Here is a 112047-nt window from a genome sequence, read left to right on the forward strand (position 1 = left end):
GGGCACGCGGAAGGTGATGCCCAGTTTGGTTGCCACCGCTTCCGCCTCGCGCATCATCTCCGCCGCCAGCTCGCGTGTGAGCGGGTACTGGCAGATGTCGACCAGGGTCGAATGCGCCAGCGCGCTGATCGGGTTGAAGCAGACGTTGCCCCATAGCTTGAGCCAGATCTCGGCGCGGATATTGTCGAGCACCGGCGACTTGAAGCCGGCGTTCTGGAAGCAGGCCGAGACTTCATTGACCCGCTCGCTCGCCGTGCCGTCCAGTTCTCCCAGCGGGAAAGCGCGCGCCTTCGATGTGCCGGATGACGCCGGCGCCACCAGTTCGGCGGCCGGATAAACCACGCAGCCGAGCACCCGCTCGGGTGAATCCGGCGCGCCAGTTCGCCGCCGGCATCGACGCTGCGCACGGTGCGCCCGTCGAACTCGCCGCCATGGCGGTGGAAATACCAGAACGGTATGCCGTTCTGCATCGTCACCACCACGGTGCGCGGCCCGAACAGCTTGCCGATCTGGGCCGACACCCATCGACCTGGTGCGCCTTGAGGGCCAGGATCACCAGGTCCTGCTCGCCGGCCGCGTCATAGTCGTCCGTCGCGCGCACTTGCGAGGCAATCTTCTCCTCCCCGTCCATCTCGATGAGCTTGATGCCGTTCGCGCGGATCGCCGCCAGATTGGCGCCCCGCACGATGAACGTCACCTCCTCGCCGCCAGCGCCAGCCTGGCGCCGACCAGGCCGCCGATTGCTCCCGCTCCGATAACTGCGATCTTCATGACCCACCCTTGTCGTTTACTCGAACCGATTGATGGCTTTCCGATGCCGTCGATCTCTACCTCGATCGTGCTGCCGGCCGCATCGAGCCGACGCCGACCGACGTCCCGCACAGCAGGAGGTCGCCCGGCTCCAATGTCATGTCCTGGGAATCCGGCTGACCAGCTCGGCACCGGAACACCATGTCGTTGATCGGGTAATCCTGGCGCACCTCGCCGTTCAGGGTGGTGCGCACGACCAGCATTGCCGGGTTGAGCCCGGTGGCGATCACCGGGCCGAACGGGCAGAAGGTGTCGAAGCCCTTGGCGCGCACCCACTGGGGAAGGTCGGGTCGCGCCCGATGATCTCGCCCACGGTGACGTCGTTGGCGCAGGTATAGCCGAACACGTAGTCGGGCGCTTCCTCGACCGGGACGGCGCTGCAGCGGCGGCCGATCACGATCGCCAGCTCGCCCTCGAACGCCACCTTGCCTCGCACAGCGGCTTGCGGATCGTGCCGCCTGGCGCCAGGTAGGAGGTCGATGGCTTCATCAGGTAAGCGGCTCGCCCGGGGGCGCCAGGCCCAGCTTCTGGCCAAGCGCGTGGAATTGTTCCACATCGCCAGCACCTTGCCGGCACGCACGGCGTGAGCACCTCGACCTCGTCCAGGTTCACCGCCAGGTCGGTGCGGCGCGGGCTGTCGAACATATCGCCCTTGAAGATCCGGATCTTGTCGCCCTCGATCGTGCCGAAACGTACGGTGTCGAGGTGTTGGAAGCGTATCCAGTGTCGGATCATATGATGTCTCTCGTACGTCGGGTCGGTGGATGGGCTGATTGTGGAAGAACGATTTCCGTATATCCTTGACCACGGTTAAGATTCGAAAATCTCTGCCCAGCCGTTGGTGTCTACACGCCGATCTGCCGCTGCTGGAGCGCGGACCAGTCGATGAAGGCGCCCGGATTGCAACCAGCGGCGCTCAGCTGCGCGTGGCAGCGTTCCTTGGCGGCCAGGATCGCCTCGACCAGGAAGTCGGCGTCGTGCGCGCTCAACAGGTGGGATTGATGCCGCGCCAGGTAGTTGCGCAGGCCGGTGCGGTCATCGGCGCCGGCGACCGCGCTCGCATACAGTCCGATGTCCCAGACCCAGCTCAGTCCCAGTTCATGAAAGGCCGCGTTATAGGCGTTGCACTCGGCGTCGGCATTGCAGATCGTCGTCATGGCACTCTCCAGGTGGTGGTGGTTGCGGTCGAGCTGTCTGAACATCATCGTAGTCCAACAAAATGATGAGCAATAGTGAAAGTTTTTAGGGATAATCATTAACGACTGCTTATACATGGACGGAAGCGCCGATGAAGAACGCGACACTGCGTCAACTGAAGGTCTTCGAGACGGTCGCGCGCCGGCTCAGTTTTTCACGCGCCGCCGAGGAGCTGCACCTCACCCAGCCGCCGTGTCGACCCAGGTCCGCACGCTCGAGGGCCACGTCGGCATGCCCTTGTTCGAACAGCTGGGAAAGAAGATCTACCTGACCCAGGCGGGCGAGGAGCTGCTGCACTTTTGCCGCGCCATCATCCAGCAGTTCGATGAGGCAGAAGATGCGATGGCGCAACTCAAGGGAATCGCCGGCGGCAAGCTGAACGTGGCGGTGATCAGTGCCGGCGACTATTTCTTTCCGCAGCTGATGGTCGCCTTCGCGCGCCAGCATCCTGGCGTGCAGCTGAACCTGACGGTGCACAATCGCGAGGAGTTGCTGGACAAGCTGGCGGCCAATCGCACCGACCTGGCCGTGATGGTGCGGCCACCCGCCGAACTCGACACGCAGAACGATGCGTTCGCCCCCCATCCCTATGTGATCGTGGCGGCGCCCGACCATCCGCTGGCCGCGGCCAGGCATGGGCGCATCCCGATGAGCGACCTGATCCGCCACCCGTTCGTGATCCGCGAACCGGGCTCCGACACCTGGTTCTCGATGCAGGACGCCTTCGGCCCGCACCTGGCCGAGCTGAGCGTCGCCATGGAGATCAAGAGCACCGAGACGATCAAGCAGGCGGTGATCGCCGGCATCGGACTGGGCTTCCTGTCGTTTCACACGATCGGCCGCGAACTCGCCGCGCGCAGCCTGGTGGTGCTGGAGGTCGAGGGGTTTCCACTGATGCTCAACTGGTATGTCGTCCACCGTCGCGAGAAGCGCCTGCCGCCGGTGGCGCGGGCGTTTCGCCAGTTCCTGCTGGACGAAGGAGAGGCACGCATCGATGCGCTGATCCCCTCATCCTGACCGGCAGCCTGTGGCGACGCAGCCACATCCGACGACCACGCGGGCCGCGGTAGAGATCACGCATAAATGCCGGTTTTTATAGAGCAACATTCACGAGCAGCATAACTGGTATCAGCACTCGAAATTGGAAGCGCGCGTAAGTAGTCCCTATATTTACTGCATTGCACAAACCAACTTTCAGGAGCCAGTCATGATCAACGCACCAGCCGAAACCACTTTCGCAGCCCCGTCGCACTCGCTGCTGTCGCTCATCGTCGCTTTCCTCACGCTCAACCTGCGCGAAAAGCTCGAGCCAGGCTACACCGGCCAGGATTCGGACCCGGCCTACTACGGTTGCGGCCTGTAATTTTCCGGGGCCAGCCCCGCGCAACACCCTTCAGCGCTGCAGCAGCGCACGCACGTGCGCCGCGCTGCCGCCCTGCAGCCCCTCGACGCTGTAGCCTCCTTCCAGGATCGACACGATCCGGCCCTCGCACACCTCTGCTGCGATCGCCATCACTTCACGCGTAATCCACGCAAAATCCTCGTCTTCCAGGGCCATACTGGCCAGGGGATCGCTACGGTGCGCGTCGAACCCGGCCGACATCACGATCAATTGTGGCGCGAAGCGCCGCAAGGCGGGCAGCAGCCCGCTCGCCACCGTGGACCGGAACAGCGCCGAGCCGCAGCCCGGCGGCAGCGGCAGGTTGACGATATTGCCGCTGGTGCCCGTCTCGCCTGCCGCGCCGGTCCCCGGATACAGCGGCGACTGGTGGCTCGAGCCGAAGAACAGTTGCGGCCGGTGGAAGAATGCCGCTTGCGTACCGTTGCCGTGGTGGACGTCGAAATCGACCACGGCGACGCGCTGCAGGCCATGCGTCTCGAGCGCGTGGACGGCGGCGATGGCGGCCTGGTTGAAGATGCAGAAGCCCATCGCCCGCTCCGGCTCGGCGTGATGGCCGCACGGCCGGGTCGCGCAAAAGACGTTGGCGGCCTCGCCCGCCACCACCGCATCGACCCCGGCGCAGGCGGCGCCGACGCAGCGCATCACCGCCTCCCAGGTGCCGGGCGACATCAATGTGTCGCCGCCGTCCAGCGCCACCAGGCCGCTGCCCGGCGCCGCGGCGGCGATCGCGTCCACATACGCTTCGCCGTGCACCAGCAAGACCTGGTCGCGGGTGCCGAGCGGCGCCTCGCGCCAGGCCAGTTGCGAGAATTCCGGCTGGCGCAGCGCCTTCATGACCGCATGCAGGCGCTGCGGCGCTTCAGGATGGCCCGGCCCGGGTTCGTGCGCCAGGCAGGCCGGATGGTGAAACACCCAGGTATCCATATGCTGTCTCCGATGGCGCCACGCCGCTGCCTCAGGCCGCGGCGATGGCGTGGTTCGACATCCGCTCGATCGCCTGGCACAGTGCCGAATGATCGAGCTGGGCCATGCCGTGGGCGGCGCAGGAATTCATCAGCTCCTGGGCGCTGGCGGTATTCGGCAGCGCGAGGCCGAGACTCTTGGCCCCCTGCAGCGCCAGGTTGAGGTCCTTCTGGTGCAGCTCGATGCGAAAACCCGGCGCGAAGGTGCGCTTGACCATGCGCTCGCCGTGCACTTCCAGGATGCGCGAGGCGGCGAAGCCGCCCATCAGCGCCTGCCTCACCCGGGCCGGGTCGGCGCCCGCCTTCGAGGCGAACAGCAGCGCCTCCGCCACCGCCTGGATGTTCAGCGCGACGATGATCTGGTTCGCCACCTTGGTGGTCTGGCCGTCGCCGTTGCCGCCCACCAGCGTGATGTTCTTGCCCATCAGCTCGAACAGCGGCCGGGCGCGGTCGAACGCCTCTTGCGCGCCGCCCACCATGATGGTGAGCGTCGCGGCGCGCGCCCCCACCTCGCCGCCCGACACCGGCGCGTCGAGGTAGTCGCACTGGCGCTTGTTGATCTTCTTGGCGAACTCCTTGGTGGCCATCGGCGAGATCGAACTCATGTCGATCACGATCTTGCCCGGCGTGAGGCCCGCGGCCACGCCGTCGGCGCCGAACAGCACTTCTTCGACGTGCGGGGTGTCGGGCACCATCACGATGATGATGTCGGCGCGCTTGGCCACCTCGGTGGCGTTGGTGCAGACGGTGGCGCCGCCCTCGATCAGGGCCAGCGGCGGATTTTTCAGGTCGTGCAGGTACAGCTTGCAGCCGCCCTCCTGCAGCTTGGCGGCCATGGGGCCGCCCATGATGCCCAGGCCGATGAATCCTACTTTCGTCATGATGGTCTCCAGTGTGATGGTGTGCGATACCCTATGCCTGCAGGCCGTGCTCGCCGATCCAGTGCAGGCCCTGCGCGGTGCCGGCCCGGGGCTTGTACTCGCAGCCGACCCAGCCGTCATAGCCGATCTCGTCGAGCATGCCGAGCAGGTAGCGGTAATTGATCTCGCCCGTGCCCGGCTCGAAGCGGCCCGGATTGTCGGCCAGCTGGATGTGGCGGATCAGGCCGAGGTTGGCCTTGATCGTCGCCGCCAGCTCGCCCTCCATGCGCTGCATGTGATAGATGTCGTACTGCAGGAACAGATTGTCGGAGCCGGTCGCGCCGATGAGCTCAAGCGCCTGGCGCGTGCCGTGCAGGAAGAATCCCGGGATGTCGAAGGTGTTGATCGGTTCGACCAGCAGGCGGATCCCCTCGCGTTTCAGCTGGCCGGCGGCGAATTCGAGGTTCGACACCAGCGTGAGATAGGCTTCTTCGAGCGCGACGCCGGGCGGCACGATGCCCGCCAGGCAGTTGAGCTGCCTGACGCCCAGCGCCTTGGCATAGTCGATCGCTGCGCCCACGCCGTCCTGGAATTCCGTCACGCGTCCCGGATGGCAGGCGATGCCGCGCTCGCCCGCGGCCCAGTCCCCGGCCGGCAGGTTGTGCAGCACCAGTTCGAGGCGGTGTGCGTCGAGCCGGGCGGCGATGTCTTCGACCCGGTAGGCGTACGGGAACAGGAATTCGACGCCGCGAAAGCCCGCCCTGGCGGCGTGCTCGAAGCGGTCGAGGAAGTCGACTTCGTTGAACAGCATGGTCAGGTTGGCGGCAAGTCTGGTCATTGCGGTCTCCTCATCTCGGTCTCCCGTGCTGGCTTATTTGACGTCCAGGACTTCATTGAACTCGTTGAGCGCATCGATCTCGGTGCCCATCGCGATATTGGTGACGCGCTCGAGGATGATCTCGACCACCACCGGCACACTGTACTGCTGCATCAGCGCGCGCGCACGTTCGAAGGCGGGGATGATGTCGTCCGGCCGGAACACCCTGAGCGCCTTGCAGCCCAGGCCCTCGACCACGGCGACGTGATCGACGCCATACCCTTCCAGTTCGGGCGCGTTGACGTTCTCGAACGCCAGCTGGACGCAGTAATCCATCTCGAAGCCGCGCTGGGCCTGGCGGATCAGGCCGAGGTAGGCGTTGTTCACCAGTACGTGGATGTAGGGCAGCTTGAACTGTGCGGCCACCGCCAGTTCCTCGATCAGGAACTGGAAATCGTAGTCGCCCGAGATGGCGACGATGTCGGCGTCGGGGTCGGCCACGCGCACGCCGAGCGCCGCCGGGATGGTCCAGCCCAGCGGGCCGGCCTGGCCGCAGTTGATCCAGTGGCGCGGGTGGTGCACGTGCAGGAACTGGGCGGCGGCGATCTGCGACAGGCCGATGCTGGCCACGTAGCGCACCTCGCGTCCGAAGTAGGCGTTCATCTCGTGGTAGACGCGCAAGGGGTTGACCGGCACGGTGTCGAAGTCGCTCTTGCGCAGCATGGTGCGCTTGCGCTCCTGGCATTCCTCGAGCCATGCGCTGCGGTCTTGCAGGCGGCCGCTCGCGCGCCACTCGCGCGCCACCTCCACCAGCAGTTCGAGCGCGGCCCTGGCGTCGGACACGATGCCGAGATCCGGCCCGAACACGCGCCCGATCTGGGTCGGTTCGATATCGATGTGCACGAACGTGCGGTCCTTGGTGAACACCTCGATGCCGCCGGTATGGCGGTTGGCCCAGCGGTTGCCGATGCCCATCACGAAGTCGGAGGCCAGCAAGGTCGCATTGCCGTAGCGGTGGCTGGTCTGCAGGCCGGCCATGCCCGCCATCTGCGGATGGTCGTCGGGAATCGCGCCCCATCCCATCAGGGTCGGGATGACCGGCACGCCGGTGATCTCCGCGAACTCCACCAGCAGCGCCGACGCGTCGGCATTGATGATGCCGCCGCCGGCGGTGATCAGGGGGCGGCGCGCCGCGTTCAGCATGTCGAGCGCCTTCTCGACCTGGGCGCGGGTGGCCTGCGGCTTGTGCAGCGCCAGCGGCGCATAGGTGTCGCCGTCGAACTCGATCTGCGCCATCTGCACGTCGATCGGCAGGTCGATCAGCACCGGGCCGGGCCGGCCCGAGCGCATCAGGTGGAAGGCTTGCTGGAAGACGCGCGGCACCAGCGCCGGCTCGCGCACCGTGACCGCCCACTTGGTCACCGGCCTGGCGATCGACTCGATGTCGACCGCCTGGAAGTCTTCCTTGTACAGGCGGGCGCGCGGCGCCTGGCCGGTAATGCAAAGAATAGGTATCGAATCGGCTTGCGCCGAATACAGGCCCGTGATCATGTCGGTGCCGGCCGGCCCGGAGGTGCCGATGCACACGCCCAGGTTGCCGGCCTTCGCCCGGGTATAGCCCTCGGCCATGTGCGAGGCGCCTTCGACGTGGCGCGCCAGGTAGTGGCGGATGCTGTCGCGCTTGCGCAGCGCGGCGTAGAAGGGATTGATCGCGGCGCCGGGCACGCCGAAGGCGACCTCGATGCCTTCTTTTTCCATCACCAGGACCGCTGCCTCCGCGGCTGTCATCTTTGCCATTGCGCTCTCCAGGTTCATCACCGCACGATTGCGATGAGCGTATGCTAGAGCGTCGCGGCGCTGCTGATAAGAACACAAAAAGTAGGTGTATTCGATCCCTGGAGTATGGAATACTGCAGGCATGGACAAGGTCAAACAGATGTGGGCCTTCGTCGACGCGGTCGACAAGGGCAGCCTGGCGCGCGCCGCGCTGGGGCAGAACATCACGCCGGTCATGCTGGGGCGGCGCATCGACGCGCTCGAACGCCGCCTGGGCGTCAAGCTGCTGCACCGCACCACCCGCCACCTGACGCTGACCGAATCGGGGTCGGTGTTCCTCGAGCATTGCCGCAGGCTGCTGGCGGACATCGACCTGGCCGAGACCATCGTGTCCGAAGGCCGCGACCAGGCCAGCGGGCACCTGATCGTCTCGGCGCCGGCGGCGTTCGGGCGGCTGCACGTGGCCCCGCACGCCCCGGCCTACCTGGCCGCCAATCCGAACGTGCAGATCTCGTTCAACCTCACCGACCACGTGGTCGACCTGGTGCGCGAAGGCTATGAGCTGGGGATCAGGATCGGCGGCGTGCTCGATCCGAGTTTCGTCGCGGTGCGGCTGGCAACCAACCGGCGCGTGGTGTGCGGCACCCCGGACTATTTCGCGCGCTGCGGCGTCCCGCGCACGCTGGAGGAGCTGGCGCAGCACAACTGCCTGGCCTTCAACCTGCAGGGCGGGCAGCAGCGCGGCTGGTACTTCCAGAAGGAGGGCAAGCCGGTGACCATCAAGGTCAACGGCAACCTCGATTGCAACGACGGCGAATTGCTGCACCGCTGGGCCAGCGAAGGACTGGGGCTGGCCTGGCGTTCGACCTGGGAAATCCAGGCGCAGCTGGCGGCCGGCGAACTGGTCACGGTGCTCGACGAGTTCGCCCTGCCCGACTACGACATCATGGCGGTCTACATGCAGCAGCGCCACCTGCCGGCGCGGGTGCGGTCATTCATCGACACCCTCAAGGCGGTCTACGCCCAGCCCGGGTACTGGACACGGCCAGCAGGGGTACGTCCGGTAGCGGCGCCTCCGGTAACGACGCGGCCCTAGATCACCCGCTCTTCGCGCAGCATCGCGATCTGCTCGGGAGAGTAGCCGAGCTCGGACAGCAATTCGTCGGTATGCTCACCCAGCAGCGGCGAGCGGCGCACCTCGGTCGGGCTGTCGGACAGCTTGATCGGGTTGCCCACCGTGAGATAGGAACCACGCTCGGGATGATCGACCTCGACGATCGTGCCGGTGGCGCGCAGTGACGGATCTTCGGCGATTTCCTTCATCGAGAGGATCGGCCCGCATGGGATATCGTATTTGTTGAGGATATCCATCGCTTCGAACTTGGTCAGCGTGGTGCTCCACTCTTCGACGGCGGCGAAGATCGCCATCAGGCGCGGCAGGCGCGCCTTCGGCGTCGCGTAATCGGGATCAAGGATCCACTCCTCGCGCCCGATCAGCTTGCAGACCGAAGGCCAGACCTGGGCCTGCGCAATGAAGTAGATGTACGCGTTCGGATCGCTCTCCCAGCCCTTGCACTTGAGGATCCAGCCGGGTTGGCCGCCGCCCGAGGCATTGCCCGCGCGTGGGACGGACTCGCCGAAGCGGCCCTCCGCGAACTGCGGATACTCTTCCATGACGCCGTTGCGCTCGAGACGCTGCTGGTCGCGCAACTTGACCCGGCACAGGTTCAGCACGGCGTCCTGCATCGCGGTGAGCACCCGTTGGCCGCGTCCCGTGGTGTTGCGCTGGTAGAGCGCGGTCACGATGCCCAGCGCCAGGTGCAGGCCGCTGCCGCTGTCGCCGATCTGGGCGCCGCTGACCATCGGCGGGCCATCGTCGAAACCGGTGGTGGCCGCGGCGCCGCCGGTGCACTGGGCGACGTTTTCGTAGACCTTGCAGTGCTCGTAGGGGCCGGGGCCGAAACCCTTGACCGAGGCCACGATCATGCGCGGATTGAGTTCCTGGATACGTTCCCAGCTGAAGCCCATCCGATCCAGCGCGCCCGGCGCGAAGTTTTCGACCAGCACGTCGCATTGCCTGATCAGCGTTTCGAGCACCTTCTTGCCGTCGGGCCGCTTGGTATCCAGCGTCATGGAGCGCTTGTTATGGTTGAGCATGGTGAAGTACAGGCTGTCCACGCCCGCGATGTCGCGCAACTGGCCGCGGGTCGCATCGCCCTCGCCGGCGCGCTCGACCTTGATGACGTCGGCCCCGAACCAGGCCAGCAGCTGGGTGCAGGTCGGTCCGGACTGGACATGGGTGAAATCGAGGATGCGAACGCCTTCCAATGCCTTGCCCATACCAGTTTCCTCCGAAGATTTAACTCAGCCATTGCATTCTGCTCCCGCCAACGCCTTAATGCACGCTGCGGTGCACACTTCGCCGCTTGCCTCAGCGCGTGAGAGCAAAACGCCAACCGATGGTAGCGAAACGCACCGGCCGAGCTCAATGACCGCCGTCAAGATTCATGAAATAGCGATTTGACATTGAAATACCGTTTCATCGGCAAGAAAAAGGGCTTCCGAAGAAGCCCCTTTCCCTGTCACGCTACGCTTGCGGCAAGGCCATCATGCAGGCAAAGGCCCTTTCCCGACCGCGTTCTCCTCGGCATAGCGACTCCTGGAGTAGCTGACGTGGTTGCGCAGCACCGGTCGCAGCACCGTGATCGCCAGCAGCGCCGCGGTCAAGTCCATGATGGCGACCGTGTACAGGACGGTCGACCAGGTGCCGGTCGCCTCCATCATCAGGTTGCCGACCGGGACGAACAGCGCGCCGATGCCCTTCGCGGTATACAGCACCCCGTAGATCTTGCCGATGTGCTTGGTGCCGAAGGCATCGCCGGCCAGGGCCGAGAACAGCGAGTACACTTCGCCCCAGGCCAGGAACACGACGCCGGACAGGATCAGGAAAGCGTACGGGTTGCTGCCGAAGTAGCCGAGCGCGATGATGCCGCAGCCTTCGAGCGTGAACGCGATGACCATGGTCTTCTCGCGGCCGATGTGGTCCGAGATCCAGCCGAACAGCGGCCGCGAGATGCCGTTCATGATCCGGTCGAGCATCAGCGCCAGCGGCAAGGCGGCCATCACGAAGAAGTGCAGGTCGACCTGGAATTCCTTCACGCCCAGGTCTTGCGCGATCACGCCCAGCTGCGCCACCGCCATCATGCCGCCGGTGACCACCAGCACGAACATCACCAGCATCAGCCAGAACAACTTGGTGTTCAGCGCTTCCTTGAGCGTGTAGTCGTGCGTCGATTGCACCAGCTTGCCCGACTTCCTGACCTCGGTCGCTTTTGGCGAGCGCAGGAACCAGGCGGCGACGAAGGCCAGCGTGCCTTGCAGGATCCCGAAGAACAGGAAGGTCTGCTGGAAGCCCGACGACTCGATCATGGCCGCGATCGGCAGGATCGTGGCGGCCGAACCGGCGCCGTAGCCACCCGCCGTGAGGCCGACGGCCAGGCCGCGGCGATCCGGGAACCACTTGATCGCGTTATTGATGCAGGTGGCATAGATCGAGCCCACGCCGATGCCGCCGACGGCCGCGCCAGCGTAGAAGCCGGCCAGGCTGGTGGCTTGCGAGTTGATGATCCAGGCCAGGCCGATGAAGATGGCCCCGAAGGCGACCATCATGCGCGGACCGAATTTATCGATGAAGTAGCCTTCGAGCGGCGCGAGCCAGGTCTGGACGATGACGAACAGCGTGAAGGCGACCTGGATGCTGGCCCGCGACCAGCCGAACTCACCCTGGATCTCGGGAACGAACAGGGTCCATGCATACTGGATGTTCGCGGTGGCGATCATGCAGACGACGCCGACGGCGAGCTGGAACCAGCGCGTATTGCCGGAGGCCGGTTGCTGTGGCTGAAGCGCGGCTGCCGATGAATTATGCATTTGGCGCTCCTCGATCGGTGTGGTGTTGTTCTTCCCAACGTGCAGACGGATATGCGGGCGCCCGGGGCGCCTGCCTGGTTATGGTTTCCAGCATTTTCATGTCTCCATTTTTATGGTGTGATGTGCATGCTCCACGTCGAGTCATGGACTCGCGCGCCAACCCCTACGCCTTTTCTAGTTAAAATTGTTAAAGCACCCTGCCAGCAAAAAGGACGTCGGCATGCTCCTGGCGGCCAACCTGCCCACCAGGCGAGACAGCCGCTTGCTACAGTGCTCTCCAGATTTGATGTGCGCTATTGCCGCTCTCCTCATCTAGCAAGATTGCTACCCTGGACGACCGCAAAGGTATTGCGTTCCCCTGCTTTCACCATCGGCGCCCGAAACGGACGGCGCCGCATCGTGATCTGGAAAACGGTGAAAGTGAGATGATGTTGCTGGAGCCGATTTTGAGAATCATTGACCGCGGTTATGTTTTGAGTTTTTAGCGGGCCGCCGCCAGGCGGGCTTGATTTGGCGGTCGCGTGGCGGCCTGGCCTCATCGAAGGTGCGACTGCGTCATGCTCATCAATACACTGTAGTCGCTCAATGCCTTCAACGCGAGCCTGTCGTGTGAAAATCATCGTGGCGCACTGCCCGCCGTCCTGTTTTGTGGGGGGGGGCGGACGTTGGTCTAGTCGGCGGGCGGCTTTTCGACAACGAGCGCGAAGGATGACCCGCCGCCCTTGAACATCCCCATCTCCTGGCCCTTGCGCACCCGCGCGCCGCGCCGCATGCCCGGATCGAACGCGATGCTGGCGACTTCGCTCATGCCCAGCGCGATGCAGCACACGTGACCATGGTCCTCGGTTCTGATCACGATCACCCCGCGCGCGCGGTCCTGGCCGATGAAGCAGCCGGGAATGGTGAACGGATCGAACAGCACTTCGCCATCGGCCGGCGCCCACCAGCGGTGGAAGTCATATGGACCCAGGTCGGTCTGGAAGACCTGGCCACCTTCGAACAGGTCCAGCAGCCGGTAATCGTCGATCAGCGCCTGCTGCCGCGGCACGCTGGATGCGAGGAGATCGGCCGGCGAGCGATGCCTGTCCCCGGACCGGCGTGCGTCCCCGCGCGCCGGCCCGGGATGCTCGAAGGTGCGGGCCAGGAATGCATTCCAGCTTTTCCAGTAAGGCGGCTTGCCGGCATCCTTTTTCCATAGGGCGAACCGGTAGCGCTCCTTCACGTCTGGCGCCAGCCACTGTTCGCCTTCGACGCGAAAACCCGCATTCGAGGCCGGGCTGTCGAGGAAGGCATGCCAGTCGGTCAGGATGTTCGACATCAGGAGGCTGACGGTGGGCTGCCTGAACAAGGCGGCGCCGCGCGCGGTGCTGCCGAACTCCGCCAGGAAGGCGGAAAACGGCAGGCCGATCAACTCACCGTCGACGAAGCCCGGCGCATGGGTGAGGACCGTGTTCAGGCCGTGCAGCAAGGCGCCCACGTCCCCAATGCGCGCGCCCGCCACGCTCCTGGCCTGCGGCGCATGCCGGTCGATGGTGGCCAGGTTGGCGGCGCAGGCAGCGTCGGCCAGGCGCCGCACGGCTTCGGTGCGCTCGATATAGGTGGCCAGCGCCTGGACCGACGGCGCCAGCGCCGTTCTTTCGGCGCCCAGCACGCGCCCGACATAGGTCCGCATGGGGGCGCTGCCGTATCGGGGCAGCCAGCCGCCGTGCGGATCGACGGCGCCGGGATGGATGTCGAATTGCGCGTCATGCAGGGCGGTCGTCACGGCGTATCCTTTGGCATGGTGATCAACATGGAACGATCACCTTTTTAACTGCCGTCCGATCACGCCTGTTTGATATAGATCAGTCCGCTCTCCTGCCATCCCGGAGGCATCTCGACAAGGTGCAAGCCCGCCCAATTGTCGTCAAACTGTAATGAACTGTCTTCTATTTCTGGAGGATGTGTTAATTCGACACTTGGTCTTATACAATGGCAGACCAAGGAGAAAATGTATGTACCGAGTGATGTTGGTGGAAGACGATGCGCGCCTGGCCGAGCTCGTCACCGAATACCTGTCCGGCTATGAATTCGCGGTCGAACTGGTCACGCGCGGCGATGCGGCGCTCGGCCGCTTCAAGGAACTGGCGCCCGACGTCGTGATCCTCGACCTGATGCTGCCGGGCCTGGACGGCATGGTCGTCTGCCGCCAGATTCGCGACCAGTCCGACGTGCCCATCCTCATCCTCACCGCGCGCGAGGACTCCTATGACGAAGTCTCCGGCCTCGAGCAAGGCGCCGACGACTTCGTCAACAAGCCGGTCCAGCCGCGCGTCTTGCTGGCGCGCCTGCGCGCGCTGATGCGCCGCACCCAGGCCAAGTCGGGCGTCGATGCGCGCGTGCTGCAGTTCGGCGCCCTGCGCATCGCCACCTCCGACCGCAGCGTGGTCTGGCGCGGCCAGCCCTGCGTGCTGTCGAATACCGAATACAAGCTGCTGCTGGTGCTGGCCGAGGCGGCCGGACGCGTGCTGTCGCGCGACGCCCTGCTCAAGAAGATGCGCGGCATCGAGTTCGACGGCCTCGATCGCAGCATCGACAACTGCATCTCGAAGCTGCGCCGCAAGTTCGACGATGCCGAATCGGAAAAGATCAAGACGGTATGGGGCGAAGGTTACCTGTTCTCGCCGTCGGCCTGGAATTGACGACCTGCCCATGAAACCTGCGCCGTGCAGGTTTTTTTTCGTCGCGCGCCTGTTACTCGAACAGCGGCACGATCGCCAGCGGAGCGTTGTAAGTGACGACCTGGCCCGCAGGCTGCGCGCCGAAACGGTAGGTGACGACCGGGAAGTCGGCATCAAGGTCGCCCGCGAAGGCGGCCCCGCGCGCCGCCGGCAACGCCTGTTCGGCGCCGCCCGTACGCACCCGCACGCCCGCCGCCGCGCCCTCTTTCGGGAACACCAGGCGCACGCCGACGCATTGGCGGCCGCGCGCCGAGTTGTCGGCATAGCGAGCGAAGCCGAGCGCCTGCTCGCAGGCCGCGCGCAGGTCGGCCACGTCGTACGAACCGTCGGCGCGCAGCGCCAGCGAGACCCGCGGCTTCACCGTGAAGCCGCCCAGCGGCCGGTTTGGCGTCAACACCGCGTTTTCGTCATAGGCCGCCTTGAGCAGCGGCAGCACGGCGCGGCCGAGCGGATCCAGCGCCAGGCTGGTCTGGACGGTCTTGCCCTGCATGAGCAGTTGCGCGCCCGGCCCCAGCACGCCCTTGTCGCGCGGCAACACTTGCAAGTGATTGTTCAGCAGATTCTTGGGGCCACCATATTTGTCAAACAGCACCATCGCGCGGTAGGCGTCGCGATAGTTCACCCATTCCCCGGCGCGCGATTGCGCCACGGCCGTTCCGGCCGTCAGCAGCAAGGTCACGCAGGCGGTGAGGTGTGCGCGTCGCATCATCAAAACCGGTAGGCGAAGGCGGCCGAAACCGTCACGTTGGTGGGCCGCTCGACGAGCGGGCTATTGCGGACGCTGCCGACCAGGCGCGCGGCCTGGACATTGGTGACCAGCATCCAGGACGGGCTCAACGCCCAGTTCCAGCGCACGCCGGCGCGGACATCCTTGAGGCCGCCGCCCGGGCGATACGGAGGATTGCCGCTTTGCCAGGACTCCTGGCCAGTGACGCCGAAATAGGCGCGGCTGTAGTCGGCATTCACGATGGTGGCGCCGGCGTTGAACGACAGCGTATGCCGCGGCGCGACCTGCACCGCCAGGCGCTGGATGCCCAGCTCCATGCGCGCGCCGTCGCGGTCATTGCCCGCGCCGAGCAGCACGCTGCTGGTCAGCCGCCATTCCGGCGCCAGGTAGTAGTTGAAGAAGAACCCGCCTTCGAGGCGGGTGCTGACGTCCTTCATGCCGTCCAGGCGGTTGCCGGTGCGTGCGAACTGCATGGGCGAGCTGGTCACGCCGACGCCGTCGACGACATGCCCCGTGCCGGACTCGTCACGGTTGGGGTGGACCGACAGCAGCGGACCGTATTCGACCGTCGGGCGGTTGGACAGATGCATCCCTGCGCTCATGCCGGAAATAAAAAGGCCGTTGCTCCATTGAACCTGGAGCACCGGCAAGGCTGAAACCTTCTGGCTGTCCGCCCCTTCGTAACGCGGCCGCGAGACGGCGCCCAGCCCTGCGTACATGTCGCGGCTGCCGTCGGGCATCGGGTTGGTGGCCGGCGTCTGCGCACTCGCTGCGGTGCTCGCAGCCGCCAGGGCCAGGGCGAAAAATGGTTTCATCGTGAAAATACTCGGAGAGTTCGTTGGTCGATATTTTACGTCGAGCAAGCTTCGCTCTCCCATCCCATTATGACAAGCGTCGCATTCCCGTTCGGGCTGCGTTCGCGGTCAGCGCATGGAATCGCGCTATGCGCCGCGCTGGCGCTTCGGAACCGACCGGCGCGGCGCCGGGGTCGAGGATGTTGTTCGCGCGCACCATACTCATAAGCGCTTCCTTATGGTCGAGGCGCGGCCCGTGCGGGTCGCTTCCTTTGAATAAAAAAACCCACCGATACTTTCGCATCAGGTGGGCAAACGGAAAACCTGATGATGGGAAAGATGGTAATCGCTCGGCCTCCTGTCATGCACCCTCCAGATGTCGGCCAATTGTCATCAATTTGTAAGCCGCGCTGCCTCCCGCTCTCATGGCTCACCGAAGTAATCGTTGCGCCTGTACAATTCGTGCCCGAGGAGACACCATGCAGCCGGCACCACCGCCAGACCGACAGTTACCCAGGACGCGCCCGTGAACCGGATCTTCTTCCGCTTCTTCGTGCTCGTCATGCTGTCGATCACGGCTGCCACCTTCGTCATCTATTTCGCCTTCGCGCGCCTGTTCGGCGACCCTCTGGACGACATCGCGCGGCGCCAGGCCGCGGCCCAGATCTTCCTGCTCGAACAATACGTCGACCAGGCGCCCGGCGACGAATGGCTGACCCGCCTGAACAATGTGCGCGAAGTATCCGAGGTGCGCTACGACCTGATGCCCCTGGCCCAGGCGCTGGATGCCCTCGGCGCCGGCCAGCGCGCCGAGCTCGAGCGAGGAAACATCGTGATCGACGTGGCCGGCAAATCCTTCTACCGGCGGGTCGACCTGGACGGCGAACGCTATATCGGCAGCCAGGACGAAGTCTTGCACGCCCGGAACTTGCCGATCGATACAGGACAGGCGCTCAAGATGGAGCTGCTGCGCTACGTGATCGTCGCCATCGCCCTGCTGGCGCCGATCGCGCTGTGGTCGCGCTCGCACTGGCAGGGCCTGCAGTCGCTGTCGCGCATGGCGGATGAGTTCGGCGCCGGCAAGCTGTCGGTGCGCGCGCAGTTGAAACCGTCGGACGCCGTCTATCCGCTGGCGGAACGGATCAACCACATGGCCGGCCGCATCGAAGACCTGATGGAAGCGCAGCGCAGCCTGCTGCACTCGGTATCGCACGAACTACGCACGCCGATCGCGCGCCTGGAATTCGCGCTCGAGCTGCTCGACGCCAAGGCCAGGGATCCCGAGCTGAGCCGCCGCATCGCCGCCATGGAGGGCGACCTGTCCGAGCTGAACAACCTGGTCAAGGAATTGCTCGATATGAGTAAGCTCGACAGTACGCGCACGCTGCAGGGCGCGCCGGTCGAGCTGGAAGCGCTGCTGCGCGATTGCTGCGCCACCCTGCCGCCTTCGCCGCAACAGGTGGCCTGCGAACTGGCGTCCGGGCTCGGCACGGTCGAGGCTGACGCGCGCCTGCTGGCGCGCGCGGTCGGCAATCTGCTGCGCAATGCCCAGAAGTATGCGCAGGAGCGCATCGTGCTGTCGGCGCGGCGCACGCCGGATGGCGTCGAGATCGCCGTCGACGACGACGGCCCCGGCATCCCCCTTGACGAGCGCGACCGGATCTTCGACCCGTTCTACCGCCTCGACCGCAGCCGCGACCGCGCCACCGGCGGCTTCGGACTCGGCCTGTCGATCGCGCACAAGGCGGTGGCCCTGCATGGCGGGACGCTGCGCGTGGAAAGCTCACCGTTGGGCGGCGCCCGCTTCGTGCTCAGGCTGCCGGCATGAACGAGCGCCTGCTGATCGCCACACTGTGCGGGCTGGGACTGCTGTCCACCGTCGGCGCCTCCCTCCCCTATCCGATGCTGGCGCCGCTGTTCGCGGACGGCGGGGTCAACGGCCTGAACAGTTTTCTCGGCCTGCCGCCCAAGCTGCTGCTGGGGATCGCGCTGATGATCAATCCGGTCGGCCTGCTGATCGGCAGCGCGGTCCTGGGGCCGCTGTCGGACGGCTTCGGCCGGCGCCGCGCGCTGCTCCTGACCACCGTCGGGGCGGCAGTCGGCCACCTGCTCACGGCCGTGGCGATGGTGATGGAATCGTATCTGCTGTTCCTGGCCGCGCGTTTCTTCACCGGTCTGCTGGAGGGCAATGGCGCGGTGATGCGGGCACTGGTCATCGAGCGCATCAAGGGGCCGCTGCGCAACCACGCGCTGTCGTGGCTCAACGGTTCGTTCAACCTGGGCTGGCTGGTCGGCCCGCTGCTGGCCGGCTTCACCATGGCGTTCGGCCCGGAGCTGCCGTTCTACATCGCCGCCGGCGCCCTGCTGCTGGGGACGCTGGGCGTGCTGGTGTCGATCCCGTCCACACCGGCGCCGCCGCATGCGCATCGCTGGTGGGCGGTGGCGCGCGACCGCCATGCGCTTACCCTGCTGCGCCATGCGCCGCTGCGCACCCTGTTCACGGTGCACCTGGCGTATTGCTGCGGCGTCGCCGCGCTGTATGAATTCTTTCCGCTGTGGCTGGTGGACGTGGGCGGCTACGATGCGCGCCAGATCGCCGTCGTCAACATGGGCATGTGCGCGCTGATGACCACGGCCGCGCTGTTCGCCGGCCATGCCAGCCGGATCGAAGGCCGCCTGCGCGCCGGCTGGTATGCCGCCATGGCCGCCGCCGCGGTGCTGTGCGTGGGCTTCGGCAACCTGTGGGTCGGCATCGCCGGCATCGTGCTGTTCGGCGCGCCGCACGCCTTCTACAACACCGCCCTGCAGACGTGGTCGGCCGACGAGTTCGCGCTGCACGGCCAGGGGTCGGTGATGGCTCTGCTGTCCACGATCTTTTGCCTGGCGAATATCCTGATGGCGCTGATCGGCGCCGTGCTCACGCTGATCGATACCCGGCTGGTGCTGATCGTTGGCGGCCTGTTGACTGCCTGGGCCTCGGTGGCCCTGCGGCGCTGGAGCGCCCGCAGTCCCCGTCCGCACCTGGAAAGCACCTGACGCGCATCCAGACAGAAACACGGCGTCCGCAGGGGACGCCGTGTTGTCTTACCGTCTAGTATTACTTCCTGGTATCGATGCGGCCATCGTGATCGGGATGGGAACGCACATGGGTCACGCCGTACCAGAGATGCTCCCACCAGTGATCGCGCGAACGCACGGTCAGCAGGCACTTCTGGTCGAACCCCTCCTTGAACACTTGATCGGGACAGAGATTCGACGCCATCGCATGGCGCTGGTTTTCGGCATGGACGAGCGCGATGCCGAACCAGACGGTGGTCAGGACGAAGATCAGCGCAAGCGTCCACGCGACGTGATTCACGTTACTGGTCTCGAACAAGTTTTCCTCTTTGGGCCGGGACCCTTCGTAAATCTTGAGGATCTCGCCTTCGACTTTATCGGTCATTTTTCCTTGGCTGCCTTCGCCACCAGTGCGTCGAGGACCTGGCCGGTCGCCGTCATCAGCTGGCCCATGTCCTGGATCTTGTTGGACTGCGCCACCGTTGCCGGCGACACGACGTATTTGCCGTCGATGACGACGGTCGGGGTGCTGCTGGCCTTGTACGCTTCGGCGATCTGCGGCAGGCGCTTGAGCTTGGTCTGCACGCCGAACGAGTTCCACGCTTCCATGAATTTCGCCTTGTCCAGGCCGTTCGCGGTGGCCCAGGCGATGATGTCGTCGTCCTTCATCAGGCGCTTGCGCTCGACGTGCACGGCGCGGAACACGCGGTGATGGTATTGCTCCAGCTTGCCCATGGCGTCGAGCGTCAGGAACAGGCGGGCTTCCGGATCGCTGGCGCCCTGGAACGGCAGCGGGATGCGGCGCATCACGATGTTGTCACCCTGCTTCTTGACCCAGTTCACCAGGGTCGGCTCGAACGCATTGCAGGCGCCGCAGTGGTAGGCGAAGAACTCGACCACTTCGACCTTCTTGCCCACGGTCTGGGTCGGCTGCGGGGTCGCGAGCACGGTGTATTCGGCGCCGACGCGCGGATCGGTTGGCGAAGCATTGGCGAAACCGGCGACCAGGGCAGCGGCAACGAGGGCGAAACGCAGGGTGCGCATAAAATCCTTCCAAAAGAATGAACGAACGACCGCGAGATTACCACTTTTTGTCTGTCCCCTGTCCCGGGAGCGCAATTTTTTGCATTTGCTTACGGCTGAAACAGGGGCGTGGTGACTTTCAATCTACGCCGGCAACGCGAATAGTCAAGTCGTCAAGGCCGGCGCCCGCGCGCGTCCTCGAGCAGCGCGCAGATGCGGGCGGCGCCGTCGGCCGTGCGCGGCCCCGCCCGGCTGGTCAGGTCGCCATCGATCTCGAACAGGTTGCCGCGTCTTACCGCCGTCATGCCCTTGTACGGTTGCCAGATCTTCCAGCCGGGGTCCTTGGGATCATCGCGCTTGCCGACCAGGATCACTTCGGGATCGGCTTCGATCACCGCCTCGATGCCGACCTCGGGCGCGATCGTCTTCAGGGCCCCGAACAGGTTGCGGCCGCCGCACAGGCGCAGGATGTCGCTGGCGACATGGTCGTCGTTGAGGGTGTACAGCGGGCGGTCCCAGACCTGGTAGAACACGCCGACCTGCGGCCGCCCGGCGTAGCGCGTCCTGAGCGCTGCGATGCGCGCGCTGTAGTCGTGCGCCGCCCGCCGGGCCACGGGCTCGGTGCCGAGCAGCCGGCCCAGGCGCAGCAGGCTGTCGCCGACCTGCTCCAGCCGGCTCGGCTCGCTGTAATAGACGGGGATGCCCAGCCGCGCCAGCTGCTCGACCTGGCGCGTCGGGTTGCCGCTCTGCCAGACCACCAGCAGGTCGGGCTTCAGCGCCAGCACGCGCTCGACATCGATCTTGTTGAAGCTGCCGACCTGGGGCAGCTTTTTCGCCGCCTCGGGATAGTCGCTGTAGTCCACTGCGCCGACCATGCGCGCCCCGCCGCCGGCCGCGAACAGCAGCTCGGTGACGTGCGGCGCCATCGAGATCACCCGCTGCGCCGGCCGCGCCAGCGTGACCGTGCGCCCGGCGTCGTCGACGACGGCGATCGCCGCGAACGCATTGACCGAGGTTGCGGCCAGCACGGCCGCCAGCGCGGACTTCATGGCCTCAGAAGTCGAAGCGCAGCGACAACTTGAGCTGGCGACCGTCGCTTGGATAGATGCCGGCGCGGCAGTTGTAGGCCTGGCTGTAGTACTGGCGGTCGGCCAGGTTCAGGCCCGACAGCGCCACTTCCCACGGGCCGAAACGGCGCGCATAGCGGGCGTCGATCGTGGTGAACGACGGCATGCGGGTGCTGCAGCTGTTGGTGAAGTCGTCGCCATAGCGCTGGCTGTCGACCCACTGGGCGCCGATGTCGGCGGTCTGACCAATGCCCGGCGTCCACGCCAGGCGCGCGGTGACCACGTGTTTCGGCACCAGCACCATCTCGCGGCCGGCGTTCGGGCCGTCGCGGAACTCGGCCTGCACGTACTGCCAGGAGCCAAGCAGGCGCCAGGCGTCGGCGAAGATGGCTTGCCCTTCCAGCTCCACGCCCTGGCGGCGGGTCGGATCGAGGTTGGTGTTGGCGCCATAGCCGATGGTCGGGTCGTAGAAGATCTCGTTCGTCAGGCGGTGGCGGAACACGCGCGCGGTCACCTTGCGCGCATCGAGGCCGGCGCTGACGCCCAGTTCCAGGTCGCGCGAGGTTTGCGGCTCCAGCACGTCCAGGGTCGAACGGTAGCTGTTTTCATCGATATTGGCGATGCGGTAGCTGCGGCCGGCCTTGGCGAACACGGTCACGAGCGGCATCACGTCGATGCTGCCTTCCACGGTCCAGGCGTTGAGCGACTGCTTGCGGTGCTCGTTCACGACCGGCGGGAAGGCCAGCGGGTCGCTGTAGTCCTTCTCGAAGCGCTCGTGGCGGCCACCCACCGCCAGGCGGGCGTTGTGCGGGGCGTTCCAACGCAGTTCGTCGCGCAGGTAGAAGGCTTTCGAGTCCTGGCGCGCGTCGCCGGCCGAGAAATTGGAGGTAACCTCGCGCTCCCAGCGGATCAGGTCGATGCCGGTGACGAATTCGTTGCGCTTGTCGCCGAGGTCAAGGGTGTGACGCAGGCGCGGCGAGAACTGGGTCTGTTCGGCCTCGTAGACCGATGTCGACGGCGCGCCGAAGTCGTAGGTGGACGAGACCTCGCGCTCGCGGTGCGACAGATCGGCCGCCAGCTCGAAGGCGCCGACACGGTGCTCGACGAAGGCGGTCACGCGGTCGGTGTCGAGCGAGCCATAGTCCTTCGGCGTGTTGCTCTGGGTTGGAATGGTCAGGAACTGCTCTTCCGTCAGCGAACCCGGCAGGCGCGAATCGGAACGCGAACTCTCGAAGCGCAGGCCGGCGCGGCCGTTCGGCGCGTAGGCATACCCCACGCCGCCACTGAAGCTGGTCTGCTCGTAGTTGTTGTTGTCGCGGTAGTTATCCGTGCTGCGGTCGCTTACTGCGGCGTCGAACGACCATGGGCCGGCGCCGTGCGTGACCGAGGCGCGCAGGTCGCGGTGGTCGAAGCGGCCGGCTTCGGCGAACAGGGAACCATGCGTTCCCGCGCCCGCGCCGCGGCGGGTAACGATATTGATCACGCCGCCGGTGGCGCCGTCGCCATACAGCACGCTGCTGCCGCCGCGCGTGATCTCGATGCGCTCGACCGTGTCCACGGGAATGGTCGACAGCACCGTGTGCGCCAGCTCGTTCTCGTTCAGGCGCACGCCGTCGACCAGCACCACCGTGTTCTGGGCGCTGTTGGTGCCGAAGCCGCGCAGGTCGAGGCCGAAGTCGGGCGAGCCGTCCAGGCTCTGGCGGCCGAACACGCCGCCGATCTTCCGGATCGCCTGGTTGACGTCGGTGGCGCCGGCGCTGCGGATCTGCTCCGCGGTGATGACGGTGGCGCCGATCGGCGTGGCCTGGGCCGGGAAGCGCGGGCCGGTGATGAGGACTGAAGGGACGGCGTCCTGGGCCGCGGCATAAGGGCCGAACATGGCGAAGGCGCAAGCCAGCGCGAGTGGCGCGCGGCGCGGTGCAACTGCAAAAATCATGATGAATGTGTTCTCGATAAAAGGCACCGGCCTGCTTCCCCGCAGGCCGGAGTCAAAGGAAACGCCTGGCGCTTCCACCTGCTTTGGCCGGTATCCGGGCTGGCAAGCATGACGGCCTCACCTTCCTGCGCAGAACAGACCGTACAGCGGCGCAGTGGTTGTCGAGACCGTCCGCCACGCTGCAGATGCAGACGCGGCGCTTGTTGACCGTTGCGGGGGCAGCACACTTCCATGGCGGCGCGTGGCGCGGCCATGTCGTGTTTCCCGTTTAACTTCGCGCACCTGGACGTGCGCGAGAGCACCAAAACGGGGCGATTATACCTTGACGAGGTGCGACCTGCCCGGCCGCCGGCAAGCTCTCGCCGCTTGGGCTAACATGACCGTTTCAATGCACGACAGGAGCGGTCATGGCGCGCTTACCCACCTTGCCCACCTATTTCGTCTCGCACGGCGGCGGCCCCTGGCCGTGGATGCGCGAGCAATACGGGTCGGCCTACAACCAGCTTGCCGACTCGCTGGCCGCGCTGCGGGCCGAAGCTGGCGAGACGGTGCGCGCGGTGCTGGTCGTGACCGCCCACTGGGAAACGCCGCAGTTCATGGTGTCGTCCGGCACGGCGCCGGGCATGATCTATGACTACGGCGGCTTCCCGCCGCACACCTACCAGGTCAAGTACCCGGCCCCGGGCGAGCCGGCGCTGGCGCGGCGCGTGGCCGACCTGCTCGCCGCCGCGGGCCACCCGGCCGCGCTGGACGCCGAACGCGGCTTCGACCATGGCACGTTCTCGATGCTGTACCCGGTCTATCCGGAAGCGCGCATGCCGGTGGTGCAGCTGTCGATCCGGCGCGACCTGGATCCGGCCACCCACCTGGCGGCGGGCCGTGCGCTGGCGCCGCTGCGCGACGAGGGCATCCTGATCATCGGCAGCGGGCTGTCGTACCACAACCTGCGCCAGTTCGGGCCGAACGGGCGGGAGGCGTCACGCGCTTTCGACGGCTGGCTGCAGCACGCGCTGCTCGAACTCGATCCGGCGCAGCGCGAACAGGCCTTGCTGCGCTGGGATGCGGCGCCGATGGCGCGGGCGGCGCATCCGCGCGAGGAGCACCTGATTCCACTGATGGTGGCATTGGGGGCGGCCGAACAGGAGGCGGCCGCCTGCGTCTATCATGAAGACGCGTTCATGGGGAATTTGACGGTGTCGAGTTTCAGGTTCGGGGCACCGCCAGCGGCGTGATTACGTCCCGCGCTTGCCGCGCGCCGCTTCCTCGGCTTTCGCGGCGGCCTTCTCGGCCGCGATACGTGCTTTTTCGGCCATCTCGGCCTCGTGCTGGGCCAGGCTGGCCGCGCGCGATTCCGGCGTCTCGAGGCTGATGCGGCCGAGCGCGCCCTGGCGGTAATCCTGCAGCAGCGTGTGCGCCGCCTTTTCGTAGTCGAAATCGCCGCCGCGCACGCGAAAACCCCGGCGCTGGGCCACGCCCTCGATCACGGCAACGCCGTCCATCCCTTCGGTCTTGAAACCGTAGCGCGCGCTCAAGAGCTGCGGATAGCGCTGCAGCAGCAGCTCGCCCAGGTATTCGGCCACTTCTTCCTCGACCAGCGCATTGGTGCCGATCGCATGGCTGGCGGCCAGCATCAGGCCGTCGCTGGCCATGGCGATCTTCGGCCACAGCATGCCTGGGGTGTCGACCAGCACCACGTTCTTGTTCAGGTACAGGCGCTGCTGGGTCTTGGTCACGGCCGGCTCGTCGCCCACCTTGGCCACGCGCTTTTTCAATAGGGCGTTCATCAGCGTCGATTTTCCGACGTTCGGAATGCCCATGATCATGATGCGCAGCGGCTTGGTCGGCACGCCGCGGTGCGGGGCCAGCGACAGGGCCAGGTCCGGGATGCGGGCCACGTCGGCCGGCTTCTTGGTCGTCATCGGATAGGCGGTCACGCCTTCCTGGGCATCGTAATAGGCTTTCCAGGCGGCGGTCGCGTTCGGGTCGGCCAGGTCGATCTTGTTCAAGACCTTCAGGCAAGGGCGCTGGCGGAACTTGCGCAGCTCTTCCACCAGCGGGTTGCAGCTCGCCTCGGGCAGGCGCGCATCGAGGACCTCGATCACCAGATCGATGTTTTCCATCTGCTCGGCCGCTTCCCGCTTGGCCGCGTTCATGTGGCCAGGGAACCATTGAATCGACATACTATTGCTCTCTTAATCTTTCGTCCAAGGCGCTATTTTACGCTGAGCGTCGACACAAACGTAGCGGCGCAGCCACAAGGCCTCTTTCCATCGCGCGCTCCGTTGAGCTATTGCAACACTGATGACATATTCCGCGCGCACACTGCTCTCTTGCCTGCACAAGATGGAGATGGGAATGCGCGTACGGGAAAAACTGAAACGGTCGCTGGCGCGCTGGTATGGCGTGCTGATGCTGTGCTGCGCCATCGTGGTGTCGGCGATGGTCGAGCAATTGCCCCTGCTGCCCTACTGAACCACCCTGTCCATCCGGCAGTCGGCTGGCGGCAGCGGCGCCTGCGGATCGAAATGCGCCAGCCGCGTACGGGCCGCGGCGCGGTCTTTCGCGTACTCGGCCAGGTAGCGGCTGCGTTCCTCGCTCTGCCACTCGGCATCCGGCACGCCGGCCAGCGAACGGGTGCGGCTGGCAAACACCTTGCCCTCCAGGCGCGGCAACAGCAGGCGGTCGGGATCGACATTTTCGCGCAGCAGATAGCCCTCGACGTCGCGCAGCAGCAGCGGCAGGCGCGGCGCGCCATCGTGCAGCAGCTTGCCGTACACCCTGAGCCGCACCTGCTGCGCGCCCTGCCCCAGCACCTCGTTGAAGGTGGCCAGCGCGAACGGCCGGCCGTCCGCATCGTCGACGCGGCCCGTGACCACGTAGCGCCCTGGCAGGCGCACCTCCAGCGGCAGCGCGAACTGCAGCGCGCCACCGTCGACCGCCTCGCGCGGCGCCCCGCTCCAGGTGGCCGGCGACTGCGGCGAATACATGACGTCGAACAGCACGAAGCCTGCGCGGCCGCCGGCCTGGTAGCGCACCTCGAGCCGGATGGTGCCGTGAAAACCCGCCAGCGCCGTTTGCGCCGGCGCGAGTGTCCCCTGCCAGGCGCCGCCTTGTTCAGCGAACGGCACGGCGACCTGCGGCGCCGGGCGGCTCGGCCCATAGGTCATGCCCTGGGCCAGTGCGCGCGTGACGACCAGCGGCAGCGGCTGGCCGCCCCCATCCACCGCGCGCAGCGAGAAGCGGGCCTCTTCGCCGGCCGCCAGGTAGACCCGCGACTGCGCGGTCTGCAGCTGGACCTCGGGGTGGCTGTCGCCGCCCTCCGCCCGCATCGGATTGGTCTCGAGCAGCGGCTGGTTCGGGTACAGCTGGTCGGAATGGTGGCCGGCCGGCCGCGAATCGTGCGGATAGCGCGAATGCGCCAGGTAGCTGCAATAGGTGTGATCGGTCAGGCGCACCTGTTCGACCAGCTGGCGCCGGCGCACGGCGCGGTCTTCAAGCCGGGGCGCGACGGGCCGCGCCTCGGCAATGGGAGGCGCGGACTGCGGCGCCTGCGCCGCGTCGGGCACCGCCTCGCCCTTGTCCGCCAGGACGATCAGCCCCAGGCCGATGCAGGCCCCCACGCCCGCCGCGGCCGGCCAGCGCCAACGCCGACGCCAAGCCATCCTGTGCCCCTAGTTGGCGGTATCGACCATCGCCTGGCGCACGACCCCGATGATGCCCTCCCAGTTGCCGTCGGCGTAGTGATCGAAGTCTTCGCCGTCGTCGCGGAAGGCGACCGAGTGCCAGCTCCACTTGACGCTGCCGCCCTGGTTCGGTTCGGTGCCATAGCGCAGGTCGTCGCAGAACCAGTCGCCCGGATTGCACAGCGAACGGCCGGCGTTGCCGGCCGCGCCGCCGCTGCTGTGATAGGCCACCACCTCGTCGTCCTGGCCCGGCAGCAGGAAAGAGTACAAGGTGCCGCGCGCGCCGGCGTAGCGGTAGAACCAGATATTGCGGGTGTCGTTGTGGTTGTACATGGCGCGCGCGGTGCCGGTGCGCAGGTCTTGCACCAGCGGCTCGGAGGTGGTCCAGGCGCCGGCATTGGCCAGTTCGGAGCCGCCCGCCGCGCCCGAGGCCGTCCTGACCCACTTGATGTTCCAGCCGCCCTGCACGCCGCCCGCGTCGCCGCAAACGCCGGCCGCATTGGCCGTGGCGTTCTTGACCGCGCGCGTGGTGCCGCCGAAGTTGGCCAGCGTGTACCCCAACAGCAGCTCGCCCGCGCTATAGGCCGCGATATAGCACCAGTTCTGGCCGGTGCAGAAGCAGTCGAGCGCGTCGCGCACGCGCACGCTCTGCGACGAGATGCTGCTGTAGCCGTCCCAGTTGACGGCCTTCTTGTTGACCCCGGCGGGCGTGGTATCCGGCCCCCAGTAGCGGAAATCGGCGTAGTTGCCGGGACTGCCGCCGCTGTTGCGACCGTTGATCCAGAGCGTGTAGTTGGCGGCCTCTGCGATGCCGGCGGCTGATAGCAAGCAGAGCGCACACAGGGTGTGTTTCTTTTTCATCTTCGTCTCCTCTACGCGGGCTGGCCTTACGGCCGGGTTATGCGTTAGTGCGCGCGAGAGTGCCTTGGGTTCCCGCCAAGGCGCCCGGCGAGGGCGGGAACGACGGGTCGAAGATGTGCGTATCTACTCGAGGTCGGCCATCACCTTCAGGTGCGCCACCACGCTGCGGCCCAGCGCCGACAGGTCGTAGCCGCCCTCCAGGCAGCTCACCACGCGCCCGCCGGCATGTTCCTTCGCCACCGCCATGATCTGGCGCGTGATCCAGGCATAGTCGGCTTCCACCAGGCCCATGCCGCCCATGTCGTCGTCGCGGTGGCCGTCGAAGCCGGCCGAGATGAAGATCATCTGCGGCTTGAAGGCGTGCAGGGCCGGCAGCCAGTGTTCGCGCACCAGGGCGCGCACCGCCTCGCCGTCGCTGCGCTCGGGCACCGGCAGGTTGACGCGGTTGGCCGTGACCGGCTCGACCTCGCTGTAGGGATAGAACGGATGCTGGAAGAAGCTGGCCATCAGCACGCGCGGATCGTCGCGGAAGGCGTCGGCGGTGCCGTTGCCGTGGTGTACGTCGAAATCGACGATGGCGACCCGCTCCAGGCCGTGGGCCTCGAGCGCATGGCGCGCCGCGATCGCGACGTTGTTGAAGAAGCAGAACCCCATCGGTTCGGTCGGCGTGGCATGGTGGCCGGGCGGGCGCACCGAGCAGAAGGCGTTGGAGACGCTGCCCTTGATGACGTCGTCGGTGGCGGCCACCGCGGCGCCGGCCGCGCGCAGCGCCGCCTGGTAGCTGTAATGACAGAGCGAGGTGTCGCCGTCGAGCGGGTAATAGTCGCCGGGCGTGGCCGGCACGTGGTCGCGCACCAGCGCCAGCGCCCCTTGCGTATGGTTGCGCAAGACCTGCTCGACCTCGGCCAGCGGCGCGCTGCGCTGCTCGATCAGCCCGTCCAGCCGGGCCAGGATCAGCTGGTCGTCGATCGCCTGCAGGCGGGCCGGGGATTCGGGGTGCCAGCTGCCCATTTCGTGCCGCAGGCAGTCCGGGTGGCTGTAAATCGCTGTGCTCATGGTGCTCTCGTCTCCGACTATGCTCATCCATTCACACCCTGCGCCGCCGTTCTCGCATAGAATCTTCTGGAACGGCTGGCAGTGGCCAGGGCATGAAGCTTGCCAATGGCGCTAATCTACCACGGCAGGCCGCGGCCCCGCTCGTCCGCTGCCATGGCAAGCGCACGCCGAACGACGCATCGATCAATTCACGGAAAATCCATGTTCAACAAATTGCACGCCGTCGCACGCCAGGTCAACGAAGTCGTGGTCGGCAAGGACCAGCAGGTGCGCCTGGCCCTGACCTGCCTGCTGGCCGGCGGCCACCTGCTGCTGGACGACCTGCCGGGCGTGGGCAAGACCACGCTGGCGCATGCGCTGGCGATCTCGCTCGGCCTGCGCTTCAACCGGGTCCAGTTCACCAGCGACCTGCTGCCGGCGGACGTGGCCGGCATCTCGGTCTACGAGCGCGACAAGAACGAGTTCGTGTTCCATCCCGGACCCATCTTCACCCAGGTGCTGCTGGCCGACGAGATCAATCGCGCCACGCCCAAGACCCAGTCGGGCCTGCTCGAGGCGATGGAAGAACGCCAGGTGTCGGCCGACGGCGTCACGCGGCCGCTGCCCGAGCCGTTCTTCGTGATCGCGACCCAGAACCCGGCCAACCAGGTCGGCGTGTTCCCGCTGCCCGAATCGCAGCTCGACCGCTTCCTGATGTGCCTGAGCCTGGGTTATCCGGACGCCGCCGCCGAGCGCGCGCTCCTGATGGGCGAAGACCGGCGCAGCATGCTCAAGACCCTCCAGCCGGCCATGCTGCCCGAGGAACTGGCCCAGGCCCAGCGCCAGCTGCGCGAGATCCACGCGTCAGGCAACCTGGTCACCTATGTGCAGGCGCTGGCCCAGGCGTCGCGCCAGAACGGCCTGTTCGCCGAAGGCCTATCGCCGCGCGCCGCGATCGCCCTGCTGCAGGCCGGCCGCGCCTGGGCCGCGCTGGAAGGGCGCGACCACGTGATCCCGGAAGACATCCAGGCCGTGCTGGTGCCGGTCTGCGCGCACCGCCTGCGGCCCCTGCGCGCCGCCCACGGCACCGCGCTGGCCAGCCGCGACCTGGTGCTGCAGCTGCAGAAGGCGGTCCCGGTCTGATGGGGCAGACGGCGCAGAAGGTCTGGGGGCTGCGCGGGCGGCTGCGCCGCGCGACCGGCGCCTGGCTGCCGCGCGCCGGCACGCTCGACGCCGGAGAGGTGGTGCTCAGGCAGCGCCGCGTGTTCATCCTGCCGAGCCGGGCCGGCCTGGGCTTTGCCCTGCTGCTGGCGGTGCTGTTGATCGGCTCGGTCAATTATGCGCTCGGCCTGGGCTTCGGCCTGACCTTTCTTGCGCTGTCATGCGCGCTGGTCGACATGGTCGCCACCTACCGCAACCTGGCGCACCTGGCCCTGCAGCAGGGCCGGGTCGCGCCCGTGTTCGCCGGCCAGGAAGTCCAGTTCGAACTGCAGGTGTTCAACCGCACGCGGCTGGCGCGCTACGCCATCCGGGCCGATTTCGCCGACGTCGCCAATGTCGACGATATGCGCCACGTGGCCGACATCGCGCCCGGCAACCACGCGATCCTGACCTTGTCGGCGCCGACCCTGCAGCGCGGCTGGCTGGCGCCGGCCCGGGTCAAGCTGTCGACGCGCTTTCCGCTCGGCCTGTTCACCGCCTGGAGCTACTGGCGCCCGGCCGCGCGCGCCCTGGTCTATCCGCGCCCCGAGGAAGGCGCGCCGAGCCTGCCGCTGGGCGGGGGCAGCGGGGCCAGCCTGCGCGCCGCCGGCCACGAGGACTTCGCCGGCGTGCGCAACTACCAGGCCGGCGATTCGCCGCGCCAGCTGGCCTGGCGCCAGATCGCCCGGCTCGACCCCAGCATCGGCGGCGCCCTGGTGTCGAAGCATTTCGAGGGCGGCGGAGGCGACCAGCTGGTGCTCGACTTCGATGCCCTGCCCGCCACGCTCGACCTCGAGCTGCGCCTGTCGCGCCTGACGCGCTGGGTGCTGGAGGCGGAAAGCCGCGCCCTGCCCTATGCCTTCCGCCTCGGCGCGCTGCGCTTGCCCGCCGCCCTGGGCGCGGCCCACCAGGCGGCCTGCCTGCGCGCGCTGGCGCTGCATGGGCTGGAGAACGACATGGGGGAAGCGGCATGAAACTCCTGGCGACGCCGCTCACCCGCGACAAGGCCGACACCCTGCTGCTGCTGGGCAGCGCGGTGCTGGTGCTGGCGCCGCATACCCTGCACCTGCCGCTGTGGGTCTCGCTGCTGTGCGGCGCCACCCTGGCCTGGCGCGCCGCGATCACCCTGCGCGGCAAGCGCATGCCGCCGGCCCTGGTGCTGCTGCCGGTGGCGGTGGCCGCGATGGCCGGCGTGCAGTTCAGCTACGAGACCCTGCTCGGCAAGGATGCCGGGGTGGCGATGCTGGTGCTGCTGGTCGCCTTCAAGATGCTCGAGATGCATGCGCGGCGCGACCTGTTCGTCGTGATCTTCCTGTGCTTCTTCCTGGTGCTGACCAACTTCTTCTATTCCCAGGGGATCGGCACCGCCCTGTTGACGATCGCCTCGGTGCTGCTACTGCTCGCGACTCAACTTTCGTTCCAGTTCGCAGGCAGGGTGCCGCCGCTGCGCACCCGCCTGGCGATGGCCGGGCGCATGCTGGCCTTCGCCCTGCCGATCGCGATCGTGCTGTTCGTGGTCTTCCCGCGCATCCACGGCCCGCTATGGACCATGCCGGGCGATTCAGGCGGCGGTTCGCGCTCGGGCCTTTCCGACACGATGGCGCCGGGCCAGATGTCGAACCTGGCCTTGTCCGAGGAGCCGGCCTTCCGCGTGCGCTTCCTGACGCCGCCCCCGGTGCAGACCCAGCTCTACTGGCGCGGCCCGGTGCTCGACTTCTTCGACGGCCTGACCTGGTCGCGCGGCGCCAGCCAGGCCTCCGGCCGCGACCTGCACCTGGCGGTGCATGGCGATCCGGTCGACTACGAGGTCACGCTGGAACCCTCGCAGTCGCGCTGGGTGTTTACGCTGGAGATGCCGGGCGAGCTGCCGCAGGTGGCGGGCCACGAACTGCGCCTCTCGCCGCAGTTCGAGCTGACCGCGAACGAGGCGCTCTCCAGCCGGGTGCGCTATCGCGCCAGCTCGCACCTGCAGTTCGCCTTCCAGGGCGGGCCGGCCCTGGACGACGCGCGCCGCTGGCTGCTGCTGCCGTATGGCTTCAACCCGCGCGCGCTGGCCGCCGGGCGCGCGCTGCGCCGGCTGCCCGATCCGGCGCAGCGGGTCGAGGCCGTGCTGGCGCAGTTCCGCGAGCAGCCCTTCGAATACACGCTGGCGCCGCCGCTGCTGGGCCGGCACACGGTCGACGAATTCCTGTACGGCACCCGCTCGGGCTTTTGCGAACACTATTCCGGCGCCTTCGTGTTCCTGCTGCGCGCGGCCGGCGTGCCGGCACGCGTGGTCACCGGCTACCAGGGCGGCGAGATCAATCCGCTCGACGGCTTCATGACCGTGCGCCAGTCCGATGCCCACGCCTGGGCCGAAGTCTGGATCGCGGGCAGCGGCTGGCAGCGGGTCGACCCGACCGCGGCGGTGGCGCCCGAGCGCGTGCGACGCGGCCTGGACGCCTCGGTGCCGCGCCCGGCGCCGTTCGGCATCGAGGCGCTGCGCGGCATGAATCCGTTCCAGGGCGGCGCCAACGCCTGGCTGGCCCAGCTGCGCAATGCCGTCGGCGCCGTCAACAACGGCTGGAACCAGTGGGTGCTCAACTATACGCCGGAGCGCCAGCGCGACGTCGTGCGCGACTTGCAGCGCACACTGTCCGGCTGGCCTTTTATCGCTCTGTTAACGTCTGTTGCCCTGGGCCTCGCCCTGCTGGTCTTTTTGCGCCGCCGCCGGGAAATCCACCCGGTCGATGCTCTATACTCGACCCTGTGCAAGCGTCTCGGCCAACTGGGCCTGGCGCGCGCGCAGGACGAAGGACCGAGCGCCTACGCGGCGCGGGTCGCCGGCGCCAGCGAGCTGGCGCCTCAAACGCGCGCGGCGGCGCAGGAATTCCTGCGTCGTTACAGCGCCTGGCGCTACGCGCCCCCGACAACCGATCCCCGGCTTACCGCCACCTTGAAAAGCTTATTGTCGCAAGTCAGATGAAATCGATCGCAATCCTGTTTTCCGCGCTCGCGCTTGCCGCCGGCGCGCATGGCGATGCCCTCGCCGCTCCCCAGACCACCTCGACCCAAGCCGCGATGACGCTGGCGGCCGACCAGGACCCGGAACACGTGAACTTCGTCGAATGGCTGCCGGTGCGCGAGTTCATCGAAGAGATGGTCACGCAGCACGGCTTCGAGCGCGAGGCGCTGCATACCCTGTTCGGCCAGGTCCGTTTCATCGACCGCGCCGTGCAGCTGGTCAAGCCGGCGCCGCCGGGCAAGCCGAAGAACTGGCAAGCCTATAGCGCGCGCTTCATCGAACCGATCCGCATCCGCGCCGGCGTGCGCTTCTGGAACGAGAACGCGGACGCGCTGGCGCGCGCCGAGGCGGCCTATGGCGTGCCGGCCGAGATCATCGTCGGCATCATCGGCATCGAGACCATCTATGGCCGCGATACCGGCAAATTCCGCGTGCTGGACAGCCTGACCACGCTCGCCTTCGCCTATCCGGAAGCGCCGAACCAGGCCGCGCGCAAGGCCTTCTTCCGCGAGGAGCTGGCCAATACCCTGGTGCTGGCGCGCGAGCGCGGCTACGATCCGTTCTCGCTGCTGGGCTCGTTCGCTGGCGCGGTCGGGATGCCGCAGTTCATGCCGAGCAATATTCTCAAGTACGGCGTCGACTTCGACAGCGACGGCCGGGTCGACCTGCGCGGTTCGGCCACCGATGCGATCGGCAGCGTGGCCAATTTCCTAGTCCAGCATGGCTGGAATGCCGAGCACCGCGGCCCGACCGTGTTCGCGGCCGACGTCTCGCCGGCACGCGCCTGGGAAGGCTTGCTCGGGCGCGGCCTGGAAGCCACCCTGCGCCCGGAAGAGCTGCGCGAAGCGGGCGTGAGCACGGGGACGGCGCTGCCGGGCGACCGCCTGTACGGCCTGATCGACCTGCAAAACGGCGCCGAGGCAACGGAATACTGGGTGGCGAACGATAACTTCTATGCCATCACCAAATACAATCGCAGTTACTTCTATGCCATGTCGGTCGTCGACCTGGGGCGTGCCGTGCGGGCGGCACGGCCTGGCTGAGTCTTTCCAGGCGGGAAATTTTGTAATCCTTTGTAACAGGTTTCCCGCTTTCCTCTTCCGTTGTTCGTAGGCATTCTCCTACATACCCCCCAGGGGTATCCGCCGACAACATTGTTGTGTCCGTGACAAAAATAGCACTGATGGCAACATACCCCCCTGTTTCTTTCCATTTCGTCAGCAAATATCGTACCGTGCGGCATCAAATGCTGGATGCCCGTACACTGGTCATTAAATAAAAAACAATATATTTCTCCAGTGACTTTGTGAGAGAATTGCATTGCGGCTATTGTTGCAATGAGACAACAAAATCCGAGGTGAGAAAAATGATTCCGACTTGCTCATGAGTATCGGAATAAAAATAGTTGTACAATTGAATAGAAAATTACGAAATTAAACTTCCGGAATCGAACGCCGCCAGCGACTCCGTTTCAACCCCAGATAGGAATTTGAATCATGACTAACCAAGTCGGCATTGATATGAACAGCGATTCGGAAGGCGATGAACTGCTTCAGTACAACCCGAACCGCCTGCTCGACACCCTGATCGAGAACCTGCGCCTGAAAAACGACGCAGCCCTGTCGCGCGCCCTCGAAGTGGCGCCGCCGGTGATCTCGAAGATCCGCCACCACCGCCTGCCGGTCGGCGCTTCGCTGCTGATCCGCATGCACGAAGTCAGCGACCTGTCGATCCGCGACCTGCGCTACCTGATGGGCGATCGCCGTGCGAAGTTCCGCATCAGCGACAAGCAGTTCAAGCCGAAGGAAGGCGCGGTCCCGGCAGCCAAGGACTGAGTCGTCGCGGGCGCGGCAGTTGGCGCCCGGGCTTCTCTCCTGACGGGATGGGCGGCGCCTTGCGCGCCGCCGGATGAGTAGTGCGTACGCCCGCGCGGGCGTACGAGCCGCCGCATTGGCGGACGACCGGATATCGTCGGCGACATGCCAACTGAACGGTCTATGCAGTCCCAGCGACTGATACAACAAGGCCGCCTGTCACCCAGGCGGCCTTTTTCATTGCGCGGCGCCGTTCAGGCCGGGAAGACGCCGGTCGACAGATAGCGGTCGCCGCGGTCGCAGACCACGAACACGATGGTCGCGTTTTCCACGGTCTGGGCGATGCGCAGCGCGACTTCGCAGGCGCCGGCGGCGGAGATGCCGCAGAAGATGCCCTCTTCGGCGGCCAAGCGGCGCGCCATCTGTTCGGCGGACGCCTGGCTCACGCTCTCGACCTGGTCGACGCGCGCCGCCTCGTAGATCTTCGGCAGGTAGGCTTCGGGCCATTTGCGGATGCCCGGGATCGACGAGCCTTCCTCGGGCTGGGCGCCGATGATGCGGATGGCCTCGTTCTGTTCCTTCAGGTAGCGCGACACGCCCATGATGGTGCCGGTGGTGCCCATGGCGCTGACGAAGTGCGTGATGCGGCCTTCGGTGTCGCGCCAGATTTCGGGACCGGTGCTCTCGTAGTGCGCGCGTGGATTGTCGAAGTTGGCGAACTGGTCGAGGATGATGCCCTGGCCATCCTTTTGCATCTGCTCGGCCATGTCGCGCGCGTATTCCATGCCGCCCGACTTCGGCGTCAGGATGATTTGCGCGCCATACGCGGCCATGCTCTGGCGGCGCTCGACCGACAGGTTGTCGGGCATCAGGAGGATCATCTTGTAGCCGAGGATCGCGGCCGCCATCGCCAGCGCGATGCCGGTATTGCCGCTGGTCGCTTCGATCAGCGTGTCGCCCGGCTTGATCTGGCCGCGCAGCTCGGCGCCGCGCAGCATCGACATGGCGGCGCGGTCCTTCACCGAGCCGGCCGGGTTATTGCCTTCCAGCTTGCCCAGGATGATGTTGTTGCGGGCCGCGATGTCGGCGCCGGGCAGGCGCTGCAGCTGCACGAGCGGCGTGTTGCCGATCGTGGCTTCGATGGTCTTGTAAGCCATTGCTTTCTCTATTCCTTGCGATACCAAAGCGCCATTTTAATCCGAGAAGCAATACGGCGTTTGCGCATGGTTCCAACATACCCTGCCGGACATCTTCCGACAGGGCGAGGAAGCGTGGCGTACGCCGGTTCAGCGCAGCGGCAGCGGGTAGGTCGCCGGGCTGACGTTGCCGTCCTTGTCGACCGCCTGCACGCCAAAGAACACATTGTCCTTCGACAGGTCCACGGTTGCTTCCGTGACGTTGCCGACCCACTTCGAGCCTTCCCAGTTGGCGCTGGTCGTGTCGCGCCACACGAGGCGGTAGCCGGCCAGGTCAGGCTCAAGATTGGCCTTCCACACCAGGGTCGAATCGTTGGTGAGCCCGGCGGTGCGCAGTTTGACTTCCTGCGGCGCGGATGGCGCCAGCGCCAGCGACGCCATGGCGGCGCCATTCACCCTGGTCACGTTGGCCACATAGCGGAAGTCGACGTGGTCGAGCGTGTCGCCATACACCTTGCCGTTCTCGGTGCGCAGGTCCTGGTGCTGGTGGTCGAAGTTCTCGGCCGGCTCGGTGAAGCGCAGCGCGGCATAGCCCTGCTCCAGGAACGGCATGTGGTCGCCACCGCGCAGGTAGCGGTCGTGGCGCTGGATGACGGACACCTTGAAGCCCTTCACGTAGCGCTCGCCCTGCTCCTTGGTGTGGCGCGCGAGCTGGCGCGAGATCGAATCGTTCTCGCCGCCGGTCGCCACCAGCTGGCGCACGGCCTCGCTCATTTCCTTGGTCGCCGGGATGCTCTGGGCAAACAGGCGCACCGATTTGTCGTCGACCTTGCCGTCGTCGCCGCGCGAACTGCCGATGATGTCGTTGGTGAACATGCCGGCCACGTTCCAGCCCTTCTCGCGCGCCTGGGTCGCCCAGTGGCGCGCGCCGATCAGGCCCTGTTCCTCGGCCGCGACGGCCATGAACACGAGCGTGGCGTCGAACTTGTACTTGGCCATCACGCACGCCAGTTCCATGATGGCGGCGGTGCCCGAGGCGTCGTCGTTGGCGCCCGGCGCATCCGAGGTGAAGTCCATCACGTCCGAGGCGCGCGAGTCGTAGTGGCCGCTCACGACGTACATGCGGTCCTTCGAGGCGGCCTGCGTGCCCGGCAGGGTCGCGACCACGTTGACGATCTCGGTCGGCTTCGAGATGCGCGCCGAGACCGGCGCCACATGGCTGTCGAACGCAACCTGCAACGGGGTGCCGGCGCCGCAACGCTCCAGCTCGGCCTTGATCCAGCGGCGCGCGGCGCCGATGCCGCGCGTATTCGATTCGGTTTCCGACATCGTGTGGCGGGTGCCGAAGCTGACCAGCTTGCGGATATGGCTTTCGATACGCTGCTGCGAAATTTCGCCCAGGATCTTATTGATTTGGGCTTGCTGGGCGGTGATGTTCGGCTGGGCCGGGGTGGCGGCAGAAGCCGTCGCGGACGCGGCCAGCAGGGCCGCCAGCAAGGCGGTGGAAACACGGGCGTGAGGCATGATGACCTTTCTGGTATTGATGTGCAAGCTGTAACAGATGAGCTTGCACATCTTGCCACGCAGCCGCGGGAATGTCAGTCAATACATGTCATCTGGCGATCACAGGGCTGCCTTGGCGTCGGCCGTCTGGCTTGGCTTGGCGTCCTTCGCGACCGGCTTGGCCGCGGCGCCTTCCTTGCCCTTGCCGTTGACCACCAGGCCGGCCTCGGACAGCTTGGCCGCCTTCTTGTCACCCAGGCCCTTGACCCGTCCCTGCAGGTCGGCCCAGTCCTTGAACTCGCCCTTGGCGCGCTCGTCCAGGATGGCCTTGGACATGCTCGGCCCCACGCCCTTCACGCCATCGAGCGCCGCGGCATCGGCCTTGTTGACGTCGACCTGGGCGAAAGCAAACCCAGCCGAGGCGACCAGCGCGGCGACCGCCAGCATCAGATTCTTGATCATTGCATGTTCTCCGTAAGTGAATGCTCCCGACGGCGGGGCGCCGCCGGTGTTCACTTAGACGGATGACCCCGGCTATTGTTGGGGCCCGGGGACTGAGCGCGATCAAGCGTCAGGCGGGAAACAACTCCTCGCGCGTCACGGTAGCGGTGCCCAGCTTGCCCACCACGATGCCGCCGGCGCGGTTGGCGGTGACCAGGGCCTCGGCCAGCGGCGCGCCGGTGCCGAGCATGGTGGCAAGCGTGGCGATCACGGTGTCGCCGGCGCCCGAGACGTCGAACACTTCGCGCGCATCGGCATGCACGTGCAGCACCTCGTCCCTGGTGAACAGGCTCATGCCTTCTTCGGAGCGGGTCAGCAGCAGTGCGTCCAGGCTCAGTTCCTCGCGCAGCTTCTGCGCCTTCTCGAGCAATTGCTCTTCGGTCTTCCAGCCCCCCACCACGCGCTGCAGCTCGGAGCGGTTCGGGGTCAGGATGCTCGCCCCCCGGTACGGCGTGAAGTCGTCTCCCTTCGGGTCGACCAGCACGATCTTGCCGGCGGCGCGCGCCAGCGCGATCATCTCGGCCACGTTGACCAGGGCGCCCTTGTTGTAGTCGGACAGGACGATCACGTCGTAGTCCGGCAGCAGCGCCTTGAATTGGGTGAGCTTGTCGCGCAGGACGTTCTCGGTCGGCGCATCCTCGAAGTCGATGCGCACCATCTGCTGCTGGCGGCCGATCACGCGCAGCTTGATGATGGTCGAGATCGCCTCGTCGCGCTTCAGGTAGCTGTGGATGCCGCCATCATGCAGCAATTGTTCCATCTGGTCGCCCGCCTCGTCGGCGCCGGCCACGCCCAGCAGGCCCGTGTGGGCGCCGAGCGCGGCGGCATTGCGCGCCACGTTGGCGGCGCCGCCCAGGCGTTCTTCGCGCTTCTCGATGCGCACCACCGGCACCGGGGCCTCGGGCGAGATGCGCGAGACGTCGCCGAACCAGTAGCGGTCGAGCATGACGTCGCCCACCACCAGCAGGCGCACGGAAGACAGTTGCGGGGCCGCCTGCTGGCGGAAGTCGTCGGCCGCCAGCAGGCGGCTCGGGGTCGGGTTGTTCATGGTGCTCAGTTCATGACGTTCAGTTCTTCGGTGCGGCGCGGCGGGTAGGAATCCCAGCGGTTGCACCCCGGGCAATGCCAGTAGAACTGGCGCGCCTTGAAGCCGCAGTGGCTGCACTGGTAGCGCGCCAGCTTCTGCGTATAGCGCTGCACCAGGTTCTTGACCATCGACAGCTCTTCCCAGATATTCGCCGGCGCATCCATCAGGCGCGCTTCCAGCAGTTTATCCAGGCCCAGCAGGGTTGGATTGCGGCGCAGCTCTTCGACCACCAGTTCCTTGGCCGCCTGCACGCCATCGAGCTCGATGACGGCCTTGAACACGACTTCGATCAGGTCGATCGACGAGGCCTCGGCCAAATACGATTTGAGCAGGTTGACGCCTTCCTGCGGGCGGCCCACCTTGCGGTAGCCATCCATCAGGCGGGCAGCCACCAGCGCCACGTGCGGCACGCTCTGCTGCTCGACGCGGCGCCAGGTCTTGAGCGCCTCTTCGACGTCGCCCTGGGCCAGCAGCGCGTCGCCGCGCAGGATGGTGGCGCGCACGCTGTGGCGGTCGGCTTCCAGCGCCTTGTCGAGCAATTGCATGGCGTCGCTCGGCGCCGTGTGCACCAGCGCGTCCTGGGCCAGTTCGCAATAGAACTGGGCGATTTCCTTCTGGCGCGATCCGGCGCCCGAATCCTGCAGGCCTTCGGCGGCGGCGATGGCGCGCTTCCATTCCTTCTCGCGCTGGTAGATCTCGAGCAGCGAGCGGCGCGCCTTGACCGCATACGAGGTGTCGACCAGCTGGTTGAAGGTTTCCTCGGCGCGGTCCAGCAGGCCGGCCTTCAGGTAATCGATGCCGAGTTCGTACTGTGCGTGCGCCTTGTCCTCCGCCGGCAGGTCGGGCCGCGCCAGCAGGTTCTGGTGCACCCGGATCGCGCGCTCGGTTTCGCCACGGCGGCGGAACAGGTTGCCGAGGGCAAAGTGCATGTCGGCCGATTCGGGGTCGAGCTTGACGATCTCGATGAAGGAATCGATGGCTTTGTCGGGCTGGTCGTTCAGCAGGTGGTTGAGGCCCTTGAAGTAACCGCGCGGCAAGGTACGCGATTCGGAGACGAGTTCGTTGATGTCGACCCGGGCGGCAAGCCAGCCCAGGCCAAAAAAGAATGGGATGCCAAGCAGCATCCAGAGTTCAAATTCCATGGATTCTAGTTTTCTTATTGTTCAGGGCCGCGGTGCGGGCGGCGGGGTCACGCTGTCCGGCGTCGGCGCTGCGTTGCCGGTGCCGGCGGCGCTTTGCAGGGACTGGATGGTGATCTTGTTCAGCCATTTCTCGCGGCGCTGGCGGAACACGGTCGGAGCCAGCGCCAGGATGCCGAAGGCGGCGCCGGCCACGAAGAAGGCCAGCAGCATCAGCACCAGCGGGCCGCGCAATTCATATTGCAGGAAGAAATGCAGGTCGACTTCCTGAGTGTTCTTCAGGGCGAAGCCGAAGAAGAGGATGAACAGGACGATTCCGACGATGGTCGAGACGAATTTCATCAGCAGGTTCCGCTGGAGAATGGTGTGAGGGCGAAGTGTCGCATATTCGCCATGATATTTCAAAATGACACCGGGCGTGGGCTGGAAGCCAATCGCAGACCGGCGAAAAAAAACGGCATCCTCGCGGATGCCGTTTTTCGGGACTGCAGGGCGACTCAATCGTTGATGATCGGTTGCCCGACCATCGCATCCACCCGCTCGCGCAACTGCTTGCCCGGCTTGAAGTGCGGCACCCGTTTTTCGGGCACCATCACCTTGTCGCCGGACTTCGGATTGCGTCCGATGCGCGGGGGACGGCTGTTCAGCGAAAAGCTGCCGAAACCACGGATCTCGATGCGCTGCCCGGTCGCCAGGGCGTTGGTCATCGCATCGAGGATGGTCTTGACAGCGAATTCCGCATCCTTCGCCACCAGCTGGGAATAACGCTCAGCCAGACGGTTGATCAGCTCGGATTTGGTCATCGCAGCTCCTCAGGAAATTCCTGATTAGTTCTTGTTGTCGAACTTGGCCTTCAGCAGTGCGCCCAGGCTGGTGGTGCCCGAAGCTGCGCTGTTGTCGTTCGCCAGTTTGCTCATCGCTTCCTGGGTGTCGGCGCTGTCTTTCGCCTTGATCGACAGCTGGATGCTGCGAGCCTTGCGATCGATGTTGATGACCAGGGCTTCGACCTTGTCGCCCACTTTCAGGTGGGTGCCGGCGTCTTCCACGCGGTCACGCGAGATTTCCGAAGCGCGCAGGTAGCCTTCGACTTCATCGCTCAGCGAGATCACGGCGCCTTTTGGCTCAACCGATTTCACGGTGCCGGTGACCAGCGAACCCTTGTCGTTCAGCGACGAGTAGGTGTTGAACGGGTCGCCTTCCAGCTGCTTCACGCCCAGCGAAACACGCTCGCGCTCGACGTCGATTGCCAGGACGACGGCTTCCAGCTCATCACCCTTCTTGAAGCGACGCACGGCTTCTTCGCCGGCTTCGGTCCACGACAGGTCCGACAGGTGGACCAGGCCATCGATGTTGCCTGGCAGGCCGATGAAGACGCCGAAGTCGGTGATCGACTTGATCGAACCCTTGACCTTGTCGCCCTTCTTGTGGGTCATGCCGAAGTCGTCCCATGGGTTCGCCTTGCACTGCTTCATGCCCAGCGAGATACGGCGACGCTCTTCGTCGATTTCCAGGACCATGACTTCCACTTCGTCGCCCAGCTGGACAACCTTGTTTGGAGCCACGTTCTTGTTGGTCCAGTCCATTTCCGACACGTGGACCAGGCCTTCGATGCCTTGTTCCACTTCGACGAACGCGCCGTAGTCGGTCAGGTTGGTGACTTTACCGAACAGGCGGGTGCCTTGTGGGTAACGACGCGACAGACCGGTCCATGGATCGTCGCCCAGTTGCTTGACGCCCAGCGAAACGCGGTTCTTCTCTTGATCGTACTTGAGGACCTTAGCGGTGATCTCTTGGCCAACCGACAGAACTTCCGACGGGTGACGCACGCGACGCCATGCCAGGTCGGTGATGTGCAGCAGGCCGTCGATGCCGCCCAGGTCGACGAACGCACCGTAGTCGGTGATGTTCTTGACGACGCCGGTAACCACGGTGCCTTCTTTCAGGGTTTCCATCAGCTTCGCGCGCTCTTCGCCCATCGATGCTTCGATGACGGCGCGACGCGACAGCACGACGTTGTTACGCTTGCGGTCCAGCTTGATGACCTTGAATTCGAGGGTCTTGCCTTCGAATGGGGTGGTGTCCTTGACTGGACGGGTGTCAACCAGCGAACCCGGCAGGAAGGCGCGGATGCCGTTGGTCAGGACGGTCAGGCCGCCTTTGACTTTACCGTTGACGGTACCGGTGACGATTTCGCCCGATTCCATCGCTTTTTCCAGTGCCAGCCACGATGCCAGGCGCTTGGCCTTGTCGCGCGACAGGATGGTGTCGCCGAAGCCGTTTTCCAGCGACTCGATAGCCACGGAAACGAAATCGCCGATCTGAACTTCCAGTTCGCCCTGGTCGTTCTTGAATTCTTCAACTGGGATGAACGCTTCCGACTTCAGGCCGGCGTTGACGATCACGAAGTTGTGATCCAGGCGCACGACTTCAGCCGAAATGACTTCGCCCGAACGCATGTCTTGACGCGACAGCGATTCCTCGAAGAGGGCTGCGAAGCTTTCCATACCGGTATCTTGGGTTGCAGTAGACATAAAAGGAGTGTTATTTCATGTTAGCCAGCAGGCCGGCAATATGCGGACTGAACTGGGTTAGGGTTAAAACACGCCTGCAACGGTAAAAAATCTGTTGCAAGCACCAAAGGACGGCGGCCGTGAAGCCGTCGTCCCCGCGCAGGCGAGGACCCAAGTTTGCTTGCCTACCACGGCGATGACTCGAGCCAACGGTATGCATCGAACTTGGATTCCCGCCTGCGCGGGAATGACGTTCAGGTGCTGACGACTACCGGCCGCTATTGCAGCCGATCGTCGAAAACACCATCAACGCCATTCAAAGTCTTTAAAAAACTCTTCTTGATTACTTTTGCGCGTACCAGGCCAACACCTGGTCCACTGCCTGATCAACGCCCATTTCGGACGTGTCCAGCAGATGCGCATCGCTTGCCGGGGCCAGGGGAGCGACCGCGCGATTGGTGTCGCGCTCGTCTCTTGCCTGCAAATCTGCCAGGAGGTCGTTCATATTAGCAGAAAACCCTTTGTCAATCAATTGCTTATACCGGCGTTGCGCACGGGCCTCAACACTTGCGGTCAAGAACACCTTCAGCTTGGCGGTCGGGAAGATCACGGTCCCCATATCGCGCCCGTCGGCCACCAGGCCCGGCGTCTGGCGAAAGCCCAGTTGCAGCCCGAACAGCGCCTGGCGCACGGTCGGCAGCGCCGCGATCTTCGACGCCATATTGCCCACCTCTTCGGCCCGGATCGCGTGCGTCACTTCTTCTTGCGCCAGGTAGATATGCTCTCCCTGGAAGCGCGCCGGCAGGTGCTCGGCCAGCTTGGCGATCGCGTGCTCGTCGCGCAGCTCGACCTCGCGCCGCAGCGCCTGCAGCGCCGTCAGGCGGTACAGGGCGCCCGAATCGAGCAAATGAAAACTGAGGCGCTCGGCGACCCGGCTGGCGACCGTCCCCTTGCCGGATGCGGTGGGGCCGTCGATGGTGATGACTGGAACGTTCGAATTCGGCATGCGGATCCTGGCAATCAATGAAGGTAATACATTAAAACAACTCGTCACGGACGATGCCCGCGAACGCCTCGAAATAATCGGGGAAGGTCTTGGCGACGCACTTCGGATCGTTGATGCGCATCGCGTTGCCGCGGCGCGCCTTGCCATCCAGCGAAGCGAGCGAGAAGCACATCGCCATGCGGTGGTCGTCGTAGGTGTCGATTGTGGCCGGCTTCAGCTCTTCCGGCGGGGTGATGCGGATGTAGTCCGGCCCCTCCTCCACCTCGGCGCCGACCTTGCGCAGCTCGGTGGCCATGGCGGCCAGGCGGTCGGTTTCCTTCACGCGCCAGCTGGCGATATTGCGCAGGGTGCTCGGGCCGTCGGCATACAGCGCCGCCACCGCGATCGTCATCGCCGCGTCCGGAATGTGATTGAAGTCGGCGTCGATGGCTTTCAGCACGCCGTTCGAGCGCGCTTCGATCCAGTTGTCGCCACGGGTGACGATGGCGCCCATTCTCTCGAGCGCGTCGGCGAAGCGCACATCGCCCTGGATGCTCTGTTCGCCCACACCCTCCACCCGCACCGGGCCGCCGGCGATCGCGCCGGCCGCCAGGAAATAGGATGCCGACGACGCGTCGCCCTCGACGTGGATCGTGCCGGGACTCTGGTAGCGCTGGCCGGGATGCACGGTGAACGAGGCCCAGCCGTTCTGCTCGACCTCGACGCCGAAGCGGCGCATCAGGTTCAGGGTGATCTCGATATACGGCTTCGAGATCAGCTCACCGACGACGTCGATCGCCACCGGATGGGTCTTGGCCATCAGTGGCGCCGCCATCAGGAGCGCGGTCAGGAACTGGCTCGACACATTGCCGCGCACGGCGATGCGCTGCGGGTTGACGCGGCCGCGGCGGATGCGCAGCGGCGGAAAGCCCTGCTCTCCCGTGTACTCGATCTGGGCGCCGACTTCGTTCAGCGCGTCGACCAGGTCGCCGATCGGACGCTCGTGCATGCGCGACACGCCATGCAAGGTATAGTCGCCGCCGATCACGGCCAGCGCCGCCGTCAGCGGACGGATCGCGGTGCCGGCATTGCCCATGAACAGGTCGGCTTCATGGTTCGGCAGCTCGCCGCCATTGCCGTGCACGACCACGGTGCGCTCGTCGACTTCATCCCACTGGATGCCGAGCGAGCGCAGCGCGCCCAGCATCACCATGGTGTCGTCCGAGGCCAGCAGGTCGTGGATCGTGGTCGTGCCCTCGGACAGCGCCGCCAGCAGCAGCGTGCGGTTCGAGATGGACTTGGAACCCGGCAGCCGCACCGTTCCCTGCGCATGAAGTACGGGCTCGAGGTCGATATGCTGCGGGTAGTGTTTTTGCTGCGTCATGTGTTTTCCTGATTGGGCGAACGCCGCTCCAGCGCGCCGGCTTCGATGGCCTCTTGCCATTCGCGGCGGGCGCGCTGGGCGGTCGCGTAGATTCCTTGCAAGCCGACGCCATCCGCGGCCGCGAGCATGGCCCGCATCGACGTCAATTGTGCCAGATATGCATCCAGCTCGGTAAGCAGCGCGGCGCGGTTGGCCAGGCTGATGTCGCGCCACATCTCGGGCGACGAACCGGCGATGCGCGTGAAGTCGCGGAAACCGCTGGCGGCGTACTGGAACAGCAGGTCCGCATGCGGCTTGGCGGCGATGTCGTCCACCAGCGCATAGGCCAGCAGGTGCGGCAGATGGCTGACGGCGGCGAACACGCGGTCATGGTCTTCCGGGCTGAGCGTATGGATCACGGCGCCGCAGGCGCGCCAGGCGCCAGCGACTTTTTCGACGTCTTGCTCAGCGTTCTCCGGCAGCGGCGTCAGCACGCATTTCTTGCCTTGATAGAGTGCGGCGAGCGCGGCGTCAGGACCGTTCGATTCGCTGCCCGCGATCGGGTGACCCGGCACGAACTGGCGCACGCGATCCTGCAACACCGCGCGCGCGGCCGCGACCACGTCGCACTTCGTGCTGCCGGCGTCGGTCACGACCGTCTGCGGTTCGAGGTGCGGCAACAGCGCTTCGAGAATCGGGCCGGTCTGGGCCACTGGCGCCGCCAGCAGGACCAGGTCGGCGCCGCGCAGCGCATCGGCATGGTCGTCGCATACGCGGTCGACGATGCCCAGTTCCAGCGCACGCGCCAGCGCTTCCGAGTGACGGCCGATGCCGACCACCTCGCCCACCTGTCCGGCGCGCTTGAGCGCCAGCGCGAACGAGCCGCCGATCAGGCCGACGCCGACGATAACGACTTTGGCGAGCATTCAGCTGAGGGATTTCTTGAGGGCTTCGATGAAGGCGGCATTCTCTTCCGGCAGGCCGATCGAGATGCGCAGCCACTGCGGCAGGCCGTAGGCGCCGACCGGACGCACGATCACGCCCTGCTTCAGGAGCGCCAGGTTCACGCGCGCGCCGGCGCCTTCGTCGTCGCCAACCTTCACCAGCACGAAGTTGCCGAACGACGGCACATATTCGAGCTTCAGCTCTTCGAAGGCGGCGACCATCTGCCGGTAGCCTTCGGCGTTGTTCTTCGCACCCTTTTCCAGGAATGGCTTGTCGTTCAGCGCGGCGATCGCGGCGGCCTGCGCCAGCGAGTTGACGTTGAACGGCTGGCGGATGCGGTTCATCAGGTCCGTCACTTCCGGCTGGGCGATGGCGAAGCCCACGCGCAGGCCGGCCAGGCCGTAGGCCTTGGAGAAGGTGCGCGAGACGATCAGGTTCGGGTACTTGCGCACCCAGGCGCTCGACTCGAACTGGTGTTCCGGCGCCAGGTATTCGTTATACGCTTCGTCCAGCACCACGATCACGTTGGCCGGGACCTTCTGCAGGAAGGCTTCGACCTGTTCGGCCGGGATGAAGGTGCCGGTCGGGTTGTTCGGGTTGGCGACGTAGACCAGGCGCGTGTCCGCATCGATGGCCGCGGCCATCGCATCCAGGTCGTGGCCGTAGTTCACGCTCGGAACCACGATGGCGCGTCCGCCCACGCCCTGCGTGGCCAGCGCGTACACGGCGAATGAGTACTGGGAATACACGACCGCTTCACCCTTCTGCACGAAGGCATGGGCGGCGATCTCCAGGATGTCGTTGCTGCCGTTGCCGAGGGTGATCCACTCGAGCGGCACGTCGTAGCGCTGCGACAGCGCGGTCTTGAGTTCGAAGCCGTTGGCGTCCGGGTAGCGGCCCAGGTCGGCGGCGGCTTCGAGCATCGCGGCGCGGCTCGATTCCGGCAGGCCGAAGGGGTTCTCGTTGGAAGCCAGCTTGACGATGGTCGCTTCGTCGAGGCCGAACTCGCGGGCGACTTCGGCGATGGGTTTGCCGGCCTGGTAAGGGGCGATGGCACGGACATAATCGGGACCGAACTGCGCTGAACCGAATTTCGACATGATGTTTCTCTCTATTGTTAAAGGCTTTGCGGGTACGAGCCCAGCACCTTGAAGAAGGCGGCGTTGTCCTTGAGTTCCTCGAGCGCGCGCGCGACCGCGGCGTCGTGCACATGGCCCTCGATGTCGACGTAGAAGTAATACTCCCAGGTGCCGATGCGCGCCGGGCGCGATTCGAAACGGGTCATCGACACGCCATGCTTTTCGAGCGGCGCCAGCAGGTTGTAGACGGCGCCGGCCTTGTTCGGCACGGCCAGCACGATGCCGGTGCGGTCCTTGCCCGACGGCCCGGTCTGCAGCTGGCCGATCACCACGAAGCGGGTGCGGTTGTGCGGGTCGTCCTGGATGTGGGCCTGCACGACGCCCAGCTGGTACTGCTCGCCCGCCATCTCGCTGGCGATCGCGGCCACCGTCGGATCCTGGCTCGCCAGCACCGCCGCCTCGGCGTTCGAGGCTACGGCGCGGCGCTCGATGTGCGGATGGTGCAGGTTGAGCCAGACCTGGCACTGGGCCAGCGCCTGCGAATGCGCGCAGACGACCTTGACACCGTCCATCGAACCGGTCTTCGTCATCAGGCTGTGGTGCACGGCGATCGACACCTCGCCGCTGATGATGGTGGTGGTCCCCAGGAGCAGGTCGAGCGAACGGTTGATCGCGCCTTCGGACGAATTCTCGACCGGGACCACGCCGAAATCGGCGGTGCCGGCCTCGGTGGCGCGGAACACCTCGTCGATCGACACGCACGGCAGCGTCTCGATGGCGGTGCCGAACTGCTGGAACACGGCCTGCTCGCTGAAGGTGCCGCTCGGGCCGAGGTAGGCGACCGTCACGCGCTTCTCGAGCGCGCGGCAGGACGACATGATCTCGCGGAAGATGGTCTGCACGTCCTTGTCCTTGAGCGGACCCGGGTTGCGGTCGGCGACGCCGCGCAACACCTGCGCTTCGCGCTCGGGACGGAACACCGGGGCGTTGGTTTCGGCCTTGACGTGGCCGACCTCTTGCGCGACCTTGCCGCGCTCGCTGAGCAGCGAGAGGATTTGCGCGTCGATCGCATCGATGCGTTCGCGCAGGGGTTTGAGTTTGTCTGTCATCGTTATGCTGTATGGTCGATTGGTTCGCCTGACCGGTGCTGCACGCCTGAAAGCCCCGGCATGCCGGGGCGGGTCTCAACGACCGGCGAACTCGTTCAAGTAATCGACGAGGGCCTGTACGCCCTCGATCGGCATCGCGTTGTAGATCGATGCCCGCATGCCGCCGACGGACTTGTGGCCCTTCAGTTGCAGCAGGCCGCGCGCTTGTGCGCCGGCCAGGAATGATTGATTCAGCGCTTCGTCGCGCAGGTAGAACGGCACGTTCATGCGCGAACGGAATTCCGGCGCCACGCGATTGGCGTAGAAATCGTCGCGGTCGAGCGCCTCGTACAACAGGCGCGCCTTCTCGATATTGCGCGCCTCCATCGCCGCCACGCCGCCATTGGCCTTGAGCCAGGCGAACACCAGCCCCGCGATATAGATCGAGTAGGTCGGCGGCGTGTTGTACAGCGAATCGTGTTCGGCGCAGGTCTTCCAGTTGAAGGCCGACGGACACTGCGGCGACGCATAGTCGAGCAGGTCGTCGCGCACGATCACCAGGGTCAGGCCGGCCGGCCCGATGTTCTTCTGAGCGCCGGCGAAGATCACGCCATACTTGGAGATATCGACCTTGCGCGACAGGATGTGCGACGACATGTCGGCCACGATCGGCACATCGCGACCGATCTCGGGCGCATCGGGGTATTCGACGCCGTCGATGGTCTCGTTGGTGCAGATGTGCAGGTAGGCGGCATCCGGCGACAGTTTCCAGGAATCGCGCGCCGGCACGCGAGCGAAAGCATCAAGCTCGCTGGACGCCGCGACGTTCACGCGCGCATAGCGCGCCGCTTCCTTGATCGACTTGCCCGACCACGAACCGGTGTGGACGAAGTCGATCACCGGGTCCTGGCGGCGGCCGGCCAGGTTGAGGGGAACGATGGCGTTCTGCCCCAGTCCCCCGCCCTGCTGGAACAGGATTGTATAGTTGGCCGGCACGTCCAGCAGCTCGCGCAGGTCATCGAGCGCCTGGCGGTGGATGCTGGAAAATTCTGGACCGCGATGGCTCATCTCCATCACCGACATGCCGCTGCCATGCCAGTCGAGCATCTCGCTCGCTGCCTGCTGCAGCACTTCTTTCGGAAGGACGGCGGGGCCGGCCGAGAAATTGAAGACGTGGGTCATGCGGTCCTTTCTACGATTTATTTGGCCTGGGCGTTCTGCATCACTTCCAGCATCAGGCCGTTCAGGCGCGGCGCGACGATCTTCTGGCCGATCGCCATGCTCTCGGCGGCCAGGCGCGGCGACAGGGCCAGCATCTTCTGGCCCAGCGGGGTGCGATAGAAGGCGCTCAGCTGTTTCAGCTCGGCCACCGAGTAGTGGCGGGCGTACAGCGGCCCGATCTCGGCCATCATCTCGTCGATCAGCGCCGGATCGCGGAACATGCGGTTGACCGCATCGGCGGCGCCCGGCAAGACCTGTTCGACCTTCTCCAGCGCGGCCTTCTTCTTCTCGTCGCTGGCGCTTGGATCGGCATTGATCACCGCCGTGACCTGGGCGCGCATCATCTGCGGCAGCGCCTTTTCCATCTCGGTGAACGAGGCGGTCATCATCTTGCGCACGTCCATCGCGTCCATCAATTCCTTGACGGCGGCGCGCTCCTGCTCGCTCGGGGCAGCGCCTTGCGCAAAGGCGAACGAAGGAGCGCCGGCAAAGGCGGCGGCGCAGGTCACGGCGAGAAGGATTTTTTTCATTGGCTTTCCAGGCGGGCGCGGGCGCCCATTGCATTGAACGAAGGGGGCAAGCGCACGCATACCGATGCGCAACGCTTGCCCCGGGACGCCATTACTCCGGCGCCGGTTCGAGCTCGACTTCTTCGAGGTCGGTCTCGACGATGCGCTGCAGGCCGGACAGCTTGGTGCCATCCTCGACCGCGATCAGGGTCACGCCCTGGGTCGCGCGGCCCATCTCGCGGATCTCGGACACGCGAGTGCGGATCAGCACCCCGCCGGTCGTGATCAGCATGATCTCGTCGCTTGGCTCGACCAGGGTCGCGGCCACCACTTTGCCGTTACGTTCGCTGGTCTGGATCGCGATCATGCCCTTGGTGCCGCGGCCGTGGCGGGTGTACTCCGTGATCGGGGTACGCTTGCCGAAGCCGTTCTCGGTGGCGGTGAGGACGGTCTGCTCTTCGCTCTCGGCCACCAGCAGCGCGATGACCTGCTGACCTTCCTCGAGGTTCATGCCGCGCACGCCGCGCGCGGTGCGGCCCATCGGACGCACATCGTTCTCGTCGAAGCGCACGGCCTTGCCGCCGTCGGAGAACAGCATCACGTCGTGCTTGCCGTCGGTGAGCGCGGCGCCGACCAGCACGTCGCCTTCATCGAGGTCGACCGCGATGATGCCGGCCTTGCGTGGATTGCTGAAGTCGCGCAGCGGCGTCTTCTTGACGGTGCCCAGCGAGGTCGACATGAAGACGTAGTGATCCTCCGGGAAGGTGCGGTTCTCGCCCTGCAGCGGCAGCACGACGGTGATCTTTTCGTTGTCCTGCAGCGGGAACATATTGACGATCGGCTTGCCGCGCGAATTGCGCGAGCCTTGCGGCACTTCCCACACCTTGAGCCAGTACATGCGGCCACGGTTGCTGAAGCACAGCATGTAGTCGTGGGTATTGGCGATGAACAGCTGGTCGATCCAGTCTTCGTCCTTGGTCGCCGTCGCCTGCTTGCCACGGCCGCCGCGCTTCTGGGCGCGGTATTCGGAGATCGGCTGCGCCTTCATGTAGCCGGCGTGCGACAGGGTCACCACCATGTCCTGCGGGGTGATCAGGTCTTCGGTCTCGAGGTCGCTGGCGTTGTGCTCGATGGTCGAACGGCGGGTGTCCTTGCCATTGTCGGCGTACTCGGCCTTGATGGCGGTCATCTCGTCGACGATGATCGTGGTGACGCGCTCCGGCTTGGCCAGGATGTCGAGCAGGTCGGCGATGTGGGCCATCACTTCCTTGTACTCGTTGACGATCTTGTCCTGCTCCAGGCCGGTCAGGCGCTGGAGGCGCATCTGCAGGATCTCTTGCGCCTGCTCGTCCGACAGCTTGTACAGGCCGTTCTGCTGCATGCCGTAGTGCTTCGGCAGGTGCTCGGGACGGAAGGCCGCGATGCCGCCCGACTCGCCCAGTTCGGTACGATTGAGCATCTCGCGCACCAGGGACGAATCCCAGGCGCGGTCCATCAGTTCGACCTTGGCGACCGGCGGGGTCGGCGCGGCCTTGATGATGGCGATGAAGTCGTCGATGTTCGCCAGCGCGACGGCCAGGCCTTCGAGCATGTGGCCGCGGTCGCGCGCCTTGCGCAGCTCGAACACGGTGCGGCGGGTGACCACTTCGCGGCGGTGCGACAGGAAGCACTCGAGCATCTGCTTGAGGTTCAGCAGCTTCGGCTGGCCATTGACCAGCGCCACCATATTCATGCCGAAGGTGTCTTGCAGCTGGGTCTGCTTGTACAGATTGTTCAGCACGACTTCAGGCACTTCACCGCGCTTGAGTTCGATCACCACGCGCATGCCCGATTTGTCGGACTCGTCGCGGATGTCGGAAATGCCTTCGAGCTTCTTGTCGCGCACGTTCTCGGCGATGCGCTCGAGCAGCGATTTTTTATTTACCTGATACGGCAGCTCGTCGATGATGATCGCGGTGCGGCTGCCGTCGCGGCCCACTTCCTCGAAGTGGGTCTTGGCGCGCATCACCACGCGGCCACGGCCGGTGCGATAACCGTCGCGCACGCCCGAGACGCCGTAGATGATGCCGGCGGTCGGGAAGTCCGGCGCCGGGATCAGCTCGATCAGCTCGTCGATGGTGCAGTCCGGATTGCGCAGCACATGCATCGCGCCGTTGATGACTTCGGACAGATTGTGCGGCGGAATATTGGTCGCCATGCCGACCGCGATGCCGGACGAACCGTTGATCAGCAGGTTCGGAATGCGGGTCGGCAAGACCGTCGGTTCCTTTTCCTTGCCGTCGTAGTTCGGCTGGAAGTCGACGGTGTCCTTGTCGATGTCGGCCAGGATCTCGCCCGAGATGCGGTCGAGGCGGCATTCGGTGTAACGCATCGCCGCGGCGCTGTCGCCGTCGATCGAGCCGAAGTTGCCCTGGCCGTCGACCAGGGTGTAGCGCAGCGAGAAGTCCTGGGCCATGCGGACCAGGGTGTCGTAGATCGACGAGTCGCCGTGCGGGTGGAATTTACCCATCGTGTCGCCGACGACGCGCGCGCACTTGAGGTAGGGACGGTTCCACACGTTGTTCATCTCGTGCATCGCGTAGAGCACACGGCGGTGCACCGGCTTCAGGCCGTCGCGTACGTCCGGCAGCGCACGGCCCACGATCACGCTCATGGCGTAATCGAGGTAGCTCTTGCGCATCTCTTCTTCGAGGGAAATCGGGACTGTTTCTTTTGCGAATTGATCCATTGGGCGGGTCGACTGCTTTCAGGCGATGGTTATAAGTTGCAACGGACGATTCTACCATGCGACAGATAGCAGTTGCTCAATTCCGACCGGCCCACTATGGATGCCGGAAATGAAGGATCGACCGATGGAATGACCACGAAATTTCCAGCATTGTCGTCCCCGGCCGGGTACGCTTGTGGAAATGTTGCGGCAAAACAACGTCAAGCAATTAATGCTTGATGTTTGATTTGGGTGCAGTCGTGCGATTTTGGTGCATGTGGCAAAATGGACAGGAAGTCAATTGCTTGTTTCATAATACGAAACAGACGGAGCGGCCGCCGTGTTAATCTTATGACCACATGGAGCCTGTCTGAATCGCTACGGAATTAACCGAAAGGAAAAGAATATGAAGAAACTGATCACTGTTCTGCTCGCAGCGTCGGCCGCGATTGCGGGCGTCGCCTCCGCCCAAAGCGCCCCACCCTACGCACCGCTGACCACCGACATCCAGGCTCGCACCCCATACAGCGCCTATGTGCAGGACTCCCGCGGCGTGATCGCGCGCAATCCTTTCGGCCTGTGCTGGCGCACCGGCTACTGGACCCCGGCCGACGCGGTCCCGGGCTGCGATGCGCCACTGTGCGTCGAGCCAGAGAAACTCGAAAACGGCAAGTGCGTCGCTCCGCCGCCACCGGCAGCGCCGGCACCGGCTCCAGCGCCTGCGCCAGTCGTGGCCGCGCCAGTGCCGACCTCGGAAAAAGTCAGCTACTCGGCCGACGCCTTCTTCGACTTCGACAAGGCGATCCTGAAGCCGGCCGGCAAGGCCTCGCTGGATGAGCTGAGCGCCAAGCTGGGCGACATGAACCTGGAAGTCATCATCGCCGTCGGCCACACCGACTCGATCGGCACCGATGCCTACAACCAGAAGCTGTCGATCCGCCGCGCCGAAGCCGTCAAGGCCTACCTGAAAGGCAAAGGCATCGAAGAAACCCGCATCTACACCGAAGGCAAGGGCGAAAGCCAGCCGAAAGCGGACAACAAGACCGCCGAAGGCCGCGCCCAGAACCGTCGCGTGGAAATCGAAGTCGTCGGTACCCGTACCGTCAACAAGTAATCCAGGCCGAGCGCCATCGAAACCCCGCTGCGGCGGGGTTTTTTCATTGGTAAGCCGTTCCCCCGCATCAAATCCGCTATTATTCGAGCCATGACGACGACAAACGCAGACCCATTAGAAATCCAGAAGTTCAGCGAACTGGCCCACCGCTGGTGGGACCCGACCTCGGAATTCCGACCGCTGCACGAAATCAACCCCTTGCGCCTCGAGTGGATCAATGCACGCGCGCCACTTAGCGGCAAGAACGTGATCGACATCGGTTGCGGCGGCGGCGTGCTGTCCGAATCGATGGCGCGCAAGGGCGCGAAGGTGACGGGCATCGACCTGTCCAAGAAGGCGCTCAAGGTGGCCGACCTGCACAGCCTGGAATCGGGCGTCGAGGTGCGCTACAAGCACATCGCGGCCGAAGAGATGGCCGAGCAGGAAGCCGGCCAGTTCGACGTCGTCACCTGCATGGAAATGCTGGAGCACGTGCCTGACCCGGCCTCGATCGTGCGCGCCGCCGCCAAGCTGGTGAGACCGGGCGGCCACGTGTTCTTCTCGACCCTGAACCGCAACCCCAAGTCTTACCTGTTCGCCGTGATCGGCGCCGAGTACGTGCTGCGCATGCTGCCGCGCGGCACCCACGACTACGGCAAGTTCATCACGCCGGCCGAGCTGGCGCAGTTCGTACGCCAGGCCGGCCTGCAGGTCGACGGCCTGAAGGGCCTGACCTACAACCCGCTGACCAAGATCTACTCGCTGAACAACGACACCGATGTGAACTACATGGTGGCGTGCAGCAAACCGCTCTGAACGACATGACCTTTCCCACCGTGATGCCGGCACCGCGTGCCATCCTGTTCGACCTCGACGGCACGCTGGCCGACACGGCGCCCGACCTCGCCGCGGCCGTCAACTGGCTGCGCACCGAACGTGGCCTGGACCCGACCCCATACGAGGTGCTGCGTCCGACCGCCTCGGCCGGCGCGCGCGGCATGATCGGCGCCGCCTTCGGCCTGGCGCCGAGCGACGACGGCTACGAGGAATTGCGCCTGGCCTGGTTCGAGCGCTACCAGTCGGCGATGTCGCTGCACACGACGCTGTTCGACGGCATTCCCGAGCTGCTGGACGGTATTTCGGACGCCGGCATGGCCTGGGGCATCGTTACCAACAAACCGTCGCGCTTTACCGATCCGCTGGTGCCGCAGATCGCACTGGCGCACGCCGGCTGCATCGTCTCGGGCGACACCACGGGCTTCGCCAAACCCCACCCCGCCCCGCTGCTGGAAGGCGCGCGCCGCCTCGGCCTTGCACCAGAACAGTGCTGGTACGTGGGCGACGACCTGCGCGACATCGAGGCCGGACGCGCGGCCGGCATGGTCACCGTCGCCTGCGCCTGGGGCTATTGCGGCGCGATCGAACCATCGACCTGGGGCGCGGACTACCTGCTCGACACGCCGGCCGAGCTGCTGGCGCTGCTGGGGCAAGTCTCCGAAGCGGCGCGACAGGCCGAGCACGCGGCCTGATCTCTGACATTCGTCCGTTACGGCGCCCTTCGCGGCGCCGTTTTTCATTTCTGCCCTGCGCTTACATCTATTTACGATTGATACAGGGGCATGTCTATCTCTCGGTCCGGCTCGCCAGTAATCTACGTCCATACGAACACGCCATACCTTATGGAGCAGATCATGGAAAATACGACCACCAACCGCATTCACCCACTGATGGCCGCTGCCGCCGCGTCGGTCATCATCGTGAGCCTGACCGGCGCCGCCGCGATCACCGGTCTGCTGCCTACCTCGAACAGCGCGCCCGAGCCAAGCCTGCCGCTGGCAGCCGCCTCGCCGTACGCCATGCCGCAAGCGGGCATGCAGGCGCTGGTGAACGGCTATGCCGCCCAGCCTGGCCAGATGGCGCCGGTGGCGGCGGCCGGCCAGCAGATGGTCCCGGCAATGGTGCCCGCGATGGTCCCGGCCCAGCAGGTGGCGTATGCCCAGCCGGCAGTCCAACCGCAACCGCAGCCGACCGTGATCGTCAAGGAAAAGCCGGTGGTGAAAGTGGTCGAGAAGACCCGGGTGGTGCACGCCGCGCCGCAGCCGGCGCGCTATGAAGAACCGCGCTACTCGCAGCCGGCCCCGGCTCCGGCCCAGCAGCCGAACTATGTCGGCATCGGCACCGGCGCCGTGATCGGTGGCCTGATCGGCAACCAGATCGGCGGCGGCAACGGCAAGAAGCTGGCGACTGTCGCCGGCGTGATCGGCGGCGGCATCATCGGCAACGAAATCGCCAACCGCAACGGCCGCTAAGCAAGCGCTAACTTACTCTCTCTCTCCCTTGGCCGCGAACCTTCAGTCTGCGGCCTTTTTTTTGAACACGCCGACGATGATGTCGCTCGGGAACATGCGCAAGACGGGAATCGCGCACATGATCGCGACGTATTGCAGGTAGAGCGATACGGTCGGCACATTGCCGGCGCAACGCAGGCGCTCCAATAAGCCCTTGGCGCGCAGCGCCGGCAGCTCGGCCGCCTCGGCCAGTTCGAAGCCCTGCCCCGCGACCAGTTGCTGCAGGTTGCGCGGATTGAAGTAGTGAACGTGCGGCGACGGCAGGTCTTTCTGCCACAGGCGCTCAAACGGCCCGCGCCAGCCCAGGCGCGCGATCAGCTTCGACAGCCGGTAGAAGAAGCCGCGGCTATTGGGCAGGTTGAGAATCAGGATGCCGCCGTCGTGCAGGCGCGCGTGGCAGGCGGCCAGCGCGCTGCGGATGTCGGGAATGTGTTCGATCACGTCGTTGAAGACGATGACGTCGAAGCGTTCGCCGTCCTTGAGCACATCCGGAAAGTAGCCGGAGCGTACCGGCAAGCCGCGCGCGGCGGCGCGGGCGCCGACCACCGCATCCGGCTCCACGCCCAGCACGTCGAACTGTTCGCGCGCCGTCTCGAGAAACCAACCGTGGGCGCTGCCGACGTCGAGCAGGCGGGGCCGGCTGACGCTCACGTGCTGCCGGGCCCAGGCGACGATGGTGCGGAAGTTCTCGAGGCGCAGCGCCTTGAGGCCAGCCTCACGCTCGACTTCGTCAACGGCGGGACCGGTATGCGCATTGATGACGACGCTCAGGGCGGCGCTTTCATAGTTGCAAGCCGGGCAGGTCGCATGCCATCCGGCCAGGCCAGCCACCTTGGTGTTGCCACAAACGATACACGTCATGTCGAACCTCGTCAGCATCTCGAATCCCTTTAGCATATTGCAATCAAGCTATGCATTGTAGGTTTTTTATGGTGACAGACTTTAAGCAGGCGCTAAGGAACGGCGCTGTACATCCTCGGCGCTTGGAGTACAATAGAGGTTCTTGACGTTGGGGGCGACCTGGTTTCGACGTGGGTTGCAAAGCAGCGCAGGGCATACCGAGGACTGGTTACCTCGTAAATACATCCAGAAATCAATAACTGCAAACGATAACTCGTACGCACAAGCAGCTTAATTGCTGCTAGCTCTACAACACCTCGCCTCTGGGGTGAGTCGCAAGACTGGTAGAGTCATTTACAGAGGCTAGGAATCAACCGGGTTACTTGGTTGCTTCCGAAATTTAAGGTAACTCGCTTGTACAAAGGGTGCACATCCCCGTTGTGCAGGTCAAATCAAATGATAGTGCTAAGTATGTAGAACTGTCTGTAGAGTGCTTGCGGACGCGGGTTCGATTCCCGCCGCCTCCACCAACCTCTTTCCAAAAGCCGCTGATTCGTCAGCGGCTTTTCCTTTTCTGGCGACAGTTTCGGTCGCGGGTTCGAGCCGAATATCACATCACTCTTCGTCAACTTTCATACTATAGTCGCTGCGGAATATTGTACCTTTTGAAATTCTGATCGAACGTGCCCGCGCCGTCGTTTTCGTTAAGCCACAGTGAACTGCTCAGTTCACAGAGCAGAAATAATACTACCGACGCAATTTAGTTGATCGCACGCCTATCGGGCGAACACGCCTAATGAATGGTTGAAACGGTTAAATTGCGATGCCACAAAAATAAAATCTACCCAGTACCCAACCCGAGTAGACGGCCAAGAAAAATAGTGCTGGACCAGCCAGCGCACCAAATGGAAGCTCTTTTTTCATTTGCCTCTCCATCTAACGTTAATTCCCGTGTCCTTGTGGCCCACGTGGCGCGCCACCCACATCGGCTGCTCGCCGGACGACATGAAGTACGTCAAATCGCAGAAGATCAGTCTTGCCACGTTCCACCGCATCAGGTCTTATCACCGACGCAGATGCTCCCAAGAATTGAAGACAGATCGTCCCTGTAGAGCTAGCTAGTATCTTAGAAAATTCCCTAAGATACTTTGCGCTAGGGATACAGGACGGGCGTTGACGATGGACAAAGCTAAAGCCCGCTTGCCACTGCCATTCGTCAGCGGCTTTTTCATTTCGAGCGCCGTCACTGGCGGGTCAGTCCGCACCAGGAATGTCGCGCCTGCGCGCCCTTCCTTCCCACGCAGTTACACGCGACGCAGGGGACTTCACGCGCCGTTTCGCCGACGGATCCGGCGCCGCAAACATCCTCACCCTGCAAACGATCCGTTCGTCGCAACTCAAGGTCGCGTCATGCAGCACGACGCCGTCGGCCGTATCGTCCAGCGTCACTTCCGCCACCAGCAACTCGCCGACGCAGGCGGGCGCCAGGAACTGGGCGCTGCAGCGTTCCGGCGGGCGCGGCTGCGATGCACCATCGTGCTCCGTGCGCGACAACAGCGCGAGCAGGTAGGCCGACTGCTGCGCGAACTCGATCAGCACGGACTCGCGCAAGGACTGCGCACCGCCCGGCACATGCGCGGCCACGAAAGCGTCGCCGGCTTCGATCCGGCGGCAGGTGCGGATATAGTCGGGCGGCCGGCATTCGACGACCCGCTCGACCAGGATCCATTCCGGCGCGATCGGCAACAGACGCTCGATCTCGGCCCGCCTCAATGGGGGAAGCGACGGCGCGTCGATGTCTCGCACGATAGGTTCCTTTCAGCCAGTTCATACTGACTGGAAGACCGGCAAAATACGGACGAGTTCAACATCAACGCGGTCCGTCTGACATGAATTAAGCCGGGCATCACGGCGCCCCAGGCCAGTGCGTTTCTTGTCTTCAAGCCATTCTTGCGTTACCATGCCCCCGCCCTTGGGGAGTAGCCTACTTCCGCAACGGAAGTTCCCGTATCAACATACTTGACGTCTCAACGTCATGGTGCGGAAGCCTTCTGGTTGGCAAGACCATTGGCATGTTCGCACGACGATCGGGCCGTGCGACATGCCTTGTGTCGTGCCCGATCGGAAAGCTGTCATGACTCTCGCTGCAATCATCATCCTCGCCCTCGCCATGTCCACCGACGCCTTCGCCGTCGCGATCGCCATGGGTTCCCGACGCGCCCACGTCCTGTTCAAGGATGCGCTCAAGGTCGGCCTGCTGTTCGGAATCATCGAGGGTGTGACGCCGCTGGTCGGCTGGGCCATGGGCAGCATTGCCGCGTCCTACGTCGAAAGCTGGGACCACTGGATCGCCTTCGTCCTGCTCGGCGGCCTGGGTATTCGCATGATCGTCGAAGGCTGCGGCGAACCTGACACGGAAGCGGACGATCCCGCCCGCCCCTTCTGGCTGCTGGCCCTGACCGGCTTCGCCACCAGCATCGATGCGATGGTGGTCGGCGTCAGCCTGGCCTTCGCCGACACCGGCATCCTGTGGCCGGCGCTGGCGATCGGCCTGGCGACCCTGACGATGGTGACGCTGGGATTGTTGATCGGCCGCCGTATCGGGGCCGTGGTGGGCAAGCGCGCCGAGATCTTCGGCGGCCTGGTATTGATCGCGGTGGGCAGCGTCACGCTGTACGAACACCTGCAGTGACGCCGCCGCGGCAGGATCAGGACGTCGGCCCCGGGTCGCTGCCCGCCTGCTGCAGCACCATCAGCTGCTTCTGGATCGCTGCGTTGAAGGCCGGGATGTCGTCCGGCTTGCGGCTGGTGATCAGCTTGCCGTCGACGACGACTTCTTCATCAGTCCATTCGGCGCCGGCGTTGCGCAGGTCGTGCTGCAGGGTCGGCCAGCTGGTCAGGTGCTTCGACTCGGCCACGCCGGCGTCGATCAGCGGCCACGGGCCGTGGCAGATCGCGGCGATCGGCTTGTCCTCGTCGCCGAAGGCCTTGATGAAGGCGATCGACTCAGCGCTCAGGCGCAGGTTGTCCGGGTTGGCGACGCCGCCCGGCAACAGCAGCAGGTCGTAGTCGCCCGGCCTGGCGTCCTGTACGCTCAGTTCGACCTTGAATTTCTGGTCCGGCGTCAGGTGGTTGAAACCCTGGATCTCCTCGCCGGCCTTCTTCGGCGAGACCAGGATCACCTTCACGCCCTGCTCCTCGAGGAAGCGGCGCGGCTCCGTGTATTCGACCTGCTCGACGCCATCGGTCATCAGCACCGCGACGCTCCTGCCCTGCAGGGATTGGGTGGCGGCCGGCTCGACGTGATCCGCCGGCTGCATGTTTTCTGCTTGTTGCATATGGCCTCCTTGTTCAATGCGGTTCATTCGCATCGATTGTAGGTCTACCATCGCGCCCGCGGCGCGCGCATGCCTGCCGGCATTCAATTGCTCAGTCGGCCGGGTTCGTCAGCCCGATTCAATCAAGCAGATAACACACGTCGTCGCGGTCGCGCCGCCCGGTCCGGGTACACAGGAAGCCGTCCAGCCCCAGGCGCACCGAGCCATCCAGGCAGGCGCCGTCGACGTCCTCGCGCCGCAGCACCACCTGCAGCTCGCGGAACGGCACCTCGATCGCGAAGCGGTCCAGCAAGGCGGCCAGCGCCCGCGCGCCTTCGGCGCCGGGCAGGAAGCGCTCGAAGGCGTGCGCATCCAGCGGCCCAAGGCGGATGCGGATGCCCAGCTCGGGCCGCAACAGGCGCGCCCCCGCGGTGGCGCCCTCCCCCAGCACGCAGTTGCCGCATGCGAGCCGCGTGCGCTGCGCCGGCTCGAGCACGTCCCAGCGCCCGGTGAATTGCTCGACCCGCACCGGCACGCGGAAATAGGCGCGCAATACGCCCGCGATCGACTCCGCGCTGACCACCCGGCTGCGCAGCGGCGCCGCGAACCAGGCCAGGCTGGCCGCTTCCACGCCGGACATGCCGCCCCCGCGCGCCGGCACGCCGGCCAGCGCCAGCAGCAGCGGCAGGAAGCGGTCGACCTCGGGCTCCGTCGGATGGCGCACCCGGTACTTGCACCAGGCGCGGTAGAACAGCGCCACCTGGCGGCTCGACAGCAAGTCGAGGAAAGCGCGCGGCCCCTCGTCGCGCACTGCGAGCTCCCAGGCGGCGAAGCGTTCGGTGTAATGCAGCGGCAAAGTCCCCATCACGCCCAGCAACCCCATCAGCGTGGGCGTGACGCTCACCGCCGGCACGCCCTCGGTGGTCGGCACGATGGTCTCGATCTCGCTGGCCGGGAAGGCCAGTCCCAGGCTGTTGCGAAAGCGGATCAGGCCGCCGAGCGCATGCTCGGGCGCGATGCCCTGGTGCGCCAGCCAGCACACCAGCAGCCGCACCGCCTGGAAGAATTCGTAGCGTTGCGGCTGGCGCAGCAGGTCGACGATGGCGCTCGTCCGCCTGACAGCGTTCACACCAGCGCCAGGCTGCCGTTGCGGGGCTCGCATCGCAGCAACTCCTTGTCGCTCTGCCCCGACACCAGCACCAGCCGGGTAAAGCTGTTCAGGTGCACATACAGGCCCAGGAAGCGGCTCACGACCTGCGCGAACACGAACAGGCTGCTGCCGGCGAAGGCGTCCTCGTCCACCGTCATGCGCACCTCGATGCCGTGCACCAGGCTCGCGCCGTAGCGGTTGCGCAGCCAGGCGGTGGCCGGGGTCGACGCCATCGCGCTGACGCCGGCGATCTGGCGCTGCGAGGCGCCAGAGCGCGGCAGGTCGTACAAGGCCAGCGTCTCGCGGAAGGCGTCCAGGTCGGCCAGCGAGCGGTGGTTCAGCGCCAGCTGGGTCACCAGGCGCCAGTGGGTGCCATCGCGGTTGCCGAAGCGCAGCGGCGCGGAGGGCTTGCGCAGCAGGCGGATCGGCAGGCCGCTCGTCGCGGTCTCGCTGGCCAGGTCGCCGCCCGGCGCGCCAACCCCGACGCCGCAGGCCGCCGCGCCGTTGCTGCAGGTCAGGTCGATCGAGGCCACGCTGGCGTCCTCGCCCAGCAGCGAAAAGTCGTCGTCGGTGAAGGCGATCTTCATGCGGTGGCGGCTGTCGCCGCGATCGTCGCGGCGCGCGAACCAATAGCGCTGGCCATGCTCGTCCCCTTCGCCATGGCGCAAGCCGTAATAGGGACGGTACGCGACGCTGGCGGTCTTGCCGTCCTCGGTCCTGAGCACGTGCACCGCGTCGATGCTGTAGACCTCGACGCCCTCCTCGTGCCGGCTCGGCGCCACGTCGTACATCGCCGAACGGTGCGTGATGCGCACCGGCGCCGCCGCCTGGCGGAACAGGTTCACCACCGGCACGCAGCCGGTGAGCAGGTTGGCGGCCGACAGCGCGCGCAGGATGCGCGCCGGGCTGGATTCGGCGTGCATGCCGGAGAGCAGGAAATGCAGGGTGAAGCGGCGCGCGCCGGCCGGCAGCAGCGGCGCCAGCCGGGCCAGGTCGACGTCCAGGAAGTGAAATTTGTCGGGGAAGGCGAAGTATTCGGTCAGCAACCGGTAGGCGGGATGGGCATGGTCCTGTTGCGGCACCAGCGCCTCCTCTAGCTCCAGGCCGCCCAGGTGCAGCGCCGCGCCGTCGAGGCGGCGCCAGCCTTCCACGCCTTCGGCCTCGACCCAGGTCTCGACCACGTTCATGCCCAGGGCGTCGATCAGCGCCGCCGACAGCAGGCCGTCGCCGTCGACGTACAGGCGCACATGCGGCAGGCCGCGGCCATGCAGCATGCGCGCCGGCAGCGCGCTGTCGAAGGCGATGCCGATGCGCGCGCCCGCGCGCGGCGGCAGCCGGATGCGCGGCGGGACGTGGGCCACCGGCTCGAACCAGGCGCGCGCCACCTTCACCGGCGCCAGCGCCAGCTCGGCCGTGGTACGAAACACGCAGGGCGCGCCGCGCGCCCTCAGCGAACTCATCTCGGTGCCGCGCGGCACCGCCTGCACGTGCTCGATCTTGCCGGCCCGGGCCTGCGGATCGCCACCGTCCACGTGCGCGATCGAACAGCTCGGTAAGCCATGCAGGAAGTGCGGATACAGGCTTCCCAGCAGGGCTTCGGTCAGTTCCGGATAGTCGTCGTCGAGCTTTTTCGCGGTGCGCGCATTAAGCAGCGCGCAGGCCTGGATCAGGCGCCGGATATGCGGGTCTTCGCTGCCCTCCGGCCCCAGTCCCAGCTCGGCCGCCAGCCGCGGATACTGGTGGGCGAGCTCGCGCCCGACGGTGTTCAGGTAGACCAGTTCGCGCTCGAAATACGGCAACAGTTCTTCCATGAAGACCTCCTGGGGCTGTCGCTCTACGGTGGTGCAGATCGCGGCAAGTTGTCTTGCGACGGCGCAACATTAACGCCGGGATAAAACTCGTTGCGATAAGCGGATCGCGGCTGGCAATACCGGCCTTGACAATAAGTCAGTAAAATCACGGGTCCATCGACCTATCACCGCATCATGACCGCCACCACCGCCGCCACCGAAACGCCCGTCCGCACCGAGATCGCCACCCTGTGGCGCCTGTCGTGGCCGGTGCTGGTCGGCCAGCTGGCGACGGTCGGCATGGGTGTGGTCGACGTCGCCCTCACCGGCCACGTCAGCGCCGACGAGCTGGCGGCGGTGTCGCTGGGCACGGCGGTGTGGTCGATCGTGCTGGTAACCGTCATGGGCACCATGATGGCGATCAATACCGTGGTCGCGCACGAGATCGGCGCCGCGCGCCACGACCGGGTGCCGCATTCGGTGCGCCAGGCCATGTGGAAGGGCTTGCTGGTCGGCCTGGTCGGCTGCCTGTTCGCCAACCTGTGCACGCTGCTGTTCGACCACATCGGCATGGACGCCCACGTGGCCGACCGCGCCTCGCTGTTCCTGCACGTGATCAGCGTCGGCATGCCGGCCTTCGGCGTGTATCGCGCGCTGTACGGCTATACCACCAGCATCAACCAGACCAAGCCGATCATGTGGATCGCCATCCTCGGTCTCGTCTTCAACACCATCGTCGCCTGGGTGCTGGTATATGGCAAGTTCGGCTTCCCGCAACTGGGCGCGATCGGCTGCGCAATCTCCACCGCCAGCGCGCTGTGGCTGATGCTGGGCGCCATGCTGTGGTGGATCACGCGCGCGCCGGCCTACCGCCTGACCTACCCCTTCGACCGCTACGAAGGGCCGGATACCCGCGAGATCGGCGCCCAGTTGCGCCTCGGCCTGCCGATCGGCATCACCTATTTTGCCGAAGTCAGCGCCTTCGGCCTGATCAGCCTGCTGGTTGCGCGCTATGGCGTGGTGCAGGTGTCCTCGCACCAGATCGCGCTCAATTTCGCTTCGCTGGTGTTCATGGTGCCGCTCAGCTTCGCGATCGGCATGCTCACCCGCGTCGGCCAGGCGATGGGCGAAGGCGACCCGGTGCGCGCGCGCTTCGTCGGCTGGGTCGGCGTCGGCGTCTCGGTCAGCTTCGGCGTGGTGGCGGCGCTCGGCATCGCCCTGTTCCGCTGGGAGATCGCGGCCATGTATACCTCCGATCCGGCGGTGCAGCAGGTGACCGCCAACCTGCTGCTGTTCGCGGCCCTGTTCCAGCTGTCGGACTCGACCCAGGTCGCCACCGCCTCGGCCATCCGCGGCTACCAGGTGACGCGCCCGCCGATGGTGATCCAGCTGCTGTCGTTCTGGGGCCTGTCGCTGCCGCTCGGCTGCATCCTGGGCCTGGCGCCGGCCTGGTTCCCATGGTCGCCGGATGCGCCGATGGAAGCCACCGGCTTCTGGATCGGGCTGGTGGTGGCGCTGACGGTGGCGGCGGTATTGCTGACCTGGCAGTTCGAAAAGCTGGCGCGCCAGCGCATCCGCGAGGGTGGGCATCGCGCCACAGCGCATTAATCAGAGGACAAGTAATTACAGCGCCGCCCCGCCGACTCTGGTATCGTCTCGCGATTGCTGTAAATTAATATTCTTCAAGAGACATCATGCGCCCTCTCCTCCTTCTCCTGGCCGCCCTCGCGGCCACGCCCGCCATGGCCGAAAAACTGACGCTGGACCGCATCTACGGTGAATCCTCGCTGGCCGGCGCCAGCGTGCGCAACCTGCGCGTGTCGCCCGACGGCGAACGCGTGACCTTCCTGCGCCCGCGCGCCGATGACCAGTACCGTCTCGACCTGTGGGAATACAACACCAGGAGCAAGGCCACGCAGCGCCTGGTCGACTCCAAGCAACTGGTGCCGAACGAGGAATTGTCGCTCGAAGAAAAAGCGCGCCGCGAACGCGCGCGTACCGCCGGCCTGTCGGGCATCCTCAACTATTACTGGTCGCCCGACGGCAAGCGGCTGCTGGTGCCGATCGGCGGCGACCTGTATCTCGTCGATGCCGCCAAACCGGAAGCCGCGCGCAAGGTCGCCTCGGGCAACGTCATCGATCCGAAGATCTCGCCGCGCGGCCGCTACGTGTCCTTCGTGCGCGACCAGAACCTGGTGGTGATCGATCTGGCCACCGGCGCCGAGCGTCAGCTGACCACCGATGGCAAGGGCACCGTGCACAATGGCGAAGCGGAATTCATCGCCCAGGAAGAGATGGACCAGCACACCGGCTACTACTGGGCGCCGGACGATTCGCACATCGCCTACCGTCGCTACGACGAGGCGCCGGTGCCGGTGGTGCGCCGCTTCGAGATCTTCGCCGACCGCACCGAGGTGATCGACCAGCACTACCCGGCCGCGGGCGATCCGAACGTGGCGATCGAGCTGATGGTCGTCAATCCGGCCACGGGTGAACAGCGCAAGATCGACCTCGGCCAGGACAAGGACATCTACCTGGTGCGCGCCGACTTCAGCGCCGACGCCAAGACCCTGGTCTACCAGCGCCAGACGCGCGACCAGAAACGCCTCGACCTGGTGGCGGTCGACGTCGCCACCCTGGCCCAGCGTCCGCTGTTCTCGGAAACCTCCCCTACCTGGGTCGAAGTCCATAACGACCTGCGCTTCCTCAAGAACCGCCAGGCCTTCGTCTGGGCGTCCGAGCGCAGCGGCCGCAAGCATCTGTATTTGTACGACCTGAACGGCAAGCTGCTGCACCCGATCTCGCGCGGCGACTGGGGCGTGGACAATATCCTGGCCGTCGATGAAGGCGCCGGCAAGATCTATGTCTCGTCGAACCGCGACGCCGTGATCGACAAGCAGACCTATGCGCTGTCGCTGGATGGCCGCGGCGCCGACAAGCCGACCCGCATCACCCAGGGCGACGGCTGGCACGAGGCTTCGTTCGCCGGCAACGGCAAGCTGTTCGTCGATACCTATTCGAACCCGAACACCCCGCCGCAGGTGTCGATCCGTCGCGCCGACGGCAGCATGGTCGAGTGGATCGAGAAGAACGAACTCAACGCCAACCATCCGTACACGCGCCACCTCGATGCGCACCTGCCGACCGAATACGGCACCCTGAAGGCGGCCGATGGCCAGACCCTGCACTACTCGATCATCAAGCCGGCCGGTTTCGATGCCAATAAGCGCTATCCGGTGTTCCTGTTCACCTATGGCGGCCCGCACTCGCAACGCGTGACCCGTGCCTGGGGCAATTATTTTGACCAGTACATGGCGCAGCAGGGCTTCGTGGTCTTCCGCCTCGACAACCGCGGCTCGGGCCGCCGCGAGCGCCAGTTCACCGACGTGCTGCACAACAACCTGGGCAAGCACGAAGTCGAAGACCAGGTGGCCGGCATCGACTGGCTGGCCAAGCAGAGCTTCGTCGATCCGAAACGGGTGGGCGTGTTCGGCTGGAGCTACGGCGGCTTCATGACCCTGCGCCTGCTGTCCGCAGCGTCGGACAAGATCGCGATGGGCGTGTCGGTGGCGCCGGTGACCGACTGGGCGCTGTACGACACCCACTATACCGAGCGCTACGTCGGCGGCACGCCGAAGGGCGACCCGGAGGCGTACAAGCGCAGCGGCGTGTTCGCCCACCTGGACGGCATGAAGTCGCACCTGCTGCTGATCCACGGCATGGCCGACGACAATGTGCTGTTCTCGAACACCACCCTGCTGATCGACGAACTCGTGAAGCGCAATGTGCAGTTCGACCTGATGACCTATCCGGGCGCCAAGCACGGCATGTCGGGCCGCACCAACCAGCGCCACGTGTATGGGCTGATCGAGTCCTACTTCAAGAAGCAGCTGGGCGGCACGCAGCCGAACTGAGTTCGACTTCTTGGAACAAAAACGGCCGCGTCGATCGACGCGGCCGTTTTTCATTGCGCCTTTACAGCGCGGTGTGGATTATGGACGTGGCGCTGGGCGGTTCGTCTGGTCCACGGCATCCTTCACGACTTCTTTCGCGTCGCCGTAGGCTTCCTGGGTCTTGCCCTCGGCCTGGTTCGCCAGGCCCTTGGCCTGCTGTTCGGTGCTGCCCACCACTTTGCCGGCGCCTTCCTGAATCTTGCCGCCGATGTCTTTCAGTTTGCCTTCGACTTGGTCTTTGTTCATGGTGTTCTCCTTGAGTAGTGCATGCCTGAATGGCCATGCGATGGATACAGAATAGTCCTTTCGCGCCTGCTCATCTGTTAGCGCACGCACACAGTCAATCAACCCCAGCCGCGCGACATTTTTATAGCTTAAATGCTAATCTTTTCTTGCAACGCGGCGCGCCGCTCAAGAAGAGAATCCTCCATGAATAACAACAATACCGAAGCCGTCCCCGCCACCCAGGAAGCCCCACAGGCCCAACGCCGCCTGGCGCGCCGCGTGACCCTCGTCAATGGCATCGCCGTGCTGTTCATCCTCGGCCTGGCCGCCGTCGTGCTGGCGGCCGATGCGCTGTTGCTGGTGTTCGCCTGCATCCTGTTCGCCATCCTGCTCTACAAATTGAGCGAGATCATGCATCGGCGCTTCCACATGCGGCGCAAGCTCGCGCTCGGCGTGGTGGTGCTGCTGCTCAGCGCCATCATCGGCCTGGGCGGCTGGGCCATGGCGCCGCAGATTTCCGAACAGTCGACCCAGCTGGCGAAGGAAATCCCGGCCGCGATCGAGCGCCTGCAGGGCGAAGTCGAGCAGCATCCGCTGATCAAGCGCGTCGTCGACGAACTGCCGCCGCCGGAAGACATCGTCAAGCAGATGAGTTCGATGGTGCCGAATGCCGGCCTGTTCTTCACAGGCATCCTGGGCGCCCTCGGCAATGTCGTCATCATCATTTTCGTCGGCATCTATTTTGCCGCCACACCGGGCGTGTATACGGGCGGCTTCATCCGCCTGATCCCGCAACACAAGCGCGGCCGCGCACGCGAAGTCATCGACGAGATGGGCGATTCGCTGGCCAGCTGGCTGGTCGGCAAGGCGGTCTCGATGCTGATCGTCGGCACCACGACCGCGATCGGCCTCTCCCTGCTGGGCGTGCCGCTGGCACTGATCCTGGGCGTCATCGCCGGCCTGCTCGACTTCATTCCCTACCTCGGCCCGATCATGGCCGGCGTCCCGGCGGTGCTGCTGGCGCTGTCGATCAGTCCGGAAATGGCCATGTATGCGCTGCTGTTGTTCGCGGCGATCAATATGCTCGAGGGTTATGTGCTGCAGCCGATGATCGAAGCCAAGGCGATCGAACTGCCGCCCGCGCTGGTGATCGTGATGCAACTGATCTTCGGCACCCTGTTCGGCTTTGCCGGCGTGGCGCTGGCGACGCCGCTGGCCGCCGTGCTGTCGGTGCTGGTCAAGATGCTCTATATAGAAGACGTGCTGGGGGACAGACCGGCGAAGGGGGTTGGGTCGAGTTGACTTGCCTCGTTTCTGGAGTGCCGTGCCGCGGCATTTCAGAGATTGTCGGCGCAAAAATAAAGCCGCGCGATTGCGCGGCTTCGTCATGGGGCGGAAGGCAGATCAGCGGTTGCCTTTGGCGATTTCCTTCATGTCGCCAACTTTCTTCTGGACCTTGCCCTCGGCCTGATTCGACAGGCCTTCGCTCTGCTGCTGGCGGCTGCCGACGGCTTCGCCGACTTTCTGCTGCACCTTTCCGCCAACTTCCTTCGCCTTGCCTTTGACTTGATCCTTGTTCATTGCAATCTCCTTGCCTGTTACGTGGATGAGCCTTGATGGTAAGGATAACTGCCAAGCGGTTCTGTTCGACGCTTAACAAACAGGCTTACGCCACACACTGGCCAACCAGGGCTGCTGCTCGCGCGGCAAGCCGGGCGGACGGTAGTAATGGTGCAGGGCCGTGAAACCGGCCGCGCGCAGGTAGCGTTCCCAGGTGGCGTAGTCGTAATAACTGCCGTAGCGCGGGCCGTTCCAGCCTTCCTGGTTGTCGCCGCGCGGATTCGAACTGAACAGCACGCCGCCCGGCTTGAGCGCGGCGTGCAGATGCGCGAGCACCTGGGGCAAGGCAGCGCTGGGCACATGGAACAGCACGGCGTTGGCGAAAATGCCATCAAAGGTCGCTTGAGGCAAATCAAGGTGTAGGAAGTCTTGATGCCAGACCTCGCAGCCGCTGTAGTCGCGCGCCATGGCGACGAAACGCTCACTGCCGTCGACGCCGATGGCGCGGTGGCCGAGCGTGCTGAAGGCTTTCAAGTCACGCCCCGGGCCGCAGCCCAGGTCGAGGATGGTGTACGGGCTCGGCGACTCGATCGCTTCCAGCAGGGCGGCGATGTTCTGGCTGACGTCGTGGTCGATCGTGCCGGCGAAGAAGGCATCGGCATTGCGCTCGTAATGCGCCAGCGTGCGGCGGGCGATGTCGTCGTGATTGTTATCGTGATCCATGACGACAGTATGCCAGCCGGCGGCGAACGGCTTCGCCGGACATGCTCGCCACGTCAGAAAAAAAATTCAAAAAAATTTCGAAGTCACCCTAAAGTTCCCACAATCCCTGCCGTAATAGAGTCAGACAACCGGCAATCCGGCCGGAGTTTCATTGTTTTGGTGGCAACATGAACGCAAACGAAGTCCTCGCGGTGTACGAAAACCTGGCTGGCCTGACCCGTCAGATGTCGGAAGCCGCCAAGGCCGGCGACTGGAACGAGTTTGCCAACCTGAACGTGGAAGCCAAGGTCGAAGCGCGCAGCGCCGCCGCCGGCATGCCGGCCCTGGAAGGCGCCCAGCGCCTGCGCAAGATCGACCTGCTCAAGCAGCTGATGGCCAACGACCGCGCGATTCGCGACGTGACCGAGCCATTCGATGGCCAGCTGGACCGCGCGCTGCAAGCGCACTGATTCCTGGCGAATCCTGAACCAAGGCACCTGCGGGTGCCTTTTTTGTTGCCGGAACAAGGCGGGGAAAGGTTGAAGCACAAATGACAAGGCGCCCATCGGGCGCCTTGGCTGCCGCCGAGCCAGTGGCTCGGCAGCGAATCGGGTGGAGGGCGATCCCCAGCTATCTGCTGGCGTCGCCTCTTGCCGGTTGCTCCCGGCGTCCACCGCCGCTGCAGGCAAGTGGACTGCTTCCGGTCACAGGCGTTTCATCAACGGTCGTCTGTTGTCGCGCCACGCTATCGGTGGTGGCTGCGCAGACCCTGTGCCGTCTGTGACCTCGTCGATCACAAGTCCAGTATAACGCAAAATCAAAGTTGTGTAGACATTTCCTGTTCAGTCTCGTCCAGCTTCGGCTCGACCGGCTCCTGGCCCGCTTTCTTGCGCGCGAAGCGCTGGCGCAGACGGGTCATCAAGGGCACGCTGGGCATGGGCTGGATCTGCCCTGCCCGCTTGCGACGGCGCACTATCAGGATCGCCGCCCCGGCCAGCGCCAGCACGGCGCCAACGCCGCCGGCGATCCAGCCCCAGGGCGTCGACGCCTCCGGTTCGGGCGCCGGGCGCCGCCGCGCCGGATGCGGCTTGTTCGGATCAAGCGGCCGCGCCCTGCTGACGTCCGCCGGACTGGCGCCAAGCGCCACCTGCAATACCCTCACCTTGTCTTCCAGCTGGCCGATCTGTTCGCGCAATTGCGCATTCTTGTAGTCCAGCGCGGCGCACACGGTCGAGCGGTCGACGTCGGGCGCGGGCGCACAGGCGGCCGGCGTCGCCGGGGCAGCCAGTGGCAGGGGCAGCGCCTGGGGAGCCGGCTTCGGCTCCGCTGCCGGCACTGGCCGGGCTTCCTGTTTCGGTTCCGGTTTGGGCGCGGGCTCGGGCTTCTGCTTCGGCGCCGCCTCGATTTTCGCGACGACCGGCTTGGGCGTTGGCGCCGGGCGCGGCCGTGGCGGCGGCCTGGCCACGACTGGGGCGGCCGGCGCTGGCGTATCGGCCACGACCGGCGCCGGCATCCTGACCGGCGCCGGCGGCGGTGGATTCGGATTCGCCGCCATCGACAAGGTAACCAGGCGCACGTCGCGCTGAACGCCATCGGCCAATTCCAGGTACAGATGCAGGCGGTTTGACTCAACCGGGGCCAGCGACGTCACGTGCAGGAACTGGCGGCCATCGCGCTGCGTCACAGTCATGTTGAGTGTCGACAGCACGTGCGGCATGCCGATATTGGCGCCGCGGTAGACGTTCGGATGGGCCAGGCGCACCTGCACCGGCGTCGCCGGGGCGTTGAGCATGGTCAGTTCGATGTCGGCCACGAGCTGCTGGCCGATATACGACGCGACCCGCGCTTCGCCCGGTTCGGCTGCGCCGGCAGCGCCAGAGAGTAGCGCGCAAGTGATGATCAAGGGGAGGCGGCTAGCCATAAGGAATACCGAGAGTGAAGCCCAAGCGTAATTAACGGACATTGCGATAAACTCTTTAATCCCAGCCCCCTCGTACAACAGGAATGTCTATGGAAAACAGGATTGAGAAGGACAGCTTTGGCCCGATCGACGTGCCCGCCGATCGTCTTTGGGGTGCGCAGACCCAGCGCTCGCTCCACCATTTCCACATCTCCACCGAGCGCATGGCGCCCGAGCTGGTCGCGGCGCTGGCCCAGGTCAAGCGCGCGGCGGCGGCGGTCAACCGCTCGCTCGGCAAGCTTTCCAGCGACAAGGCCGACGCCATCATCCGGGCTGCCGACGAAGTGCTCGAGGGCCGCCATCCGGCCGAATTCCCGCTCGCCGTGTGGCAGACGGGCTCGGGCACGCAGAGCAATATGAACATGAACGAAGTGCTGGCCAACCGCGGCTCCGAGCTGCTGGGCGGCGCGCGCGGCGAAGGCCGCCTGCTGCACCCGAACGACCACGTCAACATGGGCCAATCGTCGAACGACATCTTCCCGACCGCCATGCACGTGGCCGCCGCCTGGGCCCTGGCCAAGGAGGTATTGCCCGCGCTGGCCCAGCTGCGCGGCACCCTGCTGCGCAAGTCGCGCGACTTCGAGCCGATCGTCAAGATCGGCCGCACCCACCTGCAGGATGCGACGCCGCTGACCCTGGGCCAGGAATTCTCCGGCTACGTGGCCCAGCTCGACTATGCCGAGCAGCAGCTCAAGTCCGCCCTGCCCGGCCTGCTGCTGCTGGCCGCCGGCGGAACCGCCGTGGGCACCGGCCTGAATGCCCACCCCGAGTTCGCCCCGCGCATCGCAGCCGAGCTCGGCTCGCGCACCGGCCTGTCGTTCAAGACCGCGCCGAACAAGTTCATGGCCCTGGCCGCCCACGACGCCATGGTCGCCGCCCACGGCGCCTTCAAGACCCTGGCCACCGCCCTCATGAAGATCGCCAACGACGTGCGCTGGATGGCGTCCGGCCCCCGCTCGGGCCTGGGCGAGATCACCATCCCCGAGAACGAGCCGGGCAGCTCGATCATGCCGGGCAAGGTCAATCCGACCCAATGCGAGGCGCTCACCATGCTGTGCTGCCAGGTGTTCGGCAACGACGTCGCCATCACGGTCGGCGGCTCCCAGGGCAATTTCGAGCTCAATGTGTTCAAGCCCATGATCGTCCACAACTTCCTGCAAAGCGCGCGCCTGCTGGCCGACGGCATGCGCTCCTTCGACACGCATTGCGCCCAGGGCATCGAGCCGAACCGCGCCCGCATCGGCGAGCTGATGGAAAAATCGCTGATGCTGGTGACTGCGCTGGCGCCGCACATCGGGTATGATCGCGCCGCGCAGATCGCCAAGAAGGCATCGACGGACGGCCTGACCTTGCGCCAGGCCGCCCTGCAGAGCGGCTTCGTCGACGAACAGCAGTTCGACCAGTGGATCGTGCCGATCGACATGACGCATCCGGATCCGGTGTAAGCCGGACGGCGAGACGGCGTGTACCGGGTGCCGGCACGGCGCCACCGGACGCTGCTACATGCGCTTCAAATAGGCGGCCTCATCAATCGTACGCCGCCTTCACCAACCCGAGGATAGAATGCAAAAAATAGTTTTCGATTTGACATCAGAATTCGTCGAGGTCAATCAGCTGCTGAAGCTGGTCGGCCTGGTCGACAGCGGCGGCGCCGGCAAGAACATGGTCGCCAGCGGCGTGGTGTCGGTCGATGGACGACAGGAACTCCGCAAAACGGCGAAAATCCGCAGTGGCCAGACCGTCTCGGTCGGCGACCTGCGCATCACCGTGCAGTAAGCTGTTGGCGCCCGCGAGCCGGGCTGATAGTGCAAGAAATGGGGCGCCGGAACGGCGGCCTTATGTTTGCGCACTAACAAACAGAGCGGGGCTTCCTTGTTTATATTTTAAGACGTCACTCATACGGCTTAGAGGTGAAGGCGATGGAAACCCCGGAACACAGCGCACAAACGCAGGAGCAATTGATTGGCGACCTGCGCCTCGTGATCGAAAACGCGGAAGAACTGCTCAAGAATACCGATCACTATTCCAGCGCCCTGTACCAGAACGCGCGCGCCAAGCTGTCGCTCGCCCTGGAAGCGGCCAATGAAGAACTGTCCCGTTTCGAGGATGCGCAGCTGGAGCGCATGATGGCCGCCACCCGCGCCGCCAATGACCGTTACAACGACAGGTCGGGCGAAGAACGCATCCTGCGCGCCTTCCACTGATCGACGACAGCAAAAACCCGGCATCGAGGCCGGGTTTCAAAAGGCAAGACACAATCCCATGTGATCTTCGACCCGGCTTTCGCGCTCGAGTTCGCGCCGGATGCAGCGACGATCCCGGGTCGTTCAAGCCCGGGTTCAAGCTTTCGTATTGATCGTATTGCCCAGGTGGGGCGGCAGGTTTTGCGGCTGTGGCAGCGCGTCGAGCAACTGGGCGGCCGACGCCGCCTGGATGTCTATGGATTTCTTGAGCATGGACACGCCCACTTCCTGACGGATACCGGTTTCGGCCATGCTGGTTGCAAGCTTGGCAATGTTCGTGACGTCCATACACTTCTCCAGAAAAAGACTTGTCAGTCTTTAACGGCCTCATCGACCAGAACTTGAGGCTGCATCTTTAACCATCCGCAAACCCAGTCCACCACCCGCCCCAGGTCGTTCAAGTCGAGCCAGGCGAGTCCGGCGCGCGCGTCCGCCGGCCGCGCCGCGTCCGAGAGCACGGCCAGGATCGTGACATCGTCCTGGAACAGCGGCGGCTTGCCCAGGCTCGGGCGATGTACCTCGAGCTTGGGCAACGATTCCCATTTATACCCTTCGACCAGGGTCAGGTCGGCCGGCGACAGCCGCGCCAGCAACGCTTCCAGTCCCGGCTCTGGCTCCGCGCGCAGCTCGCGCATGATGGCAATGCGGTAAGGCGAGGCGATCATCACCTCGGCCGCCCCGGCCAGGCGCAGGCGCGCGCTGTCCTTGCGCGGCGGCTCGAGTTCGATGTCATGGTGGCTGTGCTTGACGATATTGACCCGCAAGCCATCCTGCGCCAGGCGCGCGACCAGCCCTTCCAGCAAGGTGGTCTTGCCGCTGCCCGACCAGCCCACCACGCCCAGGACCGGACCCGGCCCCTGCGCCGACCGCGGCGCTTCAGTACGCGACACGGTAGCGGGTTCCCCGGTAGTTCATCACGGCCGCCTTCGGCATCAGGCGCTCGAGCACCAGGCCGGGCGCCACTTCCTCGCCTTCGCGGCGCAGCGTCTTATCGACCAGCAGCAAGCTCTCGCCCGGCGTCGGCGAATAGATATAGCCGCCGAAGCTCACTTGCGGGATCTCGCGCCTGACCGACTCGGGCAATTGCTGCAGGGTGCGCAGGTTTTCCTCGCCGGCCGGCTGGGCCGCCGCCACGGGCGCCGGCGCCAAAGCGGCCGGCGTTTCGGAAAGCGGCGCCTCGGCCACCCGCACCGGCGGCGGCGGCTCGGCTGCCCTGGCCTGCGCCGGCTTCGCGGCCACCGGCGCGGCTTCGCGCGGCGCCGGCGCCGGCGCCGGCGCGGCAGGCGGCGCGGCAGCCGCCGCGGGCGCGGGAGCAGGCGCAGGTGCGGGGGCCGGCGCAGACACCGGCGCCGCCGCCAGCCGCACCGGCTGTTCGCCCGTGTGACGCACCCACAGCAAGGCGGCCGCCGCCACCAGCACGCCCAGGCCGAGGCCGACGATGAGATGGCGCCGGCTCCCGTCCCGGGCGCGATCCGGGGCCGCGTACATCGGCGGCGGCGCATGGATGGTCGGGGCGTTGCCCAGCTGGCGTTCGGCCTGGGCCTTCTTGAGTGCTTCGAGGATGTACGACATATCAGTTTCCCGTCACCGGACCGGCCATCAGGCGCGGCTCGGCCACGCCGGACAGCTGGTTGAGGCGCATATAGGTGCGCGGCCCGGCCACGCCGTCCGCCTTCAGGTCCTGGGCCGCCTGGAAGGCGCGCAGCCATTCCTGGGTACGCGCCGCCAGAGGCTGGTCGAGCGCCGGCGCGGTCGTCTTGTTCAGGCCGGCCAGGCGCTGGGCGATCCAGTCGACGTCGGGACCACGGTCGCCCTGCCCCACGACGTCGCGAAACGCGCCCGGCATGCGCCAGAAGGTCGTGAACTCGCCGCCGAAGCGCGCGACGAAGGCGGGAATGGTAACCCGCTGGCGGCGTCCGCCCACCGCGAGCAGCACGCTGTCCTGGTCCATCCCGACCAGCACCGCATACCCGGTGCGCGGGCCGTCGTGCAGGGTGACCACGGCCGGACGGTCCAGCAGGCGCAGTTCGTACAGGCCGCCACGGCCCTGGTGGCAGCGCAGGTTGGCGCGCTGGGCCGCCTCGCAGGTTGCCTTCGGGCTGGATCCGGCAATGCCGGCGAACGACGGCCCCCACAGGGCCGCCAGCGCGCGCAGCGCATCGTTCTCGCTCTTGCCGGCCGCAAAATCGGCGCCCGCCACCGGCGCGGCCTGGATCGACGCCGGCGACGGCCTGGCCGCCACCTGTGTCACGACGGCCGGCGCCGCCTGTGCGCTGGCCGGCTGCGCCTGCTGCTGATGCGGCAGCATCTGCCAGGCCGCGGCGCTGATCGCCACCCCAGCCAGCGCCCCGCCCGCCAGCAGCGGCCAGCGCCGCGGCTTGCGTGACGCCGGCTCACCGGCAAACACTTCCTCGGCCGACTTGAGCAAAATGGCGCGCGTGACGTGCGGGCTGTTCTCGACATAGGCGCCCAGCAGCGCGCGGTCGCACAGCAGGTTGATCCGGCGCGGCACGCCATGCGTCAGGCGGTGCACCACAGGCGTCAGCCCTGGTGGGAACGGCATCCCGGCCGCCCCGGACACCGCCAGCCGGTGCGCGATATAGGCCCCGGTTTCCTGCTCGGACAGCGGCCCCAGGTGGTAGCGCGCGATCACGCGCTGCGCCAGCTGCTCCAGCTCCGGGCGCGCCAGCATGGTGCGCAGCTCGGGCTGGCCGATCAGGATGATCTGCAGCAGCTTGCGCTCGCTGGTCTCGAGATTGGTCAACAGGCGCAACTGCTCGAGCACCTCGCTCGACAGGTTCTGGGCCTCGTCGATCACGAGCACATTGTTCAAGCCCTGGGCATGCGATTCGAGCAAATAGCGGTTGATCGCATCGACATAGGATTTGACGCCGCTCACCCCGGACGGCAGCGCGATGTGCAGCTCGTCGCAAATCGTCTGCAACAGCTCTTCGGCGTTCAGGCGCGGATTGAAGATATAGGCCAGGCGGCAGTTATCGGGAACCTGCTCGATGAAGCAGCGGCACACGGTGGTCTTGCCGGCGCCGATCTCGCCGGTCAGCAGGACGAAGCCGCCGCCGCTGCCGATGCCGTACAGCAGGTGGGCCAGCGCCTCGCGGTGCCGCTCGCTCATGAACAGGTAGCGCGGGTCGGGCGCGATCGAGAACGGGGCGTGCTTCAGCTGGAAATAATGGTTGTACATGCGTTGGACCGTACGATATTGCGTGCGTGGCTAGCGACCCGGAGGCTGCGGCTTGAACTTCGCGCAGTATATTTTGCTTTTGTCCCTGGCGTAGGCGATCGTGCTGCCCGGGTTGGACTTGCGCAAAGGGTAGCGCGAGGCGTCCACCGGCTTGAAGGCGACGCCGGCGCCGGCGCGCACCGACTTCTCGAATTCCTCGGGCGTGCTGTCGACGACGGCGGCCACGAACACCAGGTTGCTGGTATCGTCGCTGACCATCACCTCGCTCACCTGGGCGCCCCACAGCGAAGCCTCGGTCTTGAACCAGTACGCCCCGCCCTCGCGCTTGTAGGCCGGGCCGAAGGCCTGGGTCAGGTAGGCGTGGAAGTAGGCATTGTCGAGCTGGCTGCGGCACAGCAACGCGCTGCCGATCACCGGACCGAAGGTCGACGGCGCCGCCATGGCGCCGCAGCAAGCGAGCCCTGCCAGCAGCGGCAAGGCGCGCAGCATGGAGCGAGTCTTGCCCTGCAGCCCTGGGTGGCGAATCATGGACATCCTTTTTTCGACGATCTCGACATTATGACATTGCACGCCGTGGCGGGTGCCGCGGATTGTCGCAAACGGCGCACGGTTCGTCGCCTGCAGGCGCAGCCGAGCCCCCGAATCCACCGTTCCGTCGGTTTCCTCATGCCCCGCGCGCGCCGCCGGCGTATCGTTCAGGCTCCCATCGACTCCTGGCCAGGAACAATATGCACATCGTACAGAAGACCACCCTGCTGGCCGCCGCCCTCGGCGCCGCCTTCCTATCGATCGACAACAGCCAGGCCGATACACCAGCCAGCGCGGTCTCCGAACAGCGCAGCGTCGCCACCTTCAGCGCCATCGAGCTGAGCGGCCCGTACGAGGTCGCCATCGACACCACGGGCCTGGCCGGCCTGAGCCTGCGCGGCGAACGCCGGCAGCTGGACGAGGTCGAGACCTTCGTGCGCGGCGACACCCTGGTGGTGCGCCCCAAGGAGGGCAAGCTGTTCAGCTTCGGCTTCGGCCAGCGGCGCGAGACCGTCGTCATCCACATCGGCGCGCCGGCGCTGAAAAGCCTGTCCATGTCGGGCAGCGGCGACACCACGCTGAGCCAGGTGAGCGGCGAGCGTTTCGCGCTCGACGTCAATGGCCCGGGCGACCTGGAAGTGTCCGGCGCGGTGCGCGACCTGGCGCTCACCGTGAACGGCAGCGGCGACGCCCAGCTGCAGCGGCTGCGGGCCAGCAATGTGGCGCTGACGATGTCCGGTCCCGGCGACGTGCGGCTGGCCAATATCGACGGCTCCCTGCAGGCCAACATCAGCGGCTCGGGCGACCTCGAGGCGGACGGCCTGCGCCTGGCGCGCCTGGAAGCGCGCCTGTCCGGTCCCGGCGACATGGTGCTGCGCGGCGCCAGCGGCGAGGTGCGCGCCGAAGTGACCGGCTCGGGCTCGTTCGACGCCTGCGACCTGGCCGCCGGCCGCGCCAGCACATCGCAGAGCGGTCCCGGCGACGTCTGCCTGGGCGGCGCCATCGCCCAGCTCGACGCCGAGATCGGCGGCTCGGGCAACCTGACCGCGCTCGGCCTGCGGGCGCAGGCGGCCACCCTGCGCCTGCACGGTCCGGGCGACGCGCGGCTGGCCGGCACGGTGGGCGAGTTCAAGGCGCAGCTGTCGGGCTCGGGCAATATCGACGCCGGCGGCCTCGCGGTCGGGAAAGCCACGCTCAAGGCGCGCGGCCCGGGCGGCATCGAACTGGCCCGGGTCTCGGACACGCTGGAGGCCGAACTGCGCGGCTCGGGCGGCCTGACGTCGGAGATCCAGGGCAAGCGCCTGCTCCTGACCTCGGGCGGTCCGGGCGACGCCCGCATCAGCGGCCAGGTCGAGATGGTCCATGCGCGCCTGAGCGGCTCCGGCGGCCTGGACGGAAACCGCCTCAGGGCCGGCCGCGCCGACATCGCGGTCAGCGGCCCCGGCACGGCGCGGGTGCAGGTGGCCGAACGCGCGGGCGGCGCGTCGGCGGGCGCCAGCGGCCAGCTGCTGGTCGTCGACCGGCGCGGCAGCAGCCACGCGCCAAACTAGACCGTCAACAACGGCGCCCCCCCGAGGCGCGCCGTCCTGACCTGGCGCCGGGGCCTGCGATACGGTCCCGGCGCTACTTTCTTCCGCCGTCCCTTCCACTTCCGCGACCGCGCCCGCTGCTGCGGTTCCGCCGTCCACGCCGCCTCAGATAATACCAATAACGATACCAATCTCGCCTACCATCGCCAAAGCGTTCGACAGCATGAGGGCAGGCCATACTTGGCTTTTGGCTTGCATCAGCGCATACCAGTTAAATACCTGTTGACATCCAGATAGGGCCTGCCTATAGTGCCCTGACCCTATTTCTCCCACCTACCACATGATCGACTATCTCATCGGCGTCGACGGCGGCGGCACCAATACCCGCGTGCGCCTGGCGGGGCGCGACGGCGCCGAACTGGCCACCGGCCGCAGCGGCGCTTCCGGTCTTGTCCACGGCATCGACAATGCCTGGCGCGCGGTCGACGATGCCGCCGCCAGGGCCTTTGCCGCGATCGGCATCGACGCGATTCCGCGCCAGTCGTGCGCCATCGGCCTGGGCCTGGCGGGCGTGCACAACAAGGAATGGGCGGCCGCTTTTCGCGCCGCCAATCCGGGCTACGCCGCGCTGACGCTCGACACCGACGCTTTCTCGACCCTGATGGGCGCCCATGGCGGCCGCCCCGGCGCCATCGTCGCGATCGGCACCGGCAGCGTGGGCGAAGCGCTGCGGGCGGACGGCGCGCGGGTCGAGGTCGGCGGCTGGGGCTTTCCTTCCGGCGACGAAGCCGGCGGCGCCTGGATGGGCTTGCGCGCGATCGCCCATGTCCAGCAGGTGCTCGACGGCCGCGCCGAGGGCGGCGCGCTGGCGCGCGACGTCATCGAAGCCTGCGGCGGCCGGCGCGACGCGATCCAGGTCTGGCTCGGCAAGGCCACCCAGACCGATTACGCGAGCCTGGCGCGCTTCGTGGTGACCCATGGCGCGCTCGACCCGGTCGCCGGCGCCATCCTGGAGCAGGCGGGCCGCGAAGTGGCCAGGATGGCGCATGCGCTCGATCCTTCGGGCGACCTGCCGCTGTCGCTGTGCGGCGGCCTGGGCGACACCCTGCGCCTGTACCTGCCGGCCGAGATGCTGGCGCGCTGCAGTCCGCCCCATGGCGATTCGGCCCTGGGCGCGCTGCGCATGATCGAACTGCACCTGAAGGACTCCCAGGCATGAGCGCTACCATCAAAGGCAATATCCTCACTCCAGACGGCTGGATCCACGGCACCCTGCGCTACGGCGCGCACGTCGACGCCATCGACGGCAGCCCGGCCGATCCGGGCGCCAACGGCGACGACTACATCCTGCCGGGCTTCATCGACGTGCACGTGCACGGCGGCGCCGGACGCGACATGATGGAAGGCGGCGACGCCCCGCACGTGATCGCGGCGCTGCACGCGAAGCACGGCACCACCAGCCTGCTGGCCACCACCATGACCGCGCCGATCGAGGACATCGACCGCGCCCTTTCCGCCATCGGCCGCGCCTGCGCCGCGCGCGGCAAGGGAGAAGCGCGCATCCTGGGCGTGCACCTGGAAGGCCCGTACATCAATTCGGGCAAGCTGGGCGCCCAGCCGCCGTTCGCGCGCGAAGCCAGCCTCGATGAAGTGAAGCGCTTCGACGCCCAGGCGCCGATGAAGCTGATCACGGTGGCGCCCGAGATCGACGGCCACATGGACCTCGTCCGGCAACTGGCCGACGCCGGCATCCGGGTCCAGGTCGGCCACACCAACGGCGACTACGATGTGGGCGTGGCCGCCCTCGCACACGGCGCGGCGGGCTTCACCCACCTGTTCAACGCCATGCCCGGCCTGCACCACCGCGATCCCGGCATGGTCGGCGCGGCGCTGGCGCATGCCGAGTATGCCGAGATCATCCCCGACCTGCTGCACGTGCATCCGGGCGCGATCAGGACCGCGCTGCGCTGCATCCCCAAGCTGTTCTGCGTGACCGATTCGACCGCCGCCGCCGGCATGCCCGACGGCGAATACATGCTGGGCCGCCAGGTGGTCCATAAATGCATGGGCGGCGTGCGCCTGGCCGACGGCACCCTGGCCGGCAGCACGCTCACCATGGACCAGGCGCTGCGCAACCTGGTCAAGATCGGGCTGTCGATCGAAGACGCCAGCCGCCGCGTCTCCCTCAACGCCGCCGACTACCTCGGCGAAACCCTGCGCGGCCGCCTGGCGCCGGGCTGCCATGCCGACTTCGTGGTCCTCGACCGCGACCTGAACATCAAAGCCGTCCATATCGAAGGAGAAGTCCTGTGACCACCGCCGCCGCTTCCGCAGTCGCCCAACCCCCGTCGCTCATGCTACAGGAGGCCTTGTCGGCCGCCGACTGCATCGCCCACCAGCTGACCCAGGACGTGGAGCGCTACGCGGAGCTGGGGGCGAAGCTGCGCGCCACGCAGCTGCACAGCGCGGTGACGGTGGCGCGCGGCAGTTCGGACCACGCGTCCAGCTACCTGGCCTACCTGATCATGGCGCGCATGGGCCGCCTGGTGACCTCGCTGCCGATGTCGCTCATCACCCTGTACAAATCGCCGATCGTCGCGCGCGACACGCTGGCGGTGGCGATCTCGCAATCGGGCCAGAGCCCGGACGTGGTCGAGCCGATCCGCTACTTCCGCGACGGCGGCGCCACCACCGTGGCCCTGGTCAACGACCCCGCGTCGCCGCTCGCCGACGCCGCCGAATGGACCATGCCGCTGCATGCCGGCCCGGAAAAGAGCGTGGCCGCGACCAAGAGCTTCATCGCCAGCCTGGTGGCCGGCGCGCGCCTGGTCGCCGACTGGCAGGACAGCAAGGAGCTCAAGGACGGCATCGACGCCCTGCCGGACGCGCTGCGCGCCGCCACCGAAGTGGACTGGTCGGCCGCGATCGAGGTGCTGGCGCCGGCCCGCAACATCATGGTGGTGGGCCGCGGCATCAGCTTCCCGCTGGCGCTCGAATCCTCGCTCAAGTTCAAGGAAACCTCGGCGCTGCAGGCCGAGGCGTTCTCGGGCGCCGAGATCAAGCACGGCCCGATGGCGCTGATCGAGGAAGGCTACCCGCTGCTGGTCTACGCCACCCGCGGCCCGACCCAGGCCGGCCTGGTGGCCCTGGCCGACGAGATGCGCGGGCGCGGCGCGCGCGTGCTGCTGGCCGCGCCCGCCGACGTCGCCAGCCGCGACCTGACCTTGCCCACCGCCGCCATCCCCGACCTCGACCCGATCGCGGCCGTGCAGGCCTTTTATACGATGGCGGCGAAGCTGGCCGCCGCGCGCGGCATGAATCCGGACCAGCCGCGCCACCTGAGCAAGGTCACCAAGACCAACTGACGCCCTTCCCTATGACCGATTATCTCGACCTCGCCGGCCAATTGATGATGGTGCGCCTGTTCGGCACCGAGCTCGATGCCGACACCGACGCCTTCCTGCGCAGCCACAAGATCGGCGGCGTGTGCCTGTTCCGCCAGAACATGGTGGACGCCGTTCAACTGACCCGCTTCACCGGCGCCCTGGTCGACGCCATGGGTGCGCGCGCCCTGGTCGCCCTCGACCAGGAAGGCGGCGCCGTGGTGCGCTCGACCTGGGTGCCGGCGCCGCCGAGCGCGATGGCGCTGGGCGCCGCCAACGATCCGCAGCTGGCGCGCGAGGTCGGCGCGGCGGTGGCGCGCGCGGTGCGCGCGCTCGGCTTCAACTGGAACTTCGCGCCGGTACTGGACCTGAACAACAACCCGCACAACCCCGTCATCGCCGAGCGCTCGTTCGGCGCCGATCCAGAGCAGGCCACGCGCATCGCCCTGGCCTGGATGGAAGGCAGCGAGAGCGAAGGCGTGGCCTGCTGCGTCAAGCACTTCCCCGGCCACGGCGACACCCACGTCGATTCGCACCGCGACCTGCCGCGCGTGGACAAACCGCGCGCGGAACTGGAACGCTTCGAGTTCGCGCCGTTTCGCCTGGCCGCTCCACATGCTCCCGCCATGATGACGGCCCACATCGTCTACCCCGCCCTGGACCCGGTCAATCCGGCCACGATGTCGCGCGCCATCCTCACCGGCGTGCTGCGCGAGGAATTCGGCTACGGCGGCGTGATCATCACCGACGGCATGGACATGCATGCGATCGCCCACCGCTACGGCGCCGGCGAGGCTGCCGTCAACGCGCTGGTGGCGGGCGCCGACATGGTGATGGCGATCGGCGCGCGCGAGACGCAGGTGGAGACCGTACATGCGATCGCCCAGGCGATCCGCGACGGCCTGCTGCCGCTGCCTGAGGTCGAGGCGAAACTGGCGCGCCTGGCGAAGCTGGCGGCCACGCACCCGGCTGGCCCGGCAAGTTACGCCCGCGAGCAGGACGACCGCGCGCTGATGGCGCGCGCCTGGCGCGCCGGCCTGACCGCACTCGGCCACCCGCAACGTCCCGCGCGCGGCAGCCGCGTGCGCCTGGTCGCGCGCGCCGACGTGGTCAGCGACGGCATCTCGGAAGCCGGCGTGCCGGCGGCCCGCATCGCCGAGGCGCTGGGGACCCTGTACGACGTCGAACTCGTCACCTTCGCCGACAGCGAAAGCTTCGACTGGTCGCGTCTCCCCCAGGACGGGCGCTTCACGATCCTGGCCTCGACCTCGCGCCGCCGCTATGGCCCGGCCGCGCGCGCCGGCTGGCGCCCCGACCTGCACCTGGCCCTGTGGAACCCCTACCAGGCGCTGGACTTTCCATCTCCTGCCCTGATGAGCTATGGCTTCGCCCCGCCCGCCCTTGACGCGGCCGTGGCCTGGCTGGCCGGCGAGATCGATGCGCGGGGCGTCTGCCCGGTGCCGGGCTTCGAGCGCGGCTGAGATCCGGAAGGTACCGACGAGGTAACGCGATGTAACGACGCTGTGCGCGTGCGCCAGCTCTGCGGCACAATTGCCCGGCCAGAAAATGGCTGATTTATGGGACAATGCACGTTTTGTCCGAGATTGGCATTTTTGCTATAGTTGTAAAAATGCGTGCAGAAAACGCGTAGCGAAAGCGCGTTTCGTCGAATTTTTGTCTAGATAGAAGGATACACAATGTCCCAACTCCGTCTTGCCCGCCTCTGCCTGATGCTGGCCGCCGTCGGCCTCTCCGCTCCGGCCCTGACCACCGCCGTCCACGCGCAAGAGAAGCCGGCCGCCGCCGCGCCGGCGGACACCGTCCGCCCAGAGCTGTTCAAGCTGCTCGACCCGGCCGCGATCAAGCCGCTGATGGATGCAAAGAATTACGCCGAAGTGCAGAACCGCGTGCAGCAGGCCGAAGCCTTCCCGAACCGCACCCCGTACGAAGACTACGTCGTCAACCGCATGAAGCTGTCGCTGGGCTCGGCGACCAACAACAACGCGATCGCCATGCCGGCGCTCGAAGCCGTGATCAATTCCGGCCGCCTGCAAGGCCAGGAACAGGCCGACTTCATCCTGGCCCTGGGCAATATGCACTACAACGCCAAGGACTACACGAAGGCGATCGAGTGGTTCAAGCGCTACCAGAAAGAAAGCGCGACCCCTGAAAAAGTCACGCCTTCCCTGATCCGCGCCCATTACCTGGGCGGCGACTTCGCCAGCGCCAAGGCAGCCCTGCTGCCGGCGATCGAAGCGACCGAGAAAGCCGGCCAGAAGCCGAGCGAGGAAGACCTGCGCCTGCTGGCCTCGTCGGCCAACAAGGTCAAGGACGACGCGGGCTACCTGACGGCGCTGGAAAAACTGGTCGCCCACTACCCGAACGACGACTTCTGGACCGACGTCCTGAACCGCGGCGTGGCGCGCAAGTCCGGCTTCGATGCGCAGACCAATATGATCAACGTGTACCGCCTGGAAGCGGCCACCGTCAAGAAGATGGCGCCGGAAGAATACGTCGACCTGGCCGAACTGGCGCTGCGCGACGGCTTCCCGAGCGAAGCCAAGAAAGCCATGGACGCCGGCTACGCCGCCGGCGTGCTGGGCCAGGGCTCGAACGCCAAGGCCCACGCGGCCCTGCGCGACAAGGCGACCAAGGGCGCGGCCGACGACGCCAAGAGCATCGCCGCCGGCGAAGCCTCGGCCGCCAAGGCCAAGACCGGCGCCGGCCTGGTCAACCTGGGCTGGGCTTACGCCACCATGGACCAGGGCGACAAGGGTGTCGGCTTCATCCAGCAAGGCATCGCCAAGGGCGGCCTGAAGAACCCTGAAGAAGCCAAGCTGCGCCTGGGCATGGCGCAGGCGCTGGCAGGCAAGAAAGCCGAAGCCATCCAGACCTTCCAGACCGTCAAGGGCGGCGGCGGCGCGGGCGACCTGGCCAAATACTGGATCGTTCACCTGAACCAGAAATAATCCTTCGTCCCACGACGGACCCGCGAAAGCGGGCCGGGCTCGCTGCCCGGCCCGCTTTTTTCGTATGCGCGGGTCATCCTGACCCGCTGCCGGCTGGCGGTTTTACCGGCCCAAGGTGCGCGCCCGTACATTAAGGCCGCCCGAGCCCGTCCGATAATTGCCTTATTTGCATCGGAGGCAGCATGACGACGACGGTACGCAAGGGCCAGGCGCCCGCCAAGCTGGGACGCGACGAATTCCACCTGCGCTTTCGCAAGGCGTTCCAGGACCCCGGCTACGAAGCGCTCGACCGCGAACTGGCGGCGATCGAGGACGTGGCCTGGGATGCGTACCAGGAAGGCCGCAAGGCCCCGCACACGGTCAAGGCCGGCCCCGGCTTCCATGATCCCGGCTACGACCTGTCGGTCGAGTGGAAAGAGGCGCGCGACCGCCTGCTCGGCGCCGAGCGGCACCAGAAGAATCCCGACTCGCGCAACCGCGTCCTGCTCATCAACGCCTCGGCCCGCAACGACGGCACCTGTCCCGGCGAAATCTCGAAGAGCTGGCGCATGACGCAGATGGCCAAGGACGTGTTGATGGAACAGGGCTTCGAGGCCGACGTGCTCGACCTCTCCCTGCTCAATTCCGACTACGACCGCCACATCCACCCGTGCAAGGGCTGCGTGTCGACCGCGATGCCGCTGTGCCACTGGCCGTGCAGCTGCTACCCGAACCACGCCGAGCGCCAGGTAAACGACTGGATGAACGAGATCTACGAGCGCTGGGTGCTGGCCCATGGCGTCATCATCATCACCCCGGTCTACTGGTACCAGACTCCGGCGGTGCTGAAACTGATGATCGACCGCCTGGTGTGCGCCGACGGCGGCAATCCCGACCCGTCGTCCACCCACGGCAAGAAGGCCGAGGAAGCCAAGCAGATCGAGCGCGACGGCTGGGATTATCCGAAACACCTGGCCGGCCGCGCCTTCGGCCTGGTGGTGCACGGCGACGTGGCCGGCATCGAGGGCACGCGGCGTTCGCTGTCGGACTGGCTCGAGTGGATGGGCCTGATCAACTCGGGCAGCTTCGGCCAGCTCGACCGCTACATCGGCTATTACGAATCGTATGCCGACAGCCACGAGACTTTCGACAAGGACACCGCGGTGCAGGAAGAGACGCGCAACGTGGCGCGCGCGGTAGCCACCGCCGTGCGCGAAGTGCGGGCGGGCCGGGTCGCCGTGGTCAGCCAGCCATTGAAGGATCCGCGCCCGAAATGATGGCGCAGGGCCGGGCGCCCCGGCCGTGGCCGTGACTATTGGCGAGTTTTACACAGTTGATTCTCAGTAGAATTATGGAAACACACTACTGGGGATCATCAGATGGAAGCAGTTGGCGGACTCATCATCGCAGCGATCATCGGCGTACTGATCGGCAAGGATGCAAAGGCGCGCGGCATGAGCGGTATCGGCTGGGGCCTGTTTTCCTTCCTGATCTGCATCGTCGCGGTGCCGATCTACCTCATCGTCCGCAAGCCGCGTATCGCATGATCGGGACGGTCAGCGGGCGCCTGGGCCTGCTGCTGGCGAGCGCCGCCCTGGTCTGGCTGCCGGCCAATCCGCTGGTGCGCGCCGAAGCACTGCTCGGCCTGTCGCCCGGCCCCCTCGAACGCCATCTCGGCATCAAGAATGCATTCAGCGGCATGACCGAGGGAATGCACCAGCTCGTGCATGGCGAACTGGGCAAGGCGCTCGACGCCAATTTCCTGACGCCGCTGGTCGCCTGCGCCCTGATTGCCTGGGCCGTGACCGGGGTGCGCCTGGCAACGCGGCGCCACGAAATCCTTGCCGCGGCCTGGTTCGTCGGGCTGTCCATCCTGGTGAACATCGTGCACCCCTTGCCTTGATCGCCGGGCGGCCTGCGGTATGATGGGCGGTCCCATCTCCATGCCCGCCGAATGAATCCCCTCGTCCAACTGATGCACGACGCCGCCAAGGCCAGCCTCGCCGCCGGCGCCGGCAAGCTGCCGCTCTACCAGCAACTGCAGCGCGCGCTGCGCCAGGCGATCGACAACGGCGTGTATGGACCTTCGAGCGCCCTGCCCGCCGAGCGCCAGCTGGCGCTGGAGCTGGGGATCTCGCGCATCACGGTGCGCAAGGCGATCGACAGCCTGGTCGACGACGGCTTGCTGGTGCGGCGCGCCGGCTCCGGCAATTTTCTCAACATGCGCATCGAAAAGAATTTTGCCAAGCTGAGTTCGTTCTCGGAAGACATGCGGGCGCGCGGACGGGTGCCGCGGAGCAGCTGGCTCAAGCGTTCGGAAGGCCTGGTCACGCCCGAGGAAGCGCTGCGCCTGCGGCTCTCGCCGGGCACGCCGGTGTACCGCTTCAACCGCCTGCGTTATGCCGACGATGCGCCGATGTGCCTGGAATACGCGACCATCGCCGCCTTCGCCCTGCCCTCGCTCGACGCGGTGGGCGACTCGATGTACGAAGCGCTCGAGGCCACCGGCAACCGCCCGGTGCGCGCGCTGCAGCGCCTGTCCGCCCTGCTGCTGGGGGTTGAACAGGCGCGCCTGCTCGATGCGCGCGAGGGCGACGCCGGCCTGTGCGTGGAGCGCCTGGGGTTCCTGCGCGACGGGCGCGCGGTGGAGTTCTGCCGCTCGTATTTTCGCGGAGATACGTATGACTTTGTTGCCGAGCTGACCGCAGCCTAATGAACTAGTGGTAATCTGGTCGTTTTCACCACGCGAGGACGATCATGTTCAAGAGAATGGCGGCGGAAGCACTGGGGCTGAGCGATATCGGTGTCATCGTGGGACCAGAAGACTACAGCAAGGTCGACGCCGACGACTACCTGTTCACCGAGGACGGTGAGCAGATCTTCTTCCTTATCAAGAGCAAGAAGGACGAGTATTGCTTCACGAACCTGGCGCTGATCCATGTCGACGGCGACTCGGCCGTGTCGTCGAAGCGCGCGATCAAGCGCTACGAGTATGCGTCGAACCTCATCACCGACGTCAGCATCGAAACCGCCGGCACGCTGGACATGGACATCGAGCTCAAGTTCAACCTGGACACCACGAAGTTTTCGATCGACGTCAAGAAGACATATATCGAACAGCTGAAGGACATCTATAAAGCCTTGATCACCATCGGCAAGCAGCAACGGCGCGACGCCGTGTGCCGCGACAATGCGCTGCGCACGCTGGACGCCACGGCTTCGGTGCACAAGCTGAACATCGCGCCGGGTGCCGGCGGCCTGGTCAGCCAGTATGGCGAGTTGCTGGAGGCGCTGAACACGGCCATGCTCGAGACGCACACCAAGCGCGACTTCAGCGACGTGTTCGCCAAATACATCCACAACTGAGCGCCGCCCAATGAAAAACCGCCATGCCGACGGTGGTCGGCATGGCGGTTCCGGCCGGCGGCGTTCGGTATCAGGCCTTGTTGCGCGCGCGGCGACGCACGGCGCCCATCAGGCTCAGGCCGGCAAGAATCGTCGCCAGGCTGGCCGGCTCCGGGACTTCGGCAAACGGCGTATAGTCATAGGTGACCTGTACAGCGCCGGATGCGAAGGTGTCGAAGCCGGTGGTCACGTTGCCGGGACCTTTCGCAAACGAGGTTCCCAGCGCGCTCAGGCCGAGTTCGATGAAACCTTTCCCCGAGAACAGGGCGAGATCGCTGGCGCTGCTACTCAGGAACGATTCGGCGCTGCTTGCCTCGACCGTACCAGTGTGGACGCCGGAGGTGCCAGCGAAATCGAGGAGCCGGTCATAGCGGCCGAGGCTGTAGAGCTGGTCGAACACGGGATTGGCCACGACCAGCGTGCTGCCGTCCGGGCGGGTCAGCTCGATGGTCGAGCCCAGTGTCAGGGTGACTTTCGCCGCGCTGCTGCCCCGGTTCTCGGCGAAACCGGCGCCGCTGACCAGGCCGCTCAGGTCGAACTTGATCGAATTGAGCGTGCCGAGCTGCGTGTTGAACTTGCTGAAACGCAGTGACTCGGACCAATCGGTTTCGGTGATCCCGATACTGTTGTTGAAGCTGATCACGGCGGCTTGGGCGCCTGCGACGGGAAGCAGGACGGCGGCAAGTGCCAGTGCGGCGAAGGTCTTTTTCAAATTAGTCTCACTAGTTGGGTGGGCACTGCGTACATACAGCATCGACCATCTATTAAGCATAATTCGTGCCTTGATGAAATCCTTGATTTCAATCAATGACTTACCGTTTTTAACCGATCTAAACAAACCGCCTGTGTAAAATTTCCCGACATCATCATGTGGCCTGCGCCCGTGCGTCGGCTCAGACCGCGGTGAATCCGCCATCGACGACCATCTCATGTCCGTTGACATACGACGCCATGTCCGAGCACAGCCACAGGGCGGCCTGCGCCACCTCGCCCGCCTCGGCGAAACGCCCCATCGGATGCGCCGCCTTGAGCTTCTTCTCGATCGCCGGATCGCGCTCGAAGGCGCGCGCCAGCATCGGCGTCTTGACCGCGGCCGGGCACAGCACATTGACGCGGATACCCTCGCGCGCATATTCGGCGGCGGCGCTCCTGGTCAGGCCGACCACCGCGTGCTTGCTGGCGCCATAGATCGCATGGTTCGGGCTGCCGACCAGGCCGGCGATGCCGGCCATGTTGACGATCGCGCCGTGTCCCTGCTTGAGCATCTGGCGCAACTGGTATTTCATGCACAGCCAGACGCCCTTGACGTTGACGTTCATGATGCGGTCGAACTGCTCGTCGTCGGCCTCGGCCAGCGGCTGGCGCTCTTCCTCGACCGCGGCATTGTTGATCGCAAAGTCGAGACGGCCGTAGTAATTGATGGTCTTGTCGACCAGGGCTTCGACGTCGCCGGCGCGGGTGACGTTGCTTTGCACGAACAGCGCCTTGCCGCCGTTTTCGACGATCATCGCCGCGGTGGCGTGTCCACCGTCGATCGAAACGTCGGCCACCACGACACAGGCGCCGGCGCGGCCGAACGCCAGGGCGATGGCGCGACCGATGCCACTGGCGGCCCCGGTGACCAAAACGACCTTGCCCGTGAACGAGAAACCGCTCGCCGGCTGCTGCTTGCTGATGGCCTTCATGATGCTCCCTGGATGAAACTTTTGCTTCTGAAAAGAAACATTTTAACGCATGGCTTCGTGCATTGTCACAATCCAGAGAGTTTTTGTCAGGAAACTGTTGTAGTTACGGCATAGTAACTGACGGTGTCGCCACGCCGCCCGCCTTGGCCTGGTCGCCCGCCATGAATACCGATAGCTTACCCGGATCAATCGCCTTGCGGAATGCCGCATTCAGCTGAGGCAAAGTCACCGCCTGCATCTTGCGTTCGAGCTCGGCCGATGCCTCGAAGGTCTTGCCGCGATACAGGAACGAGGTCCAGCCGGATGCCAGCGCCCCATCGTTCGAGCGCGATTGCAGGCGCTGCTGCATCAGGCCCGACTTGGCCCCTAGCAGCTCCTCGGCAGTGAAGCCATCCTTGAGCGCGCGCGCCAGTTCCGCGCGCACGGCGGCGTCGAGCCTGGCCAGGTTCTGCGGCGCCGCGATCGCGTTGATCGTGAAGCTGCCGGCGCGGTCCAGGGTGCCCGGCGACACGTCCGAGCCGCCGCCATACGACAGGCCATCGCGCTGGCGGATGCGGTCCATCAGGCGCGACTTGAGGCCGCCGTCGCCGAAGATGTAGTTGGCCAAGGTCAAGGCCGGATAGTCCGCATCGTCGATGTTCAGGTCCAGGTTCAGGCGTGCGATATAAAAGCCGTTTTCCTTGTCCGGGGTGTTCAGGGTGCGCGCCACCGGGGCCACCTCGGCATGCGCGACCAGCACCGGCGCGTGCGGTTGCGGTGCGCGCCAGGCGCCGAACAGGGTATTGACCAGCGGCGTGATCTCCTTCGGATCGAAGTCGCCCACGATGGCCATCTCGGCCGGATTGGCGCCATAGAACTGCGCGTGGAAGGCCTTGACGTCCTCGAGTCGCGCCGCCCTGGCGTCGTCGAGCTGTTCTTCCAGGCTCGGCGAGTAACGGATGTCGCCGCGCGGATAGCGGTTGAAATGCTGGCTGAGCGCGCGCACGGCGGCGCTTTGGGGCTCGTTGCGGCCCGCTTCGATGCCGACCACGAGTTGCTGGCGCAATTGCTCGAATTCGGATTCAGGGAAAGCCGGCTCCTTGAGCACGTGGGCCATGAGCTTGAGCGCTTCAGGCAGGTGTTCGCGTGTGGTCTGGAAATGGGTTGGACCGCCGGCGATCTTGAGCTTGTCGAAGGCGTCGGCCAGTTCGGCGCGCGTGTAGCGGGTGGTGCCGCGCGTCAGCATCAGGTTCGTCAGGGCCTGGGTCGTGCCCTTGCCGAACAGGCTTTTCTCGTCGCCGAAGTGCTGGCGCAGGTCGACCGTCACGGTCTCGCCGCGGTTCTTTTTCGGCAGCAGGGCCAGCTTGACGCCGCCGGCGGTCGTCAAGGTGGTGCGCTTCATGATGTTTTGCTGGCTCGGATCGAAATTCTCCGCCACCAGGGTCGAGACGGCCGGCTTGAAGTCCTTCATGGCATCAAGCACCGTGGGCGCCGGCGGCAGTTCGGCGCGCTTCGACGCTTCTTCGGGGATGAAGGTGCCGACCGTGCGGTTGCTGCGCAGGTAATAGCGCCCGGCGCTGGCGGCGACCTGTTCGGCCGTCATCTTCTGCACGCGCTCGCGGCCCACGAAATACATGCGCCAGTCGCCCAGGGCGATCGGTTCGGACAGGGCCACGCCCACCGCCTGTGGATTGTTCAGGCTGCGTTCGATCGTGTTCAGCCAGGAGCGGCGCACCCGTTCCAGCTCCTCGGCGGTGGGCGGCTTGCTGGCGAGTTCCTCGACCGCCTGGACCAGCGCCTCGCGCACCGGTTGGATCGGCTCGCCCAGCTTGACCACGGCGCCGAAGAATTGCAGGCCCGGCGCGTAGCCGGTCTGGCCGAAGCTGAACACCTGGCTGGCCTTGCCGGTCTCGACCAGCAGCTTGTGCAGGCGCCCGTTCGGCGCGTCGCCCATTATCTCGGAGGCGAAGCCGAGCGCCTCGGCTTCGGGATGCAGGTCGGACGGAATCTTGTAGCCGACGGCCACGAACTGCATATCGCCCTGGCGCCGCACGGCGAAGCTGCGCTCGCCGTCCTGGGTCGGCTCGACCGTCCAGAAGGCCGGCAGGCTGCGCTTCGGTTTCGGGATCGCGCCGAACAGGCGGTTGATCTTCGCTAAAGTTGCGCGCTGGTCGAACTGGCCGGCCACCAGCAGCACCGCATTGTCGGGCTGGTAATAGGTGCGATAGAAATTCTGCAGGTTCTCGATGCGCACGTTCTCGATATCGCTGCGGTTGCCGATGGTCGAGCGGCCATAGCTGTGCCAGTCATAGGCGACGCTCTGCATGCGCTTGAACAGCACGTTGCCGGGCTCGTTCTCGCCGGCTTCGTACTCGTTGCGCACCACGGTCATCTCGGACGCGAGATCCTTGCTTGAAACGAAGGAATTGACCATGCGGTCGGCCTCCATCTGCAAGGCCCAGTCCAGGTTTTCCTGGGAGGCCTGGAACACCTCGTAGTAATTGGTGCGGTCGAGCGAGGTGGTGCCGTTGAACTGCATGCCGCGCTCGGAGAATTGTTTGGTGATGTCGCGGTTGTTCTTCGCGCCCTTGAACAGCAGGTGCTCGAGCAGGTGGGCCATGCCGGTCTCGCCATAGTTCTCGTGGCGCGAACCGACCAGGTAAGTGACGTTCACGGTCACGGTGGGGCGCGAGGCGTCCGGGAACAACAGCACTTTCAAGCCGTTCGCCAGGCGGTATTCGGTGATGCCTTCGACCGAGGGGCCGAGGGTCACGCCCTTGGGGAGCGCTGCGCCGGCGGCGGACTTGCCGGCGGCCGGGGTTGCAGGGGCGGCGGCGCTTGCCGGCGCGATCATGACCAGGGCCAGGCAGCCCGCTGCTACATGCGCGGCCATCCCGCGCAACTGAAATCTCGAATCCATGGTGTCCCGTTGACTCGGCGGGACGCCAGCCGTCCCGCCTGCCGCACGATGGTAGCAGACGGGCGTGTTTCCTGTGGCCTATACAGCCACCCAGTTGACAAGACTTGCCGATAGGCAGCTATTGACGCACGCGGCGCTCGTGCGATTGCTGCCACGAGCCGATGCGCGACAGCTCGCTCATTTCTTCGGCCAGGAATTCGAGCAGGTCGTCGGCGCTGACGATGCCGCTCAGGTTGCCCTGGGCGTCCACCACGGGCACCCGGCGGATGCCGCGCAGGCGCATGTGCTCGATGGTTTCGTAGACGTCGTCGGACTCGTCGGCGGTGAGCAGGTCGTCGCTCATGATGTCGCCGGCCAGCAGGCTGGCCGGATCGAGGCCGGGGGCGATCACGGCCAGCACGATGTCGCGGTCGGTCAGGATGCCGAGCGGGACGTTGCCGCCGCCGTCGGTATCGGTCACGACCAGGTCGCCGACGTGGTGGCGCCGCATCAGCATGGCGGCGCCCTGCACGGTCTCGTCGCGCGTGCAGCAAATGGTGTCAGTGGTACAGATTTCGCCGATGCGCATGGTGCTCTCCCCCGTTTTCGCTTGAGGCTAGGCCGAAACAAAACTGGCGCTTTGATTTCGATCAAAGCGCCAGTGGTGGCAGGCTTGCAGCGACGGTCAGGCGCCTGGTTTCTTTTCGCCCGGCAAGGGCACGAAACAGGCATCGACGACCTGCATATCGTTGTCTTTGGCGAAATTGACCACGAAGTGGTAGGCCATCGGTTCGATCTTTTGCAGGGTGCGGTTGACCACGACGGCCTTGGTGCCGTTGACCACGGTCGGGTAAACGTAGGGGGAAAACTTCAGGTGGGCATTGGGGCCGCCGGCGCCGGGGCAATAGCAGGACATGACGCCGCACAGGCGCTCGGCCCAGTCGCTCGGGCGGAACGTCTTGCCTTTGTTCGTGATGCCCAGGATGAAAAACTCGCCAGACAGTTCATCATCCTTGGGGGGCGCTTGGTCGGTCATAGTCCTACGGGCTCAGACAGAAAATACTGCATGGATGAGAGCAAATTCGGCTCGGTGCAATACGGCTTTGCTCGGCTCAGGCAGTATTATATCTTATAGAAGACTTGAGGACGAGGCCCGGCGCGCCACACTCAGCGCAGCCAGGCCACGCTCGACGTCAGCAGCAGCAGGATCATCCACAAGATCAGGGCGCGCCACACCAGTCCAACCGTGCTCTGCAGCGCGCGCACGTTCGGCTCCTCGCCCGGCAGCACGTCGACGTCGCTTTCACTCAAGTCCACCGTGGCGGCGTCCGCTGGCAGCAATTGTGGCGCATTTTCGTTCGGCGTGCCGAGGCGCACACCCATCGCGCCGCCGCCGGCCGACAGGATGATGCCGCGCGCCTCGTCGGCCCAGCGGTTGGCGAAATTGCGCCAGGCATAGACGGCATCCTCGAAATTACCGACCACGGCAAAGGCCACCGCCGTCAGGCGCACCGGCGCCCAGTCGATCCAGTAGAAGGCCTTGGCGGCGAACTGGCCGAAGGCTTCGTTGCGCATGTGGTCGGGCTCGTTCCAGGCGCGCGACAGGTATTCGGACACGCGGTACATCACGGCGCCCGCCGGCCCCAGCGGCATCAGGAACCAGAAGAACACCCCGAACACGTTGCGATGGGTCGTGATCAAGGCCTTTTCGACCGCGATACGGGTGATCTCGGTGCTGTCCATCCCGACGGTGTCCAGCCGCGTCCATTCGGCCAGCAGGGCGCGCGCCCGCGGCTCATCGCCTGAGTTAAGCGCGAACTGGATCGACGTGAAGTAATGGCTGTAGTGACGGAAGCCGAGGGTCAGGTAGACGATCAGGACATTCCAGGCAAAGGCCAGGAATACCAGGTTGTAGTGCATGAAGAACCAGTAGACGAGCCAGGTCGGCAGCATCAGCGCGGTCATCATCAGGATCCAGCCCATGCGCCCATTCTTTTGCTCGCCGGCATTGAACCAGGTCTCGATGCGCACGGCGAGCGACTTGACGCCGCCATACACCTGGTTATCGGCGCGCAGCGGTTTCAATTGCTCGATGAGCAGTGCGCACAGGATGGAAAAGAATGTCATTCAGGAACCCTTTTTTGTTATGGCAATACGACTGCCCCGTTACGATAGCGGAGAAGCCTGCCGGAATCAAATCGAGACCTGTAAGAAAAATTAAGTAGGAGACTTGGCGCGCAGGAAATGGAACAGGTTGCGCAGCATGGCGGCGGTCGCGCCCCAGATGAAATATTGCTCGTACGGCATCGTATAAAAGGCGCGCCGGCCGGCTCCCTGCGGCAATTCGATGACGCGGCGCTGGTGATTCAGGCCATCCATCAGGAAGGCGAGCGGCACCTCGAAGGCTTCGGCCACTTCGCCCGGATCGGGTTGCAAGTCGAACGGCGGCTGGACCAGGGCCACGATCGGCGTCACGCGGTAGGCGCTCACCGTGGCGTAGTCCGGCAACACGCCGATGATCTCGATATGGCGGCGCTGGAGGCCGATTTCTTCCTCGGTCTCGCGCAACGCGGTCTCGATCGGCGAGGAATCGCCTTCTTCGGCGCGACCGCCGGGAAAGCTGATCTGGCCGGCATGGCTGGACAGGTGGTCGGTGCGGCGCGTGAGCAGCACCGTCACGCCCCCGGGCCGCTCGACCAGCGGCACCAGCACGGCGGCGCGGCGCAGTTTTTCGGCCAGCAAGCCCCTGCCCTCGTCCGACGCCTCCGGATCCCAGGCCAGCGTCTGCGCAAAGCGTGCGCGCAAGCCGCCTGGGGTCAGGCGCGCCGGCGGAACAGGCGCTTCGCCGGCCAGGCTGGTGACCGGAAGCTGGGTGGGATCGAAGACGAATTTTGCCACAATGGAATCCTTGGACATCAGAAAAGAAAAAGGCATCCTTGCGGATGCCTTTTTCAGGAAACAGTCGCTATTACTCAGCAGCGGCTGGGGTTGCTGCAACTTTACGCTGCGGCAGTTTTTCCTTGATACGAGCCGATTTGCCCGAACGCTCACGCAGGTAGTACAGCTTGGCGCGACGGACGTCACCACGACGCTTCACTTCGATCGAAGCGATCAGCGGCGAGTACAGCTGGAAGGTACGCTCGACGCCTTCGCCCGACGAGATCTTGCGAACGATGAAGTTCGAGTTCAGGCCGCGGTTACGACGCGAGATGACCACGCCTTCGTATGCCTGGGCGCGCTTGCGGTTGCCTTCGACGACGTTGACGCTGACGACGACGGTGTCGCCTGGTGCGAAATCAGGGATCTTGCGGCCGAGGCGCGCAATTTCTTCTTGCTCGAGTTGTTGGATCAGATCCATTTTTATTACTCCAAAAACCATCTTGCTGGCACGCACTTCGCCCAGTAGAGGATGGGGTTGAACCACGGGCAACATGCCCGTGATTGCATGCGCCGTACTGCTGCGCATATTCTTTAGCCGGCAGGTTTATTCAAATCTGCCAGAAACCGTTCGTCTTGCTTCGTCAGCTGGCCGGCGGCGCGCGCCTTGTCCAGCAGATCGGGGCGCTTCGTCGCGGTCGCTTCCAGCATGCGCTGGCGGCGCCACTTGACGATCTCGGCATGGTTGCCGCCCATCAGGACCGGCGGCACCGGCACCTCTTCGTACACTTCAGGCCGCGTGTAATGCGGCGAGTCGAGCAGGCCGTTGACGAAGCTGTCTTCGACCGCCGAGGCATCGTCGCCGAGCACGCCGGGAATCAGGCGCACCACCGCGTCCATCAAGGCCATGGCCGGCAATTCTCCGCCCGACAGCACGAAGTCGCCGAGAGAAATTTCCTCATCCACACAGCGGTCCAGCAAGCGCTGGTCCACCGCCTCGTAGCGGCCGCACAGGATCACCAGGCCCGGCTCGTCCTTCAGTGCCATCGCGCGTTCATGGGTCAATGGCTTGCCTTGCGGCGACATGAACACCACGCGCGGACTCGGCAGGCCGAGCTCGGTTTGTCTTTGCTTTGCTGCATTGATGGTCGCTTCGAGCGGCTTGGCCATCATCACCATGCCGGGGCCGCCGCCGTAAGGGCGATCGTCCACGGTGCGGTGGCGGTCCTGCGTGAAATCGCGCGGATTCCAGAGGGTCAGGCCCCAGCGTTGCTGCTCGAAGGCGCGCCGGGTCACCCCCGACTGCGTCAATGCGGCGAACATTTCGGGGAACAAGCTGACGACGTCAAACTGCATCGCGCTGTGCTCCTCTATTGGATGGGCTCAAAAATCGAGGCCCCAATCCAGGGTAATCAGTTTTTGCTCGAGACTGACGGTCTTGACGAACTGGTCCACGAACGGCACGAGGCGCTCTTGCGCCTTGCCTTCGGCAGCTGGATCAGCGACCGGAGTGATGCGCAAGATCGATTGCGCGCCGTTGTGCATCATGTCGGTCACCTTGCCCAGGGCTTCGCCCTGCAGGTTGACCACATCCAGCCCGATCAGGTCGGACCAGTAATACTCGTCTTCCTCGAGCGCTGGGAACTCGCTGCGCGCGACTTGAACCGACGCACCTTTCAGTGCCTCGGCCTCATTGCGGTCGCGCATGCCGACCAGGGCCGCGACGACGTCGCCACCATGCAGCTTTGCACTCCGTACGGTGACGGCATGCAGGGTCGGCTTGTCGAGCCACCAGGTCTTCACGTTCAGCAGCGCATCGGCGTCTTGCGAATACGGGGTGACACGGATGCCGCCCACGATGCCATACGCCCCGGAGATGTGCCCGACCTGGGTCAGGTCATCGGGGACGGCCACCGGGCTTGCTGCTGAATCGCTCACTACGTGTTGCTTGATAAATTAAGCAGCTGGCTTGTTCTGGGCGACCAGACGAGCGACGGTCGGCGACAGTTGTGCGCCAACGCCTTGCCAGTGAGCCAGACGGTCAGCAGCGATACGCAGGCCAACTTCGGCGCCCGAAGCCATCGGGTTGTAGAAGCCGATGCGCTCGATGAAACGGCCATCGCGACGGTTACGCGAATCGGTTGCAACGATGTTGAAGAACGGACGCTTTTTAGCGCCACCACGAGCCAAACGAATAACGACCATAATATTTCCGAAAAAGTTGTTCTGGACGGAGAAAGTCGACGATTATAGCGCGCGACACCGAACAGCAGCAAGCGTTAATGACAACAGGGCGCGCAGTCCCAGCAGAATCAACCATTATCGCTGATTTTTCACCACACCGCCACCGGCCATCCCGCCATTTCGCCAGCCTGTCGCCTGAAACGTGCCATTCCTGCAAATATGGACGATACTCTTGCTGTCCTGAATCCTGAACAACACGACATGGCTGCTACTCACAAGAACAAGACCGTCGCCACCCTGCTCGCCCTGCTGCTGGGCGGGTTCGGCGCGCATCGCTTTTACCTGAAGGGCGGCGCCGACCGGCTCGGGCTGCTACACCTGTGCGCGCTGCCCATCACCGGCATCCTGTACGGCGCGGTCAAGCCGCATCCCTTCTATGTGATCCTGCCACTGCTGGTGTCGTTCATCGCCGGCTTCATCGAGGCGCTGGCGATCGGCCTCACGCCCGACGAGAAATGGGATGCCAAACACAATGCCGGCAGCGGCCGCCAGTCGCGGTCGAACTGGACCTTGCCGCTGTTGCTGGTGATCACGATGCTGACCGGCGCCATCGTCCTGATCGGGACGATGGCGCGGCTGTTCGACCTGTTGTTTACCGGCGGCGCCTACGGTTAGAACTGCTCGACGTCGAGCGCCAGCACGCCGGCGGCGCCTTCCATGATCGCGTGACGCAGGCTGTGCGCCTGCGACAGGATGTGGTCGGCAAAGAAGCGCGCCGTGGCGATCTTGGCGCGGTAGAAGGCGGCGTCGCCCTCGCCCGCATCCAGCTTGCGCTGCGCCACCAGCGCCGCGCGCGCCATCTGCCAGCCGCCCAGCACGATGCCGGCCAGTTTCAGGTACGTCACGCTGCCGGCGTACACCCCGCGCGGATCGCTCTTTGCGTTTTCCACCACGAAGTCGACCACGGACTCGAACGCGCTGGCGCCATCGCGCAACTGGCGGGCGATCGCGGTGAGGTCGATGCTCTGCGTTTCTGCCAGCTGCTGGACGACCTCGTCCATCTGCGCCCGCAGCGACCTGGCCACCGCCCCGCCATCGCGCACCGTCTTGCGGCCGACCAGGTCGTTGGCCTGGATCGCCGTCGTGCCTTCGTAGATGGTGAGGATCTTGGCGTCGCGGTAATGCTGGGCCGCGCCGGTTTCTTCGATGAACCCCATGCCGCCGTGCACCTGCACGCCGTCGCGCGCGACGTTCTCGCTCATCTCGGTCGACCAGCCCTTGATGACCGGGACCAGGTATTCATACACGGCCAGGTTCGCCTGGCGCGTCGCCTCATCGGGATGGTGATGCGCCAGGTCCGAGATGCCGGCGCCGACGTAGGCCAGCGCGCGCGCCGCCTCGGTCTGGGCGCGCATCGACATCAGCATGCGGCGCACGTCAGGATGGTGGATGATCGCCACCGGGCCGCTCGAGCCGGCCACGTCGCGCGACTGGATGCGGTCCTTCGCGAACGCCACCGCCTGCTGGTAGGCGTGTTCGGCCAGGCCGACGCCCTGCATGCCGACGCCGAAGCGGGCCGCGTTCATCATGATGAACATGTATTCGAGGCCGCGGTTTTCTTCGCCCACCAGGGTGCCGATCGCGCCGCCACTGTCGCCGAACTGCAGCACGGCGGTCGGGCTGGCCTTGATGCCCAGCTTGTGCTCGATCGAGACGCAATGCACGTCGTTGCGCGCGCCCAGCGAACCATCGTCGTTGATCAGGAATTTCGGCACGATGAACAGCGAGATGCCTTTCACGCCCGGCGGCGCATCGGGCGTGCGCGCCAGCACCAGGTGGACGATGTTCTCGGCCATGTCGTGATCGCCATAGGTGATGAAGATCTTGGTGCCGAAAATTTTGTAGGTGCCGTCGCCCTGCGGCTCGGCGCGGGTGCGCACGGCGGCCAGGTCGGAGCCGGCCTGCGGCTCGGTCAGGTTCATGGTGCCGGTCCACTGGCCCGAGACCAGCGGCTCGAGGAAGCGCGCTTTCTGCGCATCGGAGCCGGCGGTGAGCAGCGCCTCGATCGCGCCGTCCGAGAGCAGCGCGACCAGCGCGAACGCCAGGTTGGCACCATGCAGCATCTCCATGCACGGCGTGGCCACCAGCTTGGGCAAGCCCTGGCCGCCGAATTCCTGCGGATGCTGCACGCCCTGCCAGCCGGCGTCGGCGTAGGCGCGGAAGGCTTCCTTGAAGCCCTTGGTCGTGGTGACCGCGCCATCCTTCCAGAAACTCGGCTCCTGGTCGCCGGCATGGTTCAGCGGGGCGATCACTTCGCCGCAGAATTTCGCGTTTTCTTCCAGCACCGCTTCCACGGTGTCCGGGGTCGCGTCCTCGCAGCCGGGCAGCGCATTGACCTCGGCGAGGTTGGCCAGTTCATTGAGGACGAACTGCATGTCTTTCAGCGGGGCGTTATAGCTCACCTGTTGTCTCCTGATTGTCTCTCATGCATGAAAAACGCCGTTCCTGCTTGGGCGGGAACGGCGTGTGCGGGGTGCTTGTGGCGCGCCTGACTGGATGGCGCGCCGCGCGATCAGCCCAGTTCCTTGACCAGCTCCGGCACGACCTCGAACAGGTCGCCCACCAGGCCGTAGTCGGCGACCGAGAAGATCGGCGCTTCCGGATCCTTGTTGATGGCGACGATGGTCTTCGAGTCCTTCATGCCGGCCAGGTGCTGGATCGCGCCCGAGATGCCCACGGCGATGTACAGGGTCGGGGCGACGATCTTGCCGGTCTGACCCACCTGCCAGTCGTTCGGCACGAAGCCGGCGTCCACCGCGGCGCGCGAGGCGCCCATGGCGGCGCCCAGCTTGTCGGCCAGCGGCTCCAGGATCTTGAAGTTGTCGGCCGAGCCGATGCCGCGGCCACCCGAGACGATCACCTTGGCGGCGGTCAGCTCCGGACGGTCCGACTTGGCCAGTTCGCGACCGACGAAAGTGGAGGTACCCGAGTCGGCGATTGCGGTCACGTTCTCGATGGCGGCCGAACCGCCGGCGCCCGCGGCGTCGAAGGCGGTGCCGCGCACGGTGATGACCTTGACCTTGTCGCTCGACTGCACGGTGGCGATGGCGTTGCCGGCATAGATCGGACGCTCGAAGGTGTCGGGCGAATCGACCTTGGTGATCTCGGAGATCTGCGCCACGTCCAGCTTGGCGGCCACGCGCGGCAGGATGTTCTTGCCGTAGGCGGTGGCGGGGGCCAGGATGTGCGAGTATTCGCCGGCGACAGCCAGGATCTGCCCGGCCACGTTCTCGGCCAGGCCGTCGGCGAAGTGCGGCGCGTCGGCGACCAGCACTTTCGACACGCCGGCGATTTGCGCGGCGGCTTCGGCGGCGGCGCCGCAGTTCGAACCGGCGACCAGGACGTGCACGTCGCCACCGCACTGGGCGGCAGCCGTCACGGTGTGGTGGGTAGCGCCCTTCAGGGAGCCGTTGTCGTGTTCAGCAATGACTAATGCGACCATGTTGATTCCTATGTATTAAGTAACGACAGACGACTCAGATGACCTTGGCTTCAGTGCGCAGCTTCTGCACCAGCGTCGCCACGTCCGGCACCTTGACGCCGGCCGAACGCTTGGCCGGCTCGACGACCTTCAGGGTCTTCAGGCGCGGCGCGACGTCGACGCCCAGGTCTTCCGGCTTGACGGTCTCGAGCGGCTTCTTCTTCGCCTTCATGATGTTCGGCAGCGTCACGTAGCGCGGCTCGTTCAGGCGCAGGTCGGTGGTGATGATGGCAGGCAGGGTCAGGGCAACGGTCTCCAGGCCGCCGTCGACTTCGCGGGTCACGGTCACCTTGCCGTCTTCCAGCACGACTTTCGAGGCGAAGGTCGCTTGCGGCCAGCCCAGCAGCGCAGCCAGCATCTGGCCGGTCTGGTTCGAATCGTCGTCGATCGCCTGCTTGCCCAGGATGATCAGTTGCGGCTGCTCCTTGTCGGCCAGCGCCTTGACGATCTTGGCCACGGCCAGCGGCTCGGTGTCGCCGGCGGTTTCCACCAGGATGCCGCGGTCGGCGCCGATCGCCATGCCGGTACGCAGGGTTTCCTGGCACTGGGCCACGCCCACCGAGACCGCCACCACCTCGGTGACCTTGCCGCCTTCTTTCAGGCGGGTCGCCTCTTCCAGCGCGATCTCGTCGAACGGGTTCATCGACATCTTGACGTTGGCGACATCGACGCCGCTATTGTCGGACTTGACGCGAACCTTGACGTTGTAGTCGACCACGCGTTTGACGGGTACCAGGACTTTCATAGGGTGCCTTTAAAAATGGAATGGATCGAAATAAGTGGCATAGATTATATGAGAAATCGACGCTTCGGGCGAAATTAAAGCACGATCGTGCGATTTTTAGTTAGAGGAAAACACCTAATCGGCCTATCTCGGTTTTTACAGGGGGATCGGACGGGGCTGGACGCCCCGCCTCAGGATACGCACGCGGCTGCAGCATGGACTGCAGCCGAATCGCTTATTTGCGGCGCATCAGGAAGGTGAACTCGCCATTCTCATGGGTATGAGCTAGCAAGGCATTGCCGGTTTGCTTGGCGAAGGCCTGGAAGTCGCGCACGGAGCCGGTGTCGGTGGCAACGATGCGCAGCACCTGGCCGGTTTCCATCTCGGCGAGCGCCTTCTTGGCTTTGAGGATGGGCAGCGGGCAGTTCAGTCCGCGTGCATCCAGGTCTCTCTGGAATTCCATGGTGTCGGTGTCGGTTTCAAAAGTGATATCGCTCATCGCATTACCTGCTTTGATTAAGTGGTCCAACTTCAGTCGCATACTACTCCAATTCGGGCAGTATGACGCACCGCACCAAAATAGTCACACATTGTTGCAGGATTGCAACCGCAATGTGAAATGCTTGACCAAATAACATTGACTGTGTACTCGGTGCTCACAAATCGGCACCGCAGCGGTGCAGCACGCCTCCTAGATGCGGTCCGAATCAGGGCGCGCAATAGTCGAAACGACCATCAAAACAAAGTGTTACCACTTCAGTCCAGGATTCGTGCGGCGCATGCAAAACGCCACCCGAAGGTGGCGTCGATGGTCAGGCCAAGAGACGGAACGATCAGGCGCGTTCGCCGACCCAGCCGGCCACGCCGGCCAGCGCCGCAGGCAGGCCCGACGGATCGGTGCCGCCTGCTTGCGCCATATCAGGACGGCCGCCGCCCTTGCCGCCCACCTGCTGGGCGACGAAGTTCACCAGCTCGCCGGCTTTCACTTTACCAGTGGCATCCTTGGTCACGCCCGCGATCAGGCTGACCTTGCCGTCCGCCACGCTGGCCAGCACGATGGCGGCCGTCTGCAGTTTGTCCTTCAGCTTGTCCATGGCTTCGCGCAGGGTGGCCACGTCGGCGCCTTCCATCGTTGCCGCCAGCACCTTGATACCGTTGACGTCGACCGCCTTGCTCACCAGCTCGTCGCCCTGGCCGGCCGCCAGCTTCGACTTCAGCGCGGCGACTTCCTTCTCCAGGGTCTTGACCTGATCCTGGACCTGGGCGATGCGGGCCGTCAGCTCGTCCGGGCTGGTCTTGAGCGCGCCGGCCGCTTCGACCAGCTTGCGGTTGATCGACTGCACCAGGGCCAGGGCGCCCTCGCCCGTCACCGCTTCGACGCGGCGGATGCCGGCGGCAACACCGCCTTCCGACACGATCTTGAACAGGCCGATGTCGCCGGTGCGGGTCACGTGGACGCCGCCGCACAGCTCTTTCGAGGTGCCGATGTCCAGCACGCGCACGGTGTCGCCGTACTTCTCGCCGAACAGCGCCATCGCGCCATGCTTGACGGCGTCGTCGAACGACATGTGCTGCGCCTGGGTCGGGTGGTTTTCCAGGATCTCGCGGTTGACGATGGCTTCGACCTTGGCGATCTCGTCGGCGGTCAGGGCTTGCGGGTGGCTGAAGTCGAAGCGGGTCTTGTCCGGATCGACCAGCGAACCCTTCTGCTGCACGTGGCTGCCCAGCACTTCGCGCAAGGCCTTGTGCATCAGGTGGGTGGCCGAGTGGTTGCGGATGGTGCGGCCGCGCTTGACGGTATCGACCTGCGCATCGACGGTGTCGCCGACCTTCAGCGTACCCTCGCGCAGCACGCCGTGGTGGCCGAACACGTCGGCCTGGATCTTGAGCGTGTCTTCCACGTCGAACTGCACGCCGGCAGTGCCGTCGAGGTTGCCAATAAGGCCCTGGTCGCCGACCTGGCCGCCCGATTCGGCATAGAACGGGGTGGTGTCGAGCACGACGATGCCGGCCTGGCCGGCCTTCAGCTCGTCGACCTTCACGCCGTCGGCGTACAGCGCCAGCACGTGGGTGTTGTGGGCCAGCGATTCGTAGCCGACGAACTTGGTCTTTTCGCCCGCATACTCGACGTTGGCGGCCATCTTGAACTTGCCGGCGGCGCGCGCGGTCTTCTTCTGCTGCTCCATGGCGGCGGCGAAGCCGGCCTCGTCGAGCGTGACGTTGCGCTCGCGGCAGATGTCGGCGGTCAGGTCGAGCGGGAAGCCGTAGGTGTCGTACAGCGTGAAGGCGGTGGCGCCGTCGAGGTTCTTCGGATCCTTGGCCAGCTGGGCTTCCAGGATCTTCATGCCGTTTTCCAGCGTCTCGCCGAAACGCTCTTCCTCGGCCTTCAGCACTTGCGCCACGCGGTCTTTCGCGTCGCGCAGTTCCGGATAGGCTTCGCCCATCTCGAGGTCGAGGTCGGCCACCAGCTTGTAGAAGAACGGTTTCGTCTGGCCCAGCTTGTGGCCGTGGCGCAGCGCGCGGCGGATGATGCGGCGCAGGACGTAGCCGTGGCCCTCGCTGCTCGGGATGATGCCGTCGACGATCATGAACGAGGCCGAGCGGATGTGGTCGGCGATGACCTTGAGCGAGTTGTTGCCCAGGTCGTCGATGCCCGTTTCGCGTGCCGCCGCCTTGATCAGGTTCTGGAACAGGTCGATCTCGTAGTTGCTGTGCACGTGCTGCAGCACGGCGGCCAGGCGCTCCATGCCCATGCCGGTATCGATCGACGGCTTCGGCAGCGGGGTCATGTTGCCCGCTTCGTCGCGGTTGAACTGCATGAACACCAGGTTCCAGATCTCGATGAAGCGGTCGCCGTCTTCTTCGGCCGAGCCCGGAGGGCCGCCCCAGATATCCGCGCCGTGGTCATAGAAGATCTCGGTGCACGGGCCGCATGGGCCGGTGTCGGCCATCTGCCAGAAGTTGTCCGAGGCGTAGCGCGCGCCCTTGTTGTCGCCGATGCGGATGATGCGCTCTTTCGGCACGCCGATCTCGTTGGCCCAGATATCGTAGGCTTCGTCGTCCTCGAAATAGACGGTGACGGTCAGCTTCTCGGCCGGCAGGCCATAGACCTTCGTCAGCAGCTCCCAGGCATACTGGATCGCATCGCGCTTGAAATAGTCGCCGAAGCTGAAGTTGCCCAGCATTTCGAAGAAGGTGTGGTGACGCGCGGTGTAGCCGACGTTTTCCAGGTCGTTGTGCTTGCCGCCGGCGCGCACGCAGCGCTGGACCGAGGTCGCGCGCGAATACGGGCGCGAATCCAGGCCCAGGAACACATCCTTGAACTGCACCATCCCGCTATTGGTCAACAGCATGGTCGGGTCATTGCCAGGCACCAGCGGGCTGGAACGCACGATGGAATGGCCTTTGGATTCAAAGAACTTCAGGAACTTTTCGCGAATGTCTGAGGATTTCATGTCTGTTGGAGGGCGGAATGAGGCAGCGTGCCATATAAAGGAACGATTATAGCCTAGCCGCCGCCGTCAATATCAGTCCCACTAATATTGACAACTTGCCAGCAACAATGGATTCAGCGCAGCAGGTTCGAGATCGCGCGCGTTCTGGGCTCGACCGGGGCCAGCATCGTCGTTGCGGCTTGCCGCAGGATGCGGGCGCGCGCCTCGCCATTCGCCTCGTTGGCGCACTGGCGCACGCCGGCCATCGCGACTTGGCCGAGCCAGCGGCTGACGGCGGCCTGGGTGTCTTCGCCATGCGAAGTGAACGGGATAATGGTGGTCGAGGGTGCCATGCTAGCTGCTTCAAAGAGATCGTCTGTACTTAACGTCTCCCTGGCCTCCATTCTTGAGGCCGCCTCACAAATATATTGCTGAGCCGAAAGTATCTCAGGCGAAGTCCGGCCCGATCAGGTCGATGCGGTCGGTGCAGAAGGCGTCCACGCCCCAGTCCAGCAAGGTGCGCGCACGGCCGGGATCGTTGACGGTATAGCAGAACAGGCCCAAGCCCGCGTCCTTCACCGCCCGCGCCATTTCCGGCCCCAGGTGCTGGTGATTGGTGTGGATGGCCACCGCGTCCAGCGCCCGCGCGCGTCGCTCCCAATCCGGCCCCAGCGCGCTGATCAGGCAGGCGCGTGGGAGTGGCGGCGCGGCCAGGCGCGCGCTGGCCAGCGCCACGTCGCTGAACGAGGACAGCAGCGGAACCCGGGCCATGTCTCCGGCCGCGAGTTCGGCGGCGAACAGCTCGGCGGCAAGCGCGGCCACGACCGCGCCGGTTTCCTCCTCGAACCCGGGTGCCGGCTTGATCTCGATATTCATCCATACGCCCTCCTCCCTGCAGCGGCGCGCGAACTCGGTGAACAGCGGCACCGGTTCACCGACGAACGCCGGGCCGAACCAGGCGCCGGCATCCATCGCCGCGAGATCGCCGGCATCGTGCTCGAACACGCTGCCGCTGCCCTTCACCGTGCGGCCCAGGCCGGGATCGTGCATCAACACCGGCACGCCGTCGCGCGCCAGCATGACGTCGAACTCGATCGCGCGAAAGCCGGCCTGCATCCCGCAGCGCAGTCCGGCATAGGTATTCTCGGGCGCCAGGGTGCCGCCGCCGCGGTGGGCCAGGATACGGGGGTAAGGCCACATGCGCTCCTCCTTTCGACGATCAGGCCGGCACGCCGAAGCGCCAGGCCAGCCAGGCGAAGGCGCCCAGGTTCAGCGCCACCGTCAGCTGGAACTTGCGCTGGAACGATGGCTTGCTGCTCTTGTGGCGCAACCATTGTTGGGCCAGCAAGGCGCCGGGCCAGCCGCCGACCAGGCCCAGGATCAGCAAGGTGCTTTCCGGCGTGCGCCAGGACTGCGCACGCGCCGCCGACTTGTCGATGGCGTAGGCGACGAAGCAGGTCAGGCTGGTCGTCAGGTAGGCCGCGCCGACCAGCTGGGACATGTCCCAGGCCAGGCTGGCGAACAGGTAGACGGCGAGGAAGAGGACGAGCGGCAGGTAGGGCATGGCGACAGCTTACCGCTCCCGGCTTGCAAATGTCCACTGGGCAAATACGGGTCGATCGTCGATGAATACCCTTCCTGGGTTCGTCATCGAACAGAGCCGGCGATACCAAACGCCTACGCTGAGCAATCACAGGTATCACATCACGTAGGAGATGACATGGCTTTCGATTTAGGAAACTTATTGCAGCAATACATCGGCGGCGCCGTCGCCAATAATGGCAAGGCTGCCGACGACTTCGACCAGGTGGCGCAGAACGCGCCCCGCGCCAGCATCGCCCAGGGCATCGCCAGCGCCTTGCGTTCGGACCAGACGCCGCCCTTCCCCCAGATGGTCAGCCAGCTGTTCGGCCAGAGCAATCCCGACCAGCGCGCCGGCATGCTCAACAGCCTGATCGGCGGCGCCGGCGGCGGCCTGCTGTCCTCGGTGGCCGGCGGTGCGCTGGGCAAGATCTTCGGTGGCAACACCTCCCAGGTGACGCCGGAACAGGCGGCCCAGGTCTCGCCTGAGCAAGTGCAAGAACTGGCTGAAAAGGCGCAACAACAGAACCCTGGCATTGTCGATCGCATGAGCGACTTCTATGCCGAGCATCCGACCTTGATCAAGGCTGCCGGCGGCGCCGCGCTGGCGGTCGCGCTCGGCTATATGGCAAACAATATCCGTAAACAATCACCAGAAAAGGAGGGTCCCGTGGGTATCCTGAGCAATATTTTCCACAAAATTTTCCCAGGTAAGAAAGAGGCGGCGCCTGCCGCGACGACCGCCGCTCCGACGGCCGCGCCGGCAGCCCGAGCGCCGCGCCGCAGCCGCAAGCCGCGCCCGCGCCAAGCGCACCGGCGGCCGCGCCCGCCGCTTCCGCCGCCCCCGCCGCCGCCCCCATGCAGCAGGTCGACGTCGAGCAGGTCTTGAACGACATGCAGAAGTCGTCCGGCCAGCAGCTGAACTGGCGCACCTCGATCGTCGACCTGCTCAAGCTGCTCGGCCTGGACAGCAGCCTGCAGTCGCGCAAGGAACTGGCCGCTGAGCTGAACTACACCGGCGACACGGGCGACTCGGCCAAGATGAACATCTGGCTGCACCGCCAGGTGATGAACAAGCTGGCCGCCAATGGCGGCAAGGTGCCGGCCGACCTGCGCGACTGACCCTGTCGCACGGCGCTGGCCGCCTAATCGGCCAACGTGGTATTGGCCGCCGTCCCGCAGGCGAAGCAAAAGCGCGCGAACGCATTCTTGCGCGTCGTGCAAGCGCCGCATCGGTTGAACAGGCCGATGCCGCAGTGCGGGCAGAAGTCGGTCTTGCCATCCTTGAGGTCGACGGCGCGCTCGCAACCGGGGCACACGCTTCTCGCCAGGCGCGCCTGGACGAGGTCGTAACGCATCCCCTGGCGCCGCTCGGCGTCGGGCAATGCCTCGGCCAGCTTCTGGCGCGCCAGGTAGCCCTGCAGCCATGCGACGGCGTAGCGCCCCGCGACCACGGTGAGGATGATGCCGACGATGTAGCGCACATAGCCGCCATAGCTCGGCAGGTAGGGCACCAGCTCAAAGAAGAACGTGAACAGGGCAAAGATGATGAAGCCCCAGGCGAACGGCCAGTCCGGCGTCTTGCGCTTGTGCCTGAACAGCCAGCCGGCCGCTAGCAGCAGCGGCAAGGTCAATGCCAGGCGATACAGAAAGACGCGCAGCTCGCGCGCCTCGACTTCGTCGGCGAAGGCCTGCTGCGCCGGTTCCTGCAGGGCGTTCCAGCGCAGGTTGGCGCGCTCGTAGGCCTGGGTGGCGTCCAGCATCGTCTGCTGTTCGCCTTCCACCGCCGCCAGGGCGGCGCGTTCAGCGCGCTCCAGGGCCTCCAGGCCCTGGGTACGCTTGATCAGTTCGGGGTCTTGCTCGGGCCGCGCGGTGGCCTGCCGGGTGGCGAGCCAGTTGTCGAAGGTCGAGCGCGCCGAGCGCGTGTTCGACTGCGCCACGGCATGCTTCTGGCTGGCCTGCTCGAGGCGCGTGCGTGCGCCTTCGATGCGCGCGCGCTCGCTGTCCATCTCGGCGCGCAGCTTGCCGACCAGCGCCGGGTTCATGAACTGCTCGACCGTCAGCGGCTCTTCGACGTCGCGCAGCTGCTGCACGACCAGGCCGCCCAGGCCGATCAGGAAGCCGGCGAAGACGAAGGCGACGAGCCACAAGGCCCGCTGCATCCATTGTTCGGTCAGGCGCAAGCCTTTGCTCATGAAGCGCTCCTCGGCGATCGACAAGCCCGCAGCTTGCCATCGTCGCCGGCTCCGTGCTACTGATAGTTATCAGAGGCACGGGTTGCGCTACCGCAGGTATCGCGCAGCGATACCCCTGCCCTCATCAGAAGTAGGACAGGCCCAGCGCCTTCTTGACCTCGTCGGTGGTCGCGGCCGCCACTTCGCGCGCCTTGAGGGTGCCTTCCTGCAGCATCTTCATCACCTGGGCCGGATCCTTGGCGAACTCTTCGCGGCGAGCGCGGATCGGCGCCAGCAGGTCTTGCAGGATGCCTTCGAGGCGCTTCTTGACGATGCTGTCGCCCAGGCCGCCGCGCTGGTAGTGCGCCTTCATCTCGGCCAGGCCTTCCTTGTCGGTGTCGAAAGCGTCCAGGTAGGTGAAGGCGACGTTGCCCTCGATATGGCCCGGATCCGACACCTTCAGGTGCAGCGGGTCGGTGTACACGTTCTTGACCGCGGCGCGGATCTCGTCGGCGCTGGCGCCCAGGTTGATGGTGTTGCCGAGCGACTTGCTCATCTTGGCCTTGCCGTCGATGCCCGGCAGGCGGCCGACTTCCGGCACGAAGGCCTTGGCCTCGACCAGGATGTCGCGGCCGACGATGCGGTTGAAGCGGCGCACGATCTCGTTGCACTGCTCGATCATCGGGATCTGGTCTTCGCCCACCGGCACAACGCCGGCCTTGAAGGCGGTGATGTCGGCGGCCTGGCTGGCCGGGTAGGTCAGGAAGCCGGCCGGGATGTCGCGCTCGAAGCCGCGCAGGACGATTTCCGCCTTCACGGTCGGGTTGCGCTCGAGGCGCGCGACGGTCACCAGGTTCAGGTAATAGAAGGTCAGCTCGGTCAGCTCCGGGATCTGCGACTGGATGAAGATCGTGGTCTTGGCCGGGTCGATCCCTACGGCAAGGTAATCGAGCGCCACTTCCAGCACGTTCCGGTGTACCTTACTCAGGTCATCCATATTGTCGGTCAGGGCCTGCGAATCGGCCAGCATGACGAATTGGCGGTACTGGTGCTGGTAGGTCACGCGATCGCGCAGGCTGCCCACGAAGTGGCCGAGGTGCAGCGGACCGGTCGGACGGTCGCCGGTCAGGATGATCTGGCTTCCAGGAGCGGAAGCAGAAGCAGGAGCGGTAGTTTGTTGCAGGGTCATCGAGATTCCTTGGTAGATGCCTCGATCGTCCTGCGTCAAAGAAAAAACGCCACCCAAATCGAGGCGGCGTTAGCTGAAATGCACATCATTTCCGGGGCCGCGCGCTAGGAGCGGCGCCACCAGGCAAGAATGAGATGTGCTTTCGGAAAGATCATGGACCGCATGGTTGCAGGTTGGCGCTCCGCTGTCAACCGCTACCCGCACCGTGACTCGGCAGGCAGGGCTCTCCCCACGCAGTTTGAACGTCGGTAGCGCCGCATTGTCGACACTTTGTTGTCATAAAATTAAGGATTCAAGACCACCATGAACAAGAGCACGAACAGCCCAGCACACCCCCTCGAACTCTGGGGCGGCCTCGAATGCACGGTCAACCGCGTGCAGGACACCTACTTCAGCCAGCTGGACCGCAACGGCCATAGCGGGCGCGCCTGCGACATCGAGCGCTTCGCCGCGCTCGGCATCCGCGCCATCCGCTACCCCATCCTGTGGGAACGCACCGCCCCCGATGGCGTCGACGGCGCCGACTGGCGCTGGCCGGACGAGCGCCTGGCCGCCCTGCGAGAGGCTGGCGTCACCCCGATCGCCGGACTGATCCACCATGGCAGCGGCCCGCGCCACACGAGCCTGGTCGATCCCGGTTTCGCGCAAGAACTCGCCGACTACGCCGGCGCCGTCGCCGCGCGCTACCCCTGGCTCGAGTTCTACACCCCGGTCAACGAGATCTGCACTACGGCGCGCTTCGCCGGCCTGTACGGCGTCTGGTATCCGCACGGCCGCGACGACCGCACCTTCATCGACGCCCTGCTCAACCAGTGCCGCGCCACCGTGCTGTCGATGCGCGCCATCCGCGCCGTCAACCCGAACGCGAAACTGGTGCAGACCGACGACCTCGGCAAGACCTACAGCACGCCGGAGCTCAGCCACGTGGCCGAGTTCTACAACGAGCGCCGCTGGCTGGGCTGGGACCTGCTGTGCGGCATGGTCGGGCCCGAGCACAAGCTGTGGAACTACCTGCTCAAGAGCGGCGCCAGGCCAGAGGACATCCTGTGGTTCCGCGCCAATCCCTGCCCGCCCGACCTCATCGGCGTCAATTACTACGTCACCAGCGAGCGCTGGCTGGACCACCGCCCCGAGCGCTATCCGGCCCACCACCGCG

The 112047-nt window shown here is 65.6% G+C and carries 106 protein-coding genes, 1 other RNA gene, 4 pseudogenes and 2 riboswitches (1 of these 113 only partly in view); of the genes and pseudogenes, 39 read left to right on the plus strand and 72 right to left on the minus strand.

Annotated features, from left to right (window positions below):
• The 4 genes and pseudogenes from LO55_RS00005 to LO55_RS00020 form a co-directional block, all read right to left on the minus strand.
• Positions 1 to 771, minus strand: a pseudogene (locus LO55_RS00005) (2-dehydropantoate 2-reductase); the annotation flags it as partial.
• A gap of 56 nt (positions 772 to 827) precedes the next feature.
• Positions 828 to 1246, minus strand: a pseudogene (locus LO55_RS27315) (fumarylacetoacetate hydrolase family protein).
• Positions 1204 to 1545 (minus strand): DUF2437 domain-containing protein, encoded by a 342-nt coding sequence (locus LO55_RS27245; RefSeq protein ID WP_307188235.1) that lies wholly within the window; start codon positions 1543 to 1545, stop codon positions 1204 to 1206. Before LO55_RS27245 ends, LO55_RS27315 begins: the two are co-directional and overlap by 43 nt.
• A gap of 110 nt (positions 1546 to 1655) precedes the next feature.
• Entirely contained in the window at positions 1656 to 2015 is a 360-nt protein-coding gene (locus LO55_RS00020; RefSeq protein ID WP_083415057.1) for an HAD family hydrolase, read from the minus strand.
• An 83-nt stretch (positions 2016 to 2098) separates the two neighbouring features.
• Between LO55_RS00020 and LO55_RS00025 the strand changes: the two are divergent.
• Together LO55_RS00025 and LO55_RS26590 are read left to right on the plus strand one after the other, a co-directional pair.
• Positions 2099 to 3024: pseudogene (locus LO55_RS00025) on the plus strand (LysR family transcriptional regulator).
• 190 nt (positions 3025 to 3214) lie between these two features.
• Positions 3215 to 3370 (plus strand): hypothetical protein, encoded by a 156-nt coding sequence (locus tag LO55_RS26590; RefSeq protein ID WP_005669059.1) that lies wholly within the window; start codon positions 3215 to 3217, stop codon positions 3368 to 3370.
• A 30-nt stretch (positions 3371 to 3400) separates the two neighbouring features.
• On the opposite strand, the gene LO55_RS00030 is transcribed toward LO55_RS26590, so the two are convergent.
• Genes LO55_RS00030 through gcl form a run of 4 tightly spaced genes read right to left on the minus strand, consistent with a single transcriptional unit; the run spans position 3401 to position 7845 of the window.
• Positions 3401 to 4333 (minus strand): histone deacetylase family protein, encoded by a 933-nt coding sequence (locus tag LO55_RS00030; RefSeq protein ID WP_071359959.1) that lies wholly within the window; start codon positions 4331 to 4333, stop codon positions 3401 to 3403.
• Between the two features lie 31 nt (positions 4334 to 4364).
• Complete coding sequence (locus tag LO55_RS00035; protein WP_005669056.1) at positions 4365 to 5252, minus strand: 2-hydroxy-3-oxopropionate reductase; 888 nt, start codon at positions 5250 to 5252, stop codon at positions 4365 to 4367.
• A 31-nt stretch (positions 5253 to 5283) separates the two neighbouring features.
• Complete coding sequence (hyi, locus tag LO55_RS00040) at positions 5284 to 6069, minus strand: hydroxypyruvate isomerase (protein ID WP_071359960.1); 786 nt, start codon at positions 6067 to 6069, stop codon at positions 5284 to 5286.
• A gap of 33 nt (positions 6070 to 6102) precedes the next feature.
• The gene (gene gcl / locus LO55_RS00045; RefSeq protein WP_071359961.1) at positions 6103 to 7845 is read right to left on the minus strand and encodes a glyoxylate carboligase; all 1743 of its coding nucleotides are present in this window, start codon (positions 7843 to 7845) and stop codon (positions 6103 to 6105) included.
• A 121-nt stretch (positions 7846 to 7966) separates the two neighbouring features.
• Here gcl and LO55_RS00050 point away from each other — a divergent pair, with 121 nt between their 5' ends.
• Positions 7967 to 8920: a LysR family transcriptional regulator gene (locus LO55_RS00050; RefSeq protein ID WP_071359962.1), complete on the plus strand. Its 954-nt coding sequence runs from the start codon at positions 7967 to 7969 to the stop codon at positions 8918 to 8920.
• On the opposite strand, the gene frc is transcribed toward LO55_RS00050, so the two are convergent.
• The 3 genes from frc to LO55_RS00065 all read right to left on the minus strand — a co-directional run bounded on the left by frc (position 8917) and on the right by LO55_RS00065 (position 13519).
• A complete protein-coding gene (frc, locus tag LO55_RS00055; RefSeq protein WP_005669050.1) occupies positions 8917 to 10164 on the minus strand; it encodes a formyl-CoA transferase in 1248 nt (415 codons plus the stop codon). The genes LO55_RS00050 and frc overlap by 4 nt on opposite strands.
• 267 nt (positions 10165 to 10431) lie before the next feature.
• Complete coding sequence (gene oxlT, locus LO55_RS00060; protein WP_005669048.1) at positions 10432 to 11754, minus strand: oxalate/formate MFS antiporter; 1323 nt, start codon at positions 11752 to 11754, stop codon at positions 10432 to 10434.
• A 670-nt stretch (positions 11755 to 12424) separates the two neighbouring features.
• Entirely contained in the window at positions 12425 to 13519 is a 1095-nt protein-coding gene (locus LO55_RS00065) for a phophatidylserine decarboxylase associated domain-containing protein (protein WP_071359963.1), read from the minus strand.
• Positions 13520 to 13748: 229 nt separating this feature from the next.
• Here LO55_RS00065 and LO55_RS00070 point away from each other — a divergent pair, with 229 nt between their 5' ends.
• Positions 13749 to 14435 (plus strand): response regulator, encoded by a 687-nt coding sequence (locus LO55_RS00070; protein WP_005669045.1) that lies wholly within the window; start codon positions 13749 to 13751, stop codon positions 14433 to 14435.
• Positions 14436 to 14487: 52 nt separating this feature from the next.
• On the opposite strand, the gene LO55_RS00075 is transcribed toward LO55_RS00070, so the two are convergent.
• Complete coding sequence (locus tag LO55_RS00075; RefSeq protein WP_005669043.1) at positions 14488 to 15183, minus strand: hypothetical protein; 696 nt, start codon at positions 15181 to 15183, stop codon at positions 14488 to 14490.
• On the minus strand, positions 15183 to 16016 hold the full coding sequence (locus LO55_RS00080; protein ID WP_071359964.1) for a MipA/OmpV family protein: 834 nt from the start codon (positions 16014 to 16016) through the stop codon (positions 15183 to 15185). Before LO55_RS00080 ends, LO55_RS00075 begins: the two co-directional genes overlap by 1 nt.
• A 505-nt stretch (positions 16017 to 16521) precedes the next feature.
• Here LO55_RS00080 and LO55_RS00085 point away from each other — a divergent pair.
• Positions 16522 to 17823 carry an ATP-binding protein gene (locus LO55_RS00085; protein ID WP_071359965.1) on the plus strand — a complete coding sequence of 434 codons (1302 nt, stop codon included), beginning with the start codon at positions 16522 to 16524 and terminating at the stop codon, positions 17821 to 17823.
• A complete protein-coding gene (locus LO55_RS00090) occupies positions 17820 to 19031 on the plus strand; it encodes an MFS transporter (protein WP_071359966.1) in 1212 nt (403 codons plus the stop codon). Before LO55_RS00085 ends, LO55_RS00090 begins: the two co-directional genes overlap by 4 nt.
• A 61-nt stretch (positions 19032 to 19092) precedes the next feature.
• On the opposite strand, the gene LO55_RS00095 is transcribed toward LO55_RS00090, so the two are convergent.
• The 4 genes from LO55_RS00095 to LO55_RS00110 all read right to left on the minus strand — a co-directional run bounded on the left by LO55_RS00095 (position 19093) and on the right by LO55_RS00110 (position 23078).
• On the minus strand, positions 19093 to 19437 hold the full coding sequence (locus LO55_RS00095; protein ID WP_071359967.1) for a hypothetical protein: 345 nt from the start codon (positions 19435 to 19437) through the stop codon (positions 19093 to 19095).
• Complete coding sequence (locus LO55_RS00100) at positions 19434 to 20096, minus strand: thiol:disulfide interchange protein DsbA/DsbL (RefSeq protein ID WP_005669033.1); 663 nt, start codon at positions 20094 to 20096, stop codon at positions 19434 to 19436. Before LO55_RS00100 ends, LO55_RS00095 begins: the two co-directional genes overlap by 4 nt.
• 152 nt (positions 20097 to 20248) lie before the next feature.
• On the minus strand, positions 20249 to 21124 hold the full coding sequence (locus LO55_RS00105; protein ID WP_071359968.1) for a cobalamin-binding protein: 876 nt from the start codon (positions 21122 to 21124) through the stop codon (positions 20249 to 20251).
• Between the two features lie 4 nt (positions 21125 to 21128).
• The gene (locus LO55_RS00110) at positions 21129 to 23078 is read right to left on the minus strand and encodes a TonB-dependent receptor (protein WP_229409995.1); all 1950 of its coding nucleotides are present in this window, start codon (positions 23076 to 23078) and stop codon (positions 21129 to 21131) included.
• Positions 23079 to 23146: 68 nt separating this feature from the next.
• A riboswitch (cobalamin riboswitch) is annotated at positions 23147 to 23399 on the minus strand.
• An 86-nt stretch (positions 23400 to 23485) separates the two neighbouring features.
• On the opposite strand from LO55_RS00110, the gene LO55_RS00115 reads away from it, so the two are divergent.
• Entirely contained in the window at positions 23486 to 24310 is an 825-nt protein-coding gene (locus LO55_RS00115) for a DODA-type extradiol aromatic ring-opening family dioxygenase (protein ID WP_071359970.1), read from the plus strand.
• On the opposite strand, the gene ylqF is transcribed toward LO55_RS00115, so the two are convergent.
• The 4 genes from ylqF to LO55_RS00135 all read right to left on the minus strand — a co-directional run bounded on the left by ylqF (position 24311) and on the right by LO55_RS00135 (position 28678).
• Complete coding sequence (gene ylqF / locus LO55_RS00120; RefSeq protein WP_083415059.1) at positions 24311 to 25258, minus strand: ribosome biogenesis GTPase YlqF; 948 nt, start codon at positions 25256 to 25258, stop codon at positions 24311 to 24313.
• A gap of 285 nt (positions 25259 to 25543) precedes the next feature.
• Positions 25544 to 26740, minus strand: coding sequence for a hypothetical protein (locus tag LO55_RS00125; RefSeq protein ID WP_071359972.1), 1197 nt, complete (start codon positions 26738 to 26740; stop codon positions 25544 to 25546).
• 9 nt (positions 26741 to 26749) lie between these two features.
• Positions 26750 to 27622, minus strand: coding sequence for a hypothetical protein (locus LO55_RS00130; RefSeq protein ID WP_071359973.1), 873 nt, complete (start codon positions 27620 to 27622; stop codon positions 26750 to 26752).
• Between the two features lie 123 nt (positions 27623 to 27745).
• Positions 27746 to 28678 (minus strand): histone deacetylase family protein, encoded by a 933-nt coding sequence (locus LO55_RS00135; protein ID WP_005669018.1) that lies wholly within the window; start codon positions 28676 to 28678, stop codon positions 27746 to 27748.
• A gap of 201 nt (positions 28679 to 28879) precedes the next feature.
• Here LO55_RS00135 and LO55_RS00140 point away from each other — a divergent pair, with 201 nt between their 5' ends.
• The 5 genes from LO55_RS00140 (at position 28880) to LO55_RS00160 (ending at position 34696) form a co-directional block, all read left to right on the plus strand.
• The gene (locus LO55_RS00140) at positions 28880 to 29800 is read left to right on the plus strand and encodes an AAA family ATPase (protein ID WP_005669016.1); all 921 of its coding nucleotides are present in this window, start codon (positions 28880 to 28882) and stop codon (positions 29798 to 29800) included.
• Positions 29800 to 30831, plus strand: coding sequence for a DUF58 domain-containing protein (locus LO55_RS00145; RefSeq protein WP_071359974.1), 1032 nt, complete (start codon positions 29800 to 29802; stop codon positions 30829 to 30831). Before LO55_RS00140 ends, LO55_RS00145 begins: the two co-directional genes overlap by 1 nt.
• A complete protein-coding gene (locus tag LO55_RS00150; RefSeq protein ID WP_071359975.1) occupies positions 30828 to 32822 on the plus strand; it encodes a transglutaminase TgpA family protein in 1995 nt (664 codons plus the stop codon). The genes LO55_RS00145 and LO55_RS00150 overlap by 4 nt, the downstream gene beginning before the upstream one ends.
• Positions 32819 to 33904 (plus strand): lytic murein transglycosylase B, encoded by a 1086-nt coding sequence (gene mltB / locus LO55_RS00155; RefSeq protein ID WP_071359976.1) that lies wholly within the window; start codon positions 32819 to 32821, stop codon positions 33902 to 33904. Before LO55_RS00150 ends, mltB begins: the two co-directional genes overlap by 4 nt.
• Before the next feature lie 453 nt (positions 33905 to 34357).
• Positions 34358 to 34696 (plus strand): hypothetical protein, encoded by a 339-nt coding sequence (locus tag LO55_RS00160; protein WP_005669009.1) that lies wholly within the window; start codon positions 34358 to 34360, stop codon positions 34694 to 34696.
• Positions 34697 to 34929: 233 nt separating this feature from the next.
• On the opposite strand, the gene cysM is transcribed toward LO55_RS00160, so the two are convergent.
• From cysM to gyrA, 16 genes are all read right to left on the minus strand, one after another.
• Entirely contained in the window at positions 34930 to 35832 is a 903-nt protein-coding gene (cysM, locus tag LO55_RS00165) for a cysteine synthase CysM (protein ID WP_005669006.1), read from the minus strand.
• Positions 35833 to 35961: 129 nt separating this feature from the next.
• Positions 35962 to 37335, minus strand: coding sequence for a M20/M25/M40 family metallo-hydrolase (locus LO55_RS00170; protein ID WP_177185486.1), 1374 nt, complete (start codon positions 37333 to 37335; stop codon positions 35962 to 35964).
• A 99-nt stretch (positions 37336 to 37434) separates the two neighbouring features.
• Complete coding sequence (locus LO55_RS00175) at positions 37435 to 37776, minus strand: ComEA family DNA-binding protein (protein ID WP_071359978.1); 342 nt, start codon at positions 37774 to 37776, stop codon at positions 37435 to 37437.
• Positions 37777 to 37885: 109 nt separating this feature from the next.
• Positions 37886 to 38863: a D-glycero-beta-D-manno-heptose-7-phosphate kinase gene (gene rfaE1, locus LO55_RS00180; RefSeq protein ID WP_071359979.1), complete on the minus strand. Its 978-nt coding sequence runs from the start codon at positions 38861 to 38863 to the stop codon at positions 37886 to 37888.
• A gap of 5 nt (positions 38864 to 38868) precedes the next feature.
• Complete coding sequence (gene lapB / locus LO55_RS00185; protein WP_005669000.1) at positions 38869 to 40044, minus strand: lipopolysaccharide assembly protein LapB; 1176 nt, start codon at positions 40042 to 40044, stop codon at positions 38869 to 38871.
• Positions 40045 to 40065: 21 nt separating this feature from the next.
• The gene (locus LO55_RS00190) at positions 40066 to 40383 is read right to left on the minus strand and encodes a LapA family protein (RefSeq protein WP_071359980.1); all 318 of its coding nucleotides are present in this window, start codon (positions 40381 to 40383) and stop codon (positions 40066 to 40068) included.
• A gap of 155 nt (positions 40384 to 40538) precedes the next feature.
• A complete protein-coding gene (locus LO55_RS00195; RefSeq protein ID WP_005668997.1) occupies positions 40539 to 40844 on the minus strand; it encodes an integration host factor subunit beta in 306 nt (101 codons plus the stop codon).
• A gap of 24 nt (positions 40845 to 40868) precedes the next feature.
• Positions 40869 to 42572, minus strand: coding sequence for a 30S ribosomal protein S1 (gene rpsA / locus LO55_RS00200; RefSeq protein ID WP_081589962.1), 1704 nt, complete (start codon positions 42570 to 42572; stop codon positions 40869 to 40871).
• A 322-nt stretch (positions 42573 to 42894) separates the two neighbouring features.
• The gene (gene cmk / locus LO55_RS00205) at positions 42895 to 43557 is read right to left on the minus strand and encodes a (d)CMP kinase (protein ID WP_005668991.1); all 663 of its coding nucleotides are present in this window, start codon (positions 43555 to 43557) and stop codon (positions 42895 to 42897) included.
• A 31-nt stretch (positions 43558 to 43588) separates the two neighbouring features.
• Positions 43589 to 44920, minus strand: a complete 1332-nt coding sequence (gene aroA, locus LO55_RS00210; RefSeq protein WP_071359981.1) for a 3-phosphoshikimate 1-carboxyvinyltransferase — start codon at positions 44918 to 44920, stop codon at positions 43589 to 43591.
• Positions 44917 to 45825 carry a prephenate dehydrogenase gene (locus tag LO55_RS00215; protein ID WP_071359982.1) on the minus strand — a complete coding sequence of 303 codons (909 nt, stop codon included), beginning with the start codon at positions 45823 to 45825 and terminating at the stop codon, positions 44917 to 44919. Before LO55_RS00215 ends, aroA begins: the two co-directional genes overlap by 4 nt.
• Positions 45826 to 46944 (minus strand): histidinol-phosphate transaminase, encoded by a 1119-nt coding sequence (gene hisC, locus LO55_RS00220; protein WP_071359983.1) that lies wholly within the window; start codon positions 46942 to 46944, stop codon positions 45826 to 45828.
• A 17-nt stretch (positions 46945 to 46961) separates the two neighbouring features.
• A complete protein-coding gene (gene pheA, locus LO55_RS00225; protein WP_005668982.1) occupies positions 46962 to 48032 on the minus strand; it encodes a prephenate dehydratase in 1071 nt (356 codons plus the stop codon).
• Between the two features lie 75 nt (positions 48033 to 48107).
• Positions 48108 to 49193: a 3-phosphoserine/phosphohydroxythreonine transaminase gene (gene serC, locus LO55_RS00230; RefSeq protein ID WP_071359984.1), complete on the minus strand. Its 1086-nt coding sequence runs from the start codon at positions 49191 to 49193 to the stop codon at positions 48108 to 48110.
• A 17-nt stretch (positions 49194 to 49210) separates the two neighbouring features.
• Positions 49211 to 49762, minus strand: a complete 552-nt coding sequence (locus LO55_RS00235; protein WP_071359985.1) for a DUF2059 domain-containing protein — start codon at positions 49760 to 49762, stop codon at positions 49211 to 49213.
• A 91-nt stretch (positions 49763 to 49853) separates the two neighbouring features.
• Positions 49854 to 52469: a DNA gyrase subunit A gene (gene gyrA / locus LO55_RS00240; protein WP_005668977.1), complete on the minus strand. Its 2616-nt coding sequence runs from the start codon at positions 52467 to 52469 to the stop codon at positions 49854 to 49856.
• A gap of 385 nt (positions 52470 to 52854) precedes the next feature.
• Here gyrA and ompA point away from each other — a divergent pair, with 385 nt between their 5' ends.
• The 4 genes from ompA (at position 52855) to LO55_RS27250 (ending at position 55850) form a co-directional block, all read left to right on the plus strand.
• Positions 52855 to 53562, plus strand: a complete 708-nt coding sequence (gene ompA / locus LO55_RS00245; RefSeq protein WP_005668975.1) for an outer membrane protein OmpA — start codon at positions 52855 to 52857, stop codon at positions 53560 to 53562.
• Positions 53563 to 53652: 90 nt separating this feature from the next.
• Positions 53653 to 54357 (plus strand): bifunctional 2-polyprenyl-6-hydroxyphenol methylase/3-demethylubiquinol 3-O-methyltransferase UbiG, encoded by a 705-nt coding sequence (ubiG, locus tag LO55_RS00250; RefSeq protein WP_071359986.1) that lies wholly within the window; start codon positions 53653 to 53655, stop codon positions 54355 to 54357.
• A 5-nt stretch (positions 54358 to 54362) separates the two neighbouring features.
• Positions 54363 to 55070, plus strand: a complete 708-nt coding sequence (locus LO55_RS00255) for an HAD family hydrolase (protein WP_083415061.1) — start codon at positions 54363 to 54365, stop codon at positions 55068 to 55070.
• 162 nt (positions 55071 to 55232) lie between these two features.
• Positions 55233 to 55850 (plus strand): glycine zipper 2TM domain-containing protein, encoded by a 618-nt coding sequence (locus LO55_RS27250; protein ID WP_071363632.1) that lies wholly within the window; start codon positions 55233 to 55235, stop codon positions 55848 to 55850.
• A 42-nt stretch (positions 55851 to 55892) separates the two neighbouring features.
• Here the strand turns inward: LO55_RS27250 and LO55_RS00265 are convergent, their stop codons facing one another.
• Positions 55893 to 56750 (minus strand): class I SAM-dependent methyltransferase, encoded by an 858-nt coding sequence (locus tag LO55_RS00265; protein WP_071363633.1) that lies wholly within the window; start codon positions 56748 to 56750, stop codon positions 55893 to 55895.
• 150 nt (positions 56751 to 56900) lie between these two features.
• Here LO55_RS00265 and ssrA point away from each other — a divergent pair.
• Positions 56901 to 57259, plus strand: a transfer-messenger RNA (tmRNA) gene (ssrA, locus tag LO55_RS00270).
• Positions 57260 to 57983: 724 nt separating this feature from the next.
• On the opposite strand, the gene LO55_RS00275 is transcribed toward ssrA, so the two are convergent.
• Positions 57984 to 58535, minus strand: a complete 552-nt coding sequence (locus LO55_RS00275) for a hypothetical protein (RefSeq protein ID WP_143054423.1) — start codon at positions 58533 to 58535, stop codon at positions 57984 to 57986.
• 156 nt (positions 58536 to 58691) lie between these two features.
• Positions 58692 to 58860: riboswitch (yybP-ykoY riboswitch) on the plus strand.
• Positions 58861 to 58863: 3 nt separating this feature from the next.
• Here LO55_RS00275 and LO55_RS00280 point away from each other — a divergent pair.
• Entirely contained in the window at positions 58864 to 59421 is a 558-nt protein-coding gene (locus LO55_RS00280) for a manganese efflux pump MntP (protein WP_005668955.1), read from the plus strand.
• A gap of 16 nt (positions 59422 to 59437) precedes the next feature.
• On the opposite strand, the gene LO55_RS00285 is transcribed toward LO55_RS00280, so the two are convergent.
• The 3 genes from LO55_RS00285 to tssF form a co-directional block, all read right to left on the minus strand.
• Positions 59438 to 60067 (minus strand): type 1 glutamine amidotransferase domain-containing protein, encoded by a 630-nt coding sequence (locus LO55_RS00285; RefSeq protein ID WP_083415064.1) that lies wholly within the window; start codon positions 60065 to 60067, stop codon positions 59438 to 59440.
• Between the two features lie 118 nt (positions 60068 to 60185).
• A complete protein-coding gene (tssG, locus tag LO55_RS00290) occupies positions 60186 to 61175 on the minus strand; it encodes a type VI secretion system baseplate subunit TssG (protein WP_229409998.1) in 990 nt (329 codons plus the stop codon).
• A complete protein-coding gene (tssF, locus tag LO55_RS00295) occupies positions 61172 to 63007 on the minus strand; it encodes a type VI secretion system baseplate subunit TssF (RefSeq protein WP_071359989.1) in 1836 nt (611 codons plus the stop codon). The genes tssG and tssF overlap by 4 nt, the downstream gene beginning before the upstream one ends.
• 174 nt (positions 63008 to 63181) lie before the next feature.
• Between tssF and LO55_RS00300 the strand changes: the two genes are divergently transcribed.
• Positions 63182 to 64594 carry an MATE family efflux transporter gene (locus LO55_RS00300; protein WP_071359990.1) on the plus strand — a complete coding sequence of 471 codons (1413 nt, stop codon included), beginning with the start codon at positions 63182 to 63184 and terminating at the stop codon, positions 64592 to 64594.
• 86 nt (positions 64595 to 64680) lie between these two features.
• On the plus strand, positions 64681 to 66900 hold the full coding sequence (locus LO55_RS00305; RefSeq protein ID WP_071359991.1) for a S9 family peptidase: 2220 nt from the start codon (positions 64681 to 64683) through the stop codon (positions 66898 to 66900).
• Positions 66901 to 66978: 78 nt separating this feature from the next.
• Here the strand turns inward: LO55_RS00305 and LO55_RS00310 are convergent, their stop codons facing one another.
• Positions 66979 to 67185 (minus strand): CsbD family protein, encoded by a 207-nt coding sequence (locus LO55_RS00310; protein ID WP_005668944.1) that lies wholly within the window; start codon positions 67183 to 67185, stop codon positions 66979 to 66981.
• Positions 67186 to 67368: 183 nt separating this feature from the next.
• Here LO55_RS00310 and LO55_RS00315 point away from each other — a divergent pair, with 183 nt between their 5' ends.
• Positions 67369 to 68466, plus strand: coding sequence for an AI-2E family transporter (locus LO55_RS00315; RefSeq protein WP_071359992.1), 1098 nt, complete (start codon positions 67369 to 67371; stop codon positions 68464 to 68466).
• 102 nt (positions 68467 to 68568) lie between these two features.
• Here LO55_RS00315 and LO55_RS00320 read toward each other — a convergent pair whose 3' ends face one another.
• Both LO55_RS00320 and LO55_RS00325 read right to left on the minus strand, forming a co-directional pair.
• Positions 68569 to 68745, minus strand: coding sequence for a CsbD family protein (locus LO55_RS00320; protein ID WP_005668942.1), 177 nt, complete (start codon positions 68743 to 68745; stop codon positions 68569 to 68571).
• 72 nt (positions 68746 to 68817) lie between these two features.
• On the minus strand, positions 68818 to 69447 hold the full coding sequence (locus LO55_RS00325; protein WP_071359993.1) for a class I SAM-dependent DNA methyltransferase: 630 nt from the start codon (positions 69445 to 69447) through the stop codon (positions 68818 to 68820).
• Positions 69448 to 69614: 167 nt separating this feature from the next.
• On the opposite strand from LO55_RS00325, the gene LO55_RS00330 reads away from it, so the two are divergent.
• Positions 69615 to 69896 carry a flagellar protein FliT gene (locus tag LO55_RS00330; RefSeq protein WP_071359994.1) on the plus strand — a complete coding sequence of 94 codons (282 nt, stop codon included), beginning with the start codon at positions 69615 to 69617 and terminating at the stop codon, positions 69894 to 69896.
• A 347-nt stretch (positions 69897 to 70243) separates the two neighbouring features.
• Here the strand turns inward: LO55_RS00330 and LO55_RS00335 are convergent, their stop codons facing one another.
• On the minus strand, positions 70244 to 71347 hold the full coding sequence (locus LO55_RS00335) for a FimV/HubP-related protein (protein WP_143054424.1): 1104 nt from the start codon (positions 71345 to 71347) through the stop codon (positions 70244 to 70246).
• Between the two features lie 89 nt (positions 71348 to 71436).
• Between LO55_RS00335 and fumC the strand changes: the two genes are divergently transcribed.
• From fumC to LO55_RS00350, 3 genes are all read left to right on the plus strand, one after another.
• On the plus strand, positions 71437 to 72831 hold the full coding sequence (gene fumC / locus LO55_RS00340) for a class II fumarate hydratase (RefSeq protein ID WP_005668932.1): 1395 nt from the start codon (positions 71437 to 71439) through the stop codon (positions 72829 to 72831).
• 118 nt (positions 72832 to 72949) lie between these two features.
• Positions 72950 to 73162, plus strand: a complete 213-nt coding sequence (locus LO55_RS00345; protein WP_005668930.1) for an RNA-binding S4 domain-containing protein — start codon at positions 72950 to 72952, stop codon at positions 73160 to 73162.
• 143 nt (positions 73163 to 73305) lie between these two features.
• On the plus strand, positions 73306 to 73590 hold the full coding sequence (locus tag LO55_RS00350; RefSeq protein WP_005668927.1) for a DUF883 family protein: 285 nt from the start codon (positions 73306 to 73308) through the stop codon (positions 73588 to 73590).
• Between the two features lie 135 nt (positions 73591 to 73725).
• On the opposite strand, the gene LO55_RS00355 is transcribed toward LO55_RS00350, so the two are convergent.
• The 5 genes from LO55_RS00355 to LO55_RS00375 are packed head-to-tail and all read right to left on the minus strand — an operon-like array spanning position 73726 to position 77359.
• The gene (locus LO55_RS00355) at positions 73726 to 73917 is read right to left on the minus strand and encodes a YjfB family protein (RefSeq protein WP_071359996.1); all 192 of its coding nucleotides are present in this window, start codon (positions 73915 to 73917) and stop codon (positions 73726 to 73728) included.
• A 23-nt stretch (positions 73918 to 73940) separates the two neighbouring features.
• Positions 73941 to 74519: a molybdopterin-guanine dinucleotide biosynthesis protein B gene (gene mobB, locus LO55_RS00360; protein ID WP_071359997.1), complete on the minus strand. Its 579-nt coding sequence runs from the start codon at positions 74517 to 74519 to the stop codon at positions 73941 to 73943.
• The gene (locus LO55_RS00365; protein ID WP_071359998.1) at positions 74506 to 75201 is read right to left on the minus strand and encodes a general secretion pathway protein GspB; all 696 of its coding nucleotides are present in this window, start codon (positions 75199 to 75201) and stop codon (positions 74506 to 74508) included. The genes mobB and LO55_RS00365 overlap by 14 nt, the downstream gene beginning before the upstream one ends.
• Before the next feature lies 1 nt (position 75202).
• Complete coding sequence (locus tag LO55_RS00370; protein ID WP_071359999.1) at positions 75203 to 76831, minus strand: AAA family ATPase; 1629 nt, start codon at positions 76829 to 76831, stop codon at positions 75203 to 75205.
• Between the two features lie 30 nt (positions 76832 to 76861).
• The gene (locus LO55_RS00375; protein ID WP_071360000.1) at positions 76862 to 77359 is read right to left on the minus strand and encodes a hypothetical protein; all 498 of its coding nucleotides are present in this window, start codon (positions 77357 to 77359) and stop codon (positions 76862 to 76864) included.
• Positions 77360 to 77559: 200 nt separating this feature from the next.
• Between LO55_RS00375 and LO55_RS00380 the strand changes: the two genes are divergently transcribed.
• The 11 genes from LO55_RS00380 (at position 77560) to LO55_RS00425 (ending at position 88585) form a co-directional block, all read left to right on the plus strand.
• On the plus strand, positions 77560 to 78909 hold the full coding sequence (locus LO55_RS00380) for a GIN domain-containing protein (RefSeq protein WP_071360001.1): 1350 nt from the start codon (positions 77560 to 77562) through the stop codon (positions 78907 to 78909).
• A gap of 319 nt (positions 78910 to 79228) precedes the next feature.
• Entirely contained in the window at positions 79229 to 80107 is an 879-nt protein-coding gene (locus tag LO55_RS00385) for a glucosamine kinase nucleotide-binding domain-containing protein (RefSeq protein WP_071360002.1), read from the plus strand.
• Complete coding sequence (gene nagA / locus LO55_RS00390; RefSeq protein ID WP_071360003.1) at positions 80104 to 81201, plus strand: N-acetylglucosamine-6-phosphate deacetylase; 1098 nt, start codon at positions 80104 to 80106, stop codon at positions 81199 to 81201. Before LO55_RS00385 ends, nagA begins: the two co-directional genes overlap by 4 nt.
• Positions 81202 to 81242: 41 nt before the next feature.
• Complete coding sequence (locus LO55_RS00395; RefSeq protein WP_071363635.1) at positions 81243 to 82253, plus strand: SIS domain-containing protein; 1011 nt, start codon at positions 81243 to 81245, stop codon at positions 82251 to 82253.
• Positions 82254 to 82264: 11 nt separating this feature from the next.
• Complete coding sequence (nagZ, locus tag LO55_RS00400; protein ID WP_071360004.1) at positions 82265 to 83752, plus strand: beta-N-acetylhexosaminidase; 1488 nt, start codon at positions 82265 to 82267, stop codon at positions 83750 to 83752.
• Positions 83753 to 83968: 216 nt separating this feature from the next.
• Positions 83969 to 85240 carry a tetratricopeptide repeat protein gene (locus tag LO55_RS00405; protein ID WP_071360005.1) on the plus strand — a complete coding sequence of 424 codons (1272 nt, stop codon included), beginning with the start codon at positions 83969 to 83971 and terminating at the stop codon, positions 85238 to 85240.
• 182 nt (positions 85241 to 85422) lie between these two features.
• Entirely contained in the window at positions 85423 to 86496 is a 1074-nt protein-coding gene (locus tag LO55_RS00410) for a flavodoxin family protein (protein ID WP_071360006.1), read from the plus strand.
• 102 nt (positions 86497 to 86598) lie between these two features.
• The gene (locus LO55_RS26600) at positions 86599 to 86766 is read left to right on the plus strand and encodes a hypothetical protein (RefSeq protein WP_005668903.1); all 168 of its coding nucleotides are present in this window, start codon (positions 86599 to 86601) and stop codon (positions 86764 to 86766) included.
• Positions 86763 to 87122, plus strand: a complete 360-nt coding sequence (locus LO55_RS00415) for a DUF2752 domain-containing protein (RefSeq protein WP_071360007.1) — start codon at positions 86763 to 86765, stop codon at positions 87120 to 87122. The genes LO55_RS26600 and LO55_RS00415 overlap by 4 nt, the downstream gene beginning before the upstream one ends.
• A gap of 51 nt (positions 87123 to 87173) precedes the next feature.
• Entirely contained in the window at positions 87174 to 87932 is a 759-nt protein-coding gene (locus tag LO55_RS00420; protein WP_143054425.1) for a GntR family transcriptional regulator, read from the plus strand.
• A 44-nt stretch (positions 87933 to 87976) separates the two neighbouring features.
• Positions 87977 to 88585 carry a PH domain-containing protein gene (locus LO55_RS00425; protein ID WP_071360008.1) on the plus strand — a complete coding sequence of 203 codons (609 nt, stop codon included), beginning with the start codon at positions 87977 to 87979 and terminating at the stop codon, positions 88583 to 88585.
• A 70-nt stretch (positions 88586 to 88655) separates the two neighbouring features.
• On the opposite strand, the gene LO55_RS00430 is transcribed toward LO55_RS00425, so the two are convergent.
• From LO55_RS00430 to rpsP, 11 genes are all read right to left on the minus strand, one after another.
• Positions 88656 to 89336 (minus strand): PEP-CTERM sorting domain-containing protein, encoded by a 681-nt coding sequence (locus tag LO55_RS00430; RefSeq protein ID WP_071360009.1) that lies wholly within the window; start codon positions 89334 to 89336, stop codon positions 88656 to 88658.
• A 181-nt stretch (positions 89337 to 89517) separates the two neighbouring features.
• A complete protein-coding gene (locus LO55_RS00435) occupies positions 89518 to 90309 on the minus strand; it encodes an SDR family oxidoreductase (RefSeq protein WP_071360010.1) in 792 nt (263 codons plus the stop codon).
• A 103-nt stretch (positions 90310 to 90412) separates the two neighbouring features.
• Positions 90413 to 93208 (minus strand): M16 family metallopeptidase, encoded by a 2796-nt coding sequence (locus LO55_RS00440; protein ID WP_229409999.1) that lies wholly within the window; start codon positions 93206 to 93208, stop codon positions 90413 to 90415.
• Positions 93209 to 93326: 118 nt separating this feature from the next.
• Positions 93327 to 93776, minus strand: a complete 450-nt coding sequence (locus tag LO55_RS00445) for a CBS domain-containing protein (protein WP_071360011.1) — start codon at positions 93774 to 93776, stop codon at positions 93327 to 93329.
• A gap of 96 nt (positions 93777 to 93872) precedes the next feature.
• Positions 93873 to 94223 carry a DUF3579 domain-containing protein gene (locus LO55_RS00450; RefSeq protein ID WP_071360012.1) on the minus strand — a complete coding sequence of 117 codons (351 nt, stop codon included), beginning with the start codon at positions 94221 to 94223 and terminating at the stop codon, positions 93873 to 93875.
• 131 nt (positions 94224 to 94354) lie between these two features.
• Positions 94355 to 95314, minus strand: coding sequence for a CobD/CbiB family protein (locus tag LO55_RS00455; protein WP_071360013.1), 960 nt, complete (start codon positions 95312 to 95314; stop codon positions 94355 to 94357).
• A 90-nt stretch (positions 95315 to 95404) separates the two neighbouring features.
• A complete protein-coding gene (locus LO55_RS00460; RefSeq protein WP_229410000.1) occupies positions 95405 to 96085 on the minus strand; it encodes a CoA pyrophosphatase in 681 nt (226 codons plus the stop codon).
• A 70-nt stretch (positions 96086 to 96155) separates the two neighbouring features.
• Positions 96156 to 96545 carry a 50S ribosomal protein L19 gene (rplS, locus tag LO55_RS00465; protein ID WP_071360015.1) on the minus strand — a complete coding sequence of 130 codons (390 nt, stop codon included), beginning with the start codon at positions 96543 to 96545 and terminating at the stop codon, positions 96156 to 96158.
• A gap of 113 nt (positions 96546 to 96658) precedes the next feature.
• Complete coding sequence (trmD, locus tag LO55_RS00470; RefSeq protein ID WP_071360016.1) at positions 96659 to 97420, minus strand: tRNA (guanosine(37)-N1)-methyltransferase TrmD; 762 nt, start codon at positions 97418 to 97420, stop codon at positions 96659 to 96661.
• 27 nt (positions 97421 to 97447) lie between these two features.
• Entirely contained in the window at positions 97448 to 97978 is a 531-nt protein-coding gene (gene rimM / locus LO55_RS00475; RefSeq protein WP_177185581.1) for a ribosome maturation factor RimM, read from the minus strand.
• 42 nt (positions 97979 to 98020) lie between these two features.
• Positions 98021 to 98269 (minus strand): 30S ribosomal protein S16, encoded by a 249-nt coding sequence (gene rpsP / locus LO55_RS25610; RefSeq protein ID WP_005668882.1) that lies wholly within the window; start codon positions 98267 to 98269, stop codon positions 98021 to 98023.
• 240 nt (positions 98270 to 98509) lie between these two features.
• On the opposite strand from rpsP, the gene LO55_RS00480 reads away from it, so the two are divergent.
• Positions 98510 to 98923, plus strand: a complete 414-nt coding sequence (locus LO55_RS00480; protein WP_005668880.1) for an NINE protein — start codon at positions 98510 to 98512, stop codon at positions 98921 to 98923.
• Here the strand turns inward: LO55_RS00480 and LO55_RS00485 are convergent.
• From LO55_RS00485 to LO55_RS00520, 8 genes are all read right to left on the minus strand, one after another.
• Complete coding sequence (locus LO55_RS00485) at positions 98920 to 100710, minus strand: acyl-CoA dehydrogenase (RefSeq protein ID WP_071360018.1); 1791 nt, start codon at positions 100708 to 100710, stop codon at positions 98920 to 98922. The genes LO55_RS00480 and LO55_RS00485 overlap by 4 nt on opposite strands.
• 110 nt (positions 100711 to 100820) lie before the next feature.
• Complete coding sequence (locus LO55_RS00490) at positions 100821 to 101750, minus strand: electron transfer flavoprotein subunit alpha/FixB family protein (protein ID WP_071360019.1); 930 nt, start codon at positions 101748 to 101750, stop codon at positions 100821 to 100823.
• A gap of 34 nt (positions 101751 to 101784) precedes the next feature.
• Positions 101785 to 102534: an electron transfer flavoprotein subunit beta/FixA family protein gene (locus LO55_RS00495; protein WP_005668874.1), complete on the minus strand. Its 750-nt coding sequence runs from the start codon at positions 102532 to 102534 to the stop codon at positions 101785 to 101787.
• A gap of 214 nt (positions 102535 to 102748) precedes the next feature.
• Positions 102749 to 102976 carry a sulfurtransferase TusA family protein gene (locus LO55_RS00500; RefSeq protein ID WP_040777452.1) on the minus strand — a complete coding sequence of 76 codons (228 nt, stop codon included), beginning with the start codon at positions 102974 to 102976 and terminating at the stop codon, positions 102749 to 102751.
• A 370-nt stretch (positions 102977 to 103346) separates the two neighbouring features.
• Positions 103347 to 105968, minus strand: a complete 2622-nt coding sequence (gene alaS / locus LO55_RS00505) for an alanine--tRNA ligase (RefSeq protein WP_071360020.1) — start codon at positions 105966 to 105968, stop codon at positions 103347 to 103349.
• Between the two features lie 113 nt (positions 105969 to 106081).
• Positions 106082 to 106300, minus strand: coding sequence for a hypothetical protein (locus LO55_RS00510; protein WP_071360021.1), 219 nt, complete (start codon positions 106298 to 106300; stop codon positions 106082 to 106084).
• A gap of 94 nt (positions 106301 to 106394) precedes the next feature.
• Positions 106395 to 107147 (minus strand): glycerophosphodiester phosphodiesterase, encoded by a 753-nt coding sequence (gene ugpQ / locus LO55_RS00515; RefSeq protein ID WP_071360022.1) that lies wholly within the window; start codon positions 107145 to 107147, stop codon positions 106395 to 106397.
• A gap of 19 nt (positions 107148 to 107166) precedes the next feature.
• Positions 107167 to 107511 carry a DUF1294 domain-containing protein gene (locus tag LO55_RS00520; RefSeq protein WP_071360023.1) on the minus strand — a complete coding sequence of 115 codons (345 nt, stop codon included), beginning with the start codon at positions 107509 to 107511 and terminating at the stop codon, positions 107167 to 107169.
• A gap of 687 nt (positions 107512 to 108198) precedes the next feature.
• On the opposite strand from LO55_RS00520, the pseudogene LO55_RS25615 reads away from it, so the two are divergent.
• A pseudogene (locus LO55_RS25615) lies at positions 108199 to 108650 on the plus strand (DUF3597 domain-containing protein).
• A 23-nt stretch (positions 108651 to 108673) separates the two neighbouring features.
• On the opposite strand, the gene LO55_RS00535 reads toward LO55_RS25615, so the two are convergent.
• Positions 108674 to 109723 carry a zinc ribbon domain-containing protein gene (locus LO55_RS00535; protein ID WP_071363638.1) on the minus strand — a complete coding sequence of 350 codons (1050 nt, stop codon included), beginning with the start codon at positions 109721 to 109723 and terminating at the stop codon, positions 108674 to 108676.
• Positions 109724 to 109847: 124 nt separating this feature from the next.
• Entirely contained in the window at positions 109848 to 110891 is a 1044-nt protein-coding gene (gene trpS / locus LO55_RS00540) for a tryptophan--tRNA ligase (RefSeq protein ID WP_143054426.1), read from the minus strand.
• 303 nt (positions 110892 to 111194) lie between these two features.
• On the opposite strand from trpS, the gene LO55_RS00545 reads away from it, so the two are divergent.
• A protein-coding gene (locus tag LO55_RS00545; protein ID WP_071360025.1) for a family 1 glycosylhydrolase crosses the window boundary here: on the plus strand, positions 111195 to 112047 show its start. 1466 nt of this gene lie beyond the right edge of the window; 853 of the gene's 2319 nt are visible here — the first part of the coding sequence; its start codon is at positions 111195 to 111197; its stop codon lies off the right edge, out of view.

Source organism: Massilia timonae, from assembly GCF_001866515.1.
GTDB lineage: Bacteria > Pseudomonadota > Gammaproteobacteria > Burkholderiales > Burkholderiaceae_D > Telluria > Telluria timonae.

What these genes read in the sequence shown, in the direction of transcription:
- LO55_RS27245 (WP_307188235.1), bottom strand. Translation starts at nt 1,545, where the DNA reads ATGATCCGACACTGGATACGCTTCCAACACCTCGACACCGTACGTTTC.
- LO55_RS00020 (WP_083415057.1), bottom strand. Translation starts at nt 2,015, where the DNA reads ATGATGTTCAGACAGCTCGACCGCAACCACCACCACCTGGAGAGTGCC.
- LO55_RS26590 (WP_005669059.1), top strand. Translation starts at nt 3,215, where the DNA reads ATGATCAACGCACCAGCCGAAACCACTTTCGCAGCCCCGTCGCACTCG.
- LO55_RS00030 (WP_071359959.1), bottom strand. Translation starts at nt 4,333, where the DNA reads ATGGATACCTGGGTGTTTCACCATCCGGCCTGCCTGGCGCACGAACCC.
- LO55_RS00035 (WP_005669056.1), bottom strand. Translation starts at nt 5,252, where the DNA reads ATGACGAAAGTAGGATTCATCGGCCTGGGCATCATGGGCGGCCCCATG.
- hyi (WP_071359960.1), bottom strand. Translation starts at nt 6,069, where the DNA reads ATGACCAGACTTGCCGCCAACCTGACCATGCTGTTCAACGAAGTCGAC.
- gcl (WP_071359961.1), bottom strand. Translation starts at nt 7,845, where the DNA reads ATGGCAAAGATGACAGCCGCGGAGGCAGCGGTCCTGGTGATGGAAAAA.
- LO55_RS00050 (WP_071359962.1), top strand. Translation starts at nt 7,967, where the DNA reads ATGGACAAGGTCAAACAGATGTGGGCCTTCGTCGACGCGGTCGACAAG.
- frc (WP_005669050.1), bottom strand. Translation starts at nt 10,164, where the DNA reads ATGGGCAAGGCATTGGAAGGCGTTCGCATCCTCGATTTCACCCATGTC.
- oxlT (WP_005669048.1), bottom strand. Translation starts at nt 11,754, where the DNA reads ATGCATAATTCATCGGCAGCCGCGCTTCAGCCACAGCAACCGGCCTCC.
- LO55_RS00070 (WP_005669045.1), top strand. Translation starts at nt 13,749, where the DNA reads ATGTACCGAGTGATGTTGGTGGAAGACGATGCGCGCCTGGCCGAGCTC.
- LO55_RS00075 (WP_005669043.1), bottom strand. Translation starts at nt 15,183, where the DNA reads ATGATGCGACGCGCACACCTCACCGCCTGCGTGACCTTGCTGCTGACG.
- LO55_RS00080 (WP_071359964.1), bottom strand. Translation starts at nt 16,016, where the DNA reads ATGAAACCATTTTTCGCCCTGGCCCTGGCGGCTGCGAGCACCGCAGCG.
- LO55_RS00090 (WP_071359966.1), top strand. Translation starts at nt 17,820, where the DNA reads ATGAACGAGCGCCTGCTGATCGCCACACTGTGCGGGCTGGGACTGCTG.
- LO55_RS00095 (WP_071359967.1), bottom strand. Translation starts at nt 19,437, where the DNA reads ATGACCGATAAAGTCGAAGGCGAGATCCTCAAGATTTACGAAGGGTCC.
- LO55_RS00100 (WP_005669033.1), bottom strand. Translation starts at nt 20,096, where the DNA reads ATGCGCACCCTGCGTTTCGCCCTCGTTGCCGCTGCCCTGGTCGCCGGT.
- LO55_RS00105 (WP_071359968.1), bottom strand. Translation starts at nt 21,124, where the DNA reads ATGAAGTCCGCGCTGGCGGCCGTGCTGGCCGCAACCTCGGTCAATGCG.
- LO55_RS00110 (WP_229409995.1), bottom strand. Translation starts at nt 23,078, where the DNA reads ATGATTTTTGCAGTTGCACCGCGCCGCGCGCCACTCGCGCTGGCTTGC.
- LO55_RS00115 (WP_071359970.1), top strand. Translation starts at nt 23,486, where the DNA reads ATGGCGCGCTTACCCACCTTGCCCACCTATTTCGTCTCGCACGGCGGC.
- ylqF (WP_083415059.1), bottom strand. Translation starts at nt 25,258, where the DNA reads ATGTCGATTCAATGGTTCCCTGGCCACATGAACGCGGCCAAGCGGGAA.
- LO55_RS00125 (WP_071359972.1), bottom strand. Translation starts at nt 26,740, where the DNA reads ATGGCTTGGCGTCGGCGTTGGCGCTGGCCGGCCGCGGCGGGCGTGGGG.
- LO55_RS00130 (WP_071359973.1), bottom strand. Translation starts at nt 27,622, where the DNA reads ATGAAAAAGAAACACACCCTGTGTGCGCTCTGCTTGCTATCAGCCGCC.
- LO55_RS00135 (WP_005669018.1), bottom strand. Translation starts at nt 28,678, where the DNA reads ATGAGCACAGCGATTTACAGCCACCCGGACTGCCTGCGGCACGAAATG.
- LO55_RS00140 (WP_005669016.1), top strand. Translation starts at nt 28,880, where the DNA reads ATGTTCAACAAATTGCACGCCGTCGCACGCCAGGTCAACGAAGTCGTG.
- LO55_RS00145 (WP_071359974.1), top strand. Translation starts at nt 29,800, where the DNA reads ATGGGGCAGACGGCGCAGAAGGTCTGGGGGCTGCGCGGGCGGCTGCGC.
- LO55_RS00150 (WP_071359975.1), top strand. Translation starts at nt 30,828, where the DNA reads ATGAAACTCCTGGCGACGCCGCTCACCCGCGACAAGGCCGACACCCTG.
- mltB (WP_071359976.1), top strand. Translation starts at nt 32,819, where the DNA reads ATGAAATCGATCGCAATCCTGTTTTCCGCGCTCGCGCTTGCCGCCGGC.
- LO55_RS00160 (WP_005669009.1), top strand. Translation starts at nt 34,358, where the DNA reads ATGACTAACCAAGTCGGCATTGATATGAACAGCGATTCGGAAGGCGAT.
- cysM (WP_005669006.1), bottom strand. Translation starts at nt 35,832, where the DNA reads ATGGCTTACAAGACCATCGAAGCCACGATCGGCAACACGCCGCTCGTG.
- LO55_RS00170 (WP_177185486.1), bottom strand. Translation starts at nt 37,335, where the DNA reads ATGCCTCACGCCCGTGTTTCCACCGCCTTGCTGGCGGCCCTGCTGGCC.
- LO55_RS00175 (WP_071359978.1), bottom strand. Translation starts at nt 37,776, where the DNA reads ATGATCAAGAATCTGATGCTGGCGGTCGCCGCGCTGGTCGCCTCGGCT.
- rfaE1 (WP_071359979.1), bottom strand. Translation starts at nt 38,863, where the DNA reads ATGAACAACCCGACCCCGAGCCGCCTGCTGGCGGCCGACGACTTCCGC.
- lapB (WP_005669000.1), bottom strand. Translation starts at nt 40,044, where the DNA reads ATGGAATTTGAACTCTGGATGCTGCTTGGCATCCCATTCTTTTTTGGC.
- LO55_RS00190 (WP_071359980.1), bottom strand. Translation starts at nt 40,383, where the DNA reads ATGAAATTCGTCTCGACCATCGTCGGAATCGTCCTGTTCATCCTCTTC.
- LO55_RS00195 (WP_005668997.1), bottom strand. Translation starts at nt 40,844, where the DNA reads ATGACCAAATCCGAGCTGATCAACCGTCTGGCTGAGCGTTATTCCCAG.
- rpsA (WP_081589962.1), bottom strand. Translation starts at nt 42,572, where the DNA reads ATGTCTACTGCAACCCAAGATACCGGTATGGAAAGCTTCGCAGCCCTC.
- cmk (WP_005668991.1), bottom strand. Translation starts at nt 43,557, where the DNA reads ATGCCGAATTCGAACGTTCCAGTCATCACCATCGACGGCCCCACCGCA.
- aroA (WP_071359981.1), bottom strand. Translation starts at nt 44,920, where the DNA reads ATGACGCAGCAAAAACACTACCCGCAGCATATCGACCTCGAGCCCGTA.
- LO55_RS00215 (WP_071359982.1), bottom strand. Translation starts at nt 45,825, where the DNA reads ATGCTCGCCAAAGTCGTTATCGTCGGCGTCGGCCTGATCGGCGGCTCG.
- hisC (WP_071359983.1), bottom strand. Translation starts at nt 46,944, where the DNA reads ATGTCGAAATTCGGTTCAGCGCAGTTCGGTCCCGATTATGTCCGTGCC.
- pheA (WP_005668982.1), bottom strand. Translation starts at nt 48,032, where the DNA reads ATGACAGACAAACTCAAACCCCTGCGCGAACGCATCGATGCGATCGAC.
- serC (WP_071359984.1), bottom strand. Translation starts at nt 49,193, where the DNA reads ATGACCCACGTCTTCAATTTCTCGGCCGGCCCCGCCGTCCTTCCGAAA.
- LO55_RS00235 (WP_071359985.1), bottom strand. Translation starts at nt 49,762, where the DNA reads ATGAAAAAAATCCTTCTCGCCGTGACCTGCGCCGCCGCCTTTGCCGGC.
- gyrA (WP_005668977.1), bottom strand. Translation starts at nt 52,469, where the DNA reads ATGGATCAATTCGCAAAAGAAACAGTCCCGATTTCCCTCGAAGAAGAG.
- ompA (WP_005668975.1), top strand. Translation starts at nt 52,855, where the DNA reads ATGAAGAAACTGATCACTGTTCTGCTCGCAGCGTCGGCCGCGATTGCG.
- ubiG (WP_071359986.1), top strand. Translation starts at nt 53,653, where the DNA reads ATGACGACGACAAACGCAGACCCATTAGAAATCCAGAAGTTCAGCGAA.
- LO55_RS00255 (WP_083415061.1), top strand. Translation starts at nt 54,363, where the DNA reads ATGACCTTTCCCACCGTGATGCCGGCACCGCGTGCCATCCTGTTCGAC.
- LO55_RS27250 (WP_071363632.1), top strand. Translation starts at nt 55,233, where the DNA reads ATGGAAAATACGACCACCAACCGCATTCACCCACTGATGGCCGCTGCC.
- LO55_RS00265 (WP_071363633.1), bottom strand. Translation starts at nt 56,750, where the DNA reads ATGACGTGTATCGTTTGTGGCAACACCAAGGTGGCTGGCCTGGCCGGA.
- LO55_RS00280 (WP_005668955.1), top strand. Translation starts at nt 58,864, where the DNA reads ATGACTCTCGCTGCAATCATCATCCTCGCCCTCGCCATGTCCACCGAC.
- LO55_RS00285 (WP_083415064.1), bottom strand. Translation starts at nt 60,067, where the DNA reads ATGCAACAAGCAGAAAACATGCAGCCGGCGGATCACGTCGAGCCGGCC.
- tssF (WP_071359989.1), bottom strand. Translation starts at nt 63,007, where the DNA reads ATGGAAGAACTGTTGCCGTATTTCGAGCGCGAACTGGTCTACCTGAAC.
- LO55_RS00300 (WP_071359990.1), top strand. Translation starts at nt 63,182, where the DNA reads ATGACCGCCACCACCGCCGCCACCGAAACGCCCGTCCGCACCGAGATC.
- LO55_RS00305 (WP_071359991.1), top strand. Translation starts at nt 64,681, where the DNA reads ATGCGCCCTCTCCTCCTTCTCCTGGCCGCCCTCGCGGCCACGCCCGCC.
- LO55_RS00310 (WP_005668944.1), bottom strand. Translation starts at nt 67,185, where the DNA reads ATGAACAAAGACCAAGTCGAAGGCAAACTGAAAGACATCGGCGGCAAG.
- LO55_RS00315 (WP_071359992.1), top strand. Translation starts at nt 67,369, where the DNA reads ATGAATAACAACAATACCGAAGCCGTCCCCGCCACCCAGGAAGCCCCA.
- LO55_RS00320 (WP_005668942.1), bottom strand. Translation starts at nt 68,745, where the DNA reads ATGAACAAGGATCAAGTCAAAGGCAAGGCGAAGGAAGTTGGCGGAAAG.
- LO55_RS00325 (WP_071359993.1), bottom strand. Translation starts at nt 69,447, where the DNA reads ATGGATCACGATAACAATCACGACGACATCGCCCGCCGCACGCTGGCG.
- LO55_RS00330 (WP_071359994.1), top strand. Translation starts at nt 69,615, where the DNA reads ATGAACGCAAACGAAGTCCTCGCGGTGTACGAAAACCTGGCTGGCCTG.
- LO55_RS00335 (WP_143054424.1), bottom strand. Translation starts at nt 71,347, where the DNA reads ATGGCTAGCCGCCTCCCCTTGATCATCACTTGCGCGCTACTCTCTGGC.
- fumC (WP_005668932.1), top strand. Translation starts at nt 71,437, where the DNA reads ATGGAAAACAGGATTGAGAAGGACAGCTTTGGCCCGATCGACGTGCCC.
- LO55_RS00345 (WP_005668930.1), top strand. Translation starts at nt 72,950, where the DNA reads ATGCAAAAAATAGTTTTCGATTTGACATCAGAATTCGTCGAGGTCAAT.
- LO55_RS00350 (WP_005668927.1), top strand. Translation starts at nt 73,306, where the DNA reads ATGGAAACCCCGGAACACAGCGCACAAACGCAGGAGCAATTGATTGGC.
- LO55_RS00355 (WP_071359996.1), bottom strand. Translation starts at nt 73,917, where the DNA reads ATGGACGTCACGAACATTGCCAAGCTTGCAACCAGCATGGCCGAAACC.
- LO55_RS00365 (WP_071359998.1), bottom strand. Translation starts at nt 75,201, where the DNA reads ATGTCGTACATCCTCGAAGCACTCAAGAAGGCCCAGGCCGAACGCCAG.
- LO55_RS00370 (WP_071359999.1), bottom strand. Translation starts at nt 76,831, where the DNA reads ATGTACAACCATTATTTCCAGCTGAAGCACGCCCCGTTCTCGATCGCG.
- LO55_RS00375 (WP_071360000.1), bottom strand. Translation starts at nt 77,359, where the DNA reads ATGATTCGCCACCCAGGGCTGCAGGGCAAGACTCGCTCCATGCTGCGC.
- LO55_RS00380 (WP_071360001.1), top strand. Translation starts at nt 77,560, where the DNA reads ATGCACATCGTACAGAAGACCACCCTGCTGGCCGCCGCCCTCGGCGCC.
- LO55_RS00385 (WP_071360002.1), top strand. Translation starts at nt 79,229, where the DNA reads ATGATCGACTATCTCATCGGCGTCGACGGCGGCGGCACCAATACCCGC.
- nagA (WP_071360003.1), top strand. Translation starts at nt 80,104, where the DNA reads ATGAGCGCTACCATCAAAGGCAATATCCTCACTCCAGACGGCTGGATC.
- LO55_RS00395 (WP_071363635.1), top strand. Translation starts at nt 81,243, where the DNA reads ATGCTACAGGAGGCCTTGTCGGCCGCCGACTGCATCGCCCACCAGCTG.
- nagZ (WP_071360004.1), top strand. Translation starts at nt 82,265, where the DNA reads ATGACCGATTATCTCGACCTCGCCGGCCAATTGATGATGGTGCGCCTG.
- LO55_RS00405 (WP_071360005.1), top strand. Translation starts at nt 83,969, where the DNA reads ATGTCCCAACTCCGTCTTGCCCGCCTCTGCCTGATGCTGGCCGCCGTC.
- LO55_RS00410 (WP_071360006.1), top strand. Translation starts at nt 85,423, where the DNA reads ATGACGACGACGGTACGCAAGGGCCAGGCGCCCGCCAAGCTGGGACGC.
- LO55_RS26600 (WP_005668903.1), top strand. Translation starts at nt 86,599, where the DNA reads ATGGAAGCAGTTGGCGGACTCATCATCGCAGCGATCATCGGCGTACTG.
- LO55_RS00415 (WP_071360007.1), top strand. Translation starts at nt 86,763, where the DNA reads ATGATCGGGACGGTCAGCGGGCGCCTGGGCCTGCTGCTGGCGAGCGCC.
- LO55_RS00420 (WP_143054425.1), top strand. Translation starts at nt 87,174, where the DNA reads ATGAATCCCCTCGTCCAACTGATGCACGACGCCGCCAAGGCCAGCCTC.
- LO55_RS00425 (WP_071360008.1), top strand. Translation starts at nt 87,977, where the DNA reads ATGTTCAAGAGAATGGCGGCGGAAGCACTGGGGCTGAGCGATATCGGT.
- LO55_RS00435 (WP_071360010.1), bottom strand. Translation starts at nt 90,309, where the DNA reads ATGAAGGCCATCAGCAAGCAGCAGCCGGCGAGCGGTTTCTCGTTCACG.
- LO55_RS00440 (WP_229409999.1), bottom strand. Translation starts at nt 93,208, where the DNA reads ATGGATTCGAGATTTCAGTTGCGCGGGATGGCCGCGCATGTAGCAGCG.
- LO55_RS00445 (WP_071360011.1), bottom strand. Translation starts at nt 93,776, where the DNA reads ATGCGCATCGGCGAAATCTGTACCACTGACACCATTTGCTGCACGCGC.
- LO55_RS00450 (WP_071360012.1), bottom strand. Translation starts at nt 94,223, where the DNA reads ATGACCGACCAAGCGCCCCCCAAGGATGATGAACTGTCTGGCGAGTTT.
- LO55_RS00455 (WP_071360013.1), bottom strand. Translation starts at nt 95,314, where the DNA reads ATGACATTCTTTTCCATCCTGTGCGCACTGCTCATCGAGCAATTGAAA.
- rplS (WP_071360015.1), bottom strand. Translation starts at nt 96,545, where the DNA reads ATGGATCTGATCCAACAACTCGAGCAAGAAGAAATTGCGCGCCTCGGC.
- trmD (WP_071360016.1), bottom strand. Translation starts at nt 97,420, where the DNA reads ATGCAGTTTGACGTCGTCAGCTTGTTCCCCGAAATGTTCGCCGCATTG.
- rpsP (WP_005668882.1), bottom strand. Translation starts at nt 98,269, where the DNA reads ATGGTCGTTATTCGTTTGGCTCGTGGTGGCGCTAAAAAGCGTCCGTTC.
- LO55_RS00480 (WP_005668880.1), top strand. Translation starts at nt 98,510, where the DNA reads ATGGCTGCTACTCACAAGAACAAGACCGTCGCCACCCTGCTCGCCCTG.
- LO55_RS00490 (WP_071360019.1), bottom strand. Translation starts at nt 101,750, where the DNA reads ATGGTCGCATTAGTCATTGCTGAACACGACAACGGCTCCCTGAAGGGC.
- LO55_RS00495 (WP_005668874.1), bottom strand. Translation starts at nt 102,534, where the DNA reads ATGAAAGTCCTGGTACCCGTCAAACGCGTGGTCGACTACAACGTCAAG.
- LO55_RS00500 (WP_040777452.1), bottom strand. Translation starts at nt 102,976, where the DNA reads ATGGAATTCCAGAGAGACCTGGATGCACGCGGACTGAACTGCCCGCTG.
- alaS (WP_071360020.1), bottom strand. Translation starts at nt 105,968, where the DNA reads ATGAAATCCTCAGACATTCGCGAAAAGTTCCTGAAGTTCTTTGAATCC.
- LO55_RS00510 (WP_071360021.1), bottom strand. Translation starts at nt 106,300, where the DNA reads ATGGCACCCTCGACCACCATTATCCCGTTCACTTCGCATGGCGAAGAC.
- ugpQ (WP_071360022.1), bottom strand. Translation starts at nt 107,147, where the DNA reads ATGTGGCCTTACCCCCGTATCCTGGCCCACCGCGGCGGCGGCACCCTG.
- LO55_RS00520 (WP_071360023.1), bottom strand. Translation starts at nt 107,511, where the DNA reads ATGCCCTACCTGCCGCTCGTCCTCTTCCTCGCCGTCTACCTGTTCGCC.
- LO55_RS00535 (WP_071363638.1), bottom strand. Translation starts at nt 109,723, where the DNA reads ATGAGCAAAGGCTTGCGCCTGACCGAACAATGGATGCAGCGGGCCTTG.
- trpS (WP_143054426.1), bottom strand. Translation starts at nt 110,891, where the DNA reads ATGACCCTGCAACAAACTACCGCTCCTGCTTCTGCTTCCGCTCCTGGA.